Below are 115,343 nucleotides of genomic sequence, written 5' to 3' on the forward strand. Positions count from 1 at the left end.
CGAGACGCTGCGCGATGGGGTCTCCCCAAGTGGAGCGACTGGCGTGGGCTAGGGGGGATCTAGATACAAGCGTAGACTTTTCAAACATCCTCTAACGTATGTTGCATCCTTCAGCCTGATATCTTATTGGTAATTTTCACACTTTCACAAAAAATTCTATGCCGCTAATTAAAAAAAAATTTGCAATCCCACGAATTATTTATTTCTTTATCCCGATTATAATTATCATTTTTTTATTCACTTTTTTATCTACAAATGCTGTTGAAATCAGTAGCATAGAATTTATCGGTGAAGCGACTTTACCGAAAGGTTTAATCTTTCAGAAAACTGAAGTTGGAGGTTTATCTGGAATTAGTTATGATCTAAAAAATAACCTTTATTATGCTATTTCCGATGACCGGGGACAAAAAGCTAATGCCCGTTTCTACACTCTGAAAATCGACTTGAGCAAAGGTTACCTCCAAAAAAATGGAATTATTCCGGTCAGTGTTACTACATTATTAAATCAAAATGGTCAAACATTTCGCCCTGGTGAAAGTGATACAGAAGGTATTGCCTTAACTAATAAAGCAACTGTGTTTATTTCTTCTGAAGGCGACACTGGAAAATTAATTAATCCTTTTATTAAAGAATTCTCACTATCTTCTGGCAGAGAAATTGTCACACTTCCCATCCCAAACAAATTTTTGCCAGATAAAACTAGTCAACAAGGTATCCGCAACAATTTGGCTTTTGAAAGCCTCACCATCACACCCGATAAAAAGCATCTATTCACAGCCACCGAAAATGCTCTAATTCAAGATGGTGTCGCAGCTAAACCTAACATCGGTAGTCCTTGCCGCATTTTGCAATACAACTTGCTCAACAACCAGCCCGAAAAGGAATTTCTTTACCAAACTGAATCAGTTACACCATTTTTGAATCTGATTGGCAAATTTGCTAGTGGATTACCCGATTTACTTGCTCTCGATAATCAAGGACACTTCTTAAGTTTAGAACGGTCTTTTACTGGTTTAGGATTTGCTATTTCCCTGTTTCAGGTTTCTTTAGAAGGAGCCGATGATATTCATCAGATAGATAGCCTTTTAGCAGTTGACTCCAAAAATATTAAACCAGTTCAGAAAAAACTGCTATTAGATTTGAGAAACATAGATGTACTTCTAGACAACATCGAAGGTTTAACTCTTGGGCCGAAACTACCGGATGGTCAGCAATCATTAATTCTCATCAGTGATAACAATTTTAACTCCCTACAACGCACCCAGGTACTAGCCTTTAAAATTAAAATTGAAAATCCGCTAATTAGATTATTACGCCGTTTGCTCCCAAATCTTAATCGTTAACTGTACAGAGGTAAAAGTGCGATTGCGCCTTTACTTGTTTGAAACTTATTCCTGTGTATTCACGGAATCTAACAAACAACTTTATCTAGCTTATTTGTACTTTACGTGTAATTTCTCAACCGTAATCCTTAATAAATATGTTACACAATGTTTAGGATATTTTGCAGAGAGATTAAGTATCATTAAAGCACAGAATTATTTTTTTTTCAAATTCTAATATTTTTCAGATTTAAATTTAATAATTAGCTAGACTTATTAAGGTATTTTGCCAACAATATTTTTCATAAATGATTTTTATGCTAGAAAATAAAATTGAGAGTATGGTAGGGCAAAAAGCAGAATTAGATGATTACATTGGACAATTTTTAAACAATCGATATTTAATCAGAGATTTGATTGGTAAAGGGGGGATGGGTAGAGTTTATTTAGCAGAAGATACTGCTAAAGGTGGTATACCGATCGCAATCAAAATCTTATCACTTAGTTTGGCAAACCAACAAATGTCCCAACGTTTTGCCAGAGAGATTTTTATTGGCGCTCAATTGGGTCGTAAAAGTAAACATATTGTTCGTATTTTAAGTTATGGCGTTACTGAAGATAAAACTCCATTTTATGTAATGGAATACCTCCAAGGAAAAAATCTCAAACAAATTCTCAAAATTCAGCCCTTAACAATATCAAAGTTTTTGCATATTTGTAATCAAATTTGTTTAGGCTTACAATGTGCCCATCAAGGCATCAGCCTCAAAGGAGAGATTTATCCGATTGTTCATAGAGATATTAAACCAGAAAATATATTCATTACTGAAGATAGTAAACAAGGAGAAATTGTTAAAATACTAGATTTTGGTATTGCCAAGTTTTTAACAGAACGAAGTGGGATGACTCTGACAGATTCTTTTATTGGCAGTTTACCTTACTGTTCTCCAGAACACATGGAAGGGCGCAAATTGCTAGATGTCCGTTCTGACATTTATAGTTTGGGAGTACTAATGTTTGAGATGCTGACAGGAAAGCATCCATTTCAGACAAAAAGTAACTCCTTTGGTACTTGGTATCAAGCGCATCGCTTTCAAATGCCACCGACAGTTGAAGAAATAAATCCGCAAGTCAAAATACCGCCGATTTTAGAAAAAATATTGATGAGTTGTTTAGCTAAAGAAGTAAGCGATCGCCCTCAAAACATCAGCCAAATATTAGAAGATTTAGAAAAAGTTAATGCTCAACTTCATGATGTTATTCCTAGCAATAGCACTGACATTATTAAACTCTCACTTCCGGTTCAATTAGTACCCGCAACTTTATTATCAGAAAAAGAGTGTTTGCAGAAAAATTGGCCTAAAAATAAACCAATTGCGCCAATTGGGTTTCCCCATTTACTACAGACTCCTCAAAGACCTATACCAACTTTTTGGGCAATGTTGCCTAAACAAGAGATTTCAAAATTTTTGGATAAAATACATGGTACTGAATTTATTAGTAAAATGAATGTATACCCGATGCTCCTGTGGGTAACAATACTATACGATGCCCAACCTTCTACGACTAAGTGGCTACCTTATTTTCTGGATCTGAAAGATCAGAAAGGGCAAAATTTAGCACGTAGTTTAGCGGAAGTAGGCTACTATCATCTACTATTTTTTGCCTTAGAAGATCCAACTCATTGCTCTCATGTCACGACTTTAAACCTCACGGCTAACCAGCGCCAACAACTTGTAGATTGGTTAGATATGAGTCAACAGTCAAATGAATTAATTTCGCCTAATCAAGCCAAAAATATTCTCAAAACAGAGTACGAAAAGCTAAAGTTAGAGATATTACGAAACTTAGCTACACATCAAAAAACTGAGAAAGAAGCTTTAAAAAATTGGATGGCTAAATTCTTCGAGATATTTTTTAAAATTCTATTACATCGTTGAGATTCTGTTATCAAACTCAAAATGCTTGCTACCATTAATAATATTTTTATGTGTGTATTGCTAACTTTAAATGGACTCAGCACCAGAGGTAAACAAAGTGAATCAAAGCCCATTGACATCTCCAAGTAGTACGGGCTTGCTTGCCAATCGTTATCAACTCAAGCAATTAATTGGCAGCGGTGGTATGGGTGAAGTTTTTTTAGCAAATGATGTTTTGTTAGGAGGTATACCAGTTGCGATCAAGTTTTTGACTCAAACTGTTGTTAATACCAAGATGCAACAAGACTTTGCTCGTGAAGCTTTAATGAGTGCAGCCTTGAGTCAAAAGAGCGTACACATAGTGCGGGCGTATGATTATGGTGTGAATGAGAAAGGAAAACCATACTACGTCATGGAATATCTATGTGGCAAGAGTTTAAAGGATTTAATTCCGCTACCTCTGCCGATGTTTTTGACTCTCTCTCGCCAAATTTGTTTGGGTTTACAGTGTGCCCATCAAGGTATTAACATTGATGGCAAAATTTGTCCGTTGGTGCATCGAGATATCAAGCCTGCCAATATATTAGTTATTCCCGATCCGATATTGGGTCAGTTAGTTAAAATTCTCGACTTTGGTATTGCTAGATTTTTGAATTATACATCAACAGCTAGTACAAGTAGAGGATTTAATGGCACTTTACCCTACTGTTCTCCAGAACAGCTAGATGGGGAAAAATTAGATAGTCGCTCTGATATTTATAGCCTGGGTGTGATGATGTTTGAGATGCTCACAGGCAAAAAACCCTGGGAACCAGAAACTGATTATTTTGGCGCTTGGTATAAAGCACATCACTTTGAAGAACCAAAAACGATCGCAGATGTTAAACCCACTCTTAAAATACCTCAAAAGCTAAATAATTTAATTATGGCTTGTCTGGCTAAAAAAGCAAGCGGTCGCCCCCAAAATATCGCCCAAATTTTACAAGTATTAAACAGTTTAGAAAAGTCTAATTCTCCCAGATTACCTCCAAATTTTGCTTCTAACTCCATTCTTAGCCGTCCCTTAAATTCTGCATTACCAATCACAGTAGAACAAAGCTATCGACAACTTTTGTGGCCTGAAAATAAACCAATTCAAGAAATTGTTTTTCCCCAGCTTCTAGACACCCCACAAGGATCTATAACAGCGATATGGTTGATGTTATCTAAACAAGAAATCAAAAACTATGCGGTTTCTATTCGTTACAACCAGTTTATCTTTGTGACATCCCCTCATCCAATGCTTTTGTGGGTAACTGTACTCTACAATCGGCAATTAGCTCCTAAGTGGCTACCGTGCTACTTAGATATGCAAAATCCTCAAAATATTAGGATGGTAAGTTTCTTGGCTGAAAATGAACAATATCCTTTGATTTTCTTTACTCTGGAAGCACCACATTCCTGTATCAAGGTTCTCAGCAGTCGCATTGAGCCAACTCAGCAGAAAATGTTAAAAACCTGGGTGCAACAGAGTCATAGTCTACCACCCGCTTCTCAACCCCAATTGAGCAAACAGCTATTGAAGCAGCAGTATAAACAAATGCAATCCCGAATATTGCAGCATCTGGAATCAGAGCCACAGGTTGTATTATCACGGTCTCTTTAACGAAAAATTCCCACATTCGAGAGACGGGTCAAAAAGAATTTCTAATTTCCAACTCCAAAACGCTTGACAAGCATAAAAAAAATAGTGATAATAGCAAAGTTGACAAACAAGGGACTGTAGTTCAATTGGTTAGAGCACCGCCCTGTCACGGCGGAAGTTGCGGGTTCGAGCCCCGTCAGTCCCGTTCTAAATCTATGAGTAGTGAATCCTAATTTCTGAGTAATATAGGAATTGGGCATTTGTTATTAGGTAAGCTGCTCAGTCTGCATTTTATAGACCGAAATATAAAAGGATACAGAGCAACTCAATCTATTTTATGTGAATTGTAATTTTGAATTCCCCAAAGAGGTTGACTCAGGATTCAGGGTTTAAATATAAGCTACATTTATCATGCTTTGCGAAAGAGAGAATTAACTGTGACTGTTAGAGTCCGTATTGCGCCCAGTCCAACCGGAAATTTACATATTGGTACAGCTAGAACGGCTGTATTTAACTGGTTATTTGCCCGTCACCACGGCGGAAAATTTATACTGCGAATAGAAGACACAGATTTAGAGCGATCGCGTCCCGAATACACCGACAATATTCTTGAAGGACTGCGCTGGCTAGGACTTAACTGGGATGAAGGGCCATTTTTTCAATCCCAACGCCTGGATCTTTATAAAGAAGCAGTACAAAAACTGCTAGATCAAGGATTAGCCTATCGCTGTTACACCACTTCCGAAGAACTTGAGGCGCTCCGAGAAGCCCAAAAAGCTAGAGGCGAAGCTCCTCGTTATGACAACCGTCACCGTCACCTCACCCCAGAACAACGCGCCGCTTATGAAGCCGAAGGTCGCTCCTCTGTGATTCGCTTCCAAATCGAAGATGGGCGGGAAATTGTCTGGAATGACCTAGTAAGGGGAAAGATGTCTTGGCGAGGTAGCGATTTAGGTGGTGATATGGTCATCGCCCGCGCCTCAGAAGAAGGTAGCGGTCAACCTTTATACAACTTTGTAGTTGTAGTGGATGACATTGATATGCAAATCACCCATGTCATCCGGGGAGAAGACCACATCGCCAACACAGCCAAGCAAATTCTGCTGTATGAAGCAATGGGTGCAAAAATCCCAGAGTTTTCCCACACGCCGCTGATTTTGAACACGGAAGGGCGCAAGCTTTCTAAGCGAGATGGCGTTACTTCCATTTCTGACTTTCAGCAAATGGGCTTTACTGCTGAAGGCTTGGTGAATTACATGACATTGCTGGGTTGGTCGCCACCAGACTCGACGCAAGAAATATTTACCTTAGAAATAGCAGCTAAAGAATTTGGCTTTGAGCGTGTAAATAAAGCAGGTGCAAAGTTTGATTGGGACAAGCTGGATTGGTTGAACAGTCAGTATATCCACAAGACGCCAGTAGATAAACTCACAGATTTACTCATACCCTATTGGCAAGCGGCGGGATATAAATTTGATGCTGGAAGAGATCGCCCCTGGTTAGAACAGCTAGTAACTTTAATTAGCCAGAGTTTGACTCGCCTGGTAGATGCAGTAGCTCAAAGTCAACTGTTTTTTAGCGACACAGTTGAATTTAGCGACGAAGGTAGTACACAACTGAAGCAAGAAGGTTCGACTGCTGTCCTTGAGGGGATTGTCACAGCTTTGGAAAATCAGCCGCAACTGTCGGAAGCCGCCGCCCAGGAGATTATTAAACAAGTGGTGAAAGAGCAAAAAGTCAAAAAAGGCTTGGTAATGCGATCGCTCAGAGCCGCCTTAACTGGAGATGTTCATGGCCCCGACCTGATTCAATCTTGGTTACTCCTAAATCAGATTGGTTTAGATAAGCCGCGCTTGAGTCGGGCGATAAGGGAAGCTAATTAACGATTACTTCCAGATTTTAGAAATATTTTAGATTTTAGGGGCACACAAACGTGTGCCCCTATCCATAAGGTAGAGCAACTATAAGAACAAGAAATCATTGACTAATTACTAATGAATTATCCTCAATTTCAAATCTAAAATAGGTAGTCAATTCTCCTCATGTTGGGAACTTGGTGTGTAAAATTCATGTCTTCAAAAACACTTAGAAGCGAACGTAATTACAATGCCGACAAAAGCGCTCAATAGAGGGATGAGATTATCGTTCATGATAGTTACGCTCTTCATCATATCAACAGTTAATGCTGTAACTGATGCTCAGGAAGCACCAACGATATTTGGAGATGTCACCATTGGCCCTCAGTTTTCCCCAGACCCCTTGACAGTTCGCGGAATGAGTGGAGGTTCAATATCTGGGAGTCAAGTAGGTGGGAGAAGCGAAACAGCCACTGGCCCTTGTACCGGATTTGTTGATGAAACACCAGACCACACATTCGCACTCACAAGTAAATTTGACTACCTAAAGCTGCAAGTGCAAAGTCCTGAAGATACCACCATGATTATCAAGGGGCCCGGTGGTACTTGGTGTAATGACGATTTTGATGGCAAAAATACTGGCATTGTTGGTGAATGGCTGGCTGGAAGTTACCAAATTTGGATTGGTTCCTACGAAAAAGGCAAGTATCTCCCTTACACTCTACAAATTACAGAAGTGAAGTAGGGCATGGGGCAATTCAATTTTGGATTTTGGATTTTAGATTTTAGATTGAAATTTAATCCAAAATCTAAAATTCTCACTCCCCCTCATCCCCCCACTCCCAATACGGTTCGGATAAGACTCGATCCCCCCAACCCCCCTTAAAAAAGGGGGGCTAAGAACGGCTCTATTTCCCCCTTTTTAAGGGGGACTAAGGGGGATCTTTAAGGGCTATGCACCTTAACCGAACCGTATTGCCCCCACTCCCCCAGAATGATGATTGAAAGGGGCTTGAACGACACTAGGAGCATTCTGGAGAAATCCTCAGTGTCGTTGCATCCCGTTGCGCTCCCTTTTATCGTGCGATTTTGTATTAAAATTAAGTTAACTTTGATTAAGATTCTTGTTGGCATCGCCATAATGCCCTAACTGCCTTATGACAGTGCATATAAGAGATCAAATTAAACAAAATGGAGTTATAAACATCCGTTTAACAGCCCAAAGTGACAGAGTAATAGAATATTCGGTTGCTAAGGCTGATGAGTTGTATAGGCATCTAGAGGCAAATTAAGATGAAATTCTCTTGGAAAGTACTAGGACTCTGGACATTGCCGGCTTTGGTAATTGGCTTTTTCTTCTGGCAAGGTGCCTTTGCAGGCGCTCCTGCTGACATGAGTAAGAATGCAGCCAATACCCGCATGACTTATGGTCGCTTTCTAGAATACTTGAACGGCGATCGCGTCACCAGCGTGGATCTGTACGAAGGCGGTAGGACTGCAATTATAGAAGCCCGCGATCCAGACATCGAAAATCGTGTCCAAAGGTGGCGTGTGGATTTGCCTGTTAACGCTCCTGAGTTAATTAGCAAGCTCAAAGAAAAAGCCATTAGTTTTGATGCTCACCCCATGCGGAATGATGGCGCAATTTGGGGATTGTTGGGCAATCTCGTGTTTCCAGTTTTATTGATTACTGGATTGTTCTTTTTGTTCCGGCGTTCTAGCAACCTCCCAGGCGGGCCAGGTCAAGCGATGAACTTTGGCAAATCCAAAGCGCGTTTCCAAATGGAGGCAAAAACTGGGGTCAAATTTGATGACGTAGCCGGAATCGAAGAAGCTAAGGAAGAATTGCAAGAAGTTGTCACCTTCCTCAAGCAGCCAGAAAGATTTACTGCTGTAGGCGCACGGATTCCCAAGGGAGTGCTGTTAGTTGGGCCTCCTGGAACTGGTAAAACTCTCCTAGCAAAAGCGATCGCTGGGGAAGCAGGCGTACCTTTCTTTAGTATCTCTGGTTCAGAATTCGTGGAAATGTTCGTTGGTGTGGGTGCATCCCGCGTCCGCGACTTGTTCAAGAAAGCCAAAGACAACGCCCCCTGTATCATCTTCATCGATGAAATCGACGCCGTTGGACGCCAACGGGGTGCTGGTATTGGTGGTGGTAACGACGAGAGAGAGCAAACTCTCAACCAATTGCTCACCGAAATGGACGGATTTGAAGGCAACACAGGCATCATTATTATTGCTGCCACCAACCGTCCCGACGTACTAGACTCAGCCTTGTTGCGTCCCGGTCGCTTTGACCGCCAAGTAACAGTCGATGCACCCGATATCAAAGGGCGTTTGGAAATCTTGCAAGTCCACGCACGTAACAAGAAACTAGACCCTAGCGTATCCTTAGAAGCGATCGCTCGCCGCACTCCTGGATTCACTGGTGCTGATTTAGCCAACTTACTCAACGAAGGGGCAATTCTCACCGCCAGAAGACGCAAAGAAGCTATCACCCTCCGCGAAATAGATGATGCAGTGGATCGGGTAGTCGCTGGGATGGAAGGTACTCCTTTGGTAGACAGCAAGAGCAAGCGCTTAATTGCTTACCATGAAATTGGCCACGCCTTAGTTGGGACTTTGTTAAAAGACCATGACCCGGTGCAGAAAGTAACCTTGATTCCACGGGGACAAGCACAGGGTTTAACTTGGTTTACGCCCAACGAAGAACAGGGATTAATTTCTCGTTCCCAGTTGAAAGCCAGAATTACTGGTGCTTTGGGTGGTCGCGCCGCCGAAGAGGTGATTTTTGGGGCTGCGGAAGTTACAACTGGTGCTGGTGGAGACTTGCAGCAGTTATCGGGAATGGCACGGCAGATGGTGACGCGGTTCGGAATGTCAAACTTAGGCCCACTTTCCTTAGAAAGCCAACAGGGAGAAGTATTTTTGGGACGTGACTGGACAACCCGATCTGAGTATTCCGAATCCATCGCTTCCCGCATTGATGCTCAAGTCAGGGAAATTGTTGAGCAGTGCTACGACAATGCTAAGAAGATCATCCGTGACCATCGCACTGTCACCGATCGCTTAGTCGATTTGCTCATCGAAAAGGAAACCATTGACGGCGAAGAATTCCGCCAGATTGTGGCTGAGTACGCTGAAGTACCTGATAAGCAGCAGTACGCACCGCAACTGTAATATTTGACTCTTTTCTGGCTACTATCTGGGAATGAGTAAAGTAACAAAAAATAAAATGGGGATGGCGTATACCATCCCCATTTTTTTGCGCTTTTTCAGTGTTAGGAAGCTTTTAATTTTAAAATTATCAAAATTTATGAATCCATAAACTATAACAAACCTTGTTTTTTCAACTTAGCTAGCGCATCTTCAGCAGCAGCTTTTTCTGCATCTTTTTTATTGCGTCCCTTACCTTCTCCGTAAATCTTTTCATCTACCAATACTTTGGCTATGAATTCTGGCGCATGAGAAGGGCCTCCTATTTGGTCTGTGAAATATTTGGGGGGATTTGGGGTAACGTTGCGTTGCACCCATTCTTGAAAGCGGTTTTTTGAGTCTACATTAGAACGAGGCACAATTATATGCTTAGGATCAACAGAATCAAATAGTGGTTCTATAATTGCGCGAACTGTTTCAATATTAGAATCATTATCCAAATAGTAAGCACTAAGAACTGCCTCAAAGGTACTACTGAGCAAATTAGGATTTTGGTAGCCTCCATCTCGAATTGCGCCTTTTCCTAACCGCATCCTAAAGTCTAAACCTACCTCTTCAGCGAACTTTGCCAATTGCTTTTCATCTACCAGCGCCGAACGCCGTCGGGTTAATTCATCTTCTCCCATTTCTGGGTGACAACTATATAAATACTCGCCACTTAAGAAATTCAGCAAAGCATCACCGAGGAATTCTAGGCGTTCATTATGTTCACCTTCTCCGGGGTTTTCATGGACATAAGAACGGTGGGTAAGCGCACGGCGTAGGAGCTTTTCATTATGGAATATTAGAATTTTGTGCATTTTTAATCTTGTATCTTGTTGCGAAAATTGACTGTTGGGAAACTTTACGAGTGCTATATCTTCAGGCATGAAAAAACCGCAGATAGCGGTATTGGTAAAACCCAGTTGAGTAAAAGCTGGGTTTTTAAAAGCTATTTTAAGCAGCCAGTTTGTCTAACTCAACTAAAAACAATTCCTGACCTTGTTTTTGGACTTTACCATCCCTGACAGCAGCATCAACAAACTTACCAAAACTTTTAAACTTCTTGCCATCAGGTGTATGTATTGAGGAAAACCCTTGATAACTAACACAATGCTGACGCATCAATTTGTCAATGTAGCCAAATTCTGTATGTTTGCCTTGACTTAAAGTAGTTGTGATAGCTTTAGTAAAGCATTCTATAGCCTCATTGTAATTAATCTTAAACTCAATGGAAGTGGTTTGAGATTTAGTTTTTTTATCAACTAACTCAGGTAACTTGTCTATAAAGTAAAATTCATCAGCAAGTTCTTTAAGCTTCTGTTTTACATTACCCGCTTGAGCAAAGATGATGACTTTTTTACCCAATTTTTGCAAATTACGAACCAAATTCACAAAGTCTCCATCTCCTGATATAAGGATTACTATATCTGGAGAAAGATTACTGTGAATATCTTTTAGACAGTCAGCTATCAATTGATTGTCTGCACTATCCTTGAGAGGACAGGGAACATCAAAACAGGTATAACTAATACTGGCTAGATTATTCTTTGCGGCAGCTTGATCTTCGCACTGCGAATTATAGTAGATGTTTTTGCCAATTAAACGTCCTATGGATTTGGCAAAAACCAGTAATAGTTTGGCTAATTCCAGGCTTAACTTAGCGTTCTGAAAATCCCAATAGATCAAAACCTTGAGTTGCTTATGACTGGTTCTGTTTGAAGCTATGTGAGTGTCTATCATTAGTAGGTGTCCAGAGTTTATTTTTGCGAATGACTGGACAGCTTTAACAAATTACACATCTAAACAGTAGCAGAACTTTAGACTAAGAATTTGTACTTAAAAAGTACTTCTCTGCCATAAGATTCTCTTACCGTAGCGTTTTTTGGTTCAAGTCTCAGCCGTAGAAATCCCAGTTACCTAACAAGTTTTGTTACCCTTTGCCCTGAATATTCATCCAAATATCTTGTCTTCCCATTGAAAACCTAATCAATGAATTGACCTGACATTGGGCTGAAGATTCAGCCAAAGGGATGAAACAAAGCTCGGCAGGAAACTAGGAATTTTGCTGCTGAGACAACACCAAAAACCTGCGCTTTAGAGTGCGGTTGTTTGTTCTGTCTTAAATACACATTGTCACATCTGATGCTGGATGTCAATATAGTTACTTATGAAGATTTTGTAAAAGCGTAGACGCGTAGTCGCTTGTCGTAAGACATCGGCTATTATCCATCAACTTTAAGAATCATCTATGTCATCTATTTTTTTAGTTAATAAATAAATTACGGTTTACTTTGCGCGATCGCACTATACAAAATACCTAAAGTTTTCTTAATATACTTAATATAATATTCACTCAAATCAATCGAAACTATATTACTTTCAAGCTTAAGAAATTGCCAGATCGTACCGATAGTAACAGCACCATATATAGCTTGTATTTGATTTCCACCTCTCTCATTAAATAACTGAGCAGCTACCATTTCAGCAATACATTGCGCTAAACCAGACCTCAAATTCTCATTTGTACTTTCTACTAAGACAACTACCGGACTACGTACAAGCAACTGCTCTGAAGAAAGACTCAAAATAAAATCACAAAAGCCATTTCATCCTCGTTGGCTATCAACAGTAAAATCAACTCCCGAAAACAAACTTATTTCATAATTAAATTTGCGTCTAATTTCTAATAAAATTGGACTGATTATCATTTCAGTCCGAGCTTTTACCGAACTTATCGCTACCGCTAAATCAACATTTTCCTTAAGAATAGTAGATAATAAATCACTACATTCTTGCTCCTGTATATTTGCAAATAGTCCCGATGAATCATGGATAACTAACCCAAAGGAATCAATAACTTCAAGAAGTTTGAAATCACTATAAGCTATAAAACCCACTCCTTAGGCTTAGAGGATGTTTTAAAAGTTTTTTTGTATACATCTAACCCTTGGAGATCCCCCTAAATCCCCCTTAAAAAGGGGGACTTTAATTCCGGTTCCCCCCTTTTTTAAGGGGGGTTAGAGGGGATCAAGAAATATTTGATACTTCTCAGACATCCTCTTAGAGGTTGTTTTAAAAATATTGGGCGAATAATAAATTAAATTTTACAAAAATCGTTTTATGCCATAGCAAAGTTTAAAAATTCTGCTTGGGCGGAAACACCTTAATTAAATCAAGAGATGAATCAGTGAAGCAAGGAAAAAATATTACCTGATTTGACAAGAAAAGTCGCTTATTTAAATAACCATATTTACCTTGATTATCCTGATATGGCTCACTATAAAATTCCAAATAGTTATCGAATAAATTGAATATCCAATAATCAGTAATACCTGATTTAGCATAGAGAGGAATTTTCACATCTTGGTCATAACCCAAAGAAGAATCTGAAACCTCGATCACCAATAACACATCAGCCGGTTTAGGATGAGCCGACAGATAATCATCAGCACGGTTTTGAACGATCGCAAAATCCGGTTTAGGTTCGCTGTTAGGTGGCAAAGCAATCGGGGCTTGAGATTGTAAAGTAGCCCTGTCTCCCAGGATTTTGGGGAGTTCTTTCCACAGTTTTCGCAAACAAGTTTCATGGGCTGTACTTTTGGATGCCATTTCAATAATTTCCCCGTTGATTAATTCAATGTGGTCATCTTCATGGAAAAAGCCCAATTCAGTAAGCCTGTGGTATTCATCCAGAGTGAAGCGTTTAGCTTGAGCAATACTCATAAATCTTCCTCCCAAGGGAAATGCGTAGACGCGTAGCCGCTTGTCGTTAGACATCGCACTTATATTCTAAATGTGTCAGAAATTGGTATGCTAAAGGCCGAGACTCGCTATGAAAGCAAACAATGCCTGCGCCTACTATCAACCCCACCATCACTGCTTTTCCCTTGAGTGCCGTTGTCGGTCAAGAAGCAATTAAATTAGCCTTGCTGTTAGCAGCCGTTGATCCTGGTTTGGGAGGAGTGGCGATCGCAGGTCGTCGCGGTACGGCAAAATCTGTAATGGCTCGTGCTATCCACGCTCTACTACCGCCGATTGAAGTTGTCAAAGGCTCAATCAGCAACTGTGACCCCAACCACCCAGAAGAATGGGATGATCAACTGTTGGCGGAGTACGCAGATAAAGACATTCAAGATGTTCCCGTCGAAATTATCCCCGCGCCTTTTTTGCAAATTCCTCTAGGTATCACTGAAGACCGACTCCTCGGTTCTGTGGATGTGGAAAAGTCGGTAAAACAAGGTGATACGATTTTTCAGCCCGGCTTACTCGCTACAGCAAACCGGGGTGTACTGTACGTAGATGAAATTAATTTATTAGATGACCAAATATCAAATCAGCTTCTAACAGTATTATCTGACGGACGTAACCAGATTGAACGGGAAGGGATTAGTTTTCAGCATCCGTGTAAATCCCTGTTTATTGCCACCTACAACCCAGAAGAAGGCGGATTACGAGAGCATTTATTAGATAGAATTGCGATCGCACTCTCTGCTGACGGTGTACTCGGTTTAGATCAAAGAGTAGAAGCAGTAGAAGTTGCGATCGCTTATTCTAAATCCCCCCAAGACTTCCTCAAACAGTACAACGAAGATTTAGACGCCCTCAAAACCCAAATCATCTTGGCGCGGGAATGGTTGAAAGAAGTAATCATCACCCATGAACAAATTGCTTACCTGGTAGATGAGGCGATTCGCGGCGGAGTTCAGGGACATCGCGCTGAGTTATTCGCCACGCGGGTTGCTAAAGCGGCGGCGGCTTTGGAGGGACGGACAACAGTTAATGCCGAAGATTTGCGCCGTGCGGTGGAATTGGTGATTGTACCACGCGCCACAATTGTGCAGACACCGCCACCAGAACAATCACCACCACCGCCTCCACCCCCACCACAAAATCAAGAAGAACCCCAGGACGAATCAGAAGAGGAAGAAGAGGAAGAACAAGAAGAACAGGAAGAAAATCAAGAGCAACAACCCCCTAGCATCCCGGAAGAATTCATTTTTGATCCGGAAGGGGTAATTCTTGATGACAACGTGCTTTACTTTACTCAAATGGCGAAGCGGCAGGGTAAATCTGGTAGTCGCAGTGTCATCTTTTCCGATGACAGGGGACGCTACATTAAGCCAATGTTGCCCAAGGGGAAAGCGCGACGCATTGCAGTAGATGCCACCCTGAGAGCTGCGGCTCCTTATCAAAAAGCCCGAAGAGAAAAACACCCAGATAGAAAAGTTATTGTCGAACAGGCTGATATTCGCTCGAAACGCCTGGTACGCAAAGCCGGGGCGTTGGTAGTATTTGTGGTAGATGCTTCTGGCTCAATGGCCCTGAATCGAATGCAATCGGCTAAAGGTGCGGTGATGCAACTGTTGACTGAAGCTTATCAAAACCGTGACCAAATAGCATTAATTCCCTTCCGAGGAGAACAGGCAGAGGTATTATTGCCTCCAACACGTTCTATTGCTTTGGCGCGTAACCGCTTGGAAAGGTTGCCCTGTGGTGGGGGTTCCCCTTTAGCGCATGGTTTAACTCAAGCTGTGCGCGTCGGCTTAAATGCTCAGATGAGTGGAGATATTGGGCAAGTTGTCCTTGTAGCAATCACCGATGGACGAGGTAATATTCCCTTAGCGCGTTCTTTAGGTGAACAACTAGAACCAGGCGAAAAGCCAGATATCAAAGGAGAATTATTAGAAATTGCTGCCAGAATCCGGGCTTTGGGGATGCAACTATTAGTAATTGATACGGAAAGTAAATTTGTGTCCACGGGCTTTGCTAAAGAATTATCCCAAACAGCAGGCGGTAAATATTATCATTTGCCGAAAGCGACAGATCAAGCTATTGCTGCTATGACCAAAGGTGCGATCGCTGATTTAAAATCTAGATAATTAGTCATTTGTCATTTGTCAGTTGCTTTTCTACTAACCACTGACCATTGACTAATCACTACGATCCAGTGGGCATCACTTGTGGTTGTAAATAGAAAATCAAATCTTGAATTCCCTTTTGCAGATAGCGCGTTACTGTCATTGGACTAGTACCAATATTTTTAGCAGCATCCTTACGAGAAAGTTCCTTTAAAAATACCATTTCAACTGCCATACGGGGCTTTTCTTCTAACATATTTATTGCACCTTGGAGTTGTTGGCGTTCTTCTTCTTGTTGCAGAAGCACATGAGAACGAGGACAAGGAAGTGCCTCACCCAAGGTTATTTGGCAATCAACATAGTTAACTGCGGTTGCATCTAAACTCAAAGGCATCCGGTTTTGAGCAGCTAACTTGGTTTCTTGCCATTCTTGCACAGATACCCGAAGTTGGCTGGCAATTTCAGCATCCTTGGGTGGGCGACCTAAAGACATTGACAAGTCCTTGCGAATCTTTTGCCCTTCATTGTATAATTCTTGCCAACGACGGGGAATTTTTAATAGAGTACTGCGATCGCGCAAAAAGTGCAGCATCTCACCGCGAATGTATGGCACTGCAAAGGAACTAAAAGCATATCCTTGGCTAGGGTCGAAGCGCTCAATTGCCCTAATTAAACCAAAATAACCGATTTGTTCTAAATCTTCATAAGGTTCATTACATTGATGGCTGAATTTATGAGCCATCTTTCGCACTAAGCCAGTATGTAACTGTACAAGTTTATTACGAAGTTTAATAGAAGGATTCTGGTGGTACAAGTGTAATAATTCTATACCATCAGTTCGTAAAGAGGACTCACTTGTTGCCATATACATTCCTTTGTTGTAACTCCTATTCCTGAGAAAATAGAGCTGCGTATATTTTCTTCTAAGCTGTAATTATTTTCCTTAGTCAAGCCAGAATAAGCCATCGTCGTTTCACTGAACTTATCAGGGGTCGAACTCCACAATTCAGTATTTGTACGCATGATTTTACGAACCTCTCTGTTACAGGTAATTTTTACTTTTTACATAACTCTTGAATGGTATATAATCTTTAGCTTTTGCAACAAAAACTAGCTATTTATGCTGAAAAATGCCTGACTGACCTAATACCCATCAGTCATACTGAGCGCAATTGGATCGGTACTCAACTAATTGCAAAAGAGACTGGGCAATTTTATCTCTTAGTACGCACCGTCATTAAGAAAGGTCAAAAATCTACATTGCCAGTTGCATTGAAGAATAAAATCCAAGCGACAAAAAACAGAATTCCGACTCATTTTTATGTGGATTTGTACTTAGTTGGGTATTGAAGGACATTTCCATTCAATAGACCTTTTGCATAAATTGCAGGCGACAAGCTAGCCCAGTTTGTTCATTCTCTAAGAGGATGTTTGAAAAGTTCTCTGGTCGGTAGCAAAACGTTTTAGATCCCCCTAAATCCCCCGATAAATTGGGGGACTTTGATTCCGGTTCCCCCCTTTATAAGGGGGGTAGGGGGGATCTAGAAGTGCCTCAAATTACAGCCGAACACTTTTAAAACATTCTCTAAGGAGTCGCTGACCTGATTTTGCAAAAGAGATTGTTCTACCGTTGCCTTTTCTTTTTGGCTAAAGACTGACTATGCTATCAGTAGTAAAGGGGCTGTGGAATCCTTAGAGACTGACGACTCTAAACAACAAAGCTGCCCTTCAGATTTGGCAACCTTATTTAATCCTTGGCTGTGAACCGCAAAGATTGGTAAGAATAGAAATAAGCAGAACATTTTCCTAAAAAACAGTTTTTCAATATGAGCAATACCAGTAATTTTCGTCAAGCTATCCGTGAGGCTAAATCTCACGCCCTCGTTGGCCCAAACGTGATTGCCAATGCCCTCCCCTACGTCGGTGGTGGATTGGTGCTAACGGCATTAGGAACCTACGGCGGTTTGGGAGTTATCCGTACTAACCCCGAAATATTCTTTCCCACCTTCATTGGTGCGGTGATTTTGGAGTTAATTTTGTTCTTTGTTGCCCAAAATGTTGCCCAAAAAGGTAACAAGGGTCTTGCATTACCCCTGTTGGCAACCTACAGCCTCTTGTCTGGATATACTCTCAGTGGCTTGATATTTGTCGCTTTGAGATCCCAAGGTGTTGGCATTCAAGGCATTGGGTTGGCTGCCCTTGGTTGTGGTGTCACCTTTATTGCTGCCCGTCAAATTGGTTCAAATCTTTCTGAACAAGATGGGATGGCTTTGACGAAAACCATCAATCTCGGTGTTATTGCCTTGGTGGTTGTGTGCCTTGCCCAATTCGGATTTGCCATGTTTGGTGTTTACACGCCAAATTGGTTAGAAATCGCCATCTCTGGTTTGGGGGTATTCCTGTTTGTTGGGGTTTCTGTAGTTGATTTCTACATCTTGCCCCGCACTTACAGCGATGATCAATATTTGCCTGCTGCTTTGTCGATGTACTTAACCTACATCAACTTGTTTGTCTTTATCTTACGGTTGCTAATTGCCATCAATGGCCGCGATTAATTGTCTGTAGGCGCTAACAAAAGTCAAGTTTTATAAAGTAAAAACCGTGGTTAAATTTTTAGCACTCACGGTTTTTTCATCGTTTTAATGTAGAATATGTAGATAAGTTCAGCCTCAAGTGAGCAAAACTATGCTGAAACTCTTAAACATCAAACGCGAAGTAGAAAGGTTGTCTAATATCTTGACCAAGGCTGAAGGCTGTCTTTGACCTCCGAGAACTGAGTGCAAAAATTGAAGACTTGAATCAATTAATTTCTCAACCTACTTTCTGGGATAATTCTGTCACTTACTATCAGAAAGTTCAAGAAATTGAATCCCTCAACGCTAAAAAGAAACAATATCAGCGATCGCACTTCATTCTAGAAGATATCAAGGCCGCATTAGAACTACTAGAATTATCTGCTGATGAGGAATTGTTGCAAGAGGCACAAACCAACCTTACCCAACTCCAGCAAGAACTCGAAATCGTAGAAATACAACAATTACTGTCCAGCCCCTGCGACCAAAAGGGTGCATTTTTGGCAATTACGGCTGAGGTTGGTGGCATAGATGCTGAAGATTGGGCAGCGATGTTATTGCGGCTATACCATAGTTGGGCAGTAAATCATAACCATAAAGTATATCTAGTGCAAGAGTCAGCAGGTGATTTAGGAGGGGTCAAACATGCAACCATAGAAATTACAGGGCGTTATGCTTATGGCTGACTCAAATCGGAACAAGGAACTCATGCAAGAATAGAGCGAATTTCTCCTGTTCATGGCAATGGCAGGCGGCATACTTGCCTAGCCAGTGTAGAAGTTAGCCCGATTTTAGATGAGTCTGTTGATTTTGATATTCCAGAGAAGGATTTGGAAATTACTTTTTATCGGCATCGGGGGAATGTCAACCGGACAGAAACATGGGTAAAGATGGTTCACATTCCTACTGGGATTAGTGTATCTTGTAACCAAGAGCGTAGCCAGATGCAAAATAAAGAGAAAGCCTTAGCGATTCTTAAGAGTAAACTGTTTGCGATGCCTACGGCTGGCTACGCCTACGCACTTGCCCAAAATGTCCAGCAAATTGGCGAAATTCAACCCCGGCTGATAAAATCTTTATCCAGCAAGCTCATCCGTGAATATATCTTGCATCCTTACACCAAGGTGAAAGATTTACGTACCAATGTAGAAACAACTGTTGCGACAGAGGTATTAGACGGTAAGATTGATTTTTTGATCAAAGCCTATCTGCAACAGCTAAATCTTATTACTTCAGTGGGTAAAGAAGCGCTTGATAATTTCAAGTAACTTTTGTAACTAGTGCAGAAAAAATTTGCCCAACTACAGCTAAAATCAAGAAACATAAGTAGAATAAAGAGCAATTTTCCAATCCAAAGCGCTCTATCTATCATTCAGCAAGCATTATGGATGTCCTAGAACTCAAACGCGAAATCGAAACGTTGTCTGGCCGCCTGGGTAAAACCCAGGACTATCTTTGACGTACCTGCACTAACAGCCAAAATTCAAGACCTGGAAAAAATATCAGCACAACCAGAATTTTGGGATGATCAAACCCAGGCCCAACAAACCCTACAAGAACTCAATGACCTGAAAGCCCACCTCCAGCAATACGATCGCTGGCACGCCAATCTCGAAGATACTAAGGCAGTTGTTGAATTGTTGGAGTTAGAAACCGATGAAGCACTACTCCAAGAAGCCGAATCTACTATCACTAAACTGAATCGTGACCTGGATCAGTGGGAGTTACAACAGTTACTTTCTGGCCCCTATGATGCAGAAGGGGCTGTACTGACGATTAGTGCTGGTGCTGGTGGTACAGATGCTCAAGACTGGGCATTTATGCTGATGCGGATGTACACCCGTTGGGGCGAAGCTCACGGCTATAAGGTAACTTTAGCTGAAGAGTCGGAGGGTGATGAAGCCGGAATTAAATCGGCAACCCTAGAAATTACTGGTCGCTATGCCTATGGTTATTTGCGATCGGAGATGGGTACACATCGCTTAGTGCGGATTTCACCTTTTAATGCCAACGGTAAGCGACAAACCAGTTTTGCAGGGGTGGAAGTAATGCCACAGATTGATAACTCTGTGCAATTAGATATTCCAGACAAAGATTTGGATATCACCACAACTCGCTCTGGTGGTAAAGGTGGGCAAAACGTCAACAAAGTAGAAACTGCGGTGCGGATTGTTCACCTTCCTACGGGTCTTGCCGTGCGCTGTACAGAAGAGCGATCGCAGCTGCAAAATAAAGAAAAAGCCCTAAATCGCCTCAAAGCAAAGCTGTTGGTCATAGCTAAAGAGCAACGTGCCCAAGAAATTGCCGAAATTCGTGGCGATATGGTGGAAGCCTCCTGGGGAAACCAAATCCGTAACTATGTGTTTCACCCTTACCAAATGGTGAAAGATTTACGTACAACTACGGAAACTACAGCGATTGGTGATGTGATGAATGGTGAACTTGATACATTCATCCAAGCTTATCTGCGCCAAGAAAATAAACTAGTAGAAAATACTCCAGCATAGAGGCGCTCATTACATAACACCACGATTGCTAAGGCGTTTCACTGAAAAACGCCTTAGCAATATATTGGCGATCGCAATTCATCGCAATTCTATCCCAGACCAACTGTTACAGTTATAAAAGAGTCTGTAGACAAATAATTATGAGCAACTCTCCTTCAACAGAACCTCAACCTAGCTATGTCAAACTCGCCATGCGAAACATGGTGCGGAAGGGTGGAACTTCCCTAAAGCATTTTGCATTGACTGCTGTAGGGCTTTTAGCTCTGCTTGTTGGTCTTGCTTACCTCACTCACTAACGACAAATCGTAAACCTCAGACTAGGAGACTATGTGCCCCTGAGCGTTGAACTATATGTGGAGGAGTATTTTTATGAGTTGTCCCCGACAACATCTGTAAAGATTGGAGACGCTGATTCCCGAATTACTCCTGAAACTTGGGAAAACTGGTTTAATCACTGGCTGGAAATACTTCACCCTCAGATTCCGCCAGCGCCAAGTTATGAAATCGGGCTGCGTTTGACAGATGACTCGCAAATTCAAGAACTGAATGCTCAATATCGTCAGCAAAATAAGCCGACAGACGTTTTAGCCTTTGCTGCTTTGGAGATGGATTTTCCTCAAAGCAAAGAAATGCTTGCCTCTGTACCATTATATTTAGGTGATATTATTGTGTCTGTAGATACAGCACAACGCCAAGCTCAACAACAGGAACACAGCTTACCAACCGAGCTAGCCTGGTTAGCTGCTCACGGTTTATTGCATCTGTTGGGCTGGGATCATCCTGATGAAAAAAGTTTGGAGCGAATGTTAGAACAGCAAGTGATATTGCTGAATGCAATAGGTATTGCTATTGACATGGAATAGCAGTAGCTGATGTATCCCTTAATGTCAATTTTGGGTAATACTTTTATAATACTTTTGTGGAAAATTGCCTAAAGATTGCCTCAAAGTTAATTCTGCCATTAAGATCGGCGAATATTCCCACTGTAGCAACTCTGTTCTTGTGTTTTTAAGTCTATGTCCCAAAAAATTTCTTCATCAACGCCTACCTCGTTACAAACACTGGTGTCTAACGAACGGGAATTCTCCTGGAAAGTAGCCTCTAATTTATTTGTTAGTTTTAAATATGCCTGGGCTGGAATCAGCTATAGTTTTCAAACTCAACGTAATTTTCGCATCCATGTAAGTGTTTGTGCAATGGCGATCGCATTAAGCGTTTTTTTGCATCTGCAAGCAGTAGAAATAGCGGTAATTGGGATAACTAGTGGTTTAGTTTTGGCATTAGAGTTACTAAATACAGCGATCGAGTCCGTTGTGGACTTAACCGTTAAGCAGACATACCATGATTTGGCAAAAATTGCTAAAGATTGTGCGGCTGGTGCAGTGCTTGTTTCGGCTTTGGTAGCGATGCTAGTAGCTGGTATCCTATTGCTTCCTCCTCTGGTAACGTTAATTATATCGGCTTTGTAGCGGTGATTTGGGTAGGCTAGCAAAAACCGCAAGCATTGCCAAGTGAGTCATTAAGAGAATCACACTCTGTCCGATCCCCTTTGCAAAACATATTCAAAATTTAAGTAGTGCGATGTCTACGACGGGCTACCCCTACGTGCCAAGCATCCTGGCTAAAGGATTACTTGGTAATCTTTAGAAAGTGGCCGCAGAGTAGCCGCTTTATAGTTACGTGCCTACGTCAGCGTTATTTTTACACCTAACGAACAATCTATACTTTTTGCAACTGAATAAGTGGTAAAAACCAGGAGTGATCAGCTTTGATTATAGTTATCGACAATTACGACAGTTTTACATATAACTTGGTGCAGTATCTGGGAGAATTGGCATCAGAGTTCCCAGTAGCAGATGATATTAAAGTTTTTCGTAACGACAAGATATCCATAGATGAAATTCGGGCATTAAAGCCGGAAGCGGTGGTTATTTCTCCTGGGCCTGGTCGCCCGGAAGATGCTGGCATTTCTTTAGAATTGATAGAACAGCTAGGACAAAAGTTACCAATTTTGGGTGTCTGTTTGGGACATCAAAGCATTGGTCAAGTGTTCGGTGGTAAAATAATTCCGGCTCCAGAGTTGATGCATGGCAAAACCTCTCAGGTGTCTCACACTGGAGTGGGGGTTTTCCGGGGATTAGAAAATCCTCTAACTGCCACCAGATATCATAGTTTGGTGATAGAACGTGAGACTTGCCCAGATGTGTTAGAAATCACCGCTTGGGTTGAAGATAACACCATTATGGGAGTGCGACACCGGAACTATCCTCACATTCAGGGCGTCCAGTTTCACCCAGAGAGTGTCCTGACATCTTCAGGAAAACAGTTATTGCGAAATTTTCTGGAACAGTTACAGTCAAGAGCATAATTAATGAAACGACGACAGTTGATGGGCTATGCTGGGGCGGGGTTGGTAACAGCTTTGGTTACTACCTTGGGTTCTGAATCTCAAGCTGACGCACAATCTAGCGGTTTATCAGTTCAGTGGTTGGGTCATACTTGCTTTCTTTTTACTGGTGGCGGTGCGAAAATTCTCGTCAATCCATTTCGGGCGGTCGGCTGTACTGCTGGGTATCGTCCCCCAAAAGTTGCAGCAGATTTGGTACTGATTAGCAGCCAACTGCTAGATGAAGGTGCTGTGGATGTACTACCAGGAAATGCAAAACTTATCTATGAACCAGGAGTTTATGAGTTTAAAGGGATTAAATTCCAAGGAGTTGCCATAGACCACGATCGCAAAGGTGGTAAGCAGTTTGGTTCAAATACTGCTTGGAGTTGGAAGCAAGGCGGAATTAATATCCTACACTTAGGCGGAGCCGCTGCACCCATTTCCATTGAGCAAAAAATCCTCATGGGGCGTCCCGATGTAGCGTTTATTCCAGTGGGAGGCAGTGCAAAAGCCTACAATGCTGAGGAAGCAAAGCAGGCTATTCAAGTGTTAAATCCCAAGTTGGTGATTCCGACCCATTACCGCACACAAGCCGCTGATGCTGCTAAGTGCGATCTTTCGCCACTGGATAATTTTCTGACCTTAATGCAAGGTACGACAGTGCGGCGTAGCAATGGAGATACTATTTCCATTAGCCCTGGTAAATTGCCGGAAAAGGGAGAAATTCAGGTTTTTAGTTACAAATTTTGAATAAAGGGGACTGGGAAAGAAGCAGGGGAAGCAGGGGAAGAATAATGACTCCTGCCTCCACCTCCTGAATTCTAAATTCTGATTTTAGAAAGTATACCACTCGCCGGTCAGCTTATCTGCGTCGCTGACGGGATTTTCAACCGCCGTTGTCCCATCTATAGTCCAGATGGTGTCTGTACCTGCTGTCTGGTCGCGCCAGTAGATATCGGTCTTACCATCGCCGTTGAAATCGCCAAGGGATGGTGTCAAGGCCGCGTTATTAGTCGGTAAGAAAGCTTCAGTAGCAACTGTTGTACCATCCATCAACCAAGCGGTGTTCTCACCAGTTGTGCCATTGTGCCAGAAGATATCGGTCTTGCCATCACCGTTGAAGTCACCAATTTTAGAAGTCCAGGATGAGTCAAGTGTCCCCAAAGCACCTTCTGTGACTAAGATGCCATTCATCGTCCAAACCTTGTTCTCACCTGTTTGAGCGTTTCTCCACAGAATGTCAGTCTTATAGTCGCCGTTAAAATCACCAAGGGTAGAAGTCCAGGCGGCATCTTGTGATTGCAGCGCAAATTCAGTCTTTTGCGTACCATCCATAAACCAAGCGGTGTTATCGCCGGTTGTCTGATTGCGCCAGAAAATATCGCTCTTACCATTGCCGTCGAAATCAACAATGCTAGGAGTTAGTGCTGCGTCTGTAGTGTCTAGAACAGTTGCATTCAGAACTGTGGTGCCATCCATCTCCCAAATAGCGTTCTCGCCAGTTGTGCCATTATGCCAGAAGATATCGGTTTTGCGATCGCCATTGAAATCGCCAATCTGAGGAGTCCAGGCTGGATCGACGCTAGTTAGAGCAGCCGCATTAGCAACTTTGGTGCCATCCATCAGCGCAATGCTATTCTCCCCGGTTGTCTTATTGCGTAATAAGAAGTCGGTTTTGCCATCAGCATTGAAGTCAGCAATTTTGTAATCATAGGCGGATAGGTCAAATTGACCTAGAGAACCCTGTTCCAAAACTTTTGTGCCATCCATCAACCGAATGATAATCTCACCAGTTGAAGAATTGACCCAAACTTTATCCGTTTTGCCATCACCGTTAAAGTCAGGAGTAATCGCCGCACTAGTTAAGTAAGGATTAGGATTGGGATTTGCTGACGTTTTAACAGGTGCAGTCGCCGGTTCACTTTCTAGTGCTAGTGAGGAACTCTTATTTCCAAACCCAAAATCATAATTTAAACTCTTAAGAGAAGTTGTCAAGATTTCTGATTTGGCAAAAGAATCTGATGCCAATCGAGATGTATTCAAAGCTAAGGGTGAGGAATTTGAATTTTCGGGCATGGTGTATTTTTATTATTGGTTGTTATATTCTTTTAACTTTCTTTGGCAATCTCTTTCTGTAACGAAATAACATTTACCTGGATTTCAAGATTTCTTTATAACTATTTTTTCTTTATTAATGTCATTCTTTGAAAATAAATATTTGTTTGTTTTAAACTATTATTCTAAAACTTTCAAGTTCTATATAAGCAATTACAAAATACTTTTTTGTATTTTATATATGAGATATTATAGATAAAAATTGATTATTTTATATATTTTCTTTGACATTTGAATATTGGATAAGATTATACTTGTATATATAAAATATAATCAGTAATCTAAGAGGATGTTTTAAAAGTATTTGGCTGTGATTTTAGGCACTTTGATCCCCCCTAACCCCCCTTTTTAAGGGGGGAAAATTTCTTAAAGTCCCCCTTTTTAAGGGGGATTTAGGGGGATCTAAAACGTTTTGTTACCGACCAAATAACTTTTAAAACATCCTCTAAGATAAACGTTTAAAAATTATTTCATAAATATCCTAAATTATTCAATAACAACAAGATCCCCGACTTCTTAAACAAGTCGGGGATCTAAGTCTTTCGAGATAATTGATTATTCTCCAATGATTTATAACTTGAGTGGAAACAAATATTGGTTAGAATAACTTAGATTAGCAACTATTAAGAGGCATAATCTGTGCATCTGCTGGTTGCCAAAAGTGTAAAATAACACAATACTTTCATAAATACATCAGCTATGCAAGCAGAATATCGGCAACGTCGCGAGCAGTTAATGGCAAAAATTGGTGATGGTACAGCCATTTTTCGCAGTGCGCCAATGGCAGTGATGCACAACGATGTCGAGTATGTTTATCGCCAAGACAGTGATTTTTTTTACTTGACTGGTTTTAATGAACCACAAGCAGTAGCAGTGTTAGCGCCGCATCATTCAGAACATCGGTTTGTGTTGTTTGTCCAACCGAAAGATCGCGAAAAGGAAGTATGGACTGGTTATCTTTCTGGGGTAGATGCAGCAAAAGAAATTTATGGTGCTGATGAAGCGTACCCGATTAGTGAGTTAGATGAAAAGTTGCCGCAGTATTTGGAAAAAGCCAGCCGGATTTACTATCACTTAGGACGCGATCGCACTTTTAACGATCAAATCCTCAAACATTACCAAAGTTTACTGCGGACTTATCCGAAGCGCGGTACCGGGCCGATCGCTATTGAAGATACTGGCCCTGTCCTCAACAGCATGAGATTGATCAAAAGTGAAGCTGAGTTGGAATTGATGCGTCAAGCAGCGGCGATCGCCACTGAAGCGCACAATTACGCCCAAGAAATCGCCGCACCCGGACGTTATGAGTACGAAATCCAGGCGGAGATGGAACGCATCTTTCGAGTCCGGGGTGGGTTAGGGCCAGCTTATCCTTCGATTGTGGCTTCTGGTGTAAATGCTTGCGTACTCCATTACATTGAGAATAATCGTCAAATGCAGGATGGAGAATTACTGCTAATTGATGCCGGTTGTGCTTACGGTTATTACAACTCGGATATTACGCGGACATTTCCTGTTGGAGGTAAATTTACGCCAGAACAAAAGACGTTGTATGAGATTGTTTTGGAGGCGCAAAAACAAGCGATCGCTCAAGTACAACCAGGTAATCCCTTCAAATTAGTTCATGATACAGCAGTGCGCGTCCTCACAGAAGGTTTAGTCGAACTTGGCATTCTCAAAGGTGAAATTGACAAGTTAATTGAAGAAGAGAAATACAAGCCATATTATATGCACCGCACTAGTCATTGGTTAGGTTTGGATGTCCATGATGTCGGTGTTTATCAGTATGGTGAAGACAAACCACAGATTTTACAACCAGGTCAAATTTTGACAGTGGAACCGGGACTATATATTGTGCCAGATACCAAACTAGCAGAAGACCAGCCAGAGACTGATCCTCGATGGGTTGGTATTGGCATTCGGATTGAGGATGATGTGTTAGTTACACCTGGGGGATATGAAGTGTTAACTGCGGGGGTTCCCAAAGCTGTAGATGAAATAGAAAAATAAAAAATGGGGATGAGACATCCTCTTAGGGATGATGTCTGAGAAGTATCAGATATTTGCTGATCCCCCCTAACCCACGCCAGTCGCTCATGGGGGAAACCCCCAGACGCTCTCTACGAGACGCTGCGCGAACGCGGACTCGCTAACGCTGCGCTATCGCTTTTAGCGTCTCCCCTTGGGAGAAGACCGCGCTGGCTCCCCTTAAAAAAGGGGGAATAAGAGTCTCAAAGTCCCCCTTTTTTAAGGGGGATTTAGGGGGATCTCTAAGCATTCCCTGTATATAAAAAACTTTTCAGACATCCTCTAAGAGGATGTTTCTAAAGCCCTGGCGATTGGAAATCGCGGCTATACAGACAAAACCCTTGATTTTTTCTTAGTCCACCTCCGTGGACTAAGCTTTGTGTAGTCGCGACTTCCAGTCGCCCAATACTTTTAAAACTCAATTTCTAAGGGAAAAACGACGGTGAAAGTAGAACCAACGCCTAACTGCGAGGCTAGGTTAATTTGCCCTTGCAATAGTTTTACCAACCGCGAGACGATCGCTAATCCCAATCCTGTACTATCAGGAAGATAGGGACGATCGCTAGCAGTTACACGAAAGTAGGGTTCAAATATTTGGTCTTGGTTTTCTGGTGCTATACCAATTCCAGTATCAGAAACTGCGATCGCCCATCTCTGATTCTCCAACACCTGACACATGATAATAACAGTCCCCGACTCTGTATAACGAATCGCATTACTAATAAGATTTGTGAAAATCTGTTGCAATTGAAAAGAATCTGTAATTAATTTTTCAGGAGCGCGATCGCAATCCACCACGATTTGTAAATTTTTTCCCGCAGCTAAAGGTTCCAACATTTCACACACATTATCGATTAATTCACGCACATCGGTGGGTGCTAATTGGAGTTTTATCTGCCCTGCATCATAGCGCGAAAGTTCTAGTACATCATTGATCAGATGGAGTAACTGTCTCCCATTGCGTAGTACCCGCTCAATATGTTCTAAATTTGTATAATTATCTTTGATCTCAGTCTTTCGTCGTTGTTGGCGTAAAAACAGATCCGAATAACCAATAATAGAAGTTAGAGGATGTTTCAATTCGTGGGCTAGTTGAGAAAGATACTCTTGATTAGCGCTAATTAACCGCGTGAGTTCCTCATTATGGAGCGTTAGTGATGCTTGCAACTGCTGTAATTCCCGCAAGCGTTCCTCAACATAACTCTTAAAACATCTAGCGATCGCTTCATCTACAATCGCATCAATTAAACGCATGGAACGAATTATATCTGACGGGATTCCCTTCAATAAATCTGCTTGGATAGTATCAAATATTACTGTTCGCAGCAGATGATATTCTCTGGCAATTTCTGCTGAATCAAAGCCTTGTTCAGCTCTAATAGCTCCATGCTGAAAACTGGCAGTAACTATTGACTGAATATCATTATCCTGAGATTTTGAAAGCACTGTAACCATAGCTTTCAAAACATCAGGGATGTGATCCTTTATCGCTGTATAAGATAGGTCATCAGCACTTTCAATCCGTCTATCCTTGCGAACTGCTAAAATCCATTTATCAAGGATAATGTCCATTTTTTCAGCCAATACTTGACTAAAATCCATTATGTTAAATTCAGCTAGGAGATAGATGAGTAAACTTCCATATCCAAATAGTTTAGCGACTAGAGTCGGTTTTTACCAAAATTAGTGATATCTTTCACCTACCAAAAGAAATAGATTTGATACATTCTGGCGTTAGCTAGATTAACTAACCGTAGAGAAAAATTACAAATGTATAATGTATATATTAGCCTTAGTGAATCACAATCTAGCAGTTAACAGCCCTGATGCTTGACTTCCTGAAATTATTTAGCTGTCTGTGCAAGGATTTCATTCACAAGACAACCAAATTTATAAATTTTATTGATTACCGAAAAGTCAGAGTAGGCAATTGATTTAAGTAACAAAATAAACAACATTGCTTATAAGACAGATACTTTCACTGAAGCATTGATGTTATAGTGTCTATAAGTTTGTATTTACTTAGAGTAAGTCAGCCTAATCCAGCGGTTCACAGTGCGTGACGTTGGAGCGGAGGAACCAAATTGTGGGGCGTATCTCAGAGAAGTTACTTTACTAAATATTTAACTTGTAACTGATAACTTTCTTCAGAAGGGCATCTCTCAGCCCTAGCCCGTCAGCTAACTTCGTAGGCATTGAGAGGAGACTGAAGAGACGGCATTTTTATAATGTTCCGATCTCATCGGTGTCCAAGGCTGGTACTGCTCAAATTTTTTGTACCTGCACTTAAATCTGTTGAGGTCGTAAATGATATTTCAACTAAATTTAGCAGCGATCGCGGCGATCGCTGGACAAGCCGCTTGGAAAAAGGCAAAACCTGTAATCCTTAGCTTAGAGATGTCTTTTTTCTACCTGTATTGGGCTTCTTAGGAATAATTGTGCTGTGGTGGATTGTTGCACTTGCCAACCATGAATTGATGCCCACCCCACCAGAAGCGCTAATCGCTAATCTAGACTACATCTTAAATCCCTTCTACCAGCGAGGCCCAGGCAACTTGGGAATTGGTTGGTTGTTGATAGCAAGTCTGCGTCGGGTATTACTAGGCTTTTTGTTAGGTGCGGTAGTAGCGATTCCTCTGGGGTTTTTAATTGGCATGTCCAAACCGGCAATGCTAGCGCTCAATCCGATCATTCAAATTTTTAAACCCGTATCCCCTCTAGCTTGGCTGCCCATCGCCTTATTTTCAATTTAGCAGAACCTTCCGCCATTTTTGTCATCTTTATTACCTCCTTATGGCCAACAATTATTAATACCGCTTTCGGAGTTTCTAGCGTTACCCAAGATTATTTAAATGTTTTACGAATACTTTGTCCGCTACATATCCGCCGCCGCTGGTGTTGCTCCGCTTAAAGAGTTTCGGATCATTATCGTTCTGCCCCGCCCTGGATTTTTAGAAATTGAAAATTTAGTCAAGTCTTATCCGACACCTGATCAAGATAATTTTGTCGTCTTAGATGGGGTTAATCTGACGATTGGCGAAGATGAATATATTTCTGTAATTGGTCACTCAGGTTGTGGAAAATCAACTCTATTAAAGATAGTAGCTGGTTTAGAAAAAGCAACTTCCGGCTCAGTAAGGCTAGATGGACAAGAAATTCGTCAGCCGGGAGCCGAAAGGATGATGGTATTTCAGAACTATTCGCTGTTACCTTGGTTAACAGTACGAGAAAATATTCGTTTAGCCGTGGATGAAGTGTTAAAAAATGCTAATCGTGCCGAGAAAATTAGCATTGTAAATCAACACTTGGCAATGGTAAACTTGACGGCGGCGGCTGACAAATATCCCGATGAAATTTCTGGAGGTATGAAACAACCAGTAGGTATTGCCAGAGCCTTAGCAATTCGTCCCAAAATGTTGCTGATGGATGAACCTTTTGGGGCGCTAGATGCACTAATTCGTGGCAAATTGGAGCAGCAGGTATTGGATATTTGGGAAAATAATCGTCAAGCAGTGATGATGATTACCCACGATGTAGACGAAGCAATTTATATGTCCGATCGCATCGTCTTGATGACCAATGGCCCAGCTGCTAGTATCGGGGAGATTTTAGAAGTTCCTGTTGAGCATCCACGCGTTAGCGTTCGCAAAGCGTCTCCTGACGGAGAAGCTCCTCTGAAAGAGGCTCGCGCCGCCATGCGAAAATCAAAAGAATATTTTGAACTCCGCAACCACGCCCTGAATTTCCTTGATCGATATTTTGCCCAAGACGAGTAAATTAGATTATCATTTTTTTTAGTGGGTAGCCTAATTCAAATTCATGAAAGCTGGATTTGGAGCGGAGGAACCATATTGTGGGGCGTATCTCATAGAAAATGAGGAGTTAAGAGTCTGAAGTTAAGAATTATTAATATTAACTCAGCACTCACCACTCAGTACTCAGCACTCCTAAGAGAGAGACACCTTCCAGTCTTAGCCCGTCAGCTAACTCCGTAGGCAATGGAAGGAACCCCCAAGACTTTGGCTGTAATACAGTTATTATTGGGGTTTCCTTGACTGATTTCAGATTTGAGATTTTGGTTATCGTCACTCAATCTAAAATCGAAAATCCTTCGACTGAGCGTAGCCGAAGTCCAAAATCCAAAATTTGTCCCCCTGCTTCTCATTGCTAATTCATTTCATTAGGAGAAGTAAAGCTGTGCAAATAAAGCCAATGTTAGCACGTCTGCAAAGTGCCACAGGTCGAGATGACTTAATTGAACAAATGGTACTCCTACCAGAACCGAAAAACCCTTTTTCAAAAAAATCTCAAAGCTCAAAAGCAGTTAACTTAATTGTTGCTTATGACGCATCTCCTAACAGTCATACGGCATTAGATATTGCTTTTTGGATTGCTCATCAAACGCGTTTAGCCACTAATGCAGAAGTTACAGTTCAAGCCGTTTATGTGGTAGAAGATAATCAAAACGCTCAGTATCCAAATATCTTAAGCTTTCCCCAACAACAGCCCTCATTAGAATGTCAAGTCAGTGAAGTATCAAAGTCTGTCACACAGGTATTAACTCAACCCAAATTACAGACAGTGGTAACTCCCCTACAACAAGCAGATATAATTCTCTGGCAAGCCCGAAGTCTGGCTGAAGAATGGCAAGGTTCCTTCAAATCTCACTTACGGTTTGGCTCCATTTCCACAGAAATTAATAAAGTTGTTGAATCAGAAGCTGCCGATATTCTGTTTTTAGGTTGCAACTCTGTCAATCATCCGATGATTAAGGCTCTAGGTTCTAATTTTCCCTGTGCTGTTTTGGGTATTCCCAGTTGTATTGATGAATAATCACTGTTTAAAATTTCAGTAATTTTTATCAAATTTTTATCAGAGATAAGTCACCTAGTAGTAGGTGACTTTTTTGCTACTATGTAACCAATTAAACTTTAGAAGCGAAAGTGTGGAAAACTAGCAAGCAATTCTCATTGTAGGCATGAAAGGAAATATTATTAATCAACAACATTTCGGTGCAGACAAATACACCTTTATAAGATTAAAACCAATAGCTATGCAAATAAATACAACGCATTTGTCAGTTAAGTATAATTTACATGAAATAAATCGCTATAAATAAACAATTAAAAATTAAAAACTAACCGCATATACTTAATATTGTATATCAATCTGATTAAAACTTTTCCCAAGAGATATTAAAAGTTATATCTTTCGCTGGATAGGGTTTTCAGCCCTTGGAGAGATGCTTTAACCAGCTAATTTCTACGATTCTGAGCTAAAGAGTTGGATATTGCCATAGATACAAACATAAAATACTAAGAGTTGCTTCTCAAGAAATTCTTAATTCCCCAAATTTAAACTTAGTAGAAGGAAATACAATGTTCCAAAGTACGGAAATCATGGTGGGACTCTACAAACCACTATTGTGGTTAGCACAGGTTTCAGGAGAACCCTCAAACGTCACGCCAACACAGGCATCGGTTCTCACTTCCGGGCCGCGCTTTTTTGTGGCTTTAATCTCCGGCGTGATTCTAGCCTTTGCTTTCCAATTAGTTCTAACCAATCTCTCCCTTGCATTTGGTATTTCCTATCTGGGGCACTCATCTGACTCAGATTCAGATAGTAGGGAAGTCGGAAGTTTGGGTGGCAGCATTCGCAAAATCGGCACAGCTGTGGGGATTTGGACATTAGTCACTGTGACGGTCGCCTTATTAATCGCTTCTTTCCTCGCGGTAAAATTGAGCCTTGTAATCTCAGACCGAGGATTGGGAGCGATTCTCGGTTTGGTGATTTGGGGTGCTTACTTTTTGCTCCTAGTTTGGGTAAGTTCCACCACTGTAGGTTCGTTAATCGGTTCAGTTGTTAATACGGCAACCTCTGGGTTTCAGGCGATTATGGGGACTGCTACCGCCGCCTTGGGCGCTAAAGCTGTGAATAGCCAAGTGGTAGCCACAGCTGAAGCCGCCGCCGCCGCTGTACGTCGAGAACTAGGAAGCGCCATCGACCCGGTGAGTATCCGGGAGAACATTGAAGATTACTTAGAAAAGATCCGTCCTGCCGAGCTAGATGTATCAAAAATTCGGAGTGATTTTGAAAATTTACTCAACGATCCGCAATTAAAAGCGATCGCAGGAACTCCCGATATCCGCAACATCGACCGCCAAAAATTTATCGAGTTAGTCAGCAGCCGCACCGATCTTTCTAAAAAGGACGTTAGCCGGATTGCTGATACATTGTATAAAGTTTGGCAGCAAGTGGTGGGTCAGCAAGCACCCACCGAAGATCGGCTGGGTGAGTTAATGGATTATTTGAAATCACTCCCACCAGGACAAACCAAAACAGATGAACTCAACGCCAAACTGGATCGGTTATTAGCAGAAAAGAGTGGTTCCAAAGAATCTGACGAAAACCAAAAGGCAGCCTCTGGGCCAATTCAAAGTACAATCCAGCAAGGACTATCTGCCTTAACCGCCACTGTGTTGGGACGGGCAGATTTGCCTGATTTGGATGTGGAAAAAATCTTGCGTAGTCTCACCACCGCCAAAGATAAAGTCACTCAACAAGCAGATAAGCTAGGGTTGCCAACACCATCACAACCCTATAGCCCAATTCGGGCCGATGTCGAAAACTACCTGCACAACACTTATGCTTGGCAACTGAGTCCAGAAAAAATTGCCCAGGAATTTCGTGATGTCATTTACGACCCAGCAGCTGACCCTGGAATCGTCCGCCGGGAACTAGAGTTACTATCCCGCAATGATTTTGCCAATATTCTGCAACAGAGGGGATTGCTTACCCAAGGGCAAATTCAGCGGATTGCAAATCAGCTAGAAATTGTCCGCCAAGAAGTGCTAATAACAGTGAGAGCTGTTGAAGAAAGAGAGATAGTCCAAGACTTGCAACGCGCAGTAGAAAGTTATTTACTCGTTACTCCCAAGGCAGATTTGACATCCGAAGGGATTGAGCAGAATTTCAAACCACTGTTGGAAGACTCAGACGCAGATTATGAAACCCTGACATTGCGACTAGCGCACGTTGAACGCCAAGAAATTCGGGAGATATTGCTACAACGTAATGATGTCCAGTTATATGAAGTAGACAGCATTCTCGATGAGTTGGAAAAACAACGCGATCGCGTCTTGGTAGAATCCAAAGGAGTAGCAGAACAGGCACAATATCAAGCAGAAACCCTGTGGCTGAATGTAGAATCATATCTGCGTAACACAGGAAAATCAGAACTAAATCCTGATGCCATCCGTGCTGACTTCAAAAGGTTACTGGAAGATCCTCAAGCTGGAATTAGCTCAATTCGGGCGCGGTTGTCTCGCTTTGATCGCGATACCCTGGTGCAATTGTTGAGCCAGAGGGAAGATTTAAGTGAAGATCAAGTTAATCAAATCATCAATGCAACTGAGGAGTCATGGCATAGTATTCGCCATACACCTCAAGCTGTAGTGGATAAAGCGAAAGAGCAATACGATTCTGTGACAACGACGATCGCAGATTACCTACGAAATACTGGTAAACAAGAACTGAATCCAGAAGGTATTGGGCGAGACTTGACCAGATTGTTTGAAAATCCCAAAGAGGGAGCCGTCGCACTGCGCCGTCGGTTGTCGCAGGTAGACCGGGATACACTGGTGAAGTTGCTCAGTCAACGCCAAGACTTGAGTGAAGAACAAGTCAATGAAATCATTGATTCCACCCAAACTTCGATTCGCAACTTTGTACGTGCGCCTCGTCGCCTAGCTAGCCGTACACAGCAAAGAGTCGAAACATTTAAAGGTTATCTGGAAGAGTATCTGCGCCAAACTGGTAAAGAAGAACTCAATCCTGAAGGTATTAAACGCGACTTGCAACTCCTGTTACACGATCCGCGAGTCGGGGTAGAAAGTTTTAGCGATCGCCTTTCCCAGTTTGACCGTTCTACAATCATTGCCCTGCTGAAAATTCGGGAAGATATTTCTGATGAAGAAGCAGCGCGGATTGCCGATAATATGGTGTCCGTAAGGGATCAATTTGTCGAACAAGTGCGGAGCATTCAACGGGGCATTCAAGATGCAATTGACGGGGTTTTTGCCCGCATTCGTAACTATCTCAACTCCCTGGATCGCCCGGAACTTAACTATGATAGTATTAAGCGCGATATTCGCACAGTTTTTGACGATCCACAGGCGGGTTTTGATGCCCTGCGCGATCGCCTGTCCTCCTTTGACCGTGAGACCCTAGTGGCAATTATGAGTTCTCGTGAGGACATCTCCGAGGAAGATGCCAACCGGATCATCGACCAAATTGAACGGGCACGCAACACAGTATTACAACGTGCAGAACGCATACAGCATGAAGCCCAACGCCGCCTAGAACAGGTGAAGCATCAAGCACAGCGGCAAGCAGAAGAAACCCGCAAAGCCGCAGCTACAGCCGCTTGGTGGTTATTTGCCACAGCATTCGTCTCCGCCATTTTCTCTGCATTAGGAGGAGCGATGGGTGTAGTTACGCTGTAGTTTAACAAGTTGTCTCCGCTAACTTTTAAGCCTCCTACGCTAGGAGGCTTTTCTATGTTTGGAATGTCATTTGCCCGGAAATATATTGACGGATTTGGTGTGAGTATGCCTTTCAATATAGTCATAGATGAATATCCTTTACCGCGCTTATCTCAGCTAGGACTTACGCACAGGTAACGGAAAATCGAACCACAGAGAACACGCAGGAATAAGAGTTTGATATCATGTCCGCTTGATTACTTATTAGACTTCTTGCATAAATCAAAAAAAGAACCCCACCCCGCCTTTGACTTACGTCAAAGTCTCCCCTCCCCGCAAGCGAGGAGGGGCTGGGGGTGGGATGGTTAGGGGACTTTTGCAAGAGGTCTATTAAACCCGAATCACCCCAAAGAGCCAAAACTACGCTTTGTCTCCCCTCCTCGCTTGCGGGGAGGGGCTGGGGGTGGGGTGCAATGACAGTGGGAATCACAACTAATTATGCGGGATATGAGAGGTATTTTGCGTATAGCGTTTCCTAATCATACAAGGTACGTCATAGCCCCCTCTCGAAGAGCGGGGAGGGGGTTGGGGGTGGGGTTCTTGTATCTCACTCAACTGAGAACCGCTATAAGTTTTATCAGCAATTAGGAACTCTTCTTTTTTATCCAAAGTCCAAAATGTGAATAAAGTCATACTTGAATTGTGACTTTATTCCACTGTGTCTTCTTATTTAGTATTTTAAACTGAGAGCAATACAGCAAATAAATTAATTTGTATAACAAACCTTACTCTAAATCTAATAGGTAAGAATATCTGTTTACAAATTATTGATAAATGCTGTATAAAACTCAAGTAAATTAATTGATGGAGATTTGAATATGAAACGTATTCTGTTAGGTACATTACTTGCTCTACCATTTGCAATTTCCTCCTTGCCGTCACAGGCATCGGCAGCAGAAATCATTATCAGACCCAATGTTCATCAAGCTGCTATTGTGCATAAACCTATTGTTGCCCGATTTCAACGAAAGTTAATTCCTGCACATTGGGAAACAGTACGACGCGGTAACAGGTGGGTTAAGGTTCGAGTTCCTGCTCGTTATGTAAATGTAAGAGTTTAATATTTAATGGGAATTCGACAAACCTCTTCCTAATTTAAATTTTTTTTTCAAACCTGTCTTTCTCGGCATCAGAGAAGGACAGGTTTTGTGTAGTAAAACATTTTAGAGGTCTTTTTATGAGGCTGATTAGACAGATACTATATGACCCGTCGAACTCACGTTAATATTTAAATAGAGGCTAACAACCTTACTTGATATTCATGTCCGCATAATTTATGATTCCCACAGTGATTTCACCCCACACGCCAGTCTCTCATGGGGGAAACCCCTTGTTCCCGCGCTGGCTCCCCTTAATCCCCTCCCCTTACCAAGGCTACCGTGTACACACAAGTCGAAAAAAGCTCGATTTCCCATTGTTTTCTCGTTTTTCTCGTTCCCATGCAGAGCATGGGAATGGCTGATTAGAGGCTCTGCCTCCAGTTATACATTGAGTCAGAGACTCAATGAATGCATTCCCAGTCGGAGACTCTTAACGAGTCAAGCTAAATCACGCAAGGTTTTTAGGACTTGTGTGTACACCGTAGCCCCAAAGCATCGGGGAGGGGAGACAAAGCGTAGCTCTGTCGGGGTGGGGTGATTCGGGTTTAATAAGTAATCAAGTGGACATGATCTGAGTTGTTGGCCTCTACTAGGTAAAAAATTGTTGCTAAATAAGACTTGCAAAGTAAATGAAAGTATTTAACAGAAGTCAATTCAATTAACATGAATATATATCAAAGTTCTGGGCTTTTTAAAAAACTTCTGATCTTCCTACTGGGAATTACTTTAGTGACAGCCTGCGATTCCATTCAGGCTAAAGAAAAAATCTTGAGTGGTGATAATTATGGAGAATTACATGACCAAGGAAAGTTACGTACTTACTATTTTTACACTCCAAAATCTTATAATCCAGACCGCCCAATGCCATTAGTTTTAGTATTTCATGGAGATGATGGTAGTGGTCGGTCTATCAGTAATGTGACTCGCTTCAATGAGTTAGCAGATCAAAAAGGATTTATTGTTGTTTATCCAGATGGAATTGACCAAAAATGGAGCCTTAGAGGTAACGGTCAAGGAAGGGTGGATGATGTTTTATTTGTCAGTGCTTTGATTGATCATCTTCAACAGCAAATCAATATTGAAAATCATAAAGTTTATGCCACCGGTTTTTCTAGAGGTGGCATACTTACCCAAGCCCTGGCTTGTAAGTTACCTGAGAAAATTGCTGGTTTTGCATCAGTAGCTGGTTCGCTCCCAGTTAGACTCAAATCTAATTGTCAGCCTAAAACTTCCATATCGATGTTAATGATCAACGGTACAAACGATCGCGATGTACTTTATGAAGGTAATGACCACACTCAACGAGGAGCGCTGGTGTCTATCTCAGATATGGTAGACTTCTGGCGATCGCACGATCAATGTACCTCATCAAATGAATCTCCGAAGTTTTCTAAAGATCAAGTGAAAACCGCTCTCTACACAGGTTGCAATGGCAACTCAGAAGTCTGGCAGCTAGCGGTAGTAAATGGTGGACATTTCTGGCCTGGTGGTTCCTCAACTGATGAGAGCGTAAACAAATTCAATGCCAAGTTGAGGCTGAACGCCAGTGAAACAATTTGGAACTTTTTTCAACGTCACAGTTCATAGACCGAAAACTTTTGCGAGTACCTAATTTTTTTAAACACCATTTTGCTTAAACCACGCCAAGAGGTGTTTCCAACCTTCCTTAGCTTCTTTCTCACGGTAGGAAGGGCGATAATCGGCAAAAAATGCGTGGGGTGCATCAGGGTAGACGATGATTTCAGATTTGCTGCTGCTGGACTTTAAGCGATCGCGCATCTGCTCTACTGTATCTAGGGGAATACCTGTGTCCTTCCCACCATAGAGTCCGAGAACGGGGACTGTCAGTTTTGAGGCAATATCGACGGGATACTTGGGCTGAAGTTCGGTAGCATCGCCTACAAGTCGCCCGTACCAGGCCACACCCGCCTTCACCTGGGGATTATGTGCTGCATATAACCAGGTAATGCGCCCACCCCAACAAAAGCCTGTAATTCCCAACTTCGCGCCATTACCTTTAGCTGATTTCTTTGCCCAGTCTACTGTGGCATCGAGATCGGATAGCACCTGGGCATCTGGCACTTTGGCGACAATTGGGCGAATTTCGTCCATGCTGCTTAATTTCGAGACATCGCCTTGACGCACGAATAATTCCGGTGCGATCGCCAAGTATCCCAACCGAGCGAAGCGACGAGTGATATCCTGGATATGCTCGTGTACACCAAAGATTTCCTGGATTACCAGAACAATTGGGAAATTATCACCAGTGGCTGGTGCTGCTCTATAGGCAGGAATTTCGCCATCTTTGACGGGAATTTTTACCGCACCAGCTACTAACCCCTTGGCATCAGTGGTGATGACTTGGGCAGAAATGGGTTGTACTGCGAGGGCGAAACCTGTCGCCACTGTAGCTGTTGCAATAAATTTGCGGCGCGTTATTTCTTTCATCATCTCTACGTTGAATTGCTAAGTTCCCTTATCTTTAGGTTACTGTATGGTCAAATGCGCGGAGGGGTAGGTGTACAAATTTCACACCCGAAAAAAAGTGCTTCTATCTCAACACCAGCAAGCATTTCACCCCACTAATCGCCCAAGTTTAATCCGCGCAATCTCTGAAATGCTTACAGTAAGTAGGTTTCAGCCTTCAACCTTTCTCGACCCTCTTTCCAAACGAATTCTCTAATGCTATGATTACTTTAGATTCGCGCAACCGCACCTTGAAAACTAAATATAGCTTGACTTTCAGGCTCCTGCTATTGCAATTCACTAAAATCCCTATTAGGGATTGAAACTCATCAATCAGGAGTTAAACTACACTTCTACACTATTGCAATTCACTAAAATCCCTATTAGGGATTGAAACTTTATGGTTCCTATTGAGCAAATAAATTTACCTACACATTGCAATTCACTAAAATCCCTATTAGGGATTGAAACCAATCAGTAATAAGTGTGTACAACCTGGGGGCACCAGTGGGGGATGATTGCAATTCACTAAAATCCCTATTAGGGATTGAAACCAATCAGTAATCCTCTGAACTGTATTTCGATTTCAAGATTGCAATTCACTAAAATCCCTATTAGGGATTGAAACGTAACTAGCAGAACTACCGTGCTGGTCTATAAAGATATTGCAATTCACTAAAATCCCTATTAGGGATTGAAACATGTGTCTCTACAGGCTTGGCGAAATTGCATTTGAATTGCAATTCACTAAAATCCCTATTAGGGATTGAAACTATACCGCAGTTCGCGTTGCAGAATGGTCTACCCCAGATTGCAATTCACTAAAATCCCTATTAGGGATTGAAACCACTGAGCTTTTATTGCAGTATCCAAAGTTTCATCGGAATTGCAATTCACTAAAATCCCTATTAGGGATTGAAACAAAAATCGTTCAGATGAGGTTGTAGGTCTTTTAATTATTGCAATTCACTAAAATCCCTATTAGGGATTGAAACGTATTGAAATCGTCCCTCGCCCTCGCACACAGGATTGCAATTCACTAAAATCCCTATTAGGGATTGAAACTGGCCACTTTAAAAGAAAAAAGGATTTTAAAAAAATTGCAATTCACTAAAATCCCTATTAGGGATTGAAACGTGACGACGAGGAATATGACGGCACCATCATCGTTATCAGCGATTGCAATTCACTAAAATCCCTATTAGGGATTGAAACTGGTGCTGTAACTACTAAGTCGAGTAGGTTTCATAAGATTGCAATTCACTAAAATCCCTATTAGGGATTGAAACGTGACATCTAATAAACTCCCTGATTGTATTTTTTATTTCATTGCAATTCACTAAAATCCCTATTAGGGATTGAAACACCAAGTTTTGCGATCGCTCTAAAAAATCCCAATATTGCAATTCACTAAAATCCCTATTAGGGATTGAAACCAGACTGCCATTGATAATACTATTGCTACTATTGGAATTGCAATTCACTAAAATCCCTATTAGGGATTGAAACAAAAAGGACCTTAATTAATGACCAATTTAAATGCTGGCGATTGCAATTCACTAAAATCCCTATTAGGGATTGAAACTAATTGGGGCAAGTTGGCGGGTTGCTCATCATGGATTGCAATTCACTAAAATCCCTATTAGGGATTGAAACAGCGCCAGGATCGCCCCTTGGGTGTCCTCGGCAGAATTGCAATTCACTAAAATCCCTATTAGGGATTGAAACTTGGGATGAAATCGAAACTGCCCCCCAACAAGAAGAGGATTGCAATTCACTAAAATCCCTATTAGGGATTGAAACATTTGTATCACCCGAAACCTTTTTCTAGAAAGGCTTTGAAATTGCAATTCACTAAAATCCCTATTAGGGATTGAAACTAATCCCAACTGCCAAGCCCTCAGCAATAAATTATTGCAATTCACTAAAATCCCTATTAGGGATTGAAACCCGCTAGTCCAGGCGATCGCCCGAACTCGAATTGAATTGCAATTCACTAAAATCCCTATTAGGGATTGAAACTCTTTGCCTTCGGCATTGCGAGGTACGAGCTTGCATTGCAATTCACTAAAATCCCTATTAGGGATTGAAACAGTCTTGACCAACAATAAGAATCAAATTGAAGAGATTGCAATTCACTAAAATCCCTATTAGGGATTGAAACAACCCTAAAGCGGTACCCAGGTTTGCAAAACTTTCATTGCAATTCACTAAAATCCCTATTAGGGATTGAAACTTTATTGGGATAGTAAAAAACAGTCTTGGTTTCGTAAATTGCAATTCACTAAAATCCCTATTAGGGATTGAAACCATGCAACTGTTGCCGATGATTCGCCTCAGATTATTCGCATTGCAATTCACTAAAATCCCTATTAGGGATTGAAACTAAATTACTAGGGGCAGATAACGAGCATAACTTTTATTGCAATTCACTAAAATCCCTATTAGGGATTGAAACCGAGTTGTACACTATCGGCACGATTGCAGATATGATTGCAATTCACTAAAATCCCTATTAAGGATTGAAAGAATCAAGTAAAGTTAGTATCAATACTAGACAAATAGCGATCGCCTTATTTTTCCCGATTTATCCAATCTTCTCCACCAGCTAACTGACTGAGATAATCATCCATAACCGCTGGTAATTCCTTTGATGAATAAGTATATGTTAAAGCTAGTAAACTAGTAGCTTTAATTAAAATCTGGTTTTTATCTAGCATTGCTGACAACTGAGAACGAGTAAATTTACCATTCATTACTTCCTCGCTAGCATCTGCGATCGCATCCTCAATTACTTCTTCTTCTATCAAATTCTCCCATTCGCCTAAATTAATGTAGTAAGATGTTTTATGATCTTTGATATTTAGCTTTTTAATTTCTCGGATGGAATTACGAATAGAATTTGCCCATGAACCAGTTAATCGTTGCTCTACTTGGTTCTTAATCAAATGAATCAGCAGAATGTTTAAATAAGCTTGGATATTTCGTAGAATAGCTTGTTTACTCATGCCCTCTAATTCATCTACAATTGCCAAGGCATCTGCATAACGTCCTTCCAAAATACTTTTTTTGAGGTCTATTAATTCCTGCGTCATCTTTTTTACCGCCTACCTGCCTTCCAATCTTCTCCACCGAATAGCTGAGTTAAAGCTTCAGCCACAACTGCGGGTAACTCCTTAGCTGAATAAGAATAAGTTAGTGCTAAAAAGTTCAAAGCAGTCTGAATTATCTGGTTTCTATCTACCATTTCAGCCAGTTGAAATTCATTATACATTCCATTTATAGCGTTTCCTGATCACATGAGGTACATCATAGCCCCCTCCTCGCTTGCGGGGAGGGGGTTGGGGGTGGGGTTCTTGTACCTCACTTAAGAATAGGATTTTTTATTGTCTTTAAGATTGAGCTTCTTAATTTCTATAAGTGAATTACGAATAGAAGCAACCCAAGAATTTGTTAAGCGCTGCTCTAGTTGATTCTTAATCAAATGAATTAGTAGAATCCTTAAATAAGCTTGGATATTCCGTAGAATAGCTTGTTTACTCATGCCCTCTAATTCATCTACAATTGCCAAGGCATCTGCGTAACGTCCTTCCTGGATACAAGTTCTGAGGTCTATTAATTCCTGTGTCATTTCTATTAACCTCAAAATTCCATTATGCTAATTTCAATATAACAATCACCTCTACTTTATTAATAGCAGGGGTATCTTACCTGCCATTAATAAAGTAGTATTATTCACTTATTCGCCTGTATCACTTGCAAACTACCACCTGCATATAAAGTTGACTTACTCACTTCAAACCCAGTCTGAGTTAACAACCCAGCTAAATCAGTTTTCAGCAATTTCCAAGCTGTTTCCGTCTCAAACAACCACAAAAATACCGATACCCCAGGCCAAAATATCGGATTTGTCGGAGCGTGAAAATCCACCAGCGTAAATACCCCTCCTGGCTTCAGCACCCGATAAACTTCATTAATAATTTTTCGTAATTGCTGAGGCTGCATCTCGTGTAATGCAACGCTGGTATGTACCACATCAAATAGATTATCTGCAAATGGCATCTCCTCGGCAAAAGCTTCTAAATAAGAAGCTTCCGGTACATTTAGCCGCGCCCGTTGCAAAGACTTAGGTGAAGCGTCCAATCCTGTTACATTTTGTGAATTTTTTACTAAAAACTCTGTAGTTTGTCCACTACCACAACATAAATCTAAAACCTGAGTATCTGAGTGAATTGTTAAGCCTTGCAAAGCAAGTTGCCGAAAACGGGTTTCACCACCTACACTTAAGGCTGCTAAACGAGAGATACCATCATACAACCACTGATAGCGGTAACTCCAATCCCTTAAAATTGTTGCCATTGCATATTTCCTTGCTATTAAGCTTTATATTTAATAAAGATATATTGTTAACATTAGTAAAAAACCTGAAAAGATTGGGGGAAAGTAACTGCTATGGGTCGTGTAGGCGTCTTATTACTCAATCTCGGTGGCCCTGATAAGCTAGAAGATGTCGGGCCGTTTTTGTACAATCTATTTTCCGATCCGGAAATTATTCGCCTACCATTTCGCTGGTTGCAAAAGCCCCTAGCCTGGTTTATTGCCACGCGGCGAACCAGAACATCTCAAGCAAATTATAAGCAAATCGGTGGTGGTTCCCCACTGCGGCGGATCACAGAAGCCCAAGGGGAAGCTTTAAAAGAACAGTTGGGTTATTTGGGACAAGAAGTTAATATTTACGTGGGAATGCGTTATTGGCATCCCTATACAGAAGAGGCGATCGCACAGATTACCCAAGATAATGTAGAACACCTGGTAATATTACCACTATATCCCCAGTTTTCTATCAGTACCAGTGGTTCCAGCTTTCGGCTTTTAGAAAAGCTTTGGCAAGAAGATCCAAAACTTCAACCGATTGATTACACCGTCATTCCTTCTTGGTACAAACAACCAGGCTACCTGCAAGCAATGGCGGAACTCATAGCCCAAGAACTTGAGCAGTTTCCTAACCCGGATGAGGTTCATATATTCTTCAGCGCTCACGGCGTTCCCAAAAGCTACGTTGAAGAAGCAGGCGACCCTTACCAGCAAGAAATTGAAGAATGTACTGCCCTGATTATACAAACTCTCAATCGACCCAATGTCCACACCTTAGCTTACCAAAGTCGTGTCGGCCCAGTAGAATGGCTCCAACCCTATACTGAAGATGCCCTCAAAGAACTAGGCGCAGAAGGCGTGAAAGATTTGGTTGTCGTGCCAATCAGTTTTGTCTCAGAGCATATCGAGACACTACAAGAAATTGATATTGAGTATCGAGAAGTAGCCGAAGAAGCAGGAATTCACAACTTCCGCCGCGTACCTGCTCCCAATACCCATCCAGTATTTATTAATGCACTAGCCCAATTAGTAATTGATGCGCTAAGAAACCCTAGTTTCAAGCTTTCGCAAGCCGCCCAAATGAAAAAGATGGTAAAGATGTACCCTCAAGAGCGTTGGGAATGGGGTCTGACGACTAGTGCTGAAGTATGGAATGGTCGGATTGCCATGCTGGGTTTTATTGCCTTAATCATAGAACTGATTACCGGTCACGGCTTCTTGCACATGATTGGGCTTTTGCAGTAAAGGGGATTGGGCATTGGGCATTGGGCATTGGAAAATTCTTCCTCTTCCTTTGTCCCCGCGTTCCCGTAACGTCTCCGTTAAAGAAGCCTGAACTTTAGACTTCTCTGCTTGCCCCATGCCCCATACCCTATACCCGACGCTTTATCCCCTTGTGATACCAGTCATACCACTGCTTTGCACTACGAACTGCAAACCAGAGCAGTATTAAAGCAATTAATCCTCCTTGCCAGGGAGCATCAAAGGCAAAAAGTACTAGAGCAACGCACAAGGTATCTTGAAGAAAGACTGCCCACAAAGGTAAGCCACGTAACCGATAGAACCAACCAACTTGGACTAGCTGGAGTACCAAAGCTAACAAACCTCCAATTATGGCAGTCAGCCAGTTTGGTGTTGCGGTTGCGGTTGCTACTCCTAACCCCATAATTGCGCCCACCACGGGAGACATGAATAACTGAACTAGTTGGAGCGATCTTTGCCCCCATAGTTTTTTTGAGAAAAATAATTCAATTAATGACCAACTGGTGAGGCAACCTAATAATATTGGTGGAGAAATGTGAGATAAAATTGGAACTTGTGACCATAAGTTACTACCCTGCAATAATCCAATAATCAGCAAAGGTATGCCTATTCTCATTCCTGCTGCCGCAGAGGCAGAAAGTGTGGCTAGGATTTCAATCATTAAGGCACTCGTAGCACTAATAAATAAGTAAGTATTTGTTATGTATACTACCCAGTGCTGGCAATAATTCCAGCATCAAACAGATTGCAATATTAAATTTTGTTGGTTTCTTTATATATCTTTTTTGGTAATATCTGCGTATCTTTTGGGTAATCAGGTTTGTAGTAAGCGCTTAAGCGCTCACTACAAGCAAATTAATCCTAAATACCCAATCGTTGGTAAACTTCTTCTAAATGTTGCAGATGTTGCTGGGGGTCGAAACAAACCTCTAGTTCTGCTGGAGACAACTTTTGGGTAACACGGGCGTCTTTGCTAATCAAGTCCTGGAAGTTGCCTTCTGGCTTGTTCCAAGCGGCGTGAGCGCTTTCTTGGACGATCGCATAAGCCTCTTCTCGGCTGCTTCCCTTGTCTATCAAAGCCAGTAGCACTTTTTGGCTGAACACAACGCCGCCGTAACAGTTGAGATTCCGTTCCATGTTCTCAGGATAGACCAACAGGTTTTTCACCAAATCGGTTATTTCTATTAACATAAAATGTGTCAAAGTGCAAGCATCTGGCAAAATTACCCGTTCTACAGAACTGTGGGAAATGTCCCGTTCATGCCATAAAGCAACGTTTTCTAAAGCTGCACCGGCATGACTTCTGACGAGTCGCGCCATTCCCGTCAGTCGTTCTGAACGGATGGGGTTGCGCTTGTGTGGCATTGCCGAGGAGCCTTTTTGACCTTTGGCGAAAAATTCTTCAACTTCGAGAACGTCTGTTTTTTGCAGATTGCGAATTTCTACAGCAAAGCGTTCGATGGATGCGGCTACCAAAGCTAATTGTTGCACATAGTCAGCGTGGCGATCGCGGGAAATAACTTGGGTTGAGGCCGTATCGGGTTGGAGTCCGAGTTTTTGGCAAGCGATCGCTTCTATACGCGGTTCAACATTGGCATAAGTTCCAACTGCACCAGAAATCTTACCCACAGCGATCGTTTGGCGGAGTATTCTCAGGCGTTCTTGGTGTCGCAACACTTCTGCTAACCAGCCAGCTAATTTGAAACCAAAAGTAATCGGTTCCGCGTGAATACCATGCGATCGCCCAGCCATCACTGTATGACGATGTTCCCGTGCTTTTTGGCGAATTACCTGAATCAAATCTTCTAAACGTTGCAACAATATATCCAAACTGCCAACTAATTGCAGTGCTAAAGCCGTATCCAAAACATCCGAACTAGTTAAACCCAGGTGAATATAGCGTCCGGCATCACCAACATATTCATTGACATTTGTCAAGAAGGCAATGACATCATGGCGGACTACAGCCTCAATTTCCAGCACCCGCTTCGGGTCAAAATCTGCCTTGGCTTTAATTTCCTCAACCGCCTCAGATGGAATGTAACCAAGTTCAGCTTGAGCCTCACAAACAGCAATTTCGACTTGCAGCCAAGTTTTTAGTTTATAGGCTTCACTCCACAGATTAGCCATTTCCGGTAAAGTATAACGCTCAATCACAGTTAGGCACAGAATACAACCGTCATATTTTACAGTTTAATTAATGTAGATCACTTTTTAACGCTACTTTTTGCTCTGGGGCGGAACTAGTTTTTGAATCTGAAGTAATGATACTAATCGTGCCGTCAGCCTCTATATACGCCAATTTAACATCAGCTAAAAATTCTACACCTTGCTGGCGTAACTTGCTCATCAACTCATCATCTGTAATTAACTCTCGTTGCAGATGGCGTTCAATCATCCGACCATTTTTTACCAGTAGCAGCGGTGGCGGATTTAGGAAACGTTGGAACTGGGGAAGTTTGTAACTCAACCAGTTCAGCAAGTAACTCCAAAAAATCACTGTTCCGACCAGGATTGCGCCTTCAGTAATCGATGTATAATTACTCGCCATAGCATTTTGGGCAGCTTCAGCAAATAGCACAACTACGAGTAAATCAGTAATTCCTAGTGTTCCTAGTTGTCGGCTAGGAAGCAGGCGTAACACTGAGAACAGCGCTAAATAAACCAGCGAACCACGGATAATTAACTCAAAGATGCTGATGCTAGGAACAAAGATTGCTTGCCAATTGATAAAAAACCATTTTTCCATTAGCACTGATTTTCTTCCTTTTTCAATAGACTTCTGGAAAAAATCCAGTATCAGGTTATTTATCTGTGGGCTTATTTCATAAAACTGACTTTTATTAGAGGTTAAATACTTCAACATCTATCAGAGTTACAAACGTATAATCTCAGTATTTAGGGATTAAAATCGCTGATTTTTTCTTCTCTGTTTTAAGCGCTTGGGCTTCTTGAAAGACTGGAACAAGCGATTCATAAAGCTAGAAGGAGGCTTTTTCTTAGTGGACGATTGCCCCGTTGGAGCCGTGCCATTATGTTCCGTGTTATCAGATAAAGGTATAGCATGTTTAGATGGGGTTATGCCACTACCGTACCTTCTGGCATAAACTTGGGTAAACTCCGCACCGAAGAAAAGAATCTGTGCGGCATAGTTAACCCAAGCTAAGATTACCACTAGTGAACCAGCTGCACCATAAGCTGAACCAAAACTGCCATTACCTAAATATTGTCCTAACAAAAATCTACCGATAGAAAACAAAAAGGAGGTGAGCATAGCTCCAATTAAAACATCACTCCAACCAATTTTGACATCTGGTAGTACTTTAAAAATGAGTCCGAACAGGAAAGTAGTGATGGTAAAAGAGAGGATGAAATTGAGAATTTGCCAGAGGAAATCGACACCTGGCAGCAAGTTACTAAAGTATGTTACTAATGCTGCTAATGCCGTACTAATTACCAGAGAAACTAAAAGTAAAAACCCAATGCCGATCACCATTGCAAAGGACAAAACGCGTAGGCGAATAATGTTAGTTACACCGCGTCCGGGTTTCGGTTTAACTTCCCAAATGGTGTTGAGGGAATCTTGCAACTCAGTAAATAAACCAGTAGCACCTAAGAGCAAAACTACAACACTAATAATAGAAGCGATCGCTCCTGTTTTTGGTTTGTTAGCATTCTGAATGGCTGTTTGAATAAATTCTGCCCCATCTGGGCCGACTAAACCTTGAATTTGTCCAACGATTTGCCCTCTCGCCGCCTCTTCTCCAAAGACTGCGCCTGCGATCGCAATTACAATAATTAGCAATGGTGCAATCGAAAAAATCGTGTAATAAGCTAACGCCGCCGCTAACCGTGAGGCTTTATCCTCACTCCATTCTTTGAATGTCTCTTGTAATAACTTCCAAATTGCTTGCAAATTCATCCAATCAGTCTCCTTCTAGGGAATGTTGCTTAGTCCCTGATATATTGGATACTGATTTACTGAATAGAGGCATCCTCCCAAGGGAGTTTGTGCAGCGTTCTAGAGGAGGAATTTAGAATTTTATAGTCACAATGCGATGTCTAGGACGGGCTACGCCATTATCGCCAATTGGCGATAATAAAAATGCGCTGATGTTGATCATATAGCAAAGCAATTTTTACTTAGAAGCAAGTCTACTGCATTCTATCGATTGTGCGATATTGAATTGCTTCCGCCAGATGATTGGTTTTTAACTCATCGTCTCCCGCTAAATCTGCAATAGTTCGTGCGACTTTGAGAACGCGATCGCTTGCTCTTGCGGATAAACCTAATTTTCTAATTGCTACTTCTAATAAATTGCGGCTAGCATCATCTAACTTGCACCATGTCTGAAGATGACGACTTTGCATCTGGGCATTACAACGCAGATTTGTTTCTCCTTGGAAACGGGTAATTGCGCGATCGCTTGCTTGTTGCACCCGTTCCCGCACTGATGTTGATGCTTCTCCGGTAGGTTGTTGGGTAATTTCTTCTGGTTTCAAGCGATTCACTGCAACTTGCAAATCAATTCGATCCATCAACGGCCCAGAAAGTTTTGCCCAATATTGCTCGCGTTGGCGGGGAGAACAAGTACATTGTTGAATAGTATCGCCATAGTAACCGCAAGGACAAGGATTAGTACTCGCCACTAAAGTAAACTGCGCCGGAAACGTTACCGATAGTTTGGTGCGGGAAATTGTGACGTAGCCATCTTCTAGAGGTTGACGCAGAAATTCCAGCACATCTCGTTTAAATTCTGTCAACTCATCCAAAAAAAGTACCCCTCTGTGAGATAATGAAATTTCTCCAGGACGAGGGAAGCTACCACCACCCACAAGAGAAGGCCCGGATGCCGAGTGGTGGGGACTGCGAAAAGGGCGATCGCGTACCAATGAACCACGGTTTTTCAATAAACCAGCTACCGAATGAATGCGAGTTACTTCCAAAGATTCGGCAAAGCTCAAAGGCGGTAAAATTCCCGGTAAACGCCGTGCTAGCATGGTTTTGCCACTACCAGGCGGCCCGACAAAAATTAGATTATGCCCACCAGCCGCAGCAATTTCTAAAGCCCGACGTCCATGAGCCTGTCCTTTAACATCATGCAAATCTGCGCCAGGGTAGGATAGTGTTGTTATCTCCGTTATAGTATCCATCTGCACAGGTTTGTAACGCCCCGGATTATTTAAAAAATCCACCACCTCAGACAGATGTTTGCAACCGTAAACAGCCAAGCCTTCAACCACTGCCGCTTCTTGGGCATTATCAGCAGGGAGAACTAAACCGGCAATTCCCATCTTTTGGGCTGCTGCTGCGATCGGTAATACACCAGCCACCGGACGCAAACTGCCATCCAGAGAGACTTCACCCAAAAATAGATAATCCCCCAACAAATCAGCGCTAACTTGCTCAGAAGCCGCCAAAATTCCCACACTAATAGGCAAATCGAAACAGGGGCCTTCTTTACGTAAATCTGCCGGAGTTAAATTAATTACTATTTTTCGCATCGGAAAGGCAAAGCCAGCATTTTTCAAAGTTGCTTTGACTCTTTCTCTTGACTCTTGAATCGCTGAATCTGGCAGTCCCAAGACAACAATTCCCGGTAATCCCCCTGATACATCGACTTCCACGCCTACTTTGACGGCATCGATGCCCACAATTGATGCACTCCAGACTCTGGCAAGCATTGCTTATATAACAGTAAACCAATAGACATCTCTAGCAGATCGGTTGGTAAATTGGCATTAGTGAAACCACATAGACGATTTCTCGTTGCCATGCGCCCCTACTGTCTAATCGATTTTTCGATGCTGAAACTTGATCTTTTTGTTACCGCCAATGTTGGGGTATTTTCAGATTTTCCGGTAGGATTGTTGTGCGATCGCCAATTGCCTGTTCAATCTGCTGTAGTTCTAGGTTTTCCGCTCCGCTCAAGTTTGCTCTACAAAGGTTAGCTTCTTGGAGATTAGCTTCTTCTAGGTTAGCTGTACTCAGTAATGCACTTTCTAGATTAGCTCCAGCAAGTTTTGCCCTTTGTAAGTTACTGCCAATCAGGTTTGCATCTTGGAGATTGCTACCCTCGAAGTTGACTTCTTCCAAGTTGGCATCACAAAGGATTGCTCCTTCCAAGTTGGCATCACAAAGGATTGCCCCTTCCAAGTTGGCATCACAAAGGATTGCCCCTTCCAAGTTGGCATCATAAAGGATTGCTTGCGAAAGGTTCGCTTTTCTAAGGACTACGCCTTGGAGATTGGCTTCTGGGAGGATTGCTTTTTGCAGGTTGGCTTCATAGAGAATTGATCCACAAAGATAGGTTACTGATAAGTCTGCTTCAGAGAGGTTTACTCGTGTAAAATTGACCCATTGCAAGTTAGCCCCGACAAGGATTGCTCTAGAGAGGTTAGCTTCGGTTAAGTCTGCATTGCTGAGGTCTGTATTGCGTAAATCGAGTTTCTGATTGACTGAATCTTTAGATGAATCGCGTCTTCCAATCACAGTTAAGGCTGTTTGAATATCTGTAGGAAGTTTTGATGATTGCCGTGACTCCTCCTCATATTCCTGATTCACTGGGGCATTCTCACGGATAAAAGCAGCGAGGATTTCCATGATTGTCCAATGATCTTTTGGAGAATCCTTGGCAATTCGTTCTAAAGCATAAATGGCGGCAAATCGCGTTTCAATCTTTTCATTTCCCAGTTGTTCAATTGCTTTAGAAAAGCGTTCGGGAACATTTTGTTGTGGAGTTAGTTGTCTGTGATTGATACTATTTACAATATTATTATCCCAATCTAGTGTTCCAGCAAGGAGTTGCGTCAACAGGCTCTGATTCTCATCCAGAGAGAGTCTGGAAGTATAGTAAGCATTAATAATTAATGCCAATCCCCCAATAATTATGGCAAGAGTTGTTAATGCTTGGGTGATGTATTCAATTTTTTCTGGAGTTGAAAATCCTTGAATGTTTTCAAAAAACGAGAAAATTAGAGTGAATGATAAAATAAATATAACTGAGATAAATACCAACAAAGTCGTGAGTCCATTTGCCTTTATGAAAGACATGTCATAAGTCTTCATATCTGACTCCTTACGGAAATAAATTTAGGTTGATTCTAAGAGTATCCGTAAAGTTATGATAGAGTACAAACACGGATAAAATTGACGAGCTATTAAATCTACTACATAAGAATTATCTATATATAGCAATCCTGAATCATTCGCGCTCAACAAGATCCTTGAGTTTTTAGCGAAGTCAGGGATCTGCTCGTTCACCAATAATTAAACATCTGAGGAAATTAAATATGCGTTATCCAGAATCCTTGTAGAGACGTAGCACTACTACGGCTCTACATTCTTTTTCACTCCAATCTCTTTTAATCTTTGATATCATGTCCGCTTAATAACTTACGATAGTCGTTGCGAACGAAGTGAAGCAATCACAAGGGTTCGGAGATTGCTTCACTTCGTTCGCAATGACAACTAATCAGCCGGACATGATATGACAAGATAATAAACCTGTTATATTACAGATATTTTCAGGTAAATAGACCACGCGGTAGGGGCACAGCATTGCTGTGCCCTTACGACAGATGTGGTTCAAATACTTGAATTCTGCTGTAAGTTCGGAAATTAGTTATGCTGACTACAGTCATTGCACCCCACCCCCAACCCCCTAAGAGCAAGCCAGGAAGGGACTATGATGTACCTTATATGATTAGGAAACGCTATATACGGACATAATATGAAGAATAGTTTAAAATCTGTAACATATAACCAGGTTGATCTAATTACTCAGGTTGACAATAAACACCTAAGTAGACTTGACTAAGTTAGAAATCGCTATGAGCAATTCCTCTGGTGCTACAGGTTTAACGATGTGCTGTTGAAACCCTGCTTTTAGTGCGTACTGCTGATTGATTTCCCCTGCATAAGCAGTTAGAGCGATCGCAGGAATTTGTTTTACCCCCAGTTCTGCTTCTAGAGTCCGCACCTGTTGCATCAACATATAGCCGTTCATCTCTGGCATTCCAATATCGCTAAGTAAGATATCTGGCTTTGACTGTGTTAGCGCTTGTAATGCTTCATCTCCTGATGCTACTGCGGTGACGATCGCGCCAAACTCTTCCAGCACAAAGCTGAAAAATTCGCGGGTATCATCATTGTCATCCACAATCAGCACTTGTAAACCCATGAGGGGAGAAGAAGGAAAAACGGCGGTTGCAGAATCAGTCTTTGTGTCATCGTTGATTGTTGCACCGTCCTTGATTAGCGGCAACTTAACTGTGAAGATCGCTCCCTGTTCTTCGCCAGGACTTTCGGCTGAAACTGTTCCCCCGTGCATCTCGATTAAGTGACGAGCGATCGCTAAACCTAACCCTAATCCACCAAACCTTCTAGTTGTTGTACTATCACCCTGACGGAAATAGTCAAACATATAAGGTAAAAAGTCAGGGTGAATGCCCTTACCTGTATCGCTGACACTAATCTGCGCTTCAGCGTCGATGCGCTCCAATCGCACATTTACTTTTCCCCCAGTCTCAGTAAACTTGACGGCATTCGATAGAAGGTTCCAGAAAACTTGCTGTAAGCGGGCTGAATCACCTAAAACTGTCCCCACACTTGGATCGAGCATCGTCTGAATCGCAATGGTTTTAGCTTCTGCTGCCAAATGCACTGTTTCCATTGCGGCTTCAATGGTGGATACCAGATCGACTGGGATCATATTGAGGTTGAGTTTGCCTTGGAGGATGCGAGAAACATCTAGTAAGTCTTCAATTAGTTGAGCTTGTAATTTGGCATTGCGCTCAATAGTTTTCAGGGCTTTCTGGAGCGATGGCTGATCAAATTTACCGCTCTGCAAGAGTTTTGCCCAACCGAGAATCGGATTCAGCGGCGATCGCAATTCGTGGGAAAGTACCGCCAAAAACTCATCTTTGATTCGGTTCGCAGCCTCAGCTTCCGCCCTGGCTCTTTGCTCAAGTTGCAAAAGGCGATCGCGTTCTGATTCGGTGCGTTTGCGATCGGTGATGTCAGTTAGCATCGCGATCGCACCTAAGCACTCACTCTGTTCATTCAAAATCGCTGTCGCAGAAATTAGTGTCCAGATGTACGAACCATCCTGGCAGCGCAATCGCCTTTCTTTAAGATCCCTCCCTTCTCCCTTGAACCACTCCAGTTTCTCTTCAGCTGCTATATCATCAGACCGATCCATAAAATCAAATATAGAACGACCGAGTATTTCTTCTGCCGGATAACCCAACATCTGAGACATCCGCTGATTCACAAACTCTGTTCGGGCTTCAGAGTCAATCATCCAGATTCCCTCATAAGAGGTATCAACAATTCTGCGATACCTAGCTTCACTCTTCTGTAAAGACTCCTCTGCTTGCTTGCGCTCACGCCGCTCCTTGGCTTCCCGCAATGCCCGTTGCACTGAGGGAACTAACCGCCCTAGTCGTTGCTTCAAGACATAATCGGTTGCACCGTTCTTCAAAGCTTCGATCGCTAATTCTTCACCCAACGCGGCAGAAACAAAGATAAAAGGAACCTCTGGAGTGCGATTTCGGGCAATTTCCAAAGCCAAAATTCCATCAAAAGATGGCAGGGCATAATCGGCAAGAATTAAATCGAAAGCCTCTGTTTCCAGAGCCGCTACGAAGTCAGCACCTGTTTCGACTCGGATCAGTTCGCAATCAATTTCCCCTTCGATTAGCATCGCTTGGGCTAGCTCTGCATCTAACAGGCTGTCTTCTAAAAGCAGGAAACGGAGGACATTCATCAGTTGCTCTCCTGTTGAGGATGAGGGGCTGGAGGTAAAGCACCAACGGGAGGCTGATTGATCACTGCCCAAAACAGTCCAACACCCTTAATAGAATCGACAAAATCATGGTAATCTACTGGCTTAACAACATAAGCATTAACCCCTAACTCGTAGCAGCGAACTAAATCTGGTTCCTCACGGGAAGAAGTCAGTACCACCACTGGGATCACTCGCATTACTGGGTCAGATTTGAGTTGTGCTAAAACTTCTAACCCATCGATTTTAGGTAGTTTCAAATCGAGCAGCACTACAACAGGATACCCTTCCATTCGCAACCGAAACAACCCCCGGCGATAAAGATAATCTAGTGCTTCTTCTCCATCACGTACCACCACCACTTCGTTGGCGAGATGGTTTTCCGATAAGGCAGCTAGGATTAACTCTGCATCGTTGGCACTGTCTTCAATTAGCAGAATTCGCTTGAGTTCTTTCATTCACTTTCCTTCTTTGACAATTTAGGCAGCGAGAAATAAAAGGTGGCGCCACTGTCAACTACAGCCTCTGCCCAAACTCGACCATTATGCCGATGAATAATGCGTTGCACGTTTGCCAATCCAACACCAGTGCCTTCAAATTTTGGGTCGCTATGCAGACGTTGAAATACTCCGAATAGCTTGTGGACATATTGCATATTAAAGCCGACGCCGTTATCTTGGACAAAAAAGACAACTTCGTTTTGATCATCAGTACTCCCAACGGTGATTTCTGCTGGGTTTTGAGTCTGGGTATATTTTACGGCATTGCCCATCAGGTTGCGAAGCACGAGCCGCAGCATGGAGGGGTCGCCCTGCACTTCTGGCAGTGACTCAATCTGCCAATGAATTGTGCGTCCTTGGCTTTCTGTGATCAAATCGCGTTTTACCTCTTGTACTAATTCCTCCATATTGAGGTTGATGTAGCGCATTTCGGTGCGCCCCATGCGAGAAAATGTCAGCAACTCATCGATCAGTATTCCTGCCTGTTTTGCAGTTTCGGCAATTATTTTCAAATAGCGCTGACTCGTTTGATCTAAGCTGGTTGAGCTATGCCGCTTCTGAAGCAATTCTATAAATCCGGCGATGTGGCGCAATGGTGCCCGCAAGTCGTGAGAGACTGAATAAGAAAAAGATTCGAGTTCTTTATTGGCAGCTTCGAGTTGGACAGTGCGCTCTTGAATCCGTTGCTCTAGCATTTCATTGAGTTGTTGCAGGGCGGCTTCGGCAACTTTGCGATCGTGAATGTCGCTGGCGATGCCCACCCACTTGATAATCTCTCCGACTGGATCTCGAAATGGTAAACCCCGGACAATATGCCAACGATAGCTACCATCAGAAACTTGACGAAAGCGAATTTCTACTTCGTAGTTTATCCCGTTAGCAACAGCCAGCATCGAAGTTTTAAAGACGCGATCGCGGTCTTCGGGGTGAATGGCATAAATCCAGCCATAGCCAGAGGTCTGCTCCATTGTCAATCCGGTGTAGTCTAACCAATATTGATTGCAATAACTAATACCACCATCGCGATCGCCCATCCAAATAGCCTGTGGCGACACTTCTGTTAAAATTCGGTATCGCTCTTCACTATCACGTAGCGCTTTTTCTGTCAACTTGCGATCGTGGATATCAACACAGGAGCCGATATAGCCGAGAAACTCCCCCGTTGCTGCAAACCGAGGTACACCAGTATCCAAAAGCCAACGATATTCGCAATCATTGCGTCTGAGCCGATATTCCATTGTAAATTTTTTTCGGGCATCAAAGCCATTGATGTATGTGTTTAAGCAACGCTGAAAATCATCCGGATGAACACCTTCAGCCCACCCATTGCCCATCTCTTGCTCTAGAGTCCGCCCGGTAAAATCTAGCCAGTGTTTATTAAAGTAGTTACAAAGTTTGTCAGTGCCGGACATCCAAATCAGTACGGGAGCGGTGTCTGCCATCTGACGAAAGCGGGCTTCACTTTCACGCAACGCTGCTTCTGCCTGATCGCGTTCGCGTAGCGCAGCTTGCTGTTCGCGTAGTGCAGCTTGTTGTTTGCTAATATCAGTGATCAACGCCGCATAGCCATCAACGATTCCCTGTTTATTAAACTGGGGAACGTAAATGGCATTAATGTAGCGTGTTCCACCATCTTTATAAGGAATTTCACTTTCAAAAGTAACCTGCTCTCCTACTAGTACTTGTTCCACATAAGGACGAAGCATTTGATATGCGGATTCACCCAATACTTCCCAAAGATGTTTCCCATAAACTTCTGCTGCTGGATGCCCAAACCACTCTTCATAAGCTCGGTTATTGAAGCGGTAGCGTTGTTCTGAATCTACAAAGGAAATTAGAACTGGTAGCGTATCTGTAATTAAATGAAGTTCTGTTTCTCGTTGCCGCAGTGCTTCTTCATTGGACTCTGTTAAGCGACCAAACTTTACCTCACTGTCACGTAGTGATTTCAGACTTGCCTCAGCTTGCCGTTGGGCTATGCGGCGTGATTCGTTAAGCCAGCTGATTAACCCTGCTGTTAGCATGAACACGACTAAAGGGATTACAATATTCAGATTTGTAATATTCAGCGAATAAAGTGGCTTCAAAAAGAAGTAGTTGATTGCCAAAGTAGACAAAGCGGTTGCAAGTAACCCTGGTCCTAAGCCACCGTACCAGGCACTCACCATCACCGCAGCAAAAAAAAGCGCCCCAGGCGTTGGAGTGAGATATGGGTTAAGTAGCAGGGTTGTCCGCAGGGCTAAGATAACGCATAGGAAAGCAACACCATAGTGCAGCAGTTGCTCCCGGATGAATGCGCCCTTGTCTCTACCGCCAGCTAAGAGGTTTTGGGGTTCAGATACTCTTGCCTTACGACTCATAACCCTACTCTGCTTCTGGGAAATACTGATTTAGAAGGCTTTTGCGGGGTTCACCCATCTTCGGTAACATTTCTTCTATTAGTTTTAGCGCTATGCGTGAAGGCACTGTATGCCCATTCTCCCAACGGTTGACTGTTTTAAAGGAAACTCCTACTTTAGCAGCAAACTGTTTCTGAGAAAGATTGAGCTGTTGACGAAGTTCCCGAATTAAATCTAAAATTTCCAGCCGCTTTGTTACAGACATCTCTGTATTTTATCCCCATAGGATAATTGGCATAGGACAGGTGTCTTATTCATTGTCTCTTAATTAGGGAATATTTTCTCTGTTTTCGTCTCTAACAGAACCGTTGGAGTTCAAAGGTTCAACGGTGAAGCTCAGAGGTTCGGCGATGAAGCTCAGAGGTTCAACGATGAAGCTCAAAGGTTCAACGGTGAAGCTCAGAGGTTCGGCGGTGAAGCTCAAAGGTTCGGCGATGAAGCTCAAAGGTTCAACGATGAAGCTCAAAGGTTCAACGATGAAGCTAAAAGGTTCGACGATGAAGCTAAAAGGTTCGGCGATGAAGCTCAAAGGTTCAACGATGAAGCTAAAAGGTTCAAGTTTCAGTATCTAAGGGTGAAACTTGAGCTTTCCAATGTTCGGGTAGTTGAAGATTTTCTGGTAGGATGGTTGTGCGATCGCCTTTTGCCAATTCAATCTGCTGCTGTTCTATGTTTTCGGCTCCCCTGAGGATTGCCCCTTGCAAGTTTGCTTCCTTAAGGATTGCCGATTGCAGGTTGCTACTTCTGCATTTCTCAAAGCAGCTTCAGCACTCTTATTTGCAGCCTCAGCACTTTTATCCATAGCTTCTGCCCGCTTGGCTGCATAGAACGCATTGATTAATACTGCAAATCCACCGAAAATTGCCCCAAGAGTTGTTAAGGCTTTAGTTCCATAATCTAGCCTTTGCTCTGTTTCCAAACCTTTAGGATTCAAAAATGCAAAATCAGAAAATAAAAATATCGCGATAACGAAAACTAAAAAGACGATAAATATAACAGCTATAATTATTAACCAACCTTTAAGTGTGTCTGTGTTGTTATCAGACATAGCTTTAGTCTTCCTCATCTCCAGAATTATTATGGAGACTTTTGGTAAAAAACTATAGCATTAAGTAAAACTGGTAGAATACGCCCAAATAACGAATGATGCTGTGATAACTTAACTAGACTGCCGCCAATGTGTCGGTGCTTCGATATAATCAGGTAGGCGAGTAGTGCGATCGCCAAGTGCCTCTCTAATCTGCTTTAACTCTAAGTTTTTCGCTCCTGTCAAAATAGTCCCTTCCAGTTTGACATCACTGAGATTAGCTTCTGAAAAGTTAGCTCCCATCAGGTTTGCCTGAGTCAGGTTAGCTTGATAAAAGGTTGCCCTATAAAGGTTTGCTCCAATAAGATTAGCCTGATACAGGTCAGCTTCCGTTAAGCTGGCTTCTGAGAGGTTGGCAAAATATACTTCTGTTTGATGGAGTTTGGCTGCATTCAAATTAGCCCCAGAAAGGTTAGCTCCATTTAAGTTCGCCCCACAGAGGTTAGCACCAATCAAACCCGTTTGGTGCAGGTTGGCTTTACCCAATTTTGCTCCTTGCAAGTTAGCTAAAAACAACTTTGCTCCAGAGAGGTTAGCGAGTTTTAAGGTGGCTTGTTGCAAGTTAGCTTTATAAAGGTTCGCCCCCTGTAAATTAGCTGCACGCAGACTTGCACCAGAGAGGTTGGCTGAACGTAGGTTTGCTCCAGAGAAGTTGGTACGATTGAGGTTAGCCCAACAAAGGTTGGCTCCAGATAAACTAGCTTTTTGTAATTTGGTTTCATAGAGAATAGACCTAATAAGTTTAGCGCCACTCAGGTCTGCTCCACTCAAATCTGCCCCACGCAGGTCAGCCCCACTCAAGTCAGCCCCACGCAGGTCTGCTTGTTGCAGGTTAGTTTTTAGCAGGTCTGCTTGTCTAATGTCGGTGTTACGTAAATCAAGTTTCTGATCTTTTGGGTCTTCGAGTAAATTACGCCTGCCGATAACAGTAAGGGCTGCTTGAATATCGGTGCGTATTTTTGGGAATTCTTCATGGAGATTTTGATCTACCTGCGGTGTCGGACGCGACCCGCCTCTACGCCTACTTGAGTAAACTGCTCCTTGATATTCCGGCTTTTGTTGCTCCCCTTTTACGTGCTGGATAGGTGCATTTTCTCGCACAAAGGCAGTGAGGATTTCCATGATTGTCCAGTGTTCTTTAGGAAAATCCTGAGCAACCCTTTCTAATGCATAAATTGCGCCTGTCCGGGTTTCAACCTTTTCATGGCCAAGCTGGGCAATTGCCCCCATAAAGCGCTCTGCAATCAATCTGTCTTGATTGAGTTTTGCATTTTGCAGGCCAATTTCTAAGTTTTTCTCAGATGCGATCGCACTCTTCTGCATCACTTGGACACGCTTGGCTGCATAATAAGTATTAAACATTGCTGCCGATGCGAGAAAAACTATTGCAGTAGTGGTTAATGCTTGGTTTCTATACTGAATTTTTTCTGGAATTGACAATTCTTTAATACTGGACAAGACAAAGAAAATTACAGTCAATGAGAAACCAAATATAACTGTTATAGCGATCAACCAATTCAACAGAGCGTCTGTCTTTTTAGAAGACATGGTAAAAATTTTCCTTACAACCTAGAATTATTACTTAGATGTTGGGGAAAAATAGTATAGCATTTAGCAGAAAATTATAATAGGTGTCAAGACACTCATTGAACTAAGGAATGATATCGAATATACTTTTACACTGCGACATCAATAAACCACCGATTCCAAATCAATGAAACGCTTGCGGTACAAGAATTGCGAATTACGCTGAAAATAGGGAATTGGGAGTAGGGAGTGGAGTTCTGAGAGTTTAATAAGTAATCAAGCAGACATGATATTACTCAGAGAATTTGGTTTCTCTGAAGTTTGCCCCATCAAGTATGGCATCATTGAGAATTGCCCCATGCAACCCAGCTAGATATAAACTGGCACGATGCAGGTTAGCTCCAGAAAAGTTAGCTTTCTCTAGGTTGGCTGCACTGAGGATTGCTCCTTCTAAGTTGGCTAGATATAAATTAGCTCCTTCTAGGTTAGCTGCACTAAGTATTGCCCCCGCTAGATTAGCTTCTCTGAGATTTGCCCCAGCAAGATTAGCTTGATAGAGATTTGTCTGTTGTAGATTCGCCCCATTCAAGTTTGCTCCTCTCATGTCTGTGAAGCTCAAATCAAGTTGCTCATTTTCTGGATCTTTGTTTACATCTCTTCTGGCGATAACAGTCAATGCTGCTTGAATATCTACACGAACTTTTGTAGACAGGTTGCTCGTTACTTTCTCTTGGGGCATATAAGGAGCATTTTTTCGGACAAAATTACTCAGAATGTCTATGATGATCCAGTGGTACTGTGGATAATTATGGGCAATTTGCTCTAAATCATTAATTACAGCTACACTGCTTTCTATAGTGTTATTTCCTAGCTGTTCACTTGCTATACTTAAGCGTCGTTTTGGCGACTGATACTGATTTTTTTTAACTTGTTCCTGGAAAGCAGGTATCCACAGGAATATTTTTGATAGCTGAATGTGATTTTTTGATAAAATATTTTTCATTGCATGATCAGCATTAATAATTACTGAAAATATCCTCAATTACCCAGATTATTTTTGAAGAACTTATTCGCGTCTGCTATTGTTTCATGCATAAGACCTCTTGCAAAAGTCCCCTAACACCGCACCCCCAACCCCTCCCCGCTCTTTGGGAGGGGAGACTTTGACGTAAGTCAAAGGCGGGGTGGGGTTCTTTTTTTGATTTATGCAAGAAGTCTATAGTCAATATTTGAATATCCTCATGCAACAAACAAAATGCAAAATATAACTGTTGAGTAAGTAGAGATGAGCATACATACTCTTGCCGTTCCCAATCATCAGTTATACTCACTAGTCTTTAGTCTTCCCTGACAATTAACTCACATCATGATGATTTTGATTTCTTCTTAATCAGTGATTAACTAAAAATGGGTATTTAAATGCAGCAAAATATACAGCCAATAGTGAAAAACCTGGTGTTGATTGGTAGCGGTCACAGCCATACTATTGTTATGAAAATGTTCGGAATGAAACCGTTAACAGGAGTACGTTTGACGCTGATTACCACAGCATCAGAGACAGCCTACTCAGGGATGTTACCAGGACACATTGCCGGATTTTACAGCCACAATGAATCCCATATTGACTTGCGACCCTTGGCGAACTTTGCTCAAGCACAATTGTATATTGACACAGTAGTTGCCCTAGACTTGAAAAACAACAAAGTTCTTTGTGCTGACGGACTTGCGGTAGATTTTGATGTGCTGTCTATAGATATTGGCAGCACTCCGGCTACAATATCTGTATCAGGTGCGGCAGAATATGCGATCGCAGCTAAACCAGTATCGCAGCTATTAGAGCATTGACATGAATTAATTGAAGCTGTAGGTAAAAATCCTCAAGAACCAATTAAGATTGCGGAAAGCAGGTGGAGGCGCTCAACAAACGTGCGAGTCGATGCAACAAACGTGCAGGTCAAGAGACTTGTGTGTACATCGTAAGCTTGCGGGGACGGGAGACAAAGCACAGCCTTGGCGGGGTGGGGTTCATCGAAGCTGTTCAATTAGCTCACTAATTTGTTCGTAATACTGAATATTTCCTTCTTGGTAATACAAGTCTGCGGATTTCTGAAAATCTGTAATTGCTCCCTGAGAGTCTCCCAGATTGCGGTAGACATCTGCCCGAAGGATGTAAGCTGAAGCCCAATTAGGCTGACGCTGTAAGGCTTGGTTCAAGTCTGCAAGCGCTTCTTGTAAGTCTCCCAACAGAGAACGGCTACGACCCCGATTGTACCAGTCTTCGGCAAAGCTGGGGTCGATGGCGATCGCTCGACTATAATCTTCTATTGCCCCTTGATAATCTTCTAGGGCATAGCGAGCATTAGCGCGATCGCTGTAAAATGCAGCAGATTGGGGATTTATTTGCAAAGCTTGGGTGTAATCTGCGATCGCACTTTCATAAGCTTCTAAAGCATAGCGGGTAGAACCTCGGTTGTAATATGCTTCAATTAAATTAGGATTAATTTGTAATGCTTTGTCGTAATCTGCGATCGCTCCCTGTTCATCTCCTAAAAGACGACGAGCATTCCCCCGATTGCAGTACGCTTGAGAAAAATCAGGAACAAGCTCTATGGCTTGAGTATTATCATCAATTGCTCCCTGTAAATCTTGCAGGGCTTCACGAGCAATACCCCGACCATAATAAGCTGCGGCTAAGTTATCATTAATCTGCAATGCTCGATCATAATCTTTAATTGCGCCTTTATGATCTCCTAAAGAACGACGAGCCGCCGCGCGATCGCAATATCCTTCTGCTAAATTGGGATTGAGTTGTAAGAGGCGATTGCTATCTTCAATTGCACCTTGATAATCTCCCAATCGGCGACGAGCATTAGCCCGAAAGCCGTATACTAAAGCTAGAGTCGGATTTTCTTGTAATGCTTGGTCATAATCTGCGATCGCACCCTGATAATCTTCAAGAGTACTACGAACCAGACCCCGCTCACAATAAGCTTGCACATCATCAGGATTCAGCTTCAATGCTTCGTTAAAGTCTTCAATTGCTCCATGATAGTTTTTGAGGTGAGCAAGCACAAGACCCCGATTATAGTACGCTCCGGCAAAGCTGGGGTTGATTTTTAGGGCGTGGTTGTAATCTGCGATCGCACTTTCATAATCTGCTAAAGCGTAGTGGGCATTACCTCGGTTATGATAAGCTTCCGCCAAGTTAGGATCTAATTGTAATGCTTGGTTATGGTCAGCGATCGCTTCCTGATAATTGCCTAAAATCTGGTGAATATTACCGCGATTACTGTAAGCTGCGGCAAAATGGGGATGCCATTGTAAAGCTTGCTGAAAATCTGCGATCGCTCCTTGATGATCGCCAGCTTCAAAACGAGTCACACCCCGATTATGATAAGCGTTGGCAATATCAATATTGATATTATCAGCTAATTGGGTACTCATTTCTATAGTTTGAATATAATCTGCGATCGCTTTGTCGTAGTTTTCCAAAGCAAAGTAGGCATTTCCCCGACTGTGGTAAGATTGGGCTAAATTCGGATCTACTTGTAATGCTGCGTTATGATCGGCGATCGCACCTTCATAATCGGCTAAAAAATAATGAGCATTAGCCCGGTTGTAATAGGCTAAGGCAAAATTGGGATTGATTTCGATGGCGCGGTTGTAATCTGCGATCGCAGTGCGATAATCTTTGAGTTGACCACTTAAAATCAGCCCGCGATTATGGTAAGCTTCGGCATAGTCAGCATTTAGCTTGATTGCTTGGGTGTAAGCTGCGATCGCAGCTTGATAGTCCCCTTGCAAATTGTGGTTTAATCCTTGCTTGAAAAAATCTTCAGTATTCATCTAATTTTTTTGGCTTTTGACATTCTCTAGCCTAAAGCATCAGGATTCTTAACGATATGTTTTGAAAATCATTCCAACTAGTGTTGTGTCTGTTGCTATAATTTTATATTTAAATTCCGCGAATGGATTTCATTTATAGCGTTTCCTGATCACATGAGGTACATCATATAGCAATGCGATTTGATTCCTGAATTTAGTTGCGGAGGGAACAGGGAACAGGGAACAGGGAACAGGAAAGAAGGGAACAGGAAAGAAGGGAATAGATGTCTACTGAGTTTTTTTCAAAAATCAAATACGAGTCCTATAGTCCCCTCCTCGCTTGCGGGGAGGGGGTTGGGGGTGGGGTTCTTGTACCCCACTTAAGCGAGAACCGCTATATTTGAAAGTTTGCTGTTGTTATCGGAAAGTGCATATTGATTTTTGTTTCAATCCTGCGAACTGGTTTCATTTATTTTAAAGATCAATTCGTCTGTCCAGTCGTAATTATTTGGTTGTTTCAATCCCGTTGTTGCGAATCATTTATTTGAAAGCCCGCCACTCAGAAACTAAATATAGAGCCATTCCCAGCAGCATTTTTGGCAGGTCTAATTTAAAAGTCCGTTTCCGGGATTCATTAGTCAGATATACATTCATACGTAAAACGCTGAAACTCTTGAATTGTCAAGGTTCTGTCTATTTGGCGAAAGGTGAGGGTTTTCGTGAGATAACTAAAAGCCCAGTTATGAAATGACTGGGCTTTTTTTTAACAATTGTCTGTCAGGGAGCGATCACTCTCTTTTCGTCACTTGAATGGGGGCGATGGCTTGGTTTTCCTCTCTACGAGACACTCGCTCCTCAAGTCTCACAAATATTGCACGGCGCTAAACATTACTTAAGTTTAGGGTGCGCCTTCTGACGTAAGCGTTGCGATCGCGATGGTGGACTAAATAATCATAATTATGTACGTATAATTAGTTATAATTCCCAGAGTCATTGCACTCCACCCGCGAGGTGCTTCTCCCAGGGGGAGACGCTGCGCGAACAAGTCGGGAAACCCGCTGTTAGCACCTGGCTCTTTGGGCTTCTTCGGGTTTAATAATTAATCAAGCGGACATGATATTAGGTATTCAATCCACCATTGTTGAGTTGAGTTACTAATGACCGATGCAGTTAAACCTTGACTCGTCCTCGGAGTCAGCTTTGCTCCTGATCAACTTTTTCGATGTCATCAGGTGTACCAGTGGCAGAAATTTTTGATGTGCCAGATTTACCTGCACCGGAGTTACCACCAGAAGCACCAGCACCCCCTGAGTGTTTAGAATCCGTGTTGCCTTGTTCTTCTTGGAGCTGTTCAAGCCGGTTTTTTTCTTGAGCTTTATCTTTTTGGTCAGCCATATCTTATTTACATTTTTCGTGTAGCGATCGCTTTTAACTTTAACATTTTCCCGATTCTGGCGACATAACTAAACAAATGCTTTTAATTGGAGCTTCTAGACTGCGTTGCCGCAATAGCTTACTCCCTTTAAGACTCGCTTGTTGATTTTTGGGTTATGAGATTGCCCAAATCCCTTTGCACACATCGTTGTAGTGCCTCGAAATTTACGTGTTGGTAGACGCGATTGTGAACATAATTGGTGGAGCGATGAGCAAAAGCGCAAACAGAATGTATTGATTTGGTCAGTTTTAAAACAACATAGCCACAAAAGTTCTCTGATAACATTCAACATTCATTCTTCTGTGATTTGCATGACAAAAGGCTCTCTCTAGCGAGGGCGATAATGCCTAATAGTAAGACAACATCAGCATTAAAGCGTGAATACAAAACTTCTCATTTCTCCTCAATCACTCACGCTTTTGTTAGCCCAAAAGTCATCCAAGACTGTCATAATTGATACGCGGACTCCCGAAGAATATGCTATTTCTCATATTCCTCAATCCATAAATATTAGAGCTTTTTTCACCTATCTTTTAGACAATTCCTACCCAGCAGGATTAAAGAAATTACAAGAGTATTTTGCACAAATTTTGAGTGGGGTAGGAATATCTGGTGCAGAATGGTTAATTGTTTATGAAGATACTTTAAATAAAGGTTATGGTCAATCTTGTCGAGCAGCTTTCTTACTGAAATATTTGGGTTGCGCTCAGGTATCTATCTTACACGGAGGATATAGAGCATGGCTCAAGGCAGGATTACCTACTACTGATGAAGTACCATTACGTGAAAGCAGCATCTTTAGATTGCATCCCAACGCTGACATGATGGTGACTACCGCCGAGATGTTGCAAGCAATTGACAATCGAGCAATTATTAAATTAGATGTGCGCGACAGCGAGGAATGGCTTGGGTTGAGTTCTTCTCCCTATGCTGTTGATTTTTGTCCTCGCAAAGGTAGAATCCCTAACACTATATGGTTAGAATGGCATCGTTTGATGAATTCCGAATCGCAAATACCCATGTTCCGATCGCCAGATGAAATCCGAGAAATTTGTCAATCTGTAGGTATTACTTTAGAGTCCATTGTGTACATTTACTGCTTTAAAGGTTCAAGGGCTGCCAATACATTGATCGCCCTCGCAGAGGCAGGGATTTCTGCCAGAAATTATTTTGGCTCTTGGAATGAATGGTCTCGTGACTTATCACTACCCATTGATAGCAGAGTAATCTGAAGAAGGTAATTCAGGATTGCTATATCTTGGATAATGGGACAGTAGACATAGATAATCTATGGTCTACCTTTTCAGACTTCGTTTGCATAATTTCAAACTTACAATCTGAAGAATAATCAGGCAATTCATAACCAATACTCTTAACATGAGCCAACATCAACTCATCTCGTTGATGCCAAACAGCAAATATTTTCTCCCTGCCATCATATAGCGTTTCTAAATCAATTTGATAAACCTCATTTACTCGTTTCAACTTCAAACCCAACAAATTTAATAGTCGGCTGAGTATTTTTATTGCCGAAACCTGCTCTTTCTCTCCAACCAAATTAATACCAAGCGCTCTTTTAATATGTTTACTATGGTGAAAAGCAACGTTTTTCAGCAATATTAAATCTGGATCATTCTCAGTAAAATCGCGTTTTTCTTCGAGAAACTGAAGCATCCCTAAAGCTCTCATAGCTTCAACTTTGAGCGTGTAAGTTTTTAAATCTGGCAGAAAAACTTTCCCTTCTCCCCAAGACAATTGCTGATGCCATTCTTGCTCATCTCTAACGTGAAAATACTCGCTTTCGTGAGTTAAATAATAGTGAATTAACAGTTGACGATGATATCCTTGGTCATCCTGCAATTTCAGCCAAGGAGTAACTTCTACACCATATCTTTGTCTAAGAATATATTTGTTAATCTGGTTGCGTTCTCCATCGGTTAGGGAATGCTTAACTAACATCTGCTCATATTCGACATAATCGATATCTTTAGCATTGGCTACAGCAGCAGCTACCGATAGTTGATTTTGCTGCTTAATCTCTTTAATTTTGCGTTTAATTTCTTTAGCTTTTTGACGGCTTTGTGCCCAATCCTTTTGAACTTTGACAATTTCTAAAACTAATCTTCTGCGGGTAGCTAAATCATCAGCATCAGTTGCCAAAAAGGCCAGACGTAAATCTCGAATAATATTATTATGAACTGCATTACTCCGCATCTGAATTTGATGACCATCAGCAATTAAACCATCTTGCATCGATTGCCGATAGAGGCGAATAGAAGCATTTACCCTTGCAGATAACTTCGCCCAAGTTCGCAAATGAATCGGGTCATAAACTAAAGGTAAATCTACATCTATTTTATGTAGAGGACTCAGCAAAGCTAAGTTTTCTTTTTGATTTTCTTGATACCAATCAGATAGCAAGCGATAATTTGTACTCCCACTACCAATTAAACCAATACCTCGTTTAGCGCACCAGACAACACGCGGTACATCATCCCTGACTCTTGCTAACGCTTGTCTTGCTTCCGAGTCAGGAATTACCCCTTGAAAAATGCCATAAACTCGGTCGAAATGTTGGACATCAATACTAATTCCTGTACCAAGGCTAGGGGTGACAAAAACACCGTCATACTCAGATATTTTTTGATTAATCGCTGCAATAAAATCAACTGCTGCGTGACCAGGTGTGTTTGTAGTGTGACTACTAACTACCAGAGTTTTAGGAAATTGTCGCCGTAATTTTTCTAACCGCTCTTTCAGATAACGTTCAATTGTTTCACAACTGTAACGCCCGGCGCGACTATCAGTAGTAACATAACATTTACGTCCAGCAAGTAAATCCAATTCCAGTTGATGAATTAGCGGTGTAGGGTTCGGCGAATCATAAAAAGTCACGTCCCAACCATGCTGAGGTTTCCACTGGTTTAGAACTACCCAAGGTGTTAATTTAATTCCTGCCAATCCCTGTAAATATTCAACTGAAACATCTGATAAATCAGCATCTTGGGCAATTACTAACCCCCCACTTGTTAAAACTGTAGCAATTAGTTGCTGAAATAACTTTAATATTTTTACCCGCTTGTGCTTACAAGTATTACTATTTAATAGATGCCATAAAGATTGCTCTACTTCATCTAAAATTACTATTGCCCCACGCCAATTTTCCGGGTTAAGTTTCCAAATAGAATCAACACACAATCCAAGAGACTGCTGAGGAAAGGGAGAGCGAAGAATAGGAGGAGCGGGGGTAAGTGTTTTATCAATCCTTTTCTCTCCATCTTCTTTATGTGTTCCCCATTGAATACCAATTTTTTCACACAAAAATCGTCCTAGTAAAATTCTATGAGTAATTAATAAAACGGGTTGACTTCTACTTTTTGCTTGCTGAACAACGCCTTGCAATGCTGTAGTTTTCCCTGTTCCTTTCGCTGATTTAACTCCTACTAATCCAGAAGCTGGAAAAGGTATTTCACCTATATAAGGACGGTTGAAGGTGAGTGCAGCAGGAATGCTTAACTCAGTATGGGGTTTAGTTTGAGCAAGATAAATTTCTAAATCAACACTTTGGCGATAAACTTTATCAAAACTACTTGCACCTTTAGTAACAATAAACTCATCAACCCCTTTTTCTATTCCTGGAAGTTCGATGACTTTAACAGGGCAATTTTTTTGCTGCAATAAACAACCAAGTTGAGAAATAGCATTATTTACAGCAGCAATTGTCTTGGGTTGAGTTTCAAAATCAAAGCAAATGTAAAAGCTGCGTTTTGTAATCGCAAACGCGGCTAAATCGGGAATTAGTTGACGACGGGTAACTTTGCCAAATTCATCTTTAACAACCCGATAACCACTGGTAATTCCGGGAATCGCAATAGCTACATATCCTTGTGTTAACAACGTGGCTGCTTTCTTGACACCCTCGCAGATGACAAGAGGAATGTTCTGTTGCATCACCCATTGCCAAAAGCCTCCAGCTTCACCATCAGGAGTAACGGTGATATTATCAGGCATGACCAGATTGTAACGCCCAGCGACTTGCTGCCACACTTGCAACGTTACCCGCAAACAAAACACTCGCGTTGGCGTGCTGGGGGGATGCTCGTATTTGATAGACTTACCATTGTGATTTTGTCGGGGTTGGTTTGGCTTAAAGCATCCCCATTCCATCATTTGCCAATTATTCAGAGGGTCTAGTCCCGAACACCACCAACCACCTTCAGTGATATGAGCATAACGCTGCAACCATCCAGCTTTCACCATTCCGGTATTGGTACGGGGGAGTAGCTCAGAAATCAATAGGTACTCATAAGCGGTTACGCCTTGGAGTGACCTAAAATTGAGTTGCACTAAGTGTAAGTCTATACCACTACTCTTGACTAATTCTTCAAGGTGTTGGGGGTGTAAATAGTGCAGATGCATAGGGAAAGACGCTAAGGGAAAGTCAATGAGATTAAAACATTAACACGCATCTGTTTTTTTTCTATAAGCGATATTGCGAGGCTTTTGTGATGCTTTTTTTACTTCGTTACAGTAGACACATCGGTTAAAGCTGTAGTAGGTTATTCTGCCTATTAGATCCCCGAAGTAATAATTTTGTATTGTGATATTTGTTCGATTTTAATTTTTATTTATCAGTAAATTTCTGCGTAAAGGAATGCGATCGCTCCAGGGGTTGCAGCAGCGATCGCTATAGGGTAACATCTTGCAAGACAAGCTTTGTCCATGAATTTGATTTTTCTGTCTTAAACTGTCTGTCTTGTATCATGTTCAATACTTCCCCAGGTTTCAGGTAGAGGGTTAACCCAGGAAATAGGCACACTAACTACATCTAGAGTTTCACCGTCTTTAAAGATTTCTAAAATATATCCTGGCTCTTGCTGAGTTTTAGTAGGATGCAGGTGATCCAACACAACCCCTCTATCGCCAGCTTTTAGAGAACTATTAGGAACATCCTGCTTCAGTTCCACCCACTGAAATAAGCTAGCTGCTGTCATTGTTTAATTCTTCTGTAACCAATTAGTTAAGCGTAGTGCAACCCAACCTACTTGCTCAATACGGTTCAGTAAAGGCTATCGGTATAGAACATTGAACTTTTGGGCTTATCTAAATATATTGAGATATAACTGATTAGTTAACCTTCAGAATGAGATTGGCTACGGGAGAGTAAAATAAAGTGAAAAATTTTTTGAGTATGTTTTTGGCTGGTTGGGGAGACAGTAGTTTAGAGCGAGGCAATACTGGGGAAGCACTTGAAGCCCTTAACCAATCAATTAGCTTTGATCCCAATAATGCTCTTGCTTACTTTAAACGAGGTCTTGTCCGTACTGAATTAAAAGACTATGACCGGGCTATTGAAGATTTTAACCAAGCAATAAAAATCAATCCTAATCATGTTGTAGCTTATTCTCACCGGGGATTTGTTTATCTTCAAGTGGAAAATTACAAAGCAGCAGTTGAAGATTGCAATAGGGTATTAGGTCTTAATCCAAACGATGGGTTTACTCGTTATAATCGGGGACTTTCTTATTTAAGAGCAGGATACCATAAAATAGCAATTCAAGACTTCACTCAAGTGATTATCAATTATCCTAAATTAGTAGATGCTTATAGATATAGAGGCTTTGCTTATGCCATTTTAGAAGATTATTCCAGAGCAATGGAAGATTATAATCAAGTACTTGTATTAGATTCTAGCAATTTCTACGCCTACTATGGTCTAGGACTGATCTCTATTATAAATAAAGATGCTAAAAGTGGAATTGAGCTTTTTAATCAATCATTAAAATTTGCTCCTAATTTTGCTCCAGCCTACTCATATCGTGCTATGGCTCGTTATATGTTGGGTGATCACAGAGGTGCAATAGATGACTTGCAGAAGGCTGCAAATTTTTTCTTGGAGCAAAATGATATGGAAGGCTATCAAACGACATTAAATGCTATTAAAGATTGCGACAATAGACAATTAACACTATGAAAAGCCTTGTTTCTGTATTAATAATGTAGATAATTTAGTCCTAAGACCAAGTTCTAAACTGCTTCTAAAGGTGGTCTTGGTGGTGGTGGTACTATATCCACTAATTTTTGATTATTAAAGTAATCTTTGATATCTTGGGCTATTTGCCCAGAAAACTCAAGACGCTCTTGAGTAGGATTGGCTAATAGCATAGTAATCTTATCTTCAAAAAGCTCAATAGTGGCTATGGCACTTAAGTTAATAAGTCGATCACCAATTTGAATAAACTTCATAAATCTAGAAATAAGGTATCAGCTTTTATTATACATATTTCGTATATTTAAGTATATGTAAAATTATTTTTGAATTTAAATAATGCTTTATAAACAGTGAGGAGTATTTTTGACTCCTCACTTTAAAGCAATATAAGCTAACTCGCTAAACTACGCTCCTACAGCTTCCTTCGCGGCGTACAATACCTCAGCGTTGATTTCCTTGAAACCGCGATCGCGGGCAAATTTTTCAGTATTACGCTTCACTTTCCCACGCACAAATCCCGGAATCTTATTCAATTCTGCTTGACCATCTTTTGTCCAATTCAAATCAGAATCAGCAGAAATTCCCCTAGTAATTACTTCTTTGGTATCATGACCACCGAAGATTTCTAATAGGTGATCTTCCATTCCCAAAGTGAAGGAATTGTAGATCAAATCTGTAATCTGATTCGTGCCTTCGTAACCCATAAATGGTTTGTAACCAATGGGGAAGTTTTGGACGTGGATTGGTGCAGCAATTACACCGCAGGGAATATCCAAACGCTTACCAACATGGCGTTCCATTTGGGTGCCGAAAATGGCAGAGGGTTCGACACGAGCGATCGCATCCCCAATTGCACCATGATCTTCGGAAATTAGCACTTCATCGCAATACTCGCTAACCTGTTCGCGGAACCAGTCTGCATCATATTTACAGTAGGTTCCAGCCCAAACAACATGAATCCCCATTTCTCGCGCCAGAATCTTGGTAATGGCGGCGGCGTGGGTGTTGTCACCAAAAACCACAGCTTTTTTGCCAGTCAAGTTTTGACAGTCAATCGAACGGGAGAACCAAGCAGCCTGAGAGACATGGAGGGTTTGCTCATTGATGAAGTTTTCGTAGTCAACTTCTGCACCTTGAGCGTTAATTACCTGCTGAATCTTGCGAATACAACGGGCAGTTTCCACCACACCCATTGGAGTAATGTCTATATAAGGTGTGCCAAATTGTTCTTCCAGGTAACGGGCTGTAGTCAAACCGAGTTCACGGTAAGGCACCAGGTTAAACCAGGCTTTGGACATCTTCTTCAAGTCGTTCACCGAAGCACCTTCGGGAATTAAGGTATTTACCTCAATTCCTAAGTCAGCCATCAACCGTTTCAGTTCGGTGCAGTCGTGATTATTGTGGAAACCGAGGGTAGTAGTACCGATAATGTTAACCGAAGGCTTTGCAGTTTTGCCCTCTGGTAATTCGCCCCGCTTCCGAGCTTTTTCAATGTAGTATTGAACGATTTGATCGAGAGTGCGATCGGCGGCTTGTAGTTCGTTGTAGCGGTAGTGGTTCACATCCGCCAGCATTACGTCTCCTTTTGCTTCCAACTGCGATCGCTCCACAAAATTGTGCAAATCCTCTTGCAAAATGCTGGAGGTGCAGGTGGGAGTTAACACAATCAAATCTGGGTGTTCCTCGGCATCCTTGCGGATGATGTTATCTACCACCTTCTCTTGAGAACCGCGTGCTAAAACGTTGCGATCGACGACACTGGTTGTCACCGGAGTAAAATCCCTCTCCCGCGATAACATAGAGCGCATGACGTTAAAGTAGTCATCGCCAATGGGGGCGTGCATAATCGCATGAACATTTTTAAAAGAGCTAGCGATTCGCAGAGTGCCGATGTGGGCTGGGCCAGCATACATCCAGTAAGCCAATTTCATGTTTGTGTCTCCCTTTTCAACTCAAATAACTAAGTAACTGGGCGTAAAAAATATAAGATAGACTTTACCACCAACCGCTTCAGTGCGTAGTTTACCGCCGTAGGCATCGCCCAGCGTGCCCTTAGCAGGGAAGGGGAGAGGTTTGGAGAGAGGTATTATCTTTAATTCAGCCCATCTACTTATAAGTGCTTAATTATTAAATCGTTTCTGATTTTCTCAAACCTGCTGGCTGAAAAAAAATAAGGTTTGTTGCGGGTTTTAGGGGAGGCGATATAGCTGAAACCTATTTACTGCTTGGGATGCGGCTATCTATTTAAACAATATTCCTGTTGGTTTTGTAAAAAAATCTTAATGTTTCGGGAAATTTGTTTATTGTATCGGTTCTTATAGCGTTTCTTAATCAGATCAGGTACATCATAGCCCCCTCTCGAAGAGCGGGGAGGGGGTTGGGGTTCTTGTACCTCACAAGGGCCGAGAATCGCTATAGTTGAGTCCAATACAGACCTAACCCCCAGCCCCTTCCCTTGTAGGGAAGGGGAGTAAGATTCAAAGCCTCTCTCCTAAAAGGAGAGAGGAATGGAAGTGAGGTCAAAGTGTATTGCAAACGAAAAACGCTATAATCTCTCATTCCCTAGTCGGTTGCGTTTTTACATAATTAGCTAGGATGTACACAAGCTCATTTTCAGTACAACAATTATGGTGAAAACACCCTCCCAGCCTTCGACAATTCCTCCTCTGGAAAATGGCGACAAACTCACCCGCTATGAATTTGAGCGTCGCTATAATGCCACCCCTAACTTGAAAAAAGCTGAATTAACCGAAGGGATTGTCTATATTATGCCTGCTGCTCTGCGTTTCCGAAGTCACGGTCAACCGCATGGTTGGATTTTGACCTGGCTTGGTACTTACGAAGTTGCAACTCCTGGTGTAGCGTTGGGAGTTGAACCTACCGTCCGCTTAGACTTAGATAACGAACCTCAACCCGATGCTGTTCTCCTGATTGAACCGGAAGCAGGTGGTCAAACGCGGCTGAGTGAAGATGATTATATTGAAGGTGCGCCAGAGTTAGTTGTGGAAATTGCTGCTAGTAGTGCGGCTATTGATCTTCATGGCAAAAAACAGGCTTATCGTCGCAACGGTGTCAAAGAATATATTGTTTGGCAAGTTTTAGACCAAAAATTGACTTGGTTTTCTCTTGAACAGGGTGAATATCTGGAATTAGTACCTGACAATGAAGGCGTTTTGCGAAGTCGGGTATTTCCAGGGTTGTGGTTAGTGGCGACGGAGTTATTAGCAGGTAATATGCAGGGTGTGTTGAAGGTTTTACAAGCAGGTTTGCAGTCTGCTGAACATGGAGATTTTATCAAGAAATTAGGTAGTGATTAACCCGTTCTAAATGGGAAAAGTCTCTTGAGGGACTTCCAAATAAAAAAACATCCCAAATTTTCTTGTGGGATGGGTGTCCCCACCCGTCCTAGACTTAGGGCGGGCAAGATGCCCACCCCACAAGATGGATAATTTATTTATTGGAAGTCCCTAAGCAATTATGTTTGCACAGCAAATTCTTCTGGATCTACTCCCCAATTTACCCAGCGAATCCCTTCACGCGCTGAGTTCATATTCGGTGGAACTCGCAAGGCGTGAATAAAGCTTGTACTGGGACAAGTCATTTTTAATAAGTAAATTGGTTCTTCATCGACATCATTATCAATTTTTAATAGCGTGTATTCATGCCAAGTATCTAATTCAATAGCTTGTAATTCTTCGCAAATTCTGGCGTAACCGATACCCTCAATTAGTACTCGCCGTAGTTCGGCGTTTTCCTCTGATAAAAGCCATTCAGCTTGCCATTGCTGCGGGTGGATTTTACCATATTTTTCAGGCAAAGTTACATTGTGATATGAGTACAGGCTATATCCATCAATAAATTCAATGGCGGGTTCGCCTTCAGCATGGAGGCGATTTTGATTGTCAAAAGATAATTTTGTGGGGCGATCGCATACTATACAAGTATTTTTACCTGCGAAAATCCAGCCGCACTCTTTGACTACTGACTCAAATGAATTCCATGTAACTTGATCATGCACACAATTCAAAACCGAAATACAAAAATCATTGAAACTTGCACCAAGAGCTAATATTTCATAGTGAATGCAGTCCTCCTTGGCATTTTCCACTTCAAGTTGTAGTTGACTTTCCAGTTGTCTGTCTAATTCGCTCCACAATTCCCAGCAATGGTTACAATTATTCATACTATTGTCTAGTTTCATTTTTAATTCAAACCACAGTAGAGTATGAAGTTCGCCATCAATTTGTTTATATAATTCATCCTCTAGGTCGTTACATACGTTTGCAGGCGGTAGTTCATAAATACATAATTCCCCCCACAGATCCGAACCACTATCCCAATCGCTACCACGTTCTTGTGATAATTTGCTTAAAGTAGTTATCAAAGCAGCATTCGGGCTATCATAAAAAACTATCTCAGGTTCTTCCATACCAATCAAAACATAAGTAGCTTTGACCGCTTTCGCAGCTTTTTCACGATCAATCCTCTCAGTCGAAAGCGCGATCGCTCGCCACTTTTCTCGATAAACTGGAATCAAAGCCTCTTGCTCAGGCGTTAACTTTTCAATCAGCGACATAACGCCAACCTTCAGGCTCGTATTCCCGCTGAATTTTCACCATCCAGTCACCTTGGGGAATAGAAATAGCTTTATGCTCCTCATGAGCTAGCAATGCCAACTCTGAAAAAACACGTAGATAGAGCGTGCCATCTTTATCGGACAATTCTGCCTTGCCCTCAGTAATACGATGCTTATGACCCGTAACTTCGCCTTCTGCCAAAGTTAAATGAGGTATTTTTTGTCCTTCAACCTGCTGCACAGGTAGTAAGATAACATCACCCTGACGAATTGGTTGCATAGTTCTGCTTTCCTAACATGGGTACAAACCCCACTTCGCTTTTGCTCTCAAATTTGATTTAATTCTGGCACAAGCTCTATGAAAGTGGAGCATTGGGCATTGGACTCTCACCCATCTCCCTCATCCCCCACTCCCCACTTATTTGAAAACTGTAGTCGCCAATTATGCGTTAGATAAGTTAAAGATTGAAATAGCTGGAAATTCAGACCCAGCGTACCCTCATTTATCCTCTGGGATAGACTGGGCATTAAGTTCAGCGAATTTTCTCCCAAGCAGGCAGTTTATGTGAGGATTAAATCACCGCCCTAAGCGTGACCTTTTATCTTGACAATTTGCAAAAATTAACTCAATTTGACTGTTTAGCTTAGTAGCTATTCTTTTTTTTGGAATTTCCATGTCAACTCTCGTCATCGTCGAATCTCCAACCAAAGCTCGTACCATTCGCAACTACTTGCCAGCAGGCTATCGGGTGGAAGCGTCTATGGGTCATGTGCGTGACTTACCCCAGTCAGCTAGTGAAATTCCTGCTGCCGTCAAGGGGGAAACGTGGGCGCAGCTAGGGGTAAATGTGGACGCCGACTTTGAACCGGTATATGTTGTCCCGAAAGACAAAAAGAAAATTGTCACCCAGCTGAAAGAAGCCCTCAAGGATGTAGATGAACTGATTCTGGCAACGGACGAAGACCGGGAAGGTGAAAGCATTAGTTGGCATTTATACCAATTGCTGAAGCCGAAAGTTCCCACTAAGCGGATGGTGTTTCACGAAATTACCCAAGAGGCGATTAAAAAAGCTCTGAAAAACTGCCGCAATATTGATGAGCAGTTGGTTCGCGCTCAAGAAACGCGGCGGATTTTAGATCGACTCGTGGGCTATACCCTGTCTCCTCTGCTATGGAAAAAAATCGCCTGGGGATTATCTGCTGGGCGAGTGCAATCTGTAGCCGTGCGGCTTTTAGTCACTAGGGAACGCCAACGCCGCGCTTTCCATGAGGGTACATACTGGGATTTGAAAGCTAGTTTGTCAAAGGAAAAAACCCCCTTTGGTGCCCAGTTGGTAACACTGGGAGGAACCAAAATCGCTAACGGTAGCGATTTTGACGCAACGACCGGACAAATTACCGCAGGTCGCAATGTCTTGTTGCTCAACGAGGAACAAGCGGTAGCGCTCAAGGAACGCCTAACTGGGAAAACTTGGAGTGTTAACGACATCGAGGAACGCCCAGTGACGCGCAAACCGTCGCCACCGTTCACCACCTCCACCTTGCAACAAGAATCTAACCGGAAACTGCGCCTCTCAGCCCGTGACACCATGCGGGTTGCCCAGAATTTGTACGAGCAGGGGTATATTACCTATATGCGGACAGATTCGGTACATTTGTCAGATCAAGCGATCGCAGCTGCTCGAAGTTGTGTAGAAAAGCTTTATGGTCAACAATACCTCAGTCCCCAACCTCGGCAATACACCACCAAATCCAAAGGCGCACAAGAGGCGCACGAAGCAATTCGTCCAGCAGGTAGCAGTTTCCGTACCCCCCAAGAAACTGCTTTGGGCGGTCGGGAACTTGCGGTCTACGATTTGATTTGGAAGCGGACTGTCGCCTGTCAAATGGCTGATTCTCGCCAAACTCAAATTACCGTGCAATTGCAAGTCGAGGACGCTGGATTTCGTTCTTCTGGCAAACGGATTGAATTTCCAGGATACTTACGTGCATACGTTGAAGGTTCAGACGACCCGGAAGCCGCACTGGAAGACCAGGAAGTAATTTTGCCGAATCTGAAAGTGGGAGATCGTCCAAATTGTACAGAGCTAGAAGCCGTTGGGCACGAAACTCAACCGCCAGCTAGATACACCGAAGCAACTTTAGTGAAAACCTTAGAAAGCGAAGGTATCGGTCGTCCTAGTACATACGCCAGCATCATTGGCACGATCATCGACAAGGGTTATGCCCATTTGGTGACTAACGCTCTCATTCCCACCTTTACAGCTTTCGCCGTCACCGACTTGCTGGAAAAACATTTTCCAGACATCGTTGATCCTAGTTTTACCTCGAAGATGGAGCAAACCCTTGATGACATTGCCAGAGGTGAAGCGAAATGGCTACCCTACTTGCAGCAATTCTATCTAGGAGAGAAAGGGCTGGAAACTCTAGTTAGAGAACAGGAAGGTCAAATTGATGCCACCAAAGCTAGGACTGTAGAACTGGAGAATCTAGATGCCAAAGTCCGCATTGGTAAATATGGCCCTTACATTGAAGTCGAAAATGGTGACGGAGTGATCACCGCCTCAATTCCCAAAGACCTGACACCCGCTGACCTCGACCCCAAACAGGTAGAAGTATTGCTGCGGCAAAAAACCACAGGCCCTGACCAGGTAGGTCGGCATCCCGAAACTGGCGAACCGATTTATGTGAAAATTGGTGCTTATGGGCCTTATGTCCAATTGGGCGATAAGACTGACGAAAACCCCAAACCAAAACAAGCCTCCCTACTCAAAGGAGTTACCCCAGAAACCGTTACCCTGGAAATGGCTGTTGGTCTGTTGGCACTACCTCGGACATTGGGAGTTCATCCAGTTACTGGCGGCAAAATCCAAGCAAGTTTGGGACGCTTTGGCCCTTATGTCGTTCATGACCAGGGTAAGGAGGGGAAAGACTATCGTTCTCTGAAAGCTGCTGATAATGTATTGACAATTACCCTAGAACGTGCATTGGAATTGTTAGCCGAACCAAAAAAAGGACGTAGTTCCACCAACAGCAAGTCCAAGGCAGCCTTACGCGAATTGGGTACACATCCAGAGGACGGGGAAACAATCAATATCTACGATGGCCCTTATGGGCCTTACATCAAACATGGCAAAACTAATGTGAGTATCCCAGAAGGTCAATCGGTAGAAGATGTAACCCTGGCTGCGGCACTGAACTTGTTGGCAGCTAAGGCATCGGAGGGGAAATCGACTCGCAAAACGAGTAAATCAACGAGTTCCAAATCTAAGTCAACTGCTAAGTCATCAACGACCGCTGCGAAAAAAAAGGGCACAGAAGGTTAATTGCAACTCAGCTAATTTTGGATTTTAGATTTACAATTTTAGATTTTAGATTTATTTCGCCTACAATGGGCGGGGCATAAACCCCAAAATTCTTTTAATCTAAAATCTAAAATTCTTAGTCCAGAGTCTATCTAAAGTTCGATCCTTAACTCTTGACCCTTAATACCCATCCTTGATAGGATACAGTTCGGTAGGTTGCAAGTGTGATACTCTAAAAAGTAAGGGAAAACACAACGCGAAATTTTAGAAGTAGCTGATGTCCCAAATGCGGGATTGTGTATCAGCCCGATTGGAAGCCAGATGTGCGAAAATATGCTATTTTCTGCGTACCTGTTAATCAAAAATTGAGGTAGTATCTCAGGAGCGGTCAGTTCATGGACTATATAGAAAAGGTACTGGAAAAGCTTAAGGAATTAGCTCGTAGGCTAATTGAGAGCCTGTTAGAGCCACAGGCTGAACCGGAACCGGAACTGATTCCGATTCCTGTAAACGATCGCTCGCGGCGTCGCCACTAACCCCAAAGTGGTGAACTCGACGTTGCAACCCTTAAGCATTCTGGCACTGCATGGGCCAAACTTAAATTTACTAGGACAGCGAGAACCAGGAATTTATGGTTCGTTGACACTAGCTGAAATCAACCGCCTGTTAGAAGAAGAAGCATTCAAGTTACAGGCGAAAGTTTTTCCTTTGCAGTCAAATCATGAAGGAATTTTGGTAGATACTATTCATAGCGCGTTAGAGCAACATCAGGGAATTCTGATTAATGCCGGAGCGTATACCCACACAAGTGTGGCATTGCGAGATGCGATCGCTGCTGTTAATTTGCCCACAGTGGAAGTACATCTGAGTAACATTTACCGCCGGGAAGATTTTCGCCATCATTCGTACATCGCCCCAGTAGCGATCGGTCAAATAAGTGGTTTTGGGGTTCAAAGTTACTTGTTGGGCTTACAAGCGTTAGTCAATCATTTAAGAAGCATATAAGCATGAAAAATGAATTGATTTTAGAGATATTTGGGATTTGGGATTAAATTCTTCAATCCCAAATCAAAGGTGCGACCTAAAATTCCAAATTGTATGCGTTACTCTCCTATAAGTCGGTTTAAAGGAACTTTACTCGGAGCATTCTTGGGGGGAAATTTAGCTTCTAATGGTGAAATACAGTTTCAGAATTACCTAGATTTAGGCAAGATGGCGGTTCTGGGTATCCAGAGTTTGATTGCGTTGGGTCGATTAGATTTAGATGATTGGATAGGGCGTCAGCAAGAAGAATCTCCTCATTTAGTAGCGACTGATGACATATCGATAAAAATAATTATTGCCACACTACCAGTAGCACTATTTTTTCACGAAAATCAAATTAAGCTGCGACAAAACTTGCTGCGTGTGCTGAAAATCTGGGAGGATGACCCAGTAGTCAGGGATGGAACACTAGCAGTAGGATATGCTCTAGCTCTTGCTCTAACTGAAAAACTCGACCCCCTAACCCTTATCCCGCAAACAATTTCTTTTATCGGAGAAACACCGACATCAATACCAAAACAATTATTAAGAGTCCAGAATTTATTAGAGCAAGGGGCTGGATTGTCAAGGGCGCAAGCTGAGTTTGCTAAGGAAGAAAAACTCAGTAACACTATTGCTATGGCATTTTACTGCTTTTTGAGTACCTTAGAAGACTTTCGGCTTACAGTTTTACAGGCTACTCACAAAGGCAATTTTCAAGGGCAAGTTCCTATGCCTCTAAGCTCACAGGCTACAGGTGCAATTACTGGTGCTTTATCGGGAGCATATAACGGTACAGGCGGAATTCCCGTAAATTGGCAAGTCTTGCTCTTGCAGAAGAATTCTCCAGTATGGGGACTAACTAGCTTTTCTCAAATGTTACAATTGACCGATGCATTTGTGGCAGTGTGGTCAGGAGTGTATAATCTTACCTTAAACCCAAGGGAGTTAACAGAGGAGGGATGTGAGGTGGCTTTGCTTTCAGTTTACGCGGCTCCTCGTGTTATTCGGTCGCGCTAACAATAATTCGTAATTCGTAAATTCCGAATTAGCCCCCGCCACCGTAGTTGTAATAGTAGTAGCCGCAGATCAAATTTCCCTGATGATTGTCTTTTTTTGAGCTATCAAAGTCGGCAATTGCAGGCAGAGATAATGAAAATGCAGCAATTTTTGCAGTTCTTGACCCAGCAATTGACTCACTGGCGGCGACAGTACAAAACACTACGCCGTAAGGGAAAGTTAATGAGTAGTCCCAAAGGTAAAAGCCATAGAAGGGAACTTCTAAGGACTATGCTCAAGAATATACTTCTGTTTTTATCAAAAACCAATGACAAAAACAAGCGCCGAAAACAAGAAAGAGCGCTAAGTTCAAAAGCAAAATCGGTCAAAACTAAGAGTAGTATTTATGCAGTCGGTTTAGATTGGGCATATAAACAGCGTTACTCAGTGATTTTAGCGATCGCTATACTGTCTCTCACAGGTATTATTGGGCATAAATTATACAGTCAGACGCAACTTAAAGTAGGAAATCCCGCGCCCCAGACAATTACAGCGCCTTATACAGCCAGCATCGAAGATCAGAAAAAAACAGAAGCCGAGCGCAAAGCCGTCAGTAATAGCTCCTTACAAGTGTTGATGCTTGATGCGCGAATCAACGAACAAATCAACGAAAAATTGCAACAACTTCTAGATGATGGCAACAAAATTCGCGCTGTTGCTGGAGCGTTTCCTTTTTTTGATCTTGTAGTTTTGTCCATCTCTACCCAACGTTACCTCCGCTCTTGTCCTGACTTGGAATGGCAAGCACTGCTATCGGCTGTAGAAAATAGTAAAAATCAGCACAAGAAAGGAAGAGGACGAACCGCCGCCTCATCCCGTCCATTATCTATAGCTGCACCCAATCAGGAACGTCAACCGCAGACAACACCAACGCCACAGAAGACAGAGGCAGTTGATTTTTCTCAAAACACTGACTTTACTCAAGCAGTAGCAGAACTAGAATCTTACCGTCTGACAACTTCTGAGAAAAACTTGTCCTTACTGATTGCCCAAATTTCTCAAGTACGCCAAAAATACACCCAAGCCACTGCCAAACTTTTACAGTTAGAGACTGTTAGCCCAGAAGCAGTATACAAAGAATCTCTCCTTTTGGATTTGTCAGATGTGGAGTGGGAAAAAACACAAATGGGAATCCATCAGAGTACAGAGCGGATTCTCACCCAAGGCATCCCACAGGGACTGCCAAATAATATTTTACAAGATGCAGTGAGTTTACAATTGCAGACCTTTGTACCAGAATCCGCTGAAACTTTGGCAAAAAATCTGTTGTTAGCTGTACTCAAGCCAAATCTGCAAAAAGATGAAGAACAAACCAGACAAAAGGCTCAAAAGGCTGCTTTGGGAGTGCCACCTGTGATGGTGAAGGTACGGCATGGTGAGGCGATTGTCAAAAAAGGAGAGCAGATTACTGTATGGAACTTTGAGGTGCTGGAGCATTATCACCTGATTCGCCGAGAGGTAAAGTGGCAGGAATTGTTGAAGTTAGGAGGCGTTATAGCGATCGCCATTGGCATTTTTGTCTGGATAGAACGACATATCGATTGTGAATTGCGACAACGCGATCGCCTATTGGTGTTATTGCTGACTCTGAGTGTGCCAGGAGTGATTACGATGGGATTGCCTTATACCACCTGGAGCGCCCTTGGTTTATTGTTGGGAAGTTTTTATGGCCCGACTTTGGGGTTGACAGTTGTCTGCCTGCTGTTGCCGATATTAGGCATTAGCTTGGATATGAGCAAGGCTGTGCTTTTAGCTGGTGTTGGGGGAGGAATATTAGGTAGTTACATAGCTCAACGATTGCGATCGCGTGAAGAGTTGGCATTATTGGGCGTTGCGATCGCCTTAACTCAAGGCGGCATTTATCTGGTTGTTAAAATCTTAATTGGTCAAGCATTTGGTTCAACCTGGTATATAGTTCTCCGAGAAGCCGGATTGTTTGCTTTATCCGGCTTAGGCTGGAGTGTTGTAGCTTTAGGGTTGAGTCCTTATCTAGAAAAGGTTTTTGATTTAGTCACCCCAATCCGCCTAGCTGAGTTGGCGAACCCTAACCGCCCTTTATTAAAACGACTCGCTACCGAAACTCCGGGAACTTTTCAACATACGCTGCTTGTGGCTACCCTTGCCGAAGCTGCTGCCAAAGAACTAGGATGCAATGTTGAACTAGTCAGGGCTGGAACACTATATCACGATATTGGCAAAATGCACGACCCCCTTGGCTTTATTGAAAATCAAATGGGGGGGCCAAATAAACACGATACTGAGATTAAAGACCCTTGGAAGAGTGCAGAAATTATCAAAAAGCACGTAACTGAAGGTTTGGTGATGGCGCGTAAACACCTTTTACCGAGAGCGATTCAAGCTTTTATTCCAGAGCATCAGGGAACGATGCTAATTGCCTATTTCCATCACCAAGCCCAGCAAATGGCTCAGTCAGATCCAAGTTTAATAGTAGACGACGCAGACTTTCGTTACGATGGCCCAATTCCCCAATCACGGGAAACCGGAATTGTGATGTTAGCGGACTCTTGCGAAGCAGCGCTGCGATCGCTCGAAGCATCGGCTAAACCTCTGGGAAATAAGCGATCGCTCAAAGATGTCTCCACGGAACAAGCTTTAAGAATGCTGGATAACATACTACGTGCCAAATGGCAAGATAATCAACTCGTAGATTCAGGATTAACACGAGAAGAAATGTCACAAATTGCCCAGATATTTGTGGATGTTTGGCAGCAATTTCATCACAAACGGATTGCTTATCCGAAGTTGAAGGCTAGTAGCACTGTGCGTAATTCGTAATGCGATGTCTATGTCGGGCTACGCCTACGCATATCTATTGATAATCTTGTTAAGAGGTTTTTTTGGCTGGGGCGTTAATGATAGCATATATGCTATCATTACTGCATGGCGATTAAAATTGTGGTTGATACCAGCGTTTTTATTAGTGCGCTTATTAGCTCTAAGGGTTCCAGTAGAGAACTCATTCGACGCTGCTTGAAAGGCGAATATCAGCCTTTGATGGGAAACGCTTTATTTTCTGAGTATGAGTCAGTTATTGGGCGAGAAGAAATTATCGCCAAATGCCCTTTAACGAGTGCAGAAATTTCTGCTTTACTCGCATCATTTATGAGCGTAAGTCAATGGATTTACATTTACTACTTATGGCGGCCTAATTTAAAAGATGAAGCTGACAACCACTTAATTGAATTAGCGGTTGCTGGTAATGCTCAAATTATTGCTACTCACAATATTAAAGATTTTAAAAATACTGAATTGTTATTTCCTAACTTATCAATCTTAAAACCCGAAGAAATTATTAGGAGTTAAACAAAAATGGCTACTTTAACTATTCGTTTACCAGACGAAAAACACAACAGATTAAAAGAACTTGCTCAAGCTAAAGGCATAAGTGTAAATAAGCTGATTGAAGAACTTTCCACCATAGCTCTAGCAGAATTTGATGCCAGTACCAGATTTAAAGCAATGGCCGCAACTGGGAATCCAGAAGAAGGTTTAAGGATACTGGCTAAACTTGATGCTCTGACAGAATAGAGATACCAGTTTTTCTAGGGTAGCTCTATTAATTTAGCGATCGCTCGTTATCGTCAACCCACCAAACCCAGATATGTGTATCAAGTATAATCATTGCAAAACTTCCCAATCTGACAAAGCGACGGGTTCTGTTGGGTTATCATAACGGAGTAGTTTCCCGCGCATTGGATAAAGATTGGTTTCTAACTGGCTAGGTGGTACTTCTTGAGGCTGTGGAGTTTTAGCTTCGAGAATAATTACCTCCACGGCATCCCCTGCATGAAAAGGTAAGCCCCGCAGTATTAAAGTTCCATCTTCACTTAAAACAGCTTCTACTTTATGAGCATTCATCTTGCTACTCCTATTTTTTAATCGAGAGAAAGAGAAAGTTAGTTACTTCCTCTAGTTTTTTTATTATGACGCTTTGGCACGCGATGCCTAGGTTGGGCTACGCCTACGCATTTCCCAATATTCAATCCCTAATCCCCAGTCTGTCGCACGCCAGCCAAAATAAAATTAACTGCTGCTTGAGTATGCTGCTCAATCATTTCTGGACTCAGCAGTTGCAAATCTGGTCTAGTATGTTTGATATTTTCGTAAGCGTTGAAGTATAAATTACAAACCCCAATAATATGCAGAGTGGTGAGAAATGGATCGAGTTGACGGAAATAACCTTCCGCCATCCCCCGCTCTAAAATCTTGATGAGATAGCTAAAATTTTCTTGCCAATTCGCCTGTTTGAAATACTTTCCCTGATTTTGGTTTGCTTCTTGAAACCAAAGCATCCCCCGGTGCGGGTGAGCAGCTTCGTAAGCGATCGCTTCCTTGATAAGCAACTTCAAGGCTGACTCTGGTGGTAACTCATCCAGATTTAGCTGTTGAAACCCTTCGTGCATCTCCACCGCCGGACGTTGCAGAACAGCTTGATATAGTCCTTCCTTGCTCTGAAAATAGTAGTAAATCATTGCTGTGTTTATACCTGCACCTCTAGCGATCGCCTCTGTCCGCGCCCCTTGAAGTCCATTTCTGGCAAACTCCGCTTCCGCCGCATCGAGAATCTGCTTTTTCGTCGCCTCTGCATCGCGCACCTGACGCGGCTTTTTAGATGAAAATTTTGACTGCGTTGAACGACTCACGTTGCTCCATCATCATAACGAAAATATATTAACTAAAAAATTGGTTAGTAGTTGACATAGAAGATGAAATTTATTACATTTATACTAACTAAAAAATTAGTTAGTTAATCGCCTAATTCAGCAATGCAGTAACCAAAGTTAGCCGAGCAAATGCCCGGTAGTATTAGTTCGTCCATTGCAGACAAGACTTTAATTATCCCAATTGACATTCAAAAGAGCAATGTAGGACAGCTGACACCAGCTTATCTACAACTTTTAAATTTCAAGGTTTAGTGACATTTTGCTAACACATCTAGCGAACTTTCAACAAATAACTTCTCAATATTTCGGAGGAAAAATGGAACCATTTTTACCAGGTGTGCCTTGGTTAATCGCGCACAAATCTACATTAGGAGTGAATAAACCGAATAAAATCACATTAAACGGGCAGGATTATGTCATTTGGCAAAACCAAAAAGGTGAAGTGTTTGCCCTTGATAACATCTGCCCACACATGCAAGCACCCTTATCAGACGGTTGGATTTGTCAAGAGAGAGATACTATTACTTGCCCTTTTCATGCACTAGAATTTGATGGACAAGGCAGACTACAGCAAGGAGATAAAAAAGACACTCAGCCAATTACCAAACCATTAGAGCTAATTATTAGCAATGATTGTATCTGGACTTATGCTGGATTTGAGCCAAGATTGTCCATCCCAGATTTGCATCAGAAAATTGTCGATGATTACGAGTTCATCGGAGTAACTGGGGACAAAACTATTCAGGGTGATTTTTTGACTAATCTGATGGTTAACTATGATTATAACCACCAAAATGGTACTCATAAAGAACTATTTAAAATTACATCTTGTCATGTAAGTTCTTTTGAAGAAAAAGGATACTATGCCACAGTCCAACAAAAACTGACGAGAGCCAACAACACGCTAGGAGAAATTATCAAAAATCCTATTTTGGGAATCTTACCTAAAACTCTTACTAATAGACTCGAATACGCTTTTCCTTCAACTACAGCTTTTTTTGCTAAAACACCTATTGGTGATATTGCTCAAATTCATATTCTCTACCCAGAAGCAGAGAAAATCACCAAGACGTTTATTTTGGTGTATGCCAAAGTAGTCAATCCTTTAATGAAATTTCTGTTTAAAAATTCAGTTTTACAAGTAGCATCAACTGTTATTGAACAGGATACAGGTGCAGTTGAAAGTTTGTATCCTCGGCAAAAATCAAAAATTAGATTGCCAAATGAAGAGATCATGTTCTACGCAGAAAAACTGTACCGCGATTGGTAATTTGGATTTACAAAGCCTAACTACGGTTTACAATTAAGTAGATACTGTAGCTAATTACTGCTGGAGGTACTTAAATATGCGGCAGCTAAAATCCGCCGAGTCAATGCCTGGTAGCTATGGTTTGCCCATCTTGGGGGAGACTTTAGAAATATTTCGAGATTTAGAACTGTATATATGGCGACGATTCCAGCAGCATGGTTCAGTTTTTAAAACGAGCGTCCTGGGATACAAACGTGCTTATTTAATTGGCCCTGATGCTAATCGGCTAGTGCTGGTGGAACAAGCGGAAAATATGTCGTCGCGGATGGGGTGGTATTTCCTAGAACCAACATTTGGCAACAATATTTTATTACAAGATGGTGAAGAACATCGGCTAACTCGTCGCTTGATGTATCCAGCATTTCACGGAAAAGCGATCGCTACATACTTCGATACGATTCAAAATATTGTACAAGACTTCCTCAAAGATTGGGGACAGGAAACGATTCCCTTAAATTCTAGTTTCCGCCAGCTTACCCTGATGGTTGCAACTCGCCTGTTTTTGGGAAGTCAAAACAAGAGCGAAGTTGAGCAAACCAGTCAGTGGTTTAAACAATTGCTAGATAGCAGTATGGCAATATTCAAATGGAATGTCCCTTTTACTTTATATGGTCGTGGTCAAAATGCTAGGGGTAAGTTAGTGGCTTTCTTGCGTGAAGCGATCGCCCAGCGTATCGAGCAGGGTAACTTAGAAGAATCAAAAGATGTTTTGGGATTACTGCTAGCAGCTGTTGATGAAGACGGCAATAAGTTGAGCGAAGCACAGGTAATCAACGAAGCATTACTACTGCTATTTGCTGGACATGAGACTACAGCATCCTTGCTAAGTTGGGTAATATTTGAATTAGGTAATCACCCAGAGTGGCGAGAGCGATTGCGTGAAGAACAATTAGCAGTTGTGGGAAATAATCCCCTTAGTTTGTCCCATCTCAAACAACTTCCACAGTTAACCAACGTGCTAAAAGAAGCAGAACGGCTCTATCCACCAGTATATGCCTATAATCGTGGCGTTCTCAAGGATATTGAGTATGCAGGCTATCGCATCCCAGCAGGTTGGTTTGTGACTATTTCGCCAATGTTGACTCACCGTTTACCAGAACTGTACACCGATCCCGATCGCTTCGACCCCGATCGCTTTGCACCACCTCGTGAAGAAGATAAGAAACATCCTTTAGCACTTGTGGGTTTTGGTTATGGTTCGCATAGTTGCTTAGGCATGGAATTTGCCCAGATGGAAATGAAAATTGTGCTTTCCACACTGCTTCGGCATTACGACTGGACAGTAAAACCAGATTATTCTGCGATCGCTCCAGTTCGTCAGCCTTCTAAAGTTAAAGATACTCTACAAGCATATATTGAGCCTTTAGTGATAAAGCATCCCTTGAGGAGTCAAACATAAATCTTTGATGAAACAAATCGATTTTCCGCATCTAGTATGAAGTCATAAGTATTTAGAAAATCAGACTGCCACTTTTCAGGCTTTTGGCAAATTGCAAGCGGAAATCCTGCTAAATCAAACCATTGAATATCATCTCCAATTTCTACTGGTACTACTCTCCAATTTTTACTTGGAGCCTTACTGAAATCTTTCAGCAGATTGACGTTAATTTGATTAGGAGGTTTGGGAGTTGGTAAATGTCGTTCAACATTAGAAAATGATTGCTCTACCCAATTTTTGATATTCATTGCATTAAGATGTTCATTGGCTTCTGTTTCTCTTTCGCTAATATACTGATAGTAAGTTTGTGCTAATTCTTCAGCTTGTTTACGAGTTATGACATCTTCTCCTTTAGCAAGCAAATATGCAGCTACAGGATCTAAAGTTCCCCATACAATAAGTTCTTTCATCCAGAAAACAATCCAAGGTAGCCCAGTTTGTGACCAGTTTTCGAGGGATGATTCAACTAACTCGCCACCAAAAGCTTCATCTATTGCTAGTGCAATAACACTTCCTAAGCCCCAGTTGAATCTATATCCAAAATTTTTACTAATATATGAATGCCATTTTGAAATTTGAGTCGGTTTCGGTTTTTTAATTGCTTTAGTAGGGTCAAGCCACCAGCGTAATATTTCATTCCAAGTAACATTTACTGACGTGTCATCCAGTTTAAACTTCGATAAACTGGTTAAAATACTAACTATATTTTGAATATAATTAAAGCGTTCTTCTACTGTCCAAATAGCATAATCTCCACCCACTGCTAATTGTTCTTTAAGTCTAGGATAGAGAGCTAAAAGCTGATTTCCATCACGTGGTGGTAAACTAGTGCGATACAAGCGCCGACGCTGTGACAAATCTTTATAAATTTCTGTTTTCAGTGCCATACCTCGCCTGATAAATAAATTTTCTAATCTTTCTTGTTCACGGCTGGCGTAATGAGCAAAGCTTCGTTGCCAAATTTTTTGCAGTTGCTCCTCCAATTCATTAGGGCTTAAATCTTTAGCTGCTAGCTGTTCAATTTCAACAATTGCAGACAGTAAAATACTATCCAGCGAATCTAAAGTTTCAATAGCTGATAATTGTGCATCAGAAAGATTATTGCCACAGTCAATCGGTGCAGTTTTTTCCAGCCAGGTTAAAAAATTATCCTGTCTATTAGAACTAGAAATTAGCTGCCATTGTTCTTCCAAACGTAGCAGTAATTCTGCTAGAGGACTTAGAGGATTTGCATTTGGGTTAATTGCCTGTGTTTGATTCTCTAATTCTCCTATCAAAGATAAGTATCTTTTACGTGCTTCTTTGTCACTCCAATCTGTTGATGCATTACTAAGTAATACTAAACTACGTCCTTCTGTGCCAAATCCAGGTCTTCCAGAACGGCCAACTAAATTACCAAATTCACGAATATTTAGTTCTCCCGTACCACGTCTTAAACTTGGAATTAATACTGTTTCAAAAGGAAGATTAACTCCTTCAGAAAGAGTTGACGTTGCTAAAACTAAATGTACAATTTTTTCATCTATTACATCGATAAGTAATCGAGCCATCAAACCTGGCATTTTTCCATGATGTACTATGATTCCTTTCTCTAACAGCTTATACTCGCGAGATTTAATACCGAAATAATCTTCACATGAACGTAAACACTTTTGCCAAATCTCAAGTTTTTCTGGCTCTATAGGTTCTTGAAAAAATGAAGGTATTTCTATTTGCGACCAGATTTTCAAAAAATTCAGAAAGTCGTCAGCATAACCGCCAGGCTGCTGTGTGACTGAAATAAGAACAGCACGTCTTTGTCCTTTTTCATCTGGTGCAGCTAAGTGCATAGCTGCCCAGAAAAGATAAGGGCGTAACCTCTTTTCAACTCCTTCTTTTTTCCCTTTTGGCACAGGATGATATATCGGAAAAGGATTTGGAATAAAAGGTGTGTCAGCTTGACCACCTTCTTGAAATTCTAATTTTCTGCCATCAAGTAAGTCATAACGTATTTCAAATCTTCTTCCTGGCAAGCATTCAAGCCGCCCTATTAATTGGCGTGTACTTCTGTAATACGTCTTTGCTGGGCTAGCGTTGGTTTGATTCTCTATCCAGTTTGCTAATGCTACTTCTGTTTCTGAAGAAACAGCGGATAGCGCAATAATTCGGCTGTGATTTTGTTCTATATAGGTAAACAGTCTTGCACCTAAAGATTCCAAGCGTAAGGATCTATTTTCAGCTTTCTGCAAAGAATTTTTATTACCATCAAATTGAACTGCATGGGCTTCATCAAGTACAATAAGCGATACTCTACGAATAAATAGAGATCCTAAAAATTTGATCAAAGCTTCTGCTTTTTCATAAGTGCAAATTAAAACTGTTGGCTTTTCTGATGTCAGCCATACATCTGTTGGGCCCCAGTCAGTACCTCCATATAAACCTGTAACTATTACATTGTTACTAGTAGAACGCTTTAAAACACGAGATAAATTTGATTCAACTTCTGTGGCAAGCGCTCTGCTTGGCACTAAGTACATTACTAAAGGAGCCGAGCTACTAAAATTGTTGTAATTTGTTGTTTCCAAGAACAAGCTTTGCAGAATTGCAATTTCAGCTATTGTTGTTTTTCCTGAACCTGTAGGGGTACAGAGCGCAAATGATTCTATTGTTGCTAGTCGTTCAATTCCACAAATTTGAGAACGCCATGCTAAAGCTTTACGGTTTTGATAACTTTGGCGTAAATAACGCTCCAAGAAAGTTTTACCACTTTGGGTAATCATCTGAGAAAGTGCTTCTAGATGATGTCGTAGAGAAGTTTCTATATATACAGAGGCAACTTCAGCACATAACTTACCTAAAAGCCAAGAATAAGTGTTATGTCCATAAAGAAGCACCTTAGCAATAGCAGAAAGTTTTTCAATAGCTTTTTCTAATCTTAGTTCATTTCCCCAGCGCATTTTTGCACATAAAATTCCTAAAGAACTAGCAGTTTATTTAACAATCAACTTGTTAAATCTGTCAGCATCTGTATCAGTATTATCCCAAAGAAGACTTGTTTCACTTTGGAAATTTGATGATGTTGCTGTTGCCCAATATTCTGTCAACCGTTGCAATAAACTGGGAAAATCAGCTTTTAGCAAAGAACGTAGAATTTCTGACTCTACTCCCTCACTTATATCTTCATTGAGTAAACCCGCAGCCCTAGCAGGATAACCAGCAAGTTCATACACAGCTGCTGCAAGTAAACGAATTGGTAAAATATCCGGGTTTAGTTGGGGATGAGATAGCCATTCAAATAACTCACCAGCCCGTAGCATTCCATTAAGCCAGTTAGTATCTCCAGCTTCTCGCTGGATAAATGCAGCCTCAATAAGGCGCATAGCATCATTTAATCGTTCACCTGCTTCATCTTCTCGCCACCCAGCTAATCCCTTTCCTCCAGCGCGAAGTCTGGTATGTTGGCTATAAAGTTTTGCAATTGCTGGTGTTAGTCTGCTACCTGCCAGACTATTTTGTAGTTCTGTCGCTAAAGCAATGACTTCGTTACTTGGTTGAGTCATCTCATTTTGCAGAACTTCCCCCTCTACTATGACATCAGAGTTTGCTTTTGCAACCTCTGAATCATCTAGTTGTTGAACTGTCTGGGTAGAAATATGTACTGAAGGTGTTGCATTTGCTGGCTGACTATAGACAGTTATAACAAGATTTTCAACTTCATGAAGATGAATTTCAACTGCTTCAAGTCTTCTTCCTGCTGTATATTGTTCGTGTGGTTTATCGGGAGATATCCACGTTGGATTTATGACAGGATGTTTACCACAAATATAACTTATTAAATCACAGCGTTCATAATTTTTATCAACTGATCCTAGCCACAAAACTCTTAGAGAGTTAACCCATTCAGATGAAAAAGGATCATCGTAATCCTGCAAAATATCAATTATTTGTGGGGTATCAACAGGTTTTATATGTGATTCACTTGCCTTTTTATGTGCTTCAGCTATCATTTCTGTGTAATGATTAGTTGTGCATTTAGCTTCACAAACTAGAGAAGCAATAATTACTCCTTCGCTGTTACGTAGAAAAGCAATACAATCATCACCTGTACGTCCAGGTCGCTTTTTTGCAATCTCTTCTGTTTGATTTAGAAATTCTAAATGCTGAAACTCAACTAGATGAAATCGAAAAAGAAAAGCAGGAACTTCCCAATCATTCTGCCCAAAAGGAGCAAAATTTTCAGCAATGATGCCTGAAAATATCTCTCCAAAATAACCCTGACGGGATATAATATTAAGACGCTCAGGATAGCCATCGCTTGGATCGTTGTCTGAAAAATCCCCAAATGGAGTGAGAGAATTTCCTGCTAATTTACGAAGACGATATCGAGCATCTTCATGGGCTTTTTGAACGATTAATATTAATTCATTGAGAATGATATCTCGTTGGCTTTTATCTTCTCTAAGCAGACGATGTGTGTACCGCTTATCTTCAGATTCACTAACTGAGTTAGATAACCACTTTGATATTCCGTTAAACCTAGTAATTTTTTGTCTTTCTTTCATTTAATATACTCTCTAATATTAGTCAGATTTACAATATAAGCCTTGAAATAAGAGAATTCTAAACTATATGTAAAATTTAATACTAAAAGAGTAATAGCATAGCAAAATGATGCCATAAGCATTGAACAAGAGCTATAATGCTGTCTCTGTTTTACTTTTGGGCGAGGGCAGGTTCTGAAACTTAGACTTAATTCTCCAAGTGAATAGAACAATAATAGAGTGTCATTAAATACATTTTTCTACTAGTATAAGCTGAGAGAAAAAACATCACCTCTCATCTGCTGTTCTCAGACAGATAACAGTGAAACAAATTTTTACATAACTTAAAAATAGCTCTCTACTAAGCATGGGAATTATTTAGATTGTTAACTAATGGGTCAGCCCAGTGCTACGCTACAGTTAGCAAGATTGAGAGGCAACTATGACTGCCCTGATTCTGAACCTTAGCCCCACCATTGAACTAACAGATGAGCAGTTCTTCCAACTGTGTCAAAATAATCGAGATTTGAGACTTGAGCGCACGGCAGAGGGAGAATTAATTATCATGCCACCAACTGGATGGGAAAGCGGAAATCGGAATTCAAAACTAACAGCCCGGTTAGAGTTTTGGGCTGATGCTGATGGCACAGGTTTGGCTTTTGACTCCTCAACGGGTTTCAAGCTCCCCAATGGTGCAAATCGCTCTCCTGATGCATCCTGGGTGAGCCGGGAGCGATTAGAAGCCCTGAATCCAGACCCTGCAAAATTCCTACCACTCGCTCCCGATTTTGCGGTAGAATTGCGCTCTGCTTCAGATAGCTTAAAGACTGTGCAGCAAAAAATGCAGGAGTATATCGATAACGGTGTGCGTTTAGGCTGGCTGATTAACCCCCAGAACCAACAGGTGGAAATTTACCGCCCAGGACAGGAAGTAGAGGTTTTGCAATCGCCTACTAGCTTATTCGGTGAGGATGTATTGCCTGGGTTTGTGCTAGATTTAGCACAGATTTTGAGTTAAGCGATCGCTTAATTTCAGAATCTAAGCAACTTACAACTATAATTTGATAAAAGTTTACAGGCGAAAACAAAAAATTAATATTGACTTAATATTAAAAATACAGTCTGCAATAACCCTATAACAAAACCTAAAACACCACCTAAAGTCACAATCGCCTGCAATTCATTTTTGACAATTCCCTCAATTGCATCTTCTAAATCAGCAGGTGAAGTTGATTTCACTCGGTCAACTATCACTTCATCTATCGACAAAATCGGAATAGCTTGCGCCACAATTACTTCTAAATCTTTTTCCAAGTACTTATCTAAAATTAAAGCCAACTCTTGACTCATCACTTCTAAAGAAGTACTGACAACTGGTGAAGTACTAAGACGATTAAGTAGCACTCCAGCAATATTTTCCCAATCGACAGAATCAGTTAATCCTTGTAAAAAATCGCTACCACTGTTTTGCAGATAATGACGGACACTTTCGCGGGTGGTCTTTCGGAGTTGGCGCACCGTACCCATTGGCAAGTTTTGTAATGATAAATTTTGCAGTAATTTCCGAATGCGATCGCGGATTTGCAAATCTTGAGTCAATTCCTGCAAGCGACTATTAGCAGCCTCTTTTTCATCCAAACAAAAAGTCCGTAGCCGTGTAAGAGTATTACGTAAGCCGAACAAATTTGCTACTACCCAATAAGTCCCACTGGTTTTTTCGCGGAAGCCTTCATCGATAATTTGAATCGTGCGATCGGTCAAAAAATCAACTATCGTTTGACGCAGCAGATCAGGCGGTAAAACTACTTGCAACAACCAATCAGCAAGCCGCGTAGCTTGTTCTTCACTCAGTTGAAATTCTAGCAATATCTGGTCAAAAATTTGATTTATCTGCGCTTCCAAAAAATCTTCACGTCGCGCTAAAACCTTGAGTAACCGTGGCAAGGATTCCCCTATTAAATCCCGCAAAATCCCCGCTACAATTTTGGCACTTTTCTGGTTTTGATCTGTTTTGATTTGTTCAATTACTAGTCGCAACAACCAGAGAATTGCTGCTTGCACGCGTTCTGTTTGCAACAAACGCCGTGCCAGATTTTGTAATTCTTCTGGCGTCAGCAGTGACCCCATAATTGTATTGGAAATGTTCTTAGCCAGACGTTCCTGGTTGCGGGGAATCAATCCAGGGGTGAAGGGTACTCTTCGTCCAGCAATATAAATTGCTCGGTAAGGACGGAACAACATTTTTATCGCTATATCATTTGTGAAATAGCCAATAATTCCACCCAGTACCGGGGGAGACACATAAAGCCAAAGATGAGACCAGTCCACAGGATTTTGGATTTTGGATTTTGGATTTTGGATTCTAGATTATAAATTAGGGATTGAGTATTGGTAATTGGTATTTGGCGGTTATTAATTGTTAGTTGCTTTTCCACTAACCACTAAGGATTATCCATTACCATTACCTATTTCGCAGCCCCCAATCCAAAATTGCAAATCTAAAAGCTAAAATTTGCTGACTACCAGCACTCCCATCATACCGTTCACAATGGGGTAGTGTGTGGCAACAGCAAAACCAACTTGATGAGCTAACTCTATTTGCTCCTTGCCGATGGGAAAGCGATCTAAGCTGGTACTGATGTAAGCATATTCTTCTTTTAAGCCTAAATAATTGGCAACTGGCACTACCAAACCGTCCAGATACCACTGCTGAAAGATACGTAGCTGAAGATTACTCGGTCGATGAAAGTCTAAGATTGCCGCTTTAGCTCCCGGTTTCAAAACACGGTATAACTCTTGGAGACTGCGGGGAATATCTTTGACATTTCTTAAACCATAGCCCATTGTTGCGGCATCAAATTGGTTATCGTCAAAGGGTAAATTTAGCACGTCGGCTTCTACCCAGGCGATGCTTACGGCGGGCATTCGCGGAGCGTCTCGCAGAGAAGCCAACGCAGGTTGGGGGTATTGCCTTTGTGAGCGTAATGAAGCAGTTTCTAGCAGGTTTGGGGAAAAATCCACTCCGTACACCTTACCTGTTGCTCCCACGCGCCGTGCCAAACGTAAGGCTAAATCACCACTACCGCAACACAAATCTAATGCAGTATCTCCTGGTTTAGCTGCACTCCATTTTACTGCCATTTCCTTCCAGATTCGATGCTGTCCCAGACTCAACCAATCGTTCAATTGGTCATAAACTGGAGCAATACGGTTAAAAATGGACTGAATTTCGTTATTCATTGGGCATTGGGCATGGGGCATTGGGCATGGGGCATTGGTTTTTGACAAATGACAAATGACAACTACACAATGGTTTTATGGAAGCGACTACTAGTCAGAGCGATCGCTACCAGTTGTGCTGATAAATTAATTAGCATTAATTCATCTTCTCGCAAAGTGCAGGGTTGTTTCCACTGTAGGGACAATACGCCCAAAAGTTCATTACGGTAGCTAATTGGGATCACTAAATGTGCTTGCACACCCGTATTTTGGTAGTGAATAGCATCAAGTAGTTTAGTGTCTTTAAGTACATTTAAGGAAACTTGCATTTGCCCAGTGGCGATCGCTTCCTTTGTTAGTGGATCTTGAGATAGCCAATTTTCTATTATACCTGTATCACTGTAAGTTCCTTGAGTCGCAACCAGATTATTTCCATCTGTAAGTTGTAAAATACAGCCTTCTGCCCCAAAAGTCTCACTTACAGCCCTAGCAATGGGAGCGAGAGTTTCTTCTAAGCTAGAAGCTGCTTGAGTTACCTGTACCAAAACACTCAGCAGCGCCATTTGAGCATGAGCGCGGCGTAATTCTTCTGTCCGTTGCTTCAGCAAGTCGTAGGTTTCTGCTGCTCTTTGCACCACTGCCTTTAGTTCCCCTGGGTCCCAAGGCTTGGTGATATATTTATAGACTTGCCCAGCATTAATCGCCTCTACCAAGTCTTCAATATCAGTAAATCCGGTGAGAATTATTCTTACCGTATCGGGAAACTGAGGTACAGTCTTGCTGAGAAACTCAGTTCCTTTCATTTCTGGCATCCGTTGATCGGAGATAATCACCGCTACCTCTCCTTCTGCGGCCAAAACTTGTAGGGCGTTCACCCCACTATCAGCTTTCAGAACATTAAAGTCGCGTCGAAAGGTGCGATAAAGCAGATCGAGATTATCTGGCTCATCATCAACTACCAGGATTTTCAGCTTTTTTGGTCGTTCGAGAGTCATTACTTGATATTGGATTTTATCAATTTCGACACTGGGATTATCCATAATGATATTTCCTTTAAATATTCACTCTCTTGTTATATTCCATACCAAGTTTAGTTGAGAATAGCCGAAACTCGCCAAGGGTTTATACGGAGTTATTTTGCATATTTGAGAACGCTAAGAGTGAGGGCTACAGAGAAAGTTTGCCGCGTTATTCTTTCCTACAGCAAGAACTGCCTTCTCTTATAAGTTTCCACAGATGAACTCAAAGCGTAGGTCTGGGTAGTTCATAGATTAGAATAAGACTTGCTCATGAGGTGTTAATTAACCTCTCAAGTTGAAGCTCGCACTCCGATTATGACTGATCTACCACCCAACGCTCAGAATCCCGAAGACAATGCTACCAATGATGTAGTACAAGAGTTACTGCGAAGGCTGAGGCAAAAACAAGGCAACTGGGTGGAATGGGGAACAGCGATCGCCTCGTTGCTAAAAGCCGGTTACAATCCCCAAGAAATTTTTGAGGCGACTGGATTTGAGCCAATTCAACAAAATCAGGTGGTTGTTGGTTCTCAAGTTTACAATTCTTTGGAAAACTCTGGAGTATCGTCAGCAACGCGATCGCACTATGCCATCCGTGGCAGCGATGTTTTATACGAACTGCGTTTACTTACTCAAGAAGAACGCGCCGCCGCCGCCGAACTGATCTTCTTACACAAAATCGACGCTGATGAAGTGAAGGAAGTAGCAAAAGCCATTAAAGAGTTCTCCTATTACCGCACTTTACCGGAAGGGTTTTCTGCCCATCCTGGAGATGCTGTTGCTCACCAAGTTTGGAAACTGGCACGCCAAAATACAGATTTACAACAGCGATCGCGCCTCATAGCCAAGGGTTTGCGTTTTGCTCACACGCCAGCAGCTAGGAAACAAATCGAACAGCTACTAACTGATTTTACTACCGTTCCCCAGCGTCCAGCGCCAATTTTACCCTTTTATCGCCTGGAATTTGAAGAACAATTACCCCGTATTTTGCCCGTTGTCGGCGAGTTGCCATTGTCACGGCAAGACTTGCAAGCTGTGCCGATATTGACAGAAATTGAACCATTTCGCCTGGTGAAGTTTTCTGGAGAGCAAGCTTGGGTGCCGTTACCAGGTTGGCAAGTGCTGTTGGCGGCAGAAGATCCAGTAGTGATTTTAGCGAATAGCGATCGCTTCCCCATCCAAACCCAAAGCCAAATAGGGCCCGTTGTAGTTGTGATAGATCGGGCCAAACGAGAATGGGATGTCTCCAGCTATTTTGTCGTTGAAAATGGTGGTGAATTAGAGTTTCAATGGTTTGAAACTGAGCCAGAAATTCCTCTCCTAGGACAAATTATCATCATTGTTCGTCCCAAGAAAATTTTGGATGAAGAATTAACTAAGGATTCCTGGCAGATTGATGAATAATTAAACTTTGGATTTTGGATTTTGGATTGAAGAATAATTCAGAATTCAGAATCCAGTTCTTTACGAGACATTTAATTTTACTTTTCTAAATCCTTGCCGCTAACAATTGTGCTGCTCATTTGCTCTCGCTGCAACTTGAGAAATCATGATTTTCTCTAGTGCGCCAGTTTCCATGTCTCCCATCCAACGAATCATTATCATTGATCAGAGAAATAGTTCTTTGAGGTAGGCAAAAGAAAAGCCTTCAGTTAATGCAACCATTTGACTCACTCCCTGCTCAGAGAAGCCCATCGCCGTTTTTAATTTATCATTCCACAATGTGATCTAGGCTTCTCGTTCTGGGATAGCTGGCAGGTCAAGAAAAAAGTTACGGGTACGTTGAAGGTAGGGAGTGCAATTCGTTCAAAATATAAAATTTGATATGTCAGACTCTAAATTTACTGCTCCTGTTATTCAAGAATTACTCGACTCAGAATTGTCTGAGCGATCGCCTATTCTTTCTTTGCGGGAGAAGATTCTAACAATCCGCAACAGTCTACGCCCTGGACAACAGCAAATGGCTGATTGGCAATCTGGTCCCCTAGCTATTTCTGCCGTCCCTGGTGCGGGCAAATCTACTGGTATGGCGGCGGCGGCGGCGATCGCGATCGCACATCAATATGAGCGTTCATTCTCCCGTCGTCACTTGGTAGTCGTTACTTTCACTCGCTCTGCTGCTGCCAATATTAAAGCGAAGATTCGCAAAGACTTAAAGAAATTATCTTTACCTCAAACGGGCTTTTTTGTCTATACCTTACATGGTTTAGCGTTGAACATTGCCAACCGCCATTCTGATTTGTCGGGTTTGCAGTTAGAAAATGTCATATTAATTACACCAACTCAAAGTCACCGCTTGATCAGAACTGCTGTAGAACAATGGATTGCAAATCATCCAGAGCGATATTTGCGGTTATTGGAAGGTCATCAATTTGACGGAGAAGAGACAGAAAGGTTGCGTCGTCAATCGGTGCTGCGAACAGAAGTATTGCCAGAATTGGCTAATACGGTAATTCATGAAGCAAAAAGTTCTGGGATATCGCCAGAATTGTTGCGGGAGTGGAGTAAACAAACCACAGACGAATATGCAATTTTGAGCATAGCAGCGGGATTGTATGAGCAATATCAAAACTTAATGCGATCGCGTGACTTCATCGACTACGACGATATGATTTTAGCCGCACTGCGCGTTTTAGAAAATGACAGTGCCCGTCGCATTGAACAAAATCAAGTATTCGCCGTCTTTGAAGATGAAGCCCAAGATTCTAGCCCCCTACAGACGCAGCTGTTGGAAATTTTGGCACGTGATGCAGAGAAGGGCGATAATTCCTCACTCCTAACTCCTAACTCTTCACTCAACTTGGTACGAGTTGGCGATCCTAACCAGGCGATTAACTCCACATTTACCCCAGCTGATCCGATTTATTTTCGGCAATTTTGCGAAGAGTGCGATCGCATCAAACGATTGGCAACGATGGATCAAGCTGGTCGCAGTACTAGAATTATCATCGAAGCTGCTAACTTTGCCCTCAAATGGATCAATAGTCAGTGGTTAGCAACAACCAACAACAAACAACAGACTCCTGACAACCGAAAAGTACCATTTCGCTTGCAGACAATTCGCCCTGTGGAAGCTGGTGATCCCCAAACTAACGCTAACCCCGCACCCGTAGGACGAGGATTAGAACTTTATACACCGCGTGACATTCATCACACCGTTGAATTATTATCTCAAAGGGTGATTGAGTTATTTGGCGAAGACCCAACACAAAATAGTGCCGCGATTTTAGTCCGAGAAAACCGTCAAGGAAGATGGTTAGCAGAGGCTCTTACACTTATGTGCAAAGAGCGTAAAATTATACTTTACGATGTGGGAGAACGCGATCGTCGTTCCCATGTCCCCCAAGAAATTTTGGCATTATTGCAATTTTGCGATCGCCCCCACTCCCCCGATTACCTCAAAGCCGCCTTAGAAGCATTAGTACAACGCCAATTAATTCCTACCCAAGACCTCAATGCCCTTGCTAGTCTGCCAGAAGAGTTTTTATATCCTGGCCCCCTAGCAGCATCCCAGCCAGAAACAGTCCAAAAAGCTGCCCGCTTGTGTCGCAGTTTACTTCGCGCTCGTTTGGAACTACCCCTCTACCAGCTAATTTCCTTTCTCGCCTTGACCTTAAATTACGATCAGGCAGAATTGGCAACTGCTGATAAACTTGCAGAACGGGTAAACCAGCAGATAGCTGGCAACAGTTCGATGGGGGGAATGCTGTCAGCTTTAAGTGAAATCGTCAGTTCCGAACGGTTTGAACCAGTGGAAACCGAGGATTCGGAAGAACGTTACACTCGTCGCGGTCAACTGACGATTATTACGATGCACAAAGCTAAAGGGCTAGATTGGGACTATGTTTTTCTTCCCTTTCTCCAAGAAAACTTGATTCCTGGAAGATTTTGGGTTCCTCCCCAAAGCCAATTTTTAGGCGATTTTACCTTACCAGAAGTAGCCCGCGCCCAAATTCGCGCTACTCTCCACGAAGAATCTATCATACCGGATGTTAATCAGGCATGGGAGGGAGCAAAAAATTTGAAAACATCTGAAGAGTATCGTTTACTCTATGTTGCCATGACACGAGCAAAGCTGCTGTTGTGGATGTCTGCGGCACAGAAAGCCCCCTTTACTTGGAGTAAACCGGACAATTTACAAGAACAAGCGCCTTGTCCGGTTTTTCCAGCATTAAAACGCCAATTCCCTGAATGTGTGGTGAATTTAGCGGCAATGACTAAACAAGTATAAGGGATGGGACATTGGGCATTGGGCATTGGGCATTGGGCATTGGGCAAAACAGTTCCGTTAGCGGATAGCTAGGGTTTAGCCCGTTCTGAGTAAAGAAGTGAGATTCCCTACTCACACTCAGCACTACTACTTCCCCACTCTTTATAAAAAAACTGAATTGAGAGTGCAACCTCAAACAAATTATGATTGCAATATTATCCGTTCAATTTTTAACAATCAATATATATGAAATCAATCATCCAAGCCTCTGCCGTAATTAAAAGCACCTTCCAGTCACCCAGAGGAGTTTTTTTGACGCTGGTGTTGACAAGCTTGCTATCCTGTGAATTCGGACTCATTGAAAACAATGCTGCTGGGGCTATTCCTTACCCAAACGGCACTCAATTATCCCAATTGCAAACAAACGAGTTGCCGAAAGCGATCGCTAATAAAATTTTACGAGATGCCTCCAAGCATTCCGACCTACGTAAACGGGAATTAGAGATTACCCAAGTCACATCGAAAACCTTTGGTAATCCCTGTGAGTTCAATTTTGGAGAAGTTTGTACTAAGGAATACAACCCCATTGAAGGCTGGGAAGTAGTTGTCAGAGTCCGCCAAGATTCGTGGACTTACCATGTAGATAAATCTGGAAAGCAAATCCTGTTAGATCCCAAAGTGAGTACTTTACAAACATTGCCGAAGGCGATCGCAGATGCAATTTTGAACGATGCCTCAAGCCGTTCTGGGGTGGACATTGCTGATTTAAAAATTACTCAAGCTACATCAAAAACCTTTGCAAATCCCTGCCAATTCAACTTTGGCGAAGTCTGCACCCAGCAGTACGACCCCGTGGAAGGTTGGGAAGTGATTGTCAAGGTTCAAGAGCAATCTTGGACTTACCATATGAATAAATCCGATTCGCAAATAATTTTAGATCCCAAAGTCAACGCCACTTAAAAAAGTTAAATAATAGACCTCTTGCATAAATCTAAAATAAAAACCCCTCCCCCAACCCCTCCCCGCTCTTCGGGAGGGGTGTTAGGGACTTTTGCAAGAAGTCTAATGGCTTTGGCTTTTTCCCATATCCTCACACCGTGCTTTGACCATCACAGCACGGATATAGTCATTTTTACCATTAGTATAAGCTTCGCGATCGCTCCGAAAACTTGCCGCCAAATCGCGTTTTAGAGTTTCGGAGCGATCGCGGTTGGCTAAATCCTTTATTTAATTGCAGTTATAGCAATTTTAATAGTATATAATAATGGATCGTGTCGAATCAAAGCTAAACCATGCCTAAACTAAAGACTCGTAAAGCTGCGGCAAAACGATTCCGTGCCACCGGTAGCGGTAAAATCGTCCGTCGGAAAGCGTTCAAAAGCCACCTTTTAGAACACAAATCTTCTGACAAAAAGCGTGGTATGCGTAAGAGTACCCTTGTACACGAACGCGATGAACTTAACGTGCGCTTGATGCTCCCATATTTGTAAGTATTTTAGGAAATAAGTTATGACTCGGGTAAAACGCGGTAATGTCGCTCGGAAGCGCCGCAATAAAATTCTCAAACTAGCTAAAGGTTTTCGCGGTTCCCATTCAACTCTGTTTAGAACTGCCAACCAACAAGTGATGAAGGCACTACGGAGTGCCTACCGCGATCGCAAAAAGAAAAAGCGCGATTTTCGTCGCCTCTGGATCGCCCGCATTAACGCTGCTTCCAGGCAACATGGCTTGAGTTACAGCCAGTTGATCGGTAACTTGAAAAAAGCTGATATCCAACTAAATCGCAAAATGTTGGCGCAATTGGCAGTCCTCGATCCAGCTAGTTTCGGCAAAGTTGCTGAATTGGCAATTCAAGCTAAAGGATAAAGGTGGTAAGGGATGTATAACAGATGTAACAGATGGCAAGTAATTACTCGGTTACATCTGGTATTATCCGCCACTATCTTTTGGATTTTTTGCTTTTCTCTAGTGGGGACAGAATTAACTGCATCTGCTGCCGAAATGCCAGAAATTCAGCAGCGGGGCTATTTAAATGTTGCCGTGAAAGATAACTTGCGTCCTTTGGGATTTAAAGATGACAACGGGAATTTGCAAGGCTTAGAAATTGACTTGGCCAAGCGTTTGGCAGTTGACTTGGTTGGTAAAGCCGAAGCTGTAAAATTTCAACCTGTAGCAAATCGCGATCGCCTGTCTGTAGTCTTAGACAAGAAAGTTGATTTTGCGATCGCTAGAGTCACAGCAACCGAGTCACGCGCCCGCATAGTTAGTTTCAGTGTTCCCTACTATTTGGATGGCACTGTATTAGTGACAAAAGATACTTCTGTGCAAAAGTTGAGTGATTTGGCAAAACAAAAAATTGCCGTACTTAACAACTCCAGCACCATTGCTCAAGTGCGGTACTATGTGCCAAGTGCCGAGTTAGTAGGAGTGGATTCCTATAAAGAAGCGCGAGAGGGAATAGAAAATAATGCCGCCGCAGCCTTTGCCGCAGATGCTAGTGTTCTAAGCGGTTGGGTACAACAATATCCTCAATATCGGCTACTGCCAACGAAGTTATCAACTGAACCCTTGTCTGTAGTAATGCCCAAGGGATTGCAGTACGATGAGTTTAGACGAAATGTGAATCAAGCGATCGCTCGTTATTTAGAAGAAGGTTGGCTCCAGCAACGCTCTCAATATTGGGGTTTACCGTAAATTGGTCATTGGTCATTAGTGAATAACAAATGACAACTGACAATAAATAGATTAGAGAAACAACTTTATAATATTTGTATTTGCAGCAATGGATAACAGTCTAGCCGTTGTTTATCTCTCAATTTTGGTGGTTATACTCACAATTGCAGCCGTGAGTGTGTTTCGCCAGATTTTCAAAACTCGCAAGGTTGAAGGCTCTTTTGGAAGATTGCGAAAGAAGTTAGAGAAAGAAAAGGGTACGACTCAAGAATATTATGAGTTAGGCAGTATTTATTCAGAAAAAAAAATGTACTCTCAAGCGATCGCGCTATTTCAAAAAGCTCTCAAAGCTGCCCAAGAAGACGAAGAAGAAAATATCGCCCCCATTTACAACGGGCTGGGCTATGTTTATTTTACCCAAGAGCAATATGACTTAGCAATTCGTCAGTACAAAGAAGCTCTCAAATCTAAACCAGACTACGTTACAGGATTAAATAATCTCGCTCACGCCTACGAGAAGAAAAAATTAACTACTCAGGCGTTACAAACTTACGAAGAAGCACTCAAATTAGCTCCAAATAACCCTATTGCTAAACGTCGTGCTGAATCTTTACGCCGTTTGGTTTCGGCTTAATTGCTGAGGGATCATAATAGAGAATTATGCTGACAATGACTGTATCATATTAGCTAGATCATAGTCCCCTGCCCGCAAGCGAGGACTATGATCTACCTCACAAAGGCCGATAACCGCTATAAGCGATCGCCAATAATATGACAGTATATGAATATTTACTCCTAAACCTTACAAATCAAAGTGATAACGAATAGCTCCAGTATTTGGATCATTGTTGATCTCAGCGTACCCTATCTTCGTTGCCTCTTGAAGCAACTCTTTAAGATGCTCTGATTCTAGCTCAGTATACATAGCCGCTTGAGCGAGGGAAAGTTGCCCATTATGTTCCTTTGCAGCCTTGAGCAGCTTTTGCATTGAACTACCTGTAGATAAAGTTTGTGGCTGTATCGCTTGTAACTGTATCGCTTGTAACTGTTGAAGTTGGGGAATATCACCAATGTTCAACGTAATTGATTGATTGACACTGGGGGTTCCATTACTATGTAACCCACGCAGATAAAGATTTCGCTTGTCAACCATATTAGGAATGAGAGCCAAATCGATTAGTTGACCAATCCCCAAAAAACCAATTGTGAAGAAATATATCAAACCAATGCCAATCTGTCCGGTGTATAATCTTTGCCCACCACAGATACCAAAGAAGCACAAACACCAAAGAATGTATGCGACACCTGAATTTGCTTGCTGCATGACACTGTACTCCAATTTCCCATTAATACATACCTTTATACAGTATTCCCATGTTTGAATCTAAAGCTAACAATTGATTACACTGATGGGTTTTATAATTAGGGACACTGTTAGCAAATTAATTTGGCGTTAGTTTCTTAATCTATCGGTTTCTGAGCTATTGCTTAGAAATAGGTAACTATAAGTCTTTTGTAAAAATGTAAAAGATGATTAAGCGGCTAAAGCGTTTTTTGTGGCTATCTATTGCTATCGTTTGCGTCATTTCTATCTCACTCGGATTAATGGAAACATTGACGGCTCAACAGCCTTCGATTTCTCATCCTCTCACTTCGCTAACCGAGTCAGAAATTAGCACAGCTGTTTCAGTCATCAAAAGAGAAAAAACTTTGAGCGAAATGGCAGCTTTTCCACTTATTGCTTTACAAGAACCAGATAAAGAAGAAGTTCTGAATTTTACGCCCGGTAAAGCCTTTGGGCGAAAAGCTTTTTTGGTAATCTCTGAGCGATCGCTAAACAAAACCTATGAGGGAATTGTTAACCTGACAAGCAAAACCTTAAGTTCTTGGAAAGAAATACCGTCTGTTCAACCTGCGATCGTCAATTCCGAATATGAACTAGCAACTCAGGTGGTCAAAGCCGATCCTCGATGGCAAAAAGCGATGCAAAAGCGGGGAATTAACGATTTCGATCAAGTCAAAATCAGTTGGTGGGCGCCAGGAATCCTGAGTAAACAGGAAGAAGCAACAGGTAATCGTCTTTGTCGGGCATTATTTTACTACAAAGGCAAAGGCTGGAACTATTACGGTAGTCCGATTGAAGGAGTCTTAGCAACAGTCAATTTGAACACGGGTAAAATCGCCAATTTTGTTGATAGAGGAAACGTACCTTTCTCTAAAGAAAATTGGAACTACGATGTAAATTCATTGGGCAAATTACTTTCACCACTGAAAGCATTGAAGATTCTCCAACCTAATGGTACAAGTTTTGAGATCAAAGACAATGAAATTAGCTGGCAAGGTTGGAAGTTTCGCTATTTAATGCATCCTCGTAATGGATTAATGCTCTACCAAGTGACGCATAAGGACGGGGAAAATATCCGACCAGTTTTATACCGCGCTAGCCTCTCAGAAATGGTAGTACCTTATGGCGATCCTGAGCCTACTTGGTCGTTCAGAAATGCCTTTGATGTTGGAGAATACAACTTAGGTTTACTAGCAAATACGATGGAATTAGGTAAGGAAATTCCTGAAAATGGCTTGTTGCTAAATGCTGTATTTGCTAATGAGCAGGGAGAACCTTATCAAATACCAGGGGTTATCGGTATCTACGAGCGCGATAACGGAATGCTCTGGAAACACTATGAGTATAATACTCGGCGTAATGATGCCCGTCGCAGTCGAGAATTAGTAATGACGATGACGGTGGCCGTTGATAACTATGATTACAGCATCAATTGGATCTTTCACCAGGATGGGACTTTGGAAGTCCAAAATGAATTAACGGGTATCGTATTGGCGCAGGGAACGGCTGCCCAAAAGCAATCTGATGATGATTCTTATGGTCGGTTAATTGCGAAGAATATCTTCGGAGTAAATCACCAGCATTTTTTCAACTATCGCCTAGATTTCGATGTAGACGGTGAAGCTAATTCTGTGATGGAAATGAATGTGAAAGCTTTGCCAATGGATGAGAAAAATTCTTTAGGAAATGCGATCGCACTTTCAGAAACCCCACTAGCCAAAGAAACGGCTGCTGTGCGCGATTTGGATCTGAAAAGCAGTCGGGAATGGATGATTGTTAGCGCAGACAAAAAGAACACTCTGGGTGCTGCACCTGGATATATGCTGATGCCTGGAGGAAACTCCATATTTTTCCCTGTGGAAGGCTCAAAAATCCGTAAACGGGCAGAATTTGCGACTCATCACGTCTGGGTAACAAAATATAAACCGACTGAACTTTATGCTGGAGGAGATTATCCCAACCAAACTCAACCGGGACAGGGTTTACCAAAATATATCTCAGACAATGAGTCCTTGCTGGGTGAAGATATCGTGTTGTGGTACACAATGGGCGTAACTCATATTCCGCGATCGGAAGATTGGCCTGTGATGCCTGTTCACCGAGTTGGCTTTAAGCTAGTCCCTAGAGGATTCTTTAGCCGGAATCCAGCGATAAATGTGCCTGAGTAAAATATTTGTTGGCTCAAGTTTCTTTCCTTCAGGTTTTTTGTCATGTCTAAAGGCGGTAACTTGAATGCTGATAGACTTAAATAGGTCAAATACTGGCACTTGTTAAAAGTAGGATATCTAATGAACTTTCCAGAAATTAATATTCCCGGTAATGGCAAGCTGCACGCTCGTTTAATTACTTCCTTGGGTGAAATTGTAGTTCGTTTGGAGGAAGAGCGAACTCCTAACACCGTCAAAAATTTTGTCGGACTAGCAACTGGAACAATCGACTGGAAAGACCCTAAAACTGGTCAATCTGGTAAGGGAACTCCAGCTTACGATGGAGTTCGCTTTCACCGGGTCATCCCTCATTTTATGATTCAGTGTGGCGATCCTCTGAGTCGTTATCTAGATACAGCCAACCGATGGGGTACTGGTGGCCCGGGATATCAATTTGAGGATGAGTTTCATCCTGAATTGAAACACACTGGTGCGGGTATCCTGTCGATGGCTAATGCCGGACGCGGTACTAATGGTTCGCAATGGTTTATTACAGAAGGCCCAACGCCTCACCTTAACAACAAACACAGTGTTTTTGGTGAAGTTGTCCAAGGTCTAGATATAGTCAACAAGATTGCTAATGTGCCTACGACTAGAGATCGTCCAAATCAAGAAGTGGTGTTACAAAAAGTAGAAATTTTTCGGCAGTAATTAACACCTCGGTTTGTAGTAAGGACTTTAGTGCTTAGAAAATAAGGACTAAAGTCCTTACTACGAACTTGCTTAACCATCGAGATTTTGCAGCCCCATTGCAATCTTACTGTGTTTTTCAATTTGCCCCATCACTTGTTTTGCGCGTTGAATAACTACGGCTGGTAAGCCCGCCAATCTTCCCGCTTCAATTCCATAAGACTTATCAGCACCTCCTGGTTGGACTTGGTGCAAAAAGATAATTTGGTCGGGTAATTCTTTCACCGTCACCTGATAGTTAGCCACATTCGGTATAATGCTAGCCAGTTCATTCAATTCATGGTAATGGGTGGCAAAAATTGTGCGTGACCGAATATCTGCTGCTATATATTCCGCCACAGCCCAGGCGATGGAAAGACCATCAAATGTTGCTGTCCCGCGGCCAATTTCATCTAATAATACCAGCGACCTAGATGTAGCATGGTTGAGAATATTGGCGGTTTCATTCATTTCCACCATGAAGGTAGATTGACCAGTTGCTAAATCATCTACTGCACCGACACGGGTAAAAATGCGATCGCATATTCCCAATCTGGCAAATCTCGCTGGTACAAAACTACCAATTTGTGCCATTAACTGAATCAATCCCACCTGACGTAAATAACAACTTTTGCCGCTGGCGTTTGGCCCAGTCAGAATAATTAAGTCAGGAGCAGGAGAGGGGAAACTCTTCTCCTTTTCCTCTGTGTCCTCTGCGCCTCTGCGGTTCGTTTCCTCTCTTCCCAATTGCGTCGAATTCGGCACAAAGAACCCCGCAGGTAAAGACTGTTCCACCACCGGATGACGCCCATCAACAATGTTGATCTCCCTTCCAGGCAACATTTCGGGACGACAGTAACCTTGATGCACCGCCAACTCAGCCAAACCACACAACACATCCGCCGCCGCCACTGCCCGAGACAGATTGCGAATTACCTCCGCCTCTTGTGCTACCTCTTCCCGCAACACCGTAAAAATCTCATATTCCAACTGATTTAAATCATCTCGCGCCGTCAAAATCCGGGCTTCTCGTTCCTTTAAATCTGGGGTGATGTAACGTTCCTCATTCGTCAGGGTTTGCTTGCGGATATAATTAGCGGGTACTTGGTCAGCTTTGGTGCGGGAAATACTGATATAATAACCAAAGGTTTTGTTAAATCCTACCTTCAATGTCGAAATTCCTGTCTTGGCTCTTTCATCAACTTCCAAGTTGGCAATCCATTGCTGGTCTGCTTCTACAGTCGCCTTTCTCTCATCCAACAGGGAATTGACGCTAGGGCGAATCAATCCGCCTTCCTTGATTTGGATCGGTGGTGACTCTAAAAGATGTGCATGTAACTTTTGTGCCAATTCTTCCAACACACTTGGGACTTTCTGCAAAGCTTTGAGGAATGGAGAACGCGTCTCGGCTACTAAGTTGGATAATTCCGGTAAGCGTGAGAGGGAATCTGCCAAAGCTACTAAATCTCTAGCATTAGCTGTACCAGAACCCGCCCTTCCTGTGAGTCGTTCCAAATCGTAAATTTGGCGTAACAACTGCCGCAAATCTTGACGCAGGGGCGTATTTTCCATCAATTCTTGGATGGTGTCTTGCCGCGCCCGAATGCCTTTAATATCGAGTAGCGGTTGCAATAACCACCGCCGTAAAGCCCGCCCACCCATCGCTGTACTAGTTTTATCTAACGCCCAGAGTAGGGAACCGTGAAAAGTTCCATCCCTAACGGTTTGAGTAATTTCCAGGTTACGGCGGGTTTGATTGTCAACAATTAGGTAGTCGGTGACAGTGTAGCTGCGGAGTCTTTGAAGAGTGACTGGGTTTTCTTTTTGAGTATCCTCCAGGTATTCCAGAAGACCACCGGCTGCGCGAACGGCGAGGGGAAGATGATCGCAACCGAGTCCTTCGAGCGATCGCACCTTAAATTTCTGCAATAATCTAGGTCTAGCTTCACCTTGAGAAAAAGGTACTTGCGATCGCAAACTATAACAAAATGATGGTGGCAAACACTCCGGCAGATGTGGCGAAGTTTCTCCCGGACGCAGCAAACTACCTAAATCGGGCGCATTTGTCGGAACTAACACCTCTGATGGTTGCAAGCGCATTAATTCTTGTGTCAAATGTTCTAAATCACTACCCTGAGTGGTAAGGAATTCCCCCGTAGAGATGTCTGCATAAGCTAAACCCCAATGATTTGCGGCAATTACCACTGCTGCTAAATAATTATTGCGACTAGATTTGAGCATTCCCTCTTCCAACAAGGTGCCAGGGGTGAGGATGCGCGTTACTTCCCGCCGCACCAATCTCCCAGCCGCTTCAGAAGCATCTTCCACTTGGTCGCAAATTACCACTGCATAGCCTTTTTCTACCAGCATCGTCGCGTAGCGTTCCCAAGCGTGATGCGGAACACCAGACATCGCCACTCGTCCCTGTTCTCCAGCTTGCTTACTAGTAAGAACTAATTCCAATTCTTGCGCTAGTTTTACAGCATCTTGGAAATAGCATTCAAAGAAATCTCCTACCCGATACAGTAATACCGCGTGAGGATATTTATCCTTCGTCTCAACATAGTGCAGGTACATTTGACTTAGCTTGCTGCGGTCTACCTGTCGATGGTCGGAAATAAAAGTACTCGCGTCGGGTTTGGTAGATGGAGTTTCAGAGTGAGAAGCGGTCATAGATGCTATTGAGTTACGCACGGAAATTCCACAATATCTGATGATAGCTTGATGTCAGAGATGAATGGCGATGCCTGCTCTGGGCTACGCCTACGCTCAAGGATATTTTACCTTTATCTGAACAACGCTGCTGTGTTATTTAGGCATCTCCGAAAAATAGAGACTTAACAGTGGTACGTCTCTACAAGAGTTCTGGATAACTCTACGAATTGAGAAATTCAGCTTTTTGGCGATTTTTGGATAATTCCTAGTTGGTATCAATTGTCCAGTATAAAAAAGAATCGGATGGGCTAACATCAGCAGTTTTGCAGCATAACCGTGATTTGAAGCAGTAATCAGGGAAATATAAGTTTGATTAACTTTGCAATTATCGCAATGCTTGTTTGGGGTGTTACCAGAAACGTTACTTCAAGGTTAAGGATTGAAAGGATGTTGGCTATACATAGCATGACAAATGCTAATAATCTGAACTTGCGATTAGAGTCTAGTTTGCAAGAATTACCACTTTGGTCTGTTTACGTCGAGGCAGATAGTCCAGCAAATGATTTGAATACACTCTTTAAACAAGAACCTTTACTACCAGGAATTATCCTAGTAAAAAATCATGAATATCTGGGGATGATTTCTCGACAAAGATTTTTTGAGCACATGAGCCGTCCCTATAGTTTCCCACTATTTTCTAAACGACCTGCGATAAATCTGATTAAGTTTCTTCAACCAGAGGTGTGTGTAATTTCTGAAGAGATGCTCATTGTAGAAGCAACTCAGGTAGCCTTGCAGCGAGTACCTCAATTTGTATATGAGCCGATTTTAATAGAAACTCAGTTAGGCAGCTATAAGCTACTCGATTTCCATCAGTTACTTTTAGCCTACTCCCAAATTCATATTTTAACATTAGCTCAACTAGAGCAAGTAGAAGAACAATCTCGAATCGCTAAAGTAGGTTTTCGTACCCTGAAGAATAACTATGCTAGATTAATTCAGAATGAAAAAATGGCGGCTTTAGGACAACTGGTTGCTGGTATTGCCCACGAAATCAATAACCCTGTTAGCTTTATTGCTGGCAACCTTGTTTATGCGCTCAAATACACTCAAGATTTACTGAAATTAATTAGCCTATACCAACACCATTATCCTAGACCAGTGGCAAAAATTAAAACTGCGATCGCAGAAATGGAACTAGAATTTTTAACTGCTGATTTCCTCAAGCTTCTTGATTCTATGAAGTTTGGTACTGAACGTATCCAAGAGATAGTTCTTTCATTACGCAACTTCTCTCGCCTGGATGAATCTGATCAAAAGATAGTTGATATTCATGAAGGGATTGATAGTACTCTAATAATATTACAAAGCCGTCTCATAAATCAAGAAACAGGTCAGATAATTACTATTGATAAAGAATATGGAAATCTCCCTTTAGTAGAATGCTATGCCGGGTTAATAAATCAAGTATTTATGAATATTCTATCAAATGCGATTGATGCTATCTTTGAGAGTTTTGAATCAGCTTCTTCAACTCTAAAATCACCCTTAATTCGTATTCGTACTGAAGTCATAGATAATCGGCAAGTAGTTATTCGCATTGCTGATAATGGTAGTGGAATTCCCAAGGATATACAAAAGCGATTATTTGACCCATTCTTCACCACTAAACCCGTCGGTAAAGGCACTGGGTTAGGGCTATCTATCAGCTATCAAATTGTTGTAGAAAAACATTGTGGTCAACTGCAATGTATATCTACTGTAAAAGAAGGAACCGAGTTTATTATTACAATTCCTATCGAACTTAATTCCTGAAAAGTTAGTGAGAAAATCTCTATTTTGGGTAAATAGTAATCTCTCAAGGATATTTTACCCTTTTGTTCGACTACTACGACGCGTGGGTGGAAGTGGCGGAGGTGGTTCTTGAGATTTTAGCTTGTCATCATCAGTCAAAAATTCTACATGGAAACCCTTTTGGTGATAGTGCCAACCTAAGATGACAATACTGGCATCACCCATAGAAGTTTTTTCTACAGCTTGATTGGGGAATTTAGCGGCTAAGTTTTTCAATTCTTCCTCTTCCCAAAGAACAATTTGCTCACGGAACTTAGCCCAAGGTGTAGTTTCATCAGCTGCATAAGTCATAATTTCGGCAAATTTTTGAGCTGCTATACGTTTACTTTCTGAATTTGCTGTTTTAGCCTGTGCAATGTGATTACCTGTTTCTATAACAGCAGCTAAAGGAAGTACCAGTGTTGTTGATTTGGCGATTTCTACCTGGATTTTTTGATTTACACGCTCAAAATCCCATTCATTATTACCAGCAGTTTCTCTACCTGGAACTTGTAACCAAACGCATAAAAGCGATGTATCGATAAGTAGCACCTTTCTCATATTAGTAACTATTCATTATGAGAAAGGCTTCTTTCAATTGCACCCTTAGTTGTCATATCACCCAAAGAATATGATGCAAATAACTTAGAAAAATTATCAATATCTTCTAAAAGAGTCAGCTTGCTTTCTCCAGTTTCAGAATCGCGGTGTGCTACAACCACAAAAGGAACTATCTCTGGGCCTAAAGCATCAAGCAAAGCTGGGTTATGGGTAGTAAGTAAAATATCAATTTTTCTTTTTTGACCAATTTCTCGTAGTATCCTTACAAGTAATTCTGCACGCGAGGGATGCAGCCTGTTATCTATTTCTTCAATTACTAGTTGACTACCTTCAGGTTGAGTAAGTAATGCTGTGAGTATTGCTAGAAAGCTGAGAGTTCCATCTGACATAATTTTAGCATCTATCAGTCTCACCTCTCCAGGTTTCCATTCTTCTTCACAGTAAAGCATCGCATCAGTGTTAAGTCTACCAACTGGTTCTGCCCATACTTTTTGAATATCCCTTTCTGGTAAATATTTGATGTAGTGAGATAGAGTTAATTCTACTTCATTTTTTCGTTCTTCAGTTAATGCTGCTAAGACACCAGCAATGTTAGAACCATCACTTTCCAACTTGTCAGATAGTGGTGAATAATCCTGTATCTTAGAGGGAATAGAGTCCAAAATAAATATATTTTCTAGACTTTGAGAAACAACATTAATTGCTTCAACCATTTTCATAGAAAGCCCTATCAACTGGCTAAGTATAGACCGATTGCGCCTAAACTCTTGTGATTTTACAGTACTTGTATCATAGAAGTGTACAGTAATGCTGGGAGTATGAAATGATGGATTATCTGTTTGGAATAATTTTTCTTGATATGGTTCTTCATTATTATTTAAGCTATGTTTAATTAGTATTAAAGACTCATCTAAAAGCTGCGTATGCGGTTTAGTTTCCACAGTAATAGTGTAGAGGTAATCAACTTTAGTATACTTTCCATTTACTAACACGTTGAGCGTAAATTTAGTTTCTGGTTTAAGTGCTGCCCATTCTACACCACCTCGAATAGAACTAAGCGTTTTATCTCCTGCTAATGCCGCTTCAATATTCTCACCTCGTCCTATTCTTTGTAAAAATTCCAAAGCTTCAACCACATTAGACTTACCACTCGCATTTGTACCAATCAGAACAGTCAATGGGTCAAGTGGAAGCTCCGCGTAACGGAAACTTTTCCAGTTTTCCAGGATGAGTTGCTTAAGCATGATCAACTCCAAAAATGCTAAAATTATATTCCTAATACTTTTGATACCAACTGAGGGTGTAAATTGCAGAGTTTAATACACCTTTAAAGTTTCACTCACCTAACC

Annotated in this window: 90 protein-coding genes, 1 tRNA gene, 4 pseudogenes, 1 CRISPR repeat array and 2 riboswitches (1 of these 98 running past the window's edge); of the genes and pseudogenes, 48 read left to right on the plus strand and 47 right to left on the minus strand. The window is 42.0% G+C overall.

Annotated elements, in window-relative coordinates:
* Positions 1-158 precede the first annotated feature (158 nt).
* The 7 genes from V7K62_RS06165 (at position 159) to ftsH2 (ending at position 9,901) form a co-directional block, all read left to right on the plus strand.
* Complete coding sequence (locus V7K62_RS06165; protein WP_334862727.1) at positions 159-1,343, plus strand: esterase-like activity of phytase family protein; 1,185 nt, start codon at positions 159-161, stop codon at positions 1,341-1,343.
* A gap of 296 nt (positions 1,344-1,639) precedes the next feature.
* The gene (locus V7K62_RS06170) at positions 1,640-3,262 is read left to right on the plus strand and encodes a serine/threonine protein kinase (protein WP_334862729.1); all 1,623 of its coding nucleotides are present in this window, start codon (positions 1,640-1,642) and stop codon (positions 3,260-3,262) included.
* 97 nt (positions 3,263-3,359) lie between these two features.
* Positions 3,360-4,886 (plus strand): serine/threonine protein kinase, encoded by a 1,527-nt coding sequence (locus V7K62_RS06175; RefSeq protein WP_334862730.1) that lies wholly within the window; start codon positions 3,360-3,362, stop codon positions 4,884-4,886.
* A 110-nt stretch (positions 4,887-4,996) separates the two neighbouring features.
* A tRNA-Asp gene (locus tag V7K62_RS06180) sits at positions 4,997-5,070 on the plus strand.
* A gap of 232 nt (positions 5,071-5,302) precedes the next feature.
* Complete coding sequence (gene gltX, locus V7K62_RS06185; RefSeq protein WP_334862732.1) at positions 5,303-6,748, plus strand: glutamate--tRNA ligase; 1,446 nt, start codon at positions 5,303-5,305, stop codon at positions 6,746-6,748.
* A 223-nt stretch (positions 6,749-6,971) separates the two neighbouring features.
* Positions 6,972-7,466, plus strand: a complete 495-nt coding sequence (locus V7K62_RS06190; RefSeq protein ID WP_334862734.1) for a hypothetical protein — start codon at positions 6,972-6,974, stop codon at positions 7,464-7,466.
* Positions 7,467-8,014: 548 nt separating this feature from the next.
* Positions 8,015-9,901: an ATP-dependent zinc metalloprotease FtsH2 gene (ftsH2, locus tag V7K62_RS06195; RefSeq protein ID WP_334862736.1), complete on the plus strand. Its 1,887-nt coding sequence runs from the start codon at positions 8,015-8,017 to the stop codon at positions 9,899-9,901.
* 149 nt (positions 9,902-10,050) lie between these two features.
* Here ftsH2 and rnc read toward each other — a convergent pair whose 3' ends face one another.
* The 5 genes from rnc to V7K62_RS06220 all read right to left on the minus strand — a co-directional run bounded on the left by rnc (position 10,051) and on the right by V7K62_RS06220 (position 13,642).
* A complete protein-coding gene (rnc, locus tag V7K62_RS06200; protein ID WP_334862738.1) occupies positions 10,051-10,737 on the minus strand; it encodes a ribonuclease III in 687 nt (228 codons plus the stop codon).
* Between the two features lie 136 nt (positions 10,738-10,873).
* The gene (locus tag V7K62_RS06205) at positions 10,874-11,659 is read right to left on the minus strand and encodes an NYN domain-containing protein (RefSeq protein WP_334862741.1); all 786 of its coding nucleotides are present in this window, start codon (positions 11,657-11,659) and stop codon (positions 10,874-10,876) included.
* A gap of 539 nt (positions 11,660-12,198) precedes the next feature.
* Positions 12,199-12,504, minus strand: coding sequence for a hypothetical protein (locus V7K62_RS06210; RefSeq protein ID WP_334862743.1), 306 nt, complete (start codon positions 12,502-12,504; stop codon positions 12,199-12,201).
* 21 nt (positions 12,505-12,525) lie between these two features.
* Positions 12,526-12,816, minus strand: coding sequence for a hypothetical protein (locus V7K62_RS06215; protein ID WP_334862745.1), 291 nt, complete (start codon positions 12,814-12,816; stop codon positions 12,526-12,528).
* Between the two features lie 238 nt (positions 12,817-13,054).
* The gene (locus V7K62_RS06220; protein ID WP_334862932.1) at positions 13,055-13,642 is read right to left on the minus strand and encodes a Uma2 family endonuclease; all 588 of its coding nucleotides are present in this window, start codon (positions 13,640-13,642) and stop codon (positions 13,055-13,057) included.
* 122 nt (positions 13,643-13,764) lie between these two features.
* Here V7K62_RS06220 and bchD point away from each other — a divergent pair, with 122 nt between their 5' ends.
* Positions 13,765-15,798: a magnesium chelatase ATPase subunit D gene (bchD, locus tag V7K62_RS06225; protein WP_334862747.1), complete on the plus strand. Its 2,034-nt coding sequence runs from the start codon at positions 13,765-13,767 to the stop codon at positions 15,796-15,798.
* A 58-nt stretch (positions 15,799-15,856) separates the two neighbouring features.
* Here bchD and V7K62_RS06230 read toward each other — a convergent pair whose 3' ends face one another.
* Positions 15,857-16,642 carry an RNA polymerase sigma factor SigF gene (locus tag V7K62_RS06230; RefSeq protein WP_334862749.1) on the minus strand — a complete coding sequence of 262 codons (786 nt, stop codon included), beginning with the start codon at positions 16,640-16,642 and terminating at the stop codon, positions 15,857-15,859.
* A 961-nt stretch (positions 16,643-17,603) separates the two neighbouring features.
* Here V7K62_RS06230 and V7K62_RS06235 point away from each other — a divergent pair.
* The 8 genes and pseudogenes from V7K62_RS06235 (at position 17,604) to V7K62_RS06270 (ending at position 23,996) form a co-directional block, all read left to right on the plus strand.
* Positions 17,604-18,332, plus strand: coding sequence for a Bax inhibitor-1/YccA family protein (locus tag V7K62_RS06235; RefSeq protein WP_334862751.1), 729 nt, complete (start codon positions 17,604-17,606; stop codon positions 18,330-18,332).
* Between the two features lie 133 nt (positions 18,333-18,465).
* Positions 18,466-19,618 (plus strand): annotated as a pseudogene (locus tag V7K62_RS06240) (PCRF domain-containing protein).
* 116 nt (positions 19,619-19,734) lie between these two features.
* Positions 19,735-20,857 (plus strand): peptide chain release factor 2 gene (gene prfB / locus V7K62_RS06245; protein WP_334862753.1). Its coding sequence is split into 2 segments (ribosomal slippage): positions 19,735-19,806 and positions 19,808-20,857, totalling 1,122 coding nucleotides; the frame shifts between segments, so codons are not numbered across the junction.
* Between the two features lie 140 nt (positions 20,858-20,997).
* Positions 20,998-21,153, plus strand: coding sequence for a DUF3285 domain-containing protein (locus V7K62_RS06250; RefSeq protein WP_104904774.1), 156 nt, complete (start codon positions 20,998-21,000; stop codon positions 21,151-21,153).
* 39 nt (positions 21,154-21,192) lie between these two features.
* Positions 21,193-21,720, plus strand: coding sequence for an rRNA maturation RNase YbeY (gene ybeY / locus V7K62_RS06255; protein ID WP_334862934.1), 528 nt, complete (start codon positions 21,193-21,195; stop codon positions 21,718-21,720).
* Between the two features lie 153 nt (positions 21,721-21,873).
* Entirely contained in the window at positions 21,874-22,326 is a 453-nt protein-coding gene (locus V7K62_RS06260) for a diacylglycerol kinase (RefSeq protein WP_334862756.1), read from the plus strand.
* Positions 22,327-22,625: 299 nt separating this feature from the next.
* Positions 22,626-23,225: an anthranilate synthase component II gene (locus V7K62_RS06265; RefSeq protein WP_334862759.1), complete on the plus strand. Its 600-nt coding sequence runs from the start codon at positions 22,626-22,628 to the stop codon at positions 23,223-23,225.
* Positions 23,226-23,228: 3 nt separating this feature from the next.
* Positions 23,229-23,996 (plus strand): MBL fold metallo-hydrolase, encoded by a 768-nt coding sequence (locus tag V7K62_RS06270; RefSeq protein ID WP_334862761.1) that lies wholly within the window; start codon positions 23,229-23,231, stop codon positions 23,994-23,996.
* An 84-nt stretch (positions 23,997-24,080) separates the two neighbouring features.
* Here the strand turns inward: V7K62_RS06270 and V7K62_RS06275 are convergent, their stop codons facing one another.
* Positions 24,081-25,322 carry an FG-GAP repeat domain-containing protein gene (locus tag V7K62_RS06275; protein ID WP_334862763.1) on the minus strand — a complete coding sequence of 414 codons (1,242 nt, stop codon included), beginning with the start codon at positions 25,320-25,322 and terminating at the stop codon, positions 24,081-24,083.
* Positions 25,323-26,060: 738 nt separating this feature from the next.
* Here V7K62_RS06275 and V7K62_RS06280 point away from each other — a divergent pair.
* Positions 26,061-27,371, plus strand: coding sequence for an aminopeptidase P N-terminal domain-containing protein (locus V7K62_RS06280; RefSeq protein WP_334862765.1), 1,311 nt, complete (start codon positions 26,061-26,063; stop codon positions 27,369-27,371).
* A gap of 429 nt (positions 27,372-27,800) precedes the next feature.
* Here the strand turns inward: V7K62_RS06280 and V7K62_RS06285 are convergent, their stop codons facing one another.
* On the minus strand, positions 27,801-28,991 hold the full coding sequence (locus tag V7K62_RS06285) for a sensor histidine kinase (RefSeq protein WP_334862767.1): 1,191 nt from the start codon (positions 28,989-28,991) through the stop codon (positions 27,801-27,803).
* A gap of 422 nt (positions 28,992-29,413) precedes the next feature.
* Positions 29,414-29,599, plus strand: a riboswitch (cyclic di-AMP (ydaO/yuaA leader).
* A 97-nt stretch (positions 29,600-29,696) separates the two neighbouring features.
* Between V7K62_RS06285 and V7K62_RS06290 the strand changes: the two are divergent.
* The 6 genes and pseudogenes from V7K62_RS06290 to V7K62_RS06315 all read left to right on the plus strand — a co-directional run.
* A pseudogene (locus V7K62_RS06290) lies at positions 29,697-30,258 on the plus strand (nitrate ABC transporter permease); the annotation flags it as partial.
* On the plus strand, positions 30,242-31,165 hold the full coding sequence (locus V7K62_RS06295) for an ABC transporter ATP-binding protein (RefSeq protein WP_334862769.1): 924 nt from the start codon (positions 30,242-30,244) through the stop codon (positions 31,163-31,165). The pseudogene V7K62_RS06290 and the gene V7K62_RS06295, both read left to right, overlap by 17 nt.
* A 17-nt stretch (positions 31,166-31,182) precedes the next feature.
* Positions 31,183-31,402: riboswitch (cyclic di-AMP (ydaO/yuaA leader) on the plus strand.
* A 199-nt stretch (positions 31,403-31,601) separates the two neighbouring features.
* A complete protein-coding gene (locus V7K62_RS06300; RefSeq protein ID WP_334862936.1) occupies positions 31,602-32,222 on the plus strand; it encodes a universal stress protein in 621 nt (206 codons plus the stop codon).
* Positions 32,223-32,767: 545 nt separating this feature from the next.
* A complete protein-coding gene (locus V7K62_RS06305; protein WP_334862771.1) occupies positions 32,768-35,893 on the plus strand; it encodes an MFS transporter in 3,126 nt (1,041 codons plus the stop codon).
* Positions 35,894-36,750: 857 nt separating this feature from the next.
* Positions 36,751-36,993: a hypothetical protein gene (locus tag V7K62_RS06310; protein ID WP_334862773.1), complete on the plus strand. Its 243-nt coding sequence runs from the start codon at positions 36,751-36,753 to the stop codon at positions 36,991-36,993.
* A 702-nt stretch (positions 36,994-37,695) separates the two neighbouring features.
* The gene (locus V7K62_RS06315; RefSeq protein ID WP_334862774.1) at positions 37,696-38,619 is read left to right on the plus strand and encodes an extracellular catalytic domain type 1 short-chain-length polyhydroxyalkanoate depolymerase; all 924 of its coding nucleotides are present in this window, start codon (positions 37,696-37,698) and stop codon (positions 38,617-38,619) included.
* A 30-nt stretch (positions 38,620-38,649) separates the two neighbouring features.
* Here the strand turns inward: V7K62_RS06315 and V7K62_RS06320 are convergent, their stop codons facing one another.
* The 4 genes and pseudogenes from V7K62_RS06320 to V7K62_RS06335 form a co-directional block, all read right to left on the minus strand.
* Positions 38,650-39,480 carry a dienelactone hydrolase family protein gene (locus V7K62_RS06320; protein ID WP_334862937.1) on the minus strand — a complete coding sequence of 277 codons (831 nt, stop codon included), beginning with the start codon at positions 39,478-39,480 and terminating at the stop codon, positions 38,650-38,652.
* A 307-nt stretch (positions 39,481-39,787) separates the two neighbouring features.
* Positions 39,788-42,027: direct repeats of the CRISPR family, unit length 37 nt; unit sequence ATTGCAATTCACTAAAATCCCTATTAGGGATTGAAAC.
* A 44-nt stretch (positions 42,028-42,071) separates the two neighbouring features.
* A complete protein-coding gene (locus tag V7K62_RS06325) occupies positions 42,072-42,593 on the minus strand; it encodes a hypothetical protein (protein WP_334862776.1) in 522 nt (173 codons plus the stop codon).
* Positions 42,594-42,598: 5 nt separating this feature from the next.
* Positions 42,599-43,129, minus strand: a pseudogene (locus V7K62_RS06330) (DUF29 family protein).
* Between the two features lie 104 nt (positions 43,130-43,233).
* Complete coding sequence (locus V7K62_RS06335; protein ID WP_334862778.1) at positions 43,234-43,857, minus strand: class I SAM-dependent methyltransferase; 624 nt, start codon at positions 43,855-43,857, stop codon at positions 43,234-43,236.
* 93 nt (positions 43,858-43,950) lie between these two features.
* Between V7K62_RS06335 and hemH the strand changes: the two genes are divergently transcribed.
* Positions 43,951-45,117, plus strand: coding sequence for a ferrochelatase (gene hemH / locus V7K62_RS06340; RefSeq protein ID WP_334862780.1), 1,167 nt, complete (start codon positions 43,951-43,953; stop codon positions 45,115-45,117).
* Positions 45,118-45,244: 127 nt separating this feature from the next.
* Here the strand turns inward: hemH and V7K62_RS06345 are convergent, their stop codons facing one another.
* From V7K62_RS06345 to V7K62_RS06415, 15 genes are all read right to left on the minus strand, one after another.
* Entirely contained in the window at positions 45,245-45,796 is a 552-nt protein-coding gene (locus tag V7K62_RS06345) for a DUF4126 domain-containing protein (RefSeq protein ID WP_334862782.1), read from the minus strand.
* Between the two features lie 200 nt (positions 45,797-45,996).
* Complete coding sequence (gene purB / locus V7K62_RS06350; protein ID WP_334862784.1) at positions 45,997-47,292, minus strand: adenylosuccinate lyase; 1,296 nt, start codon at positions 47,290-47,292, stop codon at positions 45,997-45,999.
* 40 nt (positions 47,293-47,332) lie between these two features.
* On the minus strand, positions 47,333-47,884 hold the full coding sequence (locus V7K62_RS06355) for a DUF421 domain-containing protein (RefSeq protein WP_334862786.1): 552 nt from the start codon (positions 47,882-47,884) through the stop codon (positions 47,333-47,335).
* A gap of 156 nt (positions 47,885-48,040) precedes the next feature.
* The gene (locus V7K62_RS06360) at positions 48,041-49,057 is read right to left on the minus strand and encodes a YihY/virulence factor BrkB family protein (protein ID WP_334862788.1); all 1,017 of its coding nucleotides are present in this window, start codon (positions 49,055-49,057) and stop codon (positions 48,041-48,043) included.
* Positions 49,058-49,290: 233 nt separating this feature from the next.
* Positions 49,291-50,820: a YifB family Mg chelatase-like AAA ATPase gene (locus tag V7K62_RS06365; protein ID WP_334862790.1), complete on the minus strand. Its 1,530-nt coding sequence runs from the start codon at positions 50,818-50,820 to the stop codon at positions 49,291-49,293.
* Positions 50,821-50,962: 142 nt separating this feature from the next.
* Positions 50,963-52,189 carry a pentapeptide repeat-containing protein gene (locus V7K62_RS06370; protein ID WP_334862792.1) on the minus strand — a complete coding sequence of 409 codons (1,227 nt, stop codon included), beginning with the start codon at positions 52,187-52,189 and terminating at the stop codon, positions 50,963-50,965.
* 748 nt (positions 52,190-52,937) lie between these two features.
* A complete protein-coding gene (locus V7K62_RS06375) occupies positions 52,938-54,905 on the minus strand; it encodes a hybrid sensor histidine kinase/response regulator (protein WP_334862794.1) in 1,968 nt (655 codons plus the stop codon).
* Positions 54,905-55,381, minus strand: a complete 477-nt coding sequence (locus V7K62_RS06380) for a response regulator (RefSeq protein ID WP_181931095.1) — start codon at positions 55,379-55,381, stop codon at positions 54,905-54,907. Before V7K62_RS06380 ends, V7K62_RS06375 begins: the two co-directional genes overlap by 1 nt.
* Positions 55,378-57,783, minus strand: coding sequence for a PAS domain S-box protein (locus V7K62_RS06385; RefSeq protein ID WP_334862797.1), 2,406 nt, complete (start codon positions 57,781-57,783; stop codon positions 55,378-55,380). Before V7K62_RS06385 ends, V7K62_RS06380 begins: the two co-directional genes overlap by 4 nt.
* A 4-nt stretch (positions 57,784-57,787) precedes the next feature.
* Positions 57,788-58,027 carry a helix-turn-helix domain-containing protein gene (locus tag V7K62_RS06390; protein WP_334862799.1) on the minus strand — a complete coding sequence of 80 codons (240 nt, stop codon included), beginning with the start codon at positions 58,025-58,027 and terminating at the stop codon, positions 57,788-57,790.
* A 63-nt stretch (positions 58,028-58,090) separates the two neighbouring features.
* Positions 58,091-58,351, minus strand: a complete 261-nt coding sequence (locus V7K62_RS06395; RefSeq protein WP_334862801.1) for a hypothetical protein — start codon at positions 58,349-58,351, stop codon at positions 58,091-58,093.
* Between the two features lie 25 nt (positions 58,352-58,376).
* Positions 58,377-58,556 (minus strand): hypothetical protein, encoded by a 180-nt coding sequence (locus V7K62_RS06400; RefSeq protein ID WP_442937231.1) that lies wholly within the window; start codon positions 58,554-58,556, stop codon positions 58,377-58,379.
* Positions 58,490-58,870, minus strand: coding sequence for a hypothetical protein (locus V7K62_RS06405; protein ID WP_334862805.1), 381 nt, complete (start codon positions 58,868-58,870; stop codon positions 58,490-58,492). Before V7K62_RS06405 ends, V7K62_RS06400 begins: the two co-directional genes overlap by 67 nt.
* A gap of 111 nt (positions 58,871-58,981) precedes the next feature.
* Entirely contained in the window at positions 58,982-60,457 is a 1,476-nt protein-coding gene (locus tag V7K62_RS06410; RefSeq protein WP_334862807.1) for a pentapeptide repeat-containing protein, read from the minus strand.
* Between the two features lie 271 nt (positions 60,458-60,728).
* On the minus strand, positions 60,729-61,439 hold the full coding sequence (locus V7K62_RS06415) for a pentapeptide repeat-containing protein (protein ID WP_334862809.1): 711 nt from the start codon (positions 61,437-61,439) through the stop codon (positions 60,729-60,731).
* 416 nt (positions 61,440-61,855) lie between these two features.
* Here V7K62_RS06415 and V7K62_RS06420 point away from each other — a divergent pair.
* Positions 61,856-62,278, plus strand: a pseudogene (locus V7K62_RS06420) (FAD-dependent oxidoreductase); the annotation flags it as partial.
* 183 nt (positions 62,279-62,461) lie between these two features.
* Here the strand turns inward: V7K62_RS06420 and V7K62_RS06425 are convergent.
* Both V7K62_RS06425 and V7K62_RS06430 read right to left on the minus strand, forming a co-directional pair.
* Positions 62,462-64,282 (minus strand): tetratricopeptide repeat protein, encoded by a 1,821-nt coding sequence (locus V7K62_RS06425; RefSeq protein WP_334862813.1) that lies wholly within the window; start codon positions 64,280-64,282, stop codon positions 62,462-62,464.
* A gap of 1,173 nt (positions 64,283-65,455) precedes the next feature.
* The gene (locus tag V7K62_RS06430; protein WP_334862815.1) at positions 65,456-65,656 is read right to left on the minus strand and encodes a hypothetical protein; all 201 of its coding nucleotides are present in this window, start codon (positions 65,654-65,656) and stop codon (positions 65,456-65,458) included.
* Positions 65,657-66,073: 417 nt separating this feature from the next.
* Between V7K62_RS06430 and V7K62_RS06435 the strand changes: the two genes are divergently transcribed.
* Positions 66,074-66,928, plus strand: a complete 855-nt coding sequence (locus V7K62_RS06435) for a sulfurtransferase (protein WP_334862817.1) — start codon at positions 66,074-66,076, stop codon at positions 66,926-66,928.
* A 19-nt stretch (positions 66,929-66,947) separates the two neighbouring features.
* On the opposite strand, the gene V7K62_RS06440 is transcribed toward V7K62_RS06435, so the two are convergent.
* On the minus strand, positions 66,948-70,115 hold the full coding sequence (locus V7K62_RS06440; RefSeq protein ID WP_334862819.1) for a plasmid replication protein, CyRepA1 family: 3,168 nt from the start codon (positions 70,113-70,115) through the stop codon (positions 66,948-66,950).
* 323 nt (positions 70,116-70,438) lie between these two features.
* A complete protein-coding gene (locus V7K62_RS06445) occupies positions 70,439-70,690 on the minus strand; it encodes a DUF4926 domain-containing protein (RefSeq protein WP_334862821.1) in 252 nt (83 codons plus the stop codon).
* A gap of 179 nt (positions 70,691-70,869) precedes the next feature.
* Between V7K62_RS06445 and V7K62_RS06450 the strand changes: the two genes are divergently transcribed.
* Complete coding sequence (locus V7K62_RS06450; protein ID WP_334862823.1) at positions 70,870-71,670, plus strand: tetratricopeptide repeat protein; 801 nt, start codon at positions 70,870-70,872, stop codon at positions 71,668-71,670.
* Positions 71,671-71,723: 53 nt separating this feature from the next.
* Here V7K62_RS06450 and V7K62_RS06455 read toward each other — a convergent pair whose 3' ends face one another.
* Together V7K62_RS06455 and bchB are read right to left on the minus strand one after the other, a co-directional pair.
* Positions 71,724-71,861, minus strand: coding sequence for a hypothetical protein (locus V7K62_RS06455; protein WP_334862826.1), 138 nt, complete (start codon positions 71,859-71,861; stop codon positions 71,724-71,726).
* 231 nt (positions 71,862-72,092) lie between these two features.
* A complete protein-coding gene (gene bchB, locus V7K62_RS06460) occupies positions 72,093-73,619 on the minus strand; it encodes a ferredoxin:protochlorophyllide reductase (ATP-dependent) subunit B (protein WP_334862828.1) in 1,527 nt (508 codons plus the stop codon).
* A gap of 696 nt (positions 73,620-74,315) precedes the next feature.
* Here bchB and V7K62_RS06465 point away from each other — a divergent pair.
* Complete coding sequence (locus V7K62_RS06465) at positions 74,316-75,005, plus strand: Uma2 family endonuclease (RefSeq protein WP_334862830.1); 690 nt, start codon at positions 74,316-74,318, stop codon at positions 75,003-75,005.
* A 158-nt stretch (positions 75,006-75,163) separates the two neighbouring features.
* On the opposite strand, the gene V7K62_RS06470 is transcribed toward V7K62_RS06465, so the two are convergent.
* Entirely contained in the window at positions 75,164-76,264 is a 1,101-nt protein-coding gene (locus tag V7K62_RS06470; RefSeq protein ID WP_334862832.1) for a DUF6745 domain-containing protein, read from the minus strand.
* The gene (locus V7K62_RS06475; RefSeq protein WP_334862834.1) at positions 76,251-76,544 is read right to left on the minus strand and encodes a hypothetical protein; all 294 of its coding nucleotides are present in this window, start codon (positions 76,542-76,544) and stop codon (positions 76,251-76,253) included. Before V7K62_RS06475 ends, V7K62_RS06470 begins: the two co-directional genes overlap by 14 nt.
* 394 nt (positions 76,545-76,938) lie before the next feature.
* Here V7K62_RS06475 and topA point away from each other — a divergent pair, with 394 nt between their 5' ends.
* From topA to V7K62_RS06510, 7 genes are all read left to right on the plus strand, one after another.
* Positions 76,939-79,590, plus strand: coding sequence for a type I DNA topoisomerase (topA, locus tag V7K62_RS06480; protein WP_334862836.1), 2,652 nt, complete (start codon positions 76,939-76,941; stop codon positions 79,588-79,590).
* Between the two features lie 374 nt (positions 79,591-79,964).
* Positions 79,965-80,105, plus strand: a complete 141-nt coding sequence (locus tag V7K62_RS06485) for a hypothetical protein (protein ID WP_334862838.1) — start codon at positions 79,965-79,967, stop codon at positions 80,103-80,105.
* Between the two features lie 22 nt (positions 80,106-80,127).
* A complete protein-coding gene (gene aroQ, locus V7K62_RS06490) occupies positions 80,128-80,574 on the plus strand; it encodes a type II 3-dehydroquinate dehydratase (RefSeq protein ID WP_334862940.1) in 447 nt (148 codons plus the stop codon).
* 93 nt (positions 80,575-80,667) lie between these two features.
* Entirely contained in the window at positions 80,668-81,612 is a 945-nt protein-coding gene (locus tag V7K62_RS06495; RefSeq protein ID WP_334862840.1) for an ADP-ribosylglycohydrolase family protein, read from the plus strand.
* Between the two features lie 132 nt (positions 81,613-81,744).
* Complete coding sequence (locus V7K62_RS06500) at positions 81,745-84,447, plus strand: HD family phosphohydrolase (RefSeq protein WP_334862842.1); 2,703 nt, start codon at positions 81,745-81,747, stop codon at positions 84,445-84,447.
* A gap of 105 nt (positions 84,448-84,552) precedes the next feature.
* Entirely contained in the window at positions 84,553-84,975 is a 423-nt protein-coding gene (locus tag V7K62_RS06505; protein ID WP_334862844.1) for a putative toxin-antitoxin system toxin component, PIN family, read from the plus strand.
* A gap of 6 nt (positions 84,976-84,981) precedes the next feature.
* Entirely contained in the window at positions 84,982-85,200 is a 219-nt protein-coding gene (locus V7K62_RS06510) for a toxin-antitoxin system HicB family antitoxin (protein ID WP_334801597.1), read from the plus strand.
* Positions 85,201-85,290: 90 nt separating this feature from the next.
* Here the strand turns inward: V7K62_RS06510 and V7K62_RS06515 are convergent, their stop codons facing one another.
* Both V7K62_RS06515 and V7K62_RS06520 read right to left on the minus strand, forming a co-directional pair.
* Positions 85,291-85,530 (minus strand): hypothetical protein, encoded by a 240-nt coding sequence (locus V7K62_RS06515; RefSeq protein ID WP_334862846.1) that lies wholly within the window; start codon positions 85,528-85,530, stop codon positions 85,291-85,293.
* A gap of 128 nt (positions 85,531-85,658) precedes the next feature.
* Entirely contained in the window at positions 85,659-86,315 is a 657-nt protein-coding gene (locus V7K62_RS06520; RefSeq protein WP_334862848.1) for a TetR/AcrR family transcriptional regulator, read from the minus strand.
* Between the two features lie 337 nt (positions 86,316-86,652).
* Here V7K62_RS06520 and V7K62_RS06525 point away from each other — a divergent pair, with 337 nt between their 5' ends.
* Both V7K62_RS06525 and V7K62_RS06530 read left to right on the plus strand, forming a co-directional pair.
* On the plus strand, positions 86,653-87,606 hold the full coding sequence (locus V7K62_RS06525; protein ID WP_334862850.1) for a Rieske 2Fe-2S domain-containing protein: 954 nt from the start codon (positions 86,653-86,655) through the stop codon (positions 87,604-87,606).
* Positions 87,607-87,682: 76 nt separating this feature from the next.
* On the plus strand, positions 87,683-89,044 hold the full coding sequence (locus V7K62_RS06530; protein WP_334862852.1) for a cytochrome P450: 1,362 nt from the start codon (positions 87,683-87,685) through the stop codon (positions 89,042-89,044).
* Here the strand turns inward: V7K62_RS06530 and V7K62_RS06535 are convergent.
* Positions 89,035-92,019 carry a DEAD/DEAH box helicase gene (locus V7K62_RS06535; protein WP_334862855.1) on the minus strand — a complete coding sequence of 995 codons (2,985 nt, stop codon included), beginning with the start codon at positions 92,017-92,019 and terminating at the stop codon, positions 89,035-89,037. The genes V7K62_RS06530 and V7K62_RS06535 overlap by 10 nt on opposite strands.
* 33 nt (positions 92,020-92,052) lie before the next feature.
* Positions 92,053-93,624 carry a hypothetical protein gene (locus V7K62_RS06540; protein ID WP_334862857.1) on the minus strand — a complete coding sequence of 524 codons (1,572 nt, stop codon included), beginning with the start codon at positions 93,622-93,624 and terminating at the stop codon, positions 92,053-92,055.
* 421 nt (positions 93,625-94,045) lie between these two features.
* On the opposite strand from V7K62_RS06540, the gene V7K62_RS06545 reads away from it, so the two are divergent.
* A complete protein-coding gene (locus tag V7K62_RS06545; protein ID WP_334862859.1) occupies positions 94,046-94,621 on the plus strand; it encodes a Uma2 family endonuclease in 576 nt (191 codons plus the stop codon).
* A 74-nt stretch (positions 94,622-94,695) separates the two neighbouring features.
* On the opposite strand, the gene V7K62_RS06550 is transcribed toward V7K62_RS06545, so the two are convergent.
* The 3 genes from V7K62_RS06550 to V7K62_RS06560 all read right to left on the minus strand — a co-directional run bounded on the left by V7K62_RS06550 (position 94,696) and on the right by V7K62_RS06560 (position 97,862).
* Complete coding sequence (locus V7K62_RS06550; protein ID WP_334862861.1) at positions 94,696-95,931, minus strand: DUF445 domain-containing protein; 1,236 nt, start codon at positions 95,929-95,931, stop codon at positions 94,696-94,698.
* Positions 95,932-96,108: 177 nt separating this feature from the next.
* A complete protein-coding gene (ubiE, locus tag V7K62_RS06555; protein ID WP_334862863.1) occupies positions 96,109-96,843 on the minus strand; it encodes a bifunctional demethylmenaquinone methyltransferase/2-methoxy-6-polyprenyl-1,4-benzoquinol methylase UbiE in 735 nt (244 codons plus the stop codon).
* 62 nt (positions 96,844-96,905) lie between these two features.
* On the minus strand, positions 96,906-97,862 hold the full coding sequence (locus V7K62_RS06560) for a response regulator (protein ID WP_334862865.1): 957 nt from the start codon (positions 97,860-97,862) through the stop codon (positions 96,906-96,908).
* A gap of 294 nt (positions 97,863-98,156) precedes the next feature.
* Between V7K62_RS06560 and V7K62_RS06565 the strand changes: the two genes are divergently transcribed.
* The 7 genes from V7K62_RS06565 to V7K62_RS06595 all read left to right on the plus strand — a co-directional run bounded on the left by V7K62_RS06565 (position 98,157) and on the right by V7K62_RS06595 (position 105,358).
* Positions 98,157-99,245 carry a RuBisCO accumulation factor 1 gene (locus tag V7K62_RS06565; protein WP_334862867.1) on the plus strand — a complete coding sequence of 363 codons (1,089 nt, stop codon included), beginning with the start codon at positions 98,157-98,159 and terminating at the stop codon, positions 99,243-99,245.
* Positions 99,246-99,666: 421 nt separating this feature from the next.
* Complete coding sequence (locus tag V7K62_RS06570; RefSeq protein ID WP_334862869.1) at positions 99,667-102,072, plus strand: ATP-dependent helicase; 2,406 nt, start codon at positions 99,667-99,669, stop codon at positions 102,070-102,072.
* Between the two features lie 225 nt (positions 102,073-102,297).
* The gene (locus V7K62_RS06575; RefSeq protein ID WP_334862871.1) at positions 102,298-103,011 is read left to right on the plus strand and encodes a hypothetical protein; all 714 of its coding nucleotides are present in this window, start codon (positions 102,298-102,300) and stop codon (positions 103,009-103,011) included.
* A gap of 332 nt (positions 103,012-103,343) precedes the next feature.
* On the plus strand, positions 103,344-103,541 hold the full coding sequence (gene rpmI, locus V7K62_RS06580; protein WP_334862873.1) for a 50S ribosomal protein L35: 198 nt from the start codon (positions 103,344-103,346) through the stop codon (positions 103,539-103,541).
* Positions 103,542-103,560: 19 nt separating this feature from the next.
* Positions 103,561-103,917 (plus strand): 50S ribosomal protein L20, encoded by a 357-nt coding sequence (gene rplT / locus V7K62_RS06585; RefSeq protein ID WP_104908268.1) that lies wholly within the window; start codon positions 103,561-103,563, stop codon positions 103,915-103,917.
* A gap of 12 nt (positions 103,918-103,929) precedes the next feature.
* Positions 103,930-104,745: a transporter substrate-binding domain-containing protein gene (locus V7K62_RS06590; protein ID WP_334862876.1), complete on the plus strand. Its 816-nt coding sequence runs from the start codon at positions 103,930-103,932 to the stop codon at positions 104,743-104,745.
* 88 nt (positions 104,746-104,833) lie between these two features.
* Entirely contained in the window at positions 104,834-105,358 is a 525-nt protein-coding gene (locus V7K62_RS06595) for a tetratricopeptide repeat protein (RefSeq protein WP_334862879.1), read from the plus strand.
* Between the two features lie 168 nt (positions 105,359-105,526).
* On the opposite strand, the gene V7K62_RS06600 is transcribed toward V7K62_RS06595, so the two are convergent.
* Entirely contained in the window at positions 105,527-106,048 is a 522-nt protein-coding gene (locus V7K62_RS06600; RefSeq protein ID WP_334862880.1) for a TM2 domain-containing protein, read from the minus strand.
* Positions 106,049-106,254: 206 nt separating this feature from the next.
* Between V7K62_RS06600 and V7K62_RS06605 the strand changes: the two genes are divergently transcribed.
* Positions 106,255-108,237: a primary-amine oxidase gene (locus V7K62_RS06605; RefSeq protein ID WP_334862882.1), complete on the plus strand. Its 1,983-nt coding sequence runs from the start codon at positions 106,255-106,257 to the stop codon at positions 108,235-108,237.
* A 120-nt stretch (positions 108,238-108,357) separates the two neighbouring features.
* Positions 108,358-108,927: a peptidylprolyl isomerase gene (locus tag V7K62_RS06610; RefSeq protein ID WP_334862884.1), complete on the plus strand. Its 570-nt coding sequence runs from the start codon at positions 108,358-108,360 to the stop codon at positions 108,925-108,927.
* 72 nt (positions 108,928-108,999) lie between these two features.
* Here V7K62_RS06610 and mutS read toward each other — a convergent pair whose 3' ends face one another.
* A complete protein-coding gene (gene mutS / locus V7K62_RS06615) occupies positions 109,000-111,618 on the minus strand; it encodes a DNA mismatch repair protein MutS (RefSeq protein ID WP_334862886.1) in 2,619 nt (872 codons plus the stop codon).
* A gap of 429 nt (positions 111,619-112,047) precedes the next feature.
* On the opposite strand from mutS, the gene V7K62_RS06620 reads away from it, so the two are divergent.
* Positions 112,048-113,415 carry an ATP-binding protein gene (locus V7K62_RS06620; RefSeq protein WP_442937230.1) on the plus strand — a complete coding sequence of 456 codons (1,368 nt, stop codon included), beginning with the start codon at positions 112,048-112,050 and terminating at the stop codon, positions 113,413-113,415.
* 54 nt (positions 113,416-113,469) lie between these two features.
* On the opposite strand, the gene V7K62_RS06625 is transcribed toward V7K62_RS06620, so the two are convergent.
* The 3 genes from V7K62_RS06625 to V7K62_RS06635 form a co-directional block, all read right to left on the minus strand.
* Complete coding sequence (locus V7K62_RS06625) at positions 113,470-113,994, minus strand: hypothetical protein (RefSeq protein WP_334862890.1); 525 nt, start codon at positions 113,992-113,994, stop codon at positions 113,470-113,472.
* Positions 113,995-114,002: 8 nt separating this feature from the next.
* Positions 114,003-115,238, minus strand: coding sequence for an AAA family ATPase (locus V7K62_RS06630; RefSeq protein WP_334862892.1), 1,236 nt, complete (start codon positions 115,236-115,238; stop codon positions 114,003-114,005).
* 91 nt (positions 115,239-115,329) lie between these two features.
* Positions 115,330-115,343, minus strand: the 3' end of a protein-coding gene (locus tag V7K62_RS06635) for a type II toxin-antitoxin system HicA family toxin (protein ID WP_334862894.1). 205 nt of this gene lie beyond the right edge of the window; 14 of the gene's 219 nt are visible here — the last part of the coding sequence; its start codon lies off the right edge, out of view; the stop codon is at positions 115,330-115,332.

Source organism: Nostoc sp., from assembly GCF_036917935.1.
GTDB lineage: Bacteria > Cyanobacteriota > Cyanobacteriia > Cyanobacteriales > Nostocaceae > Nostoc.

What these genes read in the sequence shown, in the direction of transcription:
- rplT (WP_104908268.1), top strand. Translation starts at nt 103,561, where the DNA reads ATGACTCGGGTAAAACGCGGTAATGTCGCTCGGAAGCGCCGCAATAAA.
- V7K62_RS06375 (WP_334862794.1), bottom strand. Translation starts at nt 54,905, where the DNA reads ATGAATGTCCTCCGTTTCCTGCTTTTAGAAGACAGCCTGTTAGATGCA.
- ftsH2 (WP_334862736.1), top strand. Translation starts at nt 8,015, where the DNA reads ATGAAATTCTCTTGGAAAGTACTAGGACTCTGGACATTGCCGGCTTTG.
- V7K62_RS06545 (WP_334862859.1), top strand. Translation starts at nt 94,046, where the DNA reads ATGACTGCCCTGATTCTGAACCTTAGCCCCACCATTGAACTAACAGAT.
- V7K62_RS06345 (WP_334862782.1), bottom strand. Translation starts at nt 45,796, where the DNA reads ATGATTGAAATCCTAGCCACACTTTCTGCCTCTGCGGCAGCAGGAATG.
- V7K62_RS06305 (WP_334862771.1), top strand. Translation starts at nt 32,768, where the DNA reads ATGTTCCAAAGTACGGAAATCATGGTGGGACTCTACAAACCACTATTG.
- hemH (WP_334862780.1), top strand. Translation starts at nt 43,951, where the DNA reads ATGGGTCGTGTAGGCGTCTTATTACTCAATCTCGGTGGCCCTGATAAG.
- V7K62_RS06535 (WP_334862855.1), bottom strand. Translation starts at nt 92,019, where the DNA reads ATGCGCTGGGGAAATGAACTAAGATTAGAAAAAGCTATTGAAAAACTT.
- V7K62_RS06465 (WP_334862830.1), top strand. Translation starts at nt 74,316, where the DNA reads ATGGTGAAAACACCCTCCCAGCCTTCGACAATTCCTCCTCTGGAAAAT.
- V7K62_RS06355 (WP_334862786.1), bottom strand. Translation starts at nt 47,884, where the DNA reads ATGGAAAAATGGTTTTTTATCAATTGGCAAGCAATCTTTGTTCCTAGC.
- V7K62_RS06230 (WP_334862749.1), bottom strand. Translation starts at nt 16,642, where the DNA reads ATGGCAACAAGTGAGTCCTCTTTACGAACTGATGGTATAGAATTATTA.
- V7K62_RS06505 (WP_334862844.1), top strand. Translation starts at nt 84,553, where the DNA reads ATGGCGATTAAAATTGTGGTTGATACCAGCGTTTTTATTAGTGCGCTT.
- V7K62_RS06315 (WP_334862774.1), top strand. Translation starts at nt 37,696, where the DNA reads ATGAATATATATCAAAGTTCTGGGCTTTTTAAAAAACTTCTGATCTTC.
- V7K62_RS06385 (WP_334862797.1), bottom strand. Translation starts at nt 57,783, where the DNA reads ATGAGTCGTAAGGCAAGAGTATCTGAACCCCAAAACCTCTTAGCTGGC.
- V7K62_RS06560 (WP_334862865.1), bottom strand. Translation starts at nt 97,862, where the DNA reads ATGGATAATCCCAGTGTCGAAATTGATAAAATCCAATATCAAGTAATG.
- V7K62_RS06455 (WP_334862826.1), bottom strand. Translation starts at nt 71,861, where the DNA reads ATGCTATTAGCCAATCCTACTCAAGAGCGTCTTGAGTTTTCTGGGCAA.
- V7K62_RS06370 (WP_334862792.1), bottom strand. Translation starts at nt 52,189, where the DNA reads ATGTCTTTCATAAAGGCAAATGGACTCACGACTTTGTTGGTATTTATC.
- V7K62_RS06425 (WP_334862813.1), bottom strand. Translation starts at nt 64,282, where the DNA reads ATGAATACTGAAGATTTTTTCAAGCAAGGATTAAACCACAATTTGCAA.
- bchD (WP_334862747.1), top strand. Translation starts at nt 13,765, where the DNA reads ATGCCTGCGCCTACTATCAACCCCACCATCACTGCTTTTCCCTTGAGT.
- V7K62_RS06170 (WP_334862729.1), top strand. Translation starts at nt 1,640, where the DNA reads ATGCTAGAAAATAAAATTGAGAGTATGGTAGGGCAAAAAGCAGAATTA.
- V7K62_RS06525 (WP_334862850.1), top strand. Translation starts at nt 86,653, where the DNA reads ATGGAACCATTTTTACCAGGTGTGCCTTGGTTAATCGCGCACAAATCT.
- rnc (WP_334862738.1), bottom strand. Translation starts at nt 10,737, where the DNA reads ATGCACAAAATTCTAATATTCCATAATGAAAAGCTCCTACGCCGTGCG.
- V7K62_RS06250 (WP_104904774.1), top strand. Translation starts at nt 20,998, where the DNA reads ATGAGCAACTCTCCTTCAACAGAACCTCAACCTAGCTATGTCAAACTC.
- rpmI (WP_334862873.1), top strand. Translation starts at nt 103,344, where the DNA reads ATGCCTAAACTAAAGACTCGTAAAGCTGCGGCAAAACGATTCCGTGCC.
- V7K62_RS06510 (WP_334801597.1), top strand. Translation starts at nt 84,982, where the DNA reads ATGGCTACTTTAACTATTCGTTTACCAGACGAAAAACACAACAGATTA.
- bchB (WP_334862828.1), bottom strand. Translation starts at nt 73,619, where the DNA reads ATGAAATTGGCTTACTGGATGTATGCTGGCCCAGCCCACATCGGCACT.
- V7K62_RS06500 (WP_334862842.1), top strand. Translation starts at nt 81,745, where the DNA reads ATGAAAATGCAGCAATTTTTGCAGTTCTTGACCCAGCAATTGACTCAC.
- V7K62_RS06430 (WP_334862815.1), bottom strand. Translation starts at nt 65,656, where the DNA reads ATGGCTGACCAAAAAGATAAAGCTCAAGAAAAAAACCGGCTTGAACAG.
- V7K62_RS06270 (WP_334862761.1), top strand. Translation starts at nt 23,229, where the DNA reads ATGAAACGACGACAGTTGATGGGCTATGCTGGGGCGGGGTTGGTAACA.
- V7K62_RS06590 (WP_334862876.1), top strand. Translation starts at nt 103,930, where the DNA reads ATGTATAACAGATGTAACAGATGGCAAGTAATTACTCGGTTACATCTG.
- V7K62_RS06365 (WP_334862790.1), bottom strand. Translation starts at nt 50,820, where the DNA reads ATGCTTGCCAGAGTCTGGAGTGCATCAATTGTGGGCATCGATGCCGTC.
- V7K62_RS06410 (WP_334862807.1), bottom strand. Translation starts at nt 60,457, where the DNA reads ATGTCTTCTAAAAAGACAGACGCTCTGTTGAATTGGTTGATCGCTATA.
- V7K62_RS06415 (WP_334862809.1), bottom strand. Translation starts at nt 61,439, where the DNA reads ATGAAAAATATTTTATCAAAAAATCACATTCAGCTATCAAAAATATTC.
- V7K62_RS06275 (WP_334862763.1), bottom strand. Translation starts at nt 25,322, where the DNA reads ATGCCCGAAAATTCAAATTCCTCACCCTTAGCTTTGAATACATCTCGA.
- V7K62_RS06625 (WP_334862890.1), bottom strand. Translation starts at nt 113,994, where the DNA reads ATGAGAAAGGTGCTACTTATCGATACATCGCTTTTATGCGTTTGGTTA.
- V7K62_RS06605 (WP_334862882.1), top strand. Translation starts at nt 106,255, where the DNA reads ATGATTAAGCGGCTAAAGCGTTTTTTGTGGCTATCTATTGCTATCGTT.
- V7K62_RS06220 (WP_334862932.1), bottom strand. Translation starts at nt 13,642, where the DNA reads ATGAGTATTGCTCAAGCTAAACGCTTCACTCTGGATGAATACCACAGG.
- V7K62_RS06300 (WP_334862936.1), top strand. Translation starts at nt 31,602, where the DNA reads ATGTTAGCACGTCTGCAAAGTGCCACAGGTCGAGATGACTTAATTGAA.
- V7K62_RS06325 (WP_334862776.1), bottom strand. Translation starts at nt 42,593, where the DNA reads ATGACGCAGGAATTAATAGACCTCAAAAAAAGTATTTTGGAAGGACGT.
- topA (WP_334862836.1), top strand. Translation starts at nt 76,939, where the DNA reads ATGTCAACTCTCGTCATCGTCGAATCTCCAACCAAAGCTCGTACCATT.
- V7K62_RS06600 (WP_334862880.1), bottom strand. Translation starts at nt 106,048, where the DNA reads ATGCAGCAAGCAAATTCAGGTGTCGCATACATTCTTTGGTGTTTGTGC.
- V7K62_RS06565 (WP_334862867.1), top strand. Translation starts at nt 98,157, where the DNA reads ATGACTGATCTACCACCCAACGCTCAGAATCCCGAAGACAATGCTACC.
- V7K62_RS06235 (WP_334862751.1), top strand. Translation starts at nt 17,604, where the DNA reads ATGAGCAATACCAGTAATTTTCGTCAAGCTATCCGTGAGGCTAAATCT.
- V7K62_RS06335 (WP_334862778.1), bottom strand. Translation starts at nt 43,857, where the DNA reads ATGGCAACAATTTTAAGGGATTGGAGTTACCGCTATCAGTGGTTGTAT.
- V7K62_RS06570 (WP_334862869.1), top strand. Translation starts at nt 99,667, where the DNA reads ATGTCAGACTCTAAATTTACTGCTCCTGTTATTCAAGAATTACTCGAC.
- V7K62_RS06445 (WP_334862821.1), bottom strand. Translation starts at nt 70,690, where the DNA reads ATGACAGCAGCTAGCTTATTTCAGTGGGTGGAACTGAAGCAGGATGTT.
- ubiE (WP_334862863.1), bottom strand. Translation starts at nt 96,843, where the DNA reads ATGAATAACGAAATTCAGTCCATTTTTAACCGTATTGCTCCAGTTTAT.
- V7K62_RS06405 (WP_334862805.1), bottom strand. Translation starts at nt 58,870, where the DNA reads ATGTCTGATAACAACACAGACACACTTAAAGGTTGGTTAATAATTATA.
- V7K62_RS06280 (WP_334862765.1), top strand. Translation starts at nt 26,061, where the DNA reads ATGCAAGCAGAATATCGGCAACGTCGCGAGCAGTTAATGGCAAAAATT.
- V7K62_RS06440 (WP_334862819.1), bottom strand. Translation starts at nt 70,115, where the DNA reads ATGCATCTGCACTATTTACACCCCCAACACCTTGAAGAATTAGTCAAG.
- V7K62_RS06495 (WP_334862840.1), top strand. Translation starts at nt 80,668, where the DNA reads ATGCGTTACTCTCCTATAAGTCGGTTTAAAGGAACTTTACTCGGAGCA.
- mutS (WP_334862886.1), bottom strand. Translation starts at nt 111,618, where the DNA reads ATGACCGCTTCTCACTCTGAAACTCCATCTACCAAACCCGACGCGAGT.
- V7K62_RS06320 (WP_334862937.1), bottom strand. Translation starts at nt 39,480, where the DNA reads ATGAAAGAAATAACGCGCCGCAAATTTATTGCAACAGCTACAGTGGCG.
- V7K62_RS06530 (WP_334862852.1), top strand. Translation starts at nt 87,683, where the DNA reads ATGCGGCAGCTAAAATCCGCCGAGTCAATGCCTGGTAGCTATGGTTTG.
- V7K62_RS06205 (WP_334862741.1), bottom strand. Translation starts at nt 11,659, where the DNA reads ATGATAGACACTCACATAGCTTCAAACAGAACCAGTCATAAGCAACTC.
- V7K62_RS06515 (WP_334862846.1), bottom strand. Translation starts at nt 85,530, where the DNA reads ATGAATGCTCATAAAGTAGAAGCTGTTTTAAGTGAAGATGGAACTTTA.
- V7K62_RS06470 (WP_334862832.1), bottom strand. Translation starts at nt 76,264, where the DNA reads ATGTCGCTGATTGAAAAGTTAACGCCTGAGCAAGAGGCTTTGATTCCA.
- V7K62_RS06380 (WP_181931095.1), bottom strand. Translation starts at nt 55,381, where the DNA reads ATGAAAGAACTCAAGCGAATTCTGCTAATTGAAGACAGTGCCAACGAT.
- V7K62_RS06475 (WP_334862834.1), bottom strand. Translation starts at nt 76,544, where the DNA reads ATGCAACCAATTCGTCAGGGTGATGTTATCTTACTACCTGTGCAGCAG.
- V7K62_RS06485 (WP_334862838.1), top strand. Translation starts at nt 79,965, where the DNA reads ATGGACTATATAGAAAAGGTACTGGAAAAGCTTAAGGAATTAGCTCGT.
- V7K62_RS06620 (WP_442937230.1), top strand. Translation starts at nt 112,048, where the DNA reads ATGTTGGCTATACATAGCATGACAAATGCTAATAATCTGAACTTGCGA.
- V7K62_RS06540 (WP_334862857.1), bottom strand. Translation starts at nt 93,624, where the DNA reads ATGAAAGAAAGACAAAAAATTACTAGGTTTAACGGAATATCAAAGTGG.
- V7K62_RS06285 (WP_334862767.1), bottom strand. Translation starts at nt 28,991, where the DNA reads ATGGATTTTAGTCAAGTATTGGCTGAAAAAATGGACATTATCCTTGAT.
- V7K62_RS06610 (WP_334862884.1), top strand. Translation starts at nt 108,358, where the DNA reads ATGAACTTTCCAGAAATTAATATTCCCGGTAATGGCAAGCTGCACGCT.
- V7K62_RS06260 (WP_334862756.1), top strand. Translation starts at nt 21,874, where the DNA reads ATGTCCCAAAAAATTTCTTCATCAACGCCTACCTCGTTACAAACACTG.
- V7K62_RS06310 (WP_334862773.1), top strand. Translation starts at nt 36,751, where the DNA reads ATGAAACGTATTCTGTTAGGTACATTACTTGCTCTACCATTTGCAATT.
- V7K62_RS06190 (WP_334862734.1), top strand. Translation starts at nt 6,972, where the DNA reads ATGCCGACAAAAGCGCTCAATAGAGGGATGAGATTATCGTTCATGATA.
- V7K62_RS06165 (WP_334862727.1), top strand. Translation starts at nt 159, where the DNA reads ATGCCGCTAATTAAAAAAAAATTTGCAATCCCACGAATTATTTATTTC.
- V7K62_RS06575 (WP_334862871.1), top strand. Translation starts at nt 102,298, where the DNA reads ATGAAATCAATCATCCAAGCCTCTGCCGTAATTAAAAGCACCTTCCAG.
- V7K62_RS06360 (WP_334862788.1), bottom strand. Translation starts at nt 49,057, where the DNA reads ATGAATTTGCAAGCAATTTGGAAGTTATTACAAGAGACATTCAAAGAA.
- V7K62_RS06295 (WP_334862769.1), top strand. Translation starts at nt 30,242, where the DNA reads ATGTTTTACGAATACTTTGTCCGCTACATATCCGCCGCCGCTGGTGTT.
- V7K62_RS06595 (WP_334862879.1), top strand. Translation starts at nt 104,834, where the DNA reads ATGGATAACAGTCTAGCCGTTGTTTATCTCTCAATTTTGGTGGTTATA.
- V7K62_RS06630 (WP_334862892.1), bottom strand. Translation starts at nt 115,238, where the DNA reads ATGCTTAAGCAACTCATCCTGGAAAACTGGAAAAGTTTCCGTTACGCG.
- V7K62_RS06390 (WP_334862799.1), bottom strand. Translation starts at nt 58,027, where the DNA reads ATGTCTGTAACAAAGCGGCTGGAAATTTTAGATTTAATTCGGGAACTT.